General features: G+C 50.6%; 97 protein-coding genes (2 of these 97 only partly in view). 40 read left to right on the plus strand and 57 right to left on the minus strand.

Going from position 1 to position 115343, the window contains the following annotated elements; translation table 11 throughout:
• The 3 genes in view from pcaF to ACQUQM_RS10350 are tightly spaced (at most 46 nt apart) and all read right to left on the minus strand, a layout consistent with a single transcriptional unit that may run on beyond the window.
• Positions 1-535, minus strand: partial view of a 3-oxoadipyl-CoA thiolase gene (pcaF, locus tag ACQUQM_RS10340; protein ID WP_432474410.1) — the 5' portion only. 671 nt of this gene lie to the left of the window's left edge; 535 of the gene's 1206 nt are visible here — the first part of the coding sequence; its start codon is at positions 533-535; the stop codon falls past the left edge of the window.
• A gap of 46 nt (positions 536-581) precedes the next feature.
• Positions 582-1415: an alpha/beta fold hydrolase gene (locus ACQUQM_RS10345; RefSeq protein WP_432474411.1), complete on the minus strand. Its 834-nt coding sequence runs from the start codon at positions 1413-1415 to the stop codon at positions 582-584.
• Positions 1416-1421: 6 nt separating this feature from the next.
• On the minus strand, positions 1422-2621 hold the full coding sequence (locus ACQUQM_RS10350) for an acyl-CoA dehydrogenase (protein WP_432474412.1): 1200 nt from the start codon (positions 2619-2621) through the stop codon (positions 1422-1424).
• A gap of 433 nt (positions 2622-3054) precedes the next feature.
• Here ACQUQM_RS10350 and had point away from each other — a divergent pair, with 433 nt between their 5' ends.
• The 5 genes from had to ACQUQM_RS10375 all read left to right on the plus strand — a co-directional run bounded on the left by had (position 3055) and on the right by ACQUQM_RS10375 (position 7446).
• Positions 3055-4119 (plus strand): 6-hydroxycyclohex-1-ene-1-carbonyl-CoA dehydrogenase, encoded by a 1065-nt coding sequence (gene had / locus ACQUQM_RS10355; RefSeq protein WP_432474413.1) that lies wholly within the window; start codon positions 3055-3057, stop codon positions 4117-4119.
• Positions 4120-4129: 10 nt separating this feature from the next.
• Positions 4130-5260, plus strand: a complete 1131-nt coding sequence (gene oah, locus ACQUQM_RS10360; protein WP_432474414.1) for a 6-oxocyclohex-1-ene-1-carbonyl-CoA hydratase — start codon at positions 4130-4132, stop codon at positions 5258-5260.
• Between the two features lie 153 nt (positions 5261-5413).
• Positions 5414-5845 carry a hemerythrin domain-containing protein gene (locus ACQUQM_RS10365; RefSeq protein ID WP_432474415.1) on the plus strand — a complete coding sequence of 144 codons (432 nt, stop codon included), beginning with the start codon at positions 5414-5416 and terminating at the stop codon, positions 5843-5845.
• Positions 5846-5857: 12 nt separating this feature from the next.
• Positions 5858-6136, plus strand: coding sequence for a DUF2249 domain-containing protein (locus ACQUQM_RS10370; protein ID WP_432474416.1), 279 nt, complete (start codon positions 5858-5860; stop codon positions 6134-6136).
• Positions 6133-7446 (plus strand): hypothetical protein, encoded by a 1314-nt coding sequence (locus tag ACQUQM_RS10375; protein ID WP_432474418.1) that lies wholly within the window; start codon positions 6133-6135, stop codon positions 7444-7446. The genes ACQUQM_RS10370 and ACQUQM_RS10375 overlap by 4 nt, the downstream gene beginning before the upstream one ends.
• 442 nt (positions 7447-7888) lie before the next feature.
• Here ACQUQM_RS10375 and ACQUQM_RS10380 read toward each other — a convergent pair whose 3' ends face one another.
• Positions 7889-8752, minus strand: coding sequence for an MBL fold metallo-hydrolase (locus ACQUQM_RS10380; protein ID WP_432474419.1), 864 nt, complete (start codon positions 8750-8752; stop codon positions 7889-7891).
• Positions 8753-9203: 451 nt separating this feature from the next.
• Here ACQUQM_RS10380 and ACQUQM_RS10385 point away from each other — a divergent pair, with 451 nt between their 5' ends.
• Positions 9204-9620 (plus strand): PilZ domain-containing protein, encoded by a 417-nt coding sequence (locus tag ACQUQM_RS10385; protein ID WP_432474420.1) that lies wholly within the window; start codon positions 9204-9206, stop codon positions 9618-9620.
• 30 nt (positions 9621-9650) lie between these two features.
• Here the strand turns inward: ACQUQM_RS10385 and ACQUQM_RS10390 are convergent, their stop codons facing one another.
• The gene (locus tag ACQUQM_RS10390; protein ID WP_432474422.1) at positions 9651-9887 is read right to left on the minus strand and encodes a hypothetical protein; all 237 of its coding nucleotides are present in this window, start codon (positions 9885-9887) and stop codon (positions 9651-9653) included.
• 88 nt (positions 9888-9975) lie between these two features.
• On the opposite strand from ACQUQM_RS10390, the gene ACQUQM_RS10395 reads away from it, so the two are divergent.
• Positions 9976-11007: a ChaN family lipoprotein gene (locus tag ACQUQM_RS10395; RefSeq protein WP_432474423.1), complete on the plus strand. Its 1032-nt coding sequence runs from the start codon at positions 9976-9978 to the stop codon at positions 11005-11007.
• Positions 11008-11073: 66 nt separating this feature from the next.
• On the opposite strand, the gene ACQUQM_RS10400 is transcribed toward ACQUQM_RS10395, so the two are convergent.
• A complete protein-coding gene (locus ACQUQM_RS10400) occupies positions 11074-11355 on the minus strand; it encodes a peptidylprolyl isomerase (protein WP_432474424.1) in 282 nt (93 codons plus the stop codon).
• 131 nt (positions 11356-11486) lie between these two features.
• Positions 11487-12137 carry a hypothetical protein gene (locus ACQUQM_RS10405; RefSeq protein ID WP_432474425.1) on the minus strand — a complete coding sequence of 217 codons (651 nt, stop codon included), beginning with the start codon at positions 12135-12137 and terminating at the stop codon, positions 11487-11489.
• A gap of 153 nt (positions 12138-12290) precedes the next feature.
• Between ACQUQM_RS10405 and ACQUQM_RS10410 the strand changes: the two genes are divergently transcribed.
• The 3 genes from ACQUQM_RS10410 (at position 12291) to ACQUQM_RS10420 (ending at position 14215) form a co-directional block, all read left to right on the plus strand.
• Positions 12291-13208, plus strand: a complete 918-nt coding sequence (locus ACQUQM_RS10410; RefSeq protein ID WP_432474426.1) for a LysR family transcriptional regulator — start codon at positions 12291-12293, stop codon at positions 13206-13208.
• Positions 13209-13332: 124 nt separating this feature from the next.
• A complete protein-coding gene (locus ACQUQM_RS10415; RefSeq protein ID WP_432474427.1) occupies positions 13333-13932 on the plus strand; it encodes a LysE family translocator in 600 nt (199 codons plus the stop codon).
• Positions 13933-13978: 46 nt separating this feature from the next.
• Entirely contained in the window at positions 13979-14215 is a 237-nt protein-coding gene (locus ACQUQM_RS10420) for a hypothetical protein (RefSeq protein WP_432474428.1), read from the plus strand.
• 98 nt (positions 14216-14313) lie between these two features.
• Here ACQUQM_RS10420 and ACQUQM_RS10425 read toward each other — a convergent pair whose 3' ends face one another.
• A complete protein-coding gene (locus ACQUQM_RS10425) occupies positions 14314-16470 on the minus strand; it encodes a 4Fe-4S binding protein (protein WP_432474429.1) in 2157 nt (718 codons plus the stop codon).
• A 138-nt stretch (positions 16471-16608) separates the two neighbouring features.
• Positions 16609-17505 carry a LysR family transcriptional regulator gene (locus ACQUQM_RS10430; protein ID WP_432474430.1) on the minus strand — a complete coding sequence of 299 codons (897 nt, stop codon included), beginning with the start codon at positions 17503-17505 and terminating at the stop codon, positions 16609-16611.
• A 168-nt stretch (positions 17506-17673) separates the two neighbouring features.
• Here ACQUQM_RS10430 and ACQUQM_RS10435 point away from each other — a divergent pair, with 168 nt between their 5' ends.
• From ACQUQM_RS10435 to ACQUQM_RS10445, 3 genes are all read left to right on the plus strand, one after another.
• Positions 17674-18249 (plus strand): flavodoxin family protein, encoded by a 576-nt coding sequence (locus ACQUQM_RS10435; RefSeq protein ID WP_432474431.1) that lies wholly within the window; start codon positions 17674-17676, stop codon positions 18247-18249.
• A 135-nt stretch (positions 18250-18384) separates the two neighbouring features.
• Positions 18385-18951, plus strand: a complete 567-nt coding sequence (locus ACQUQM_RS10440; protein WP_432474432.1) for a cytochrome b — start codon at positions 18385-18387, stop codon at positions 18949-18951.
• Positions 18948-19526, plus strand: a complete 579-nt coding sequence (locus ACQUQM_RS10445) for a YceI family protein (protein ID WP_432474433.1) — start codon at positions 18948-18950, stop codon at positions 19524-19526. The genes ACQUQM_RS10440 and ACQUQM_RS10445 overlap by 4 nt, the downstream gene beginning before the upstream one ends.
• A gap of 76 nt (positions 19527-19602) precedes the next feature.
• Here the strand turns inward: ACQUQM_RS10445 and ACQUQM_RS10450 are convergent, their stop codons facing one another.
• The 3 genes from ACQUQM_RS10450 to ACQUQM_RS10460 form a co-directional block, all read right to left on the minus strand.
• Complete coding sequence (locus ACQUQM_RS10450) at positions 19603-19986, minus strand: acyl-CoA thioesterase (protein ID WP_432474434.1); 384 nt, start codon at positions 19984-19986, stop codon at positions 19603-19605.
• A gap of 146 nt (positions 19987-20132) precedes the next feature.
• Entirely contained in the window at positions 20133-20675 is a 543-nt protein-coding gene (locus tag ACQUQM_RS10455) for a TIGR00730 family Rossman fold protein (protein WP_432474435.1), read from the minus strand.
• A gap of 277 nt (positions 20676-20952) precedes the next feature.
• The gene (locus ACQUQM_RS10460; protein WP_432474436.1) at positions 20953-21168 is read right to left on the minus strand and encodes a cold-shock protein; all 216 of its coding nucleotides are present in this window, start codon (positions 21166-21168) and stop codon (positions 20953-20955) included.
• Between the two features lie 410 nt (positions 21169-21578).
• Between ACQUQM_RS10460 and ACQUQM_RS10465 the strand changes: the two genes are divergently transcribed.
• Positions 21579-22136: a DUF2058 domain-containing protein gene (locus ACQUQM_RS10465; RefSeq protein ID WP_432474437.1), complete on the plus strand. Its 558-nt coding sequence runs from the start codon at positions 21579-21581 to the stop codon at positions 22134-22136.
• A 65-nt stretch (positions 22137-22201) separates the two neighbouring features.
• Here the strand turns inward: ACQUQM_RS10465 and ACQUQM_RS10470 are convergent, their stop codons facing one another.
• Complete coding sequence (locus ACQUQM_RS10470; protein WP_432474438.1) at positions 22202-22801, minus strand: DUF938 domain-containing protein; 600 nt, start codon at positions 22799-22801, stop codon at positions 22202-22204.
• A 102-nt stretch (positions 22802-22903) separates the two neighbouring features.
• A complete protein-coding gene (locus ACQUQM_RS10475) occupies positions 22904-23488 on the minus strand; it encodes an NADPH-dependent FMN reductase (protein ID WP_432474440.1) in 585 nt (194 codons plus the stop codon).
• Between the two features lie 367 nt (positions 23489-23855).
• On the opposite strand from ACQUQM_RS10475, the gene ACQUQM_RS10480 reads away from it, so the two are divergent.
• The gene (locus ACQUQM_RS10480) at positions 23856-24059 is read left to right on the plus strand and encodes a hypothetical protein (RefSeq protein WP_432474442.1); all 204 of its coding nucleotides are present in this window, start codon (positions 23856-23858) and stop codon (positions 24057-24059) included.
• A gap of 899 nt (positions 24060-24958) precedes the next feature.
• Here ACQUQM_RS10480 and ACQUQM_RS10485 read toward each other — a convergent pair.
• From ACQUQM_RS10485 to ACQUQM_RS10510, 6 genes are all read right to left on the minus strand, one after another.
• Complete coding sequence (locus tag ACQUQM_RS10485; RefSeq protein ID WP_432474443.1) at positions 24959-25399, minus strand: DMT family transporter; 441 nt, start codon at positions 25397-25399, stop codon at positions 24959-24961.
• A gap of 418 nt (positions 25400-25817) precedes the next feature.
• Positions 25818-26231 carry a hypothetical protein gene (locus tag ACQUQM_RS10490; RefSeq protein WP_432474444.1) on the minus strand — a complete coding sequence of 138 codons (414 nt, stop codon included), beginning with the start codon at positions 26229-26231 and terminating at the stop codon, positions 25818-25820.
• Between the two features lie 476 nt (positions 26232-26707).
• The gene (gcvP, locus tag ACQUQM_RS10495; protein ID WP_432474445.1) at positions 26708-29602 is read right to left on the minus strand and encodes an aminomethyl-transferring glycine dehydrogenase; all 2895 of its coding nucleotides are present in this window, start codon (positions 29600-29602) and stop codon (positions 26708-26710) included.
• Between the two features lie 209 nt (positions 29603-29811).
• Entirely contained in the window at positions 29812-30201 is a 390-nt protein-coding gene (gcvH, locus tag ACQUQM_RS10500) for a glycine cleavage system protein GcvH (RefSeq protein WP_432474446.1), read from the minus strand.
• A 92-nt stretch (positions 30202-30293) separates the two neighbouring features.
• Positions 30294-31598, minus strand: coding sequence for a serine hydroxymethyltransferase (gene glyA, locus ACQUQM_RS10505; RefSeq protein WP_432474447.1), 1305 nt, complete (start codon positions 31596-31598; stop codon positions 30294-30296).
• A gap of 61 nt (positions 31599-31659) precedes the next feature.
• Positions 31660-33039, minus strand: a complete 1380-nt coding sequence (locus ACQUQM_RS10510; RefSeq protein WP_432474449.1) for an L-serine ammonia-lyase — start codon at positions 33037-33039, stop codon at positions 31660-31662.
• A 569-nt stretch (positions 33040-33608) separates the two neighbouring features.
• Here ACQUQM_RS10510 and ACQUQM_RS10515 point away from each other — a divergent pair.
• From ACQUQM_RS10515 to ACQUQM_RS10545, 7 genes are all read left to right on the plus strand, one after another.
• Positions 33609-34244 carry a helix-turn-helix domain-containing protein gene (locus tag ACQUQM_RS10515; protein ID WP_432474450.1) on the plus strand — a complete coding sequence of 212 codons (636 nt, stop codon included), beginning with the start codon at positions 33609-33611 and terminating at the stop codon, positions 34242-34244.
• A gap of 720 nt (positions 34245-34964) precedes the next feature.
• On the plus strand, positions 34965-36353 hold the full coding sequence (locus ACQUQM_RS10520) for an alanine/glycine:cation symporter family protein (RefSeq protein WP_432474451.1): 1389 nt from the start codon (positions 34965-34967) through the stop codon (positions 36351-36353).
• A gap of 327 nt (positions 36354-36680) precedes the next feature.
• Positions 36681-37796, plus strand: coding sequence for a glycine cleavage system aminomethyltransferase GcvT (gene gcvT, locus ACQUQM_RS10525; RefSeq protein ID WP_432474452.1), 1116 nt, complete (start codon positions 36681-36683; stop codon positions 37794-37796).
• A 187-nt stretch (positions 37797-37983) separates the two neighbouring features.
• Positions 37984-38925 carry a lipoyl synthase gene (lipA, locus tag ACQUQM_RS10530; RefSeq protein WP_432474453.1) on the plus strand — a complete coding sequence of 314 codons (942 nt, stop codon included), beginning with the start codon at positions 37984-37986 and terminating at the stop codon, positions 38923-38925.
• 107 nt (positions 38926-39032) lie between these two features.
• The gene (locus ACQUQM_RS10535) at positions 39033-39977 is read left to right on the plus strand and encodes a homoserine kinase (RefSeq protein ID WP_432474454.1); all 945 of its coding nucleotides are present in this window, start codon (positions 39033-39035) and stop codon (positions 39975-39977) included.
• Between the two features lie 506 nt (positions 39978-40483).
• Complete coding sequence (locus ACQUQM_RS10540) at positions 40484-41242, plus strand: hypothetical protein (protein WP_432474455.1); 759 nt, start codon at positions 40484-40486, stop codon at positions 41240-41242.
• An 83-nt stretch (positions 41243-41325) separates the two neighbouring features.
• Entirely contained in the window at positions 41326-43413 is a 2088-nt protein-coding gene (locus tag ACQUQM_RS10545; RefSeq protein WP_432474456.1) for an autotransporter domain-containing protein, read from the plus strand.
• On the opposite strand, the gene ACQUQM_RS10550 is transcribed toward ACQUQM_RS10545, so the two are convergent.
• The 5 genes from ACQUQM_RS10550 to ACQUQM_RS10570 all read right to left on the minus strand — a co-directional run bounded on the left by ACQUQM_RS10550 (position 43396) and on the right by ACQUQM_RS10570 (position 50092).
• Complete coding sequence (locus ACQUQM_RS10550) at positions 43396-44301, minus strand: TraB/GumN family protein (RefSeq protein ID WP_432474457.1); 906 nt, start codon at positions 44299-44301, stop codon at positions 43396-43398. The two genes, ACQUQM_RS10545 and ACQUQM_RS10550, sit on opposite strands and share 18 nt — an antisense overlap.
• A gap of 106 nt (positions 44302-44407) precedes the next feature.
• Positions 44408-46765: an ABC transporter substrate-binding protein gene (locus ACQUQM_RS10555; protein ID WP_432474458.1), complete on the minus strand. Its 2358-nt coding sequence runs from the start codon at positions 46763-46765 to the stop codon at positions 44408-44410.
• A gap of 245 nt (positions 46766-47010) precedes the next feature.
• Complete coding sequence (alr, locus tag ACQUQM_RS10560; RefSeq protein ID WP_432474459.1) at positions 47011-48093, minus strand: alanine racemase; 1083 nt, start codon at positions 48091-48093, stop codon at positions 47011-47013.
• A 64-nt stretch (positions 48094-48157) separates the two neighbouring features.
• Complete coding sequence (locus tag ACQUQM_RS10565) at positions 48158-48544, minus strand: RidA family protein (protein ID WP_432474460.1); 387 nt, start codon at positions 48542-48544, stop codon at positions 48158-48160.
• Between the two features lie 288 nt (positions 48545-48832).
• Positions 48833-50092 carry a D-amino acid dehydrogenase gene (locus ACQUQM_RS10570; RefSeq protein ID WP_432474461.1) on the minus strand — a complete coding sequence of 420 codons (1260 nt, stop codon included), beginning with the start codon at positions 50090-50092 and terminating at the stop codon, positions 48833-48835.
• A gap of 185 nt (positions 50093-50277) precedes the next feature.
• Here ACQUQM_RS10570 and ACQUQM_RS10575 point away from each other — a divergent pair, with 185 nt between their 5' ends.
• Complete coding sequence (locus ACQUQM_RS10575; protein ID WP_432474462.1) at positions 50278-50775, plus strand: Lrp/AsnC ligand binding domain-containing protein; 498 nt, start codon at positions 50278-50280, stop codon at positions 50773-50775.
• 33 nt (positions 50776-50808) lie between these two features.
• Here ACQUQM_RS10575 and ACQUQM_RS10580 read toward each other — a convergent pair whose 3' ends face one another.
• A complete protein-coding gene (locus tag ACQUQM_RS10580) occupies positions 50809-51711 on the minus strand; it encodes a LysR substrate-binding domain-containing protein (RefSeq protein WP_432474463.1) in 903 nt (300 codons plus the stop codon).
• Between the two features lie 175 nt (positions 51712-51886).
• On the opposite strand from ACQUQM_RS10580, the gene ACQUQM_RS10585 reads away from it, so the two are divergent.
• From ACQUQM_RS10585 to ACQUQM_RS10600, 4 genes are all read left to right on the plus strand, one after another.
• Complete coding sequence (locus tag ACQUQM_RS10585; protein WP_432474464.1) at positions 51887-53206, plus strand: D-serine ammonia-lyase; 1320 nt, start codon at positions 51887-51889, stop codon at positions 53204-53206.
• A gap of 251 nt (positions 53207-53457) precedes the next feature.
• On the plus strand, positions 53458-54846 hold the full coding sequence (locus tag ACQUQM_RS10590) for an alanine/glycine:cation symporter family protein (protein WP_432474465.1): 1389 nt from the start codon (positions 53458-53460) through the stop codon (positions 54844-54846).
• A gap of 648 nt (positions 54847-55494) precedes the next feature.
• A complete protein-coding gene (locus ACQUQM_RS10595) occupies positions 55495-56847 on the plus strand; it encodes an alanine/glycine:cation symporter family protein (protein WP_432474466.1) in 1353 nt (450 codons plus the stop codon).
• 202 nt (positions 56848-57049) lie between these two features.
• Complete coding sequence (locus ACQUQM_RS10600) at positions 57050-57379, plus strand: hypothetical protein (RefSeq protein WP_432474467.1); 330 nt, start codon at positions 57050-57052, stop codon at positions 57377-57379.
• Positions 57380-57491: 112 nt separating this feature from the next.
• Here the strand turns inward: ACQUQM_RS10600 and ACQUQM_RS10605 are convergent, their stop codons facing one another.
• Both ACQUQM_RS10605 and ACQUQM_RS10610 read right to left on the minus strand, forming a co-directional pair.
• Positions 57492-58268 (minus strand): phytanoyl-CoA dioxygenase family protein, encoded by a 777-nt coding sequence (locus ACQUQM_RS10605; protein WP_432474468.1) that lies wholly within the window; start codon positions 58266-58268, stop codon positions 57492-57494.
• A gap of 216 nt (positions 58269-58484) precedes the next feature.
• Positions 58485-59429: a LysR family transcriptional regulator gene (locus ACQUQM_RS10610; protein ID WP_432474469.1), complete on the minus strand. Its 945-nt coding sequence runs from the start codon at positions 59427-59429 to the stop codon at positions 58485-58487.
• 198 nt (positions 59430-59627) lie between these two features.
• On the opposite strand from ACQUQM_RS10610, the gene ACQUQM_RS10615 reads away from it, so the two are divergent.
• Entirely contained in the window at positions 59628-60947 is a 1320-nt protein-coding gene (locus tag ACQUQM_RS10615; RefSeq protein ID WP_432474470.1) for an aminotransferase class III-fold pyridoxal phosphate-dependent enzyme, read from the plus strand.
• Between the two features lie 307 nt (positions 60948-61254).
• Here the strand turns inward: ACQUQM_RS10615 and ACQUQM_RS10620 are convergent, their stop codons facing one another.
• From ACQUQM_RS10620 to ACQUQM_RS10650, 7 genes are all read right to left on the minus strand, one after another.
• The gene (locus ACQUQM_RS10620) at positions 61255-61641 is read right to left on the minus strand and encodes a hypothetical protein (RefSeq protein ID WP_432474471.1); all 387 of its coding nucleotides are present in this window, start codon (positions 61639-61641) and stop codon (positions 61255-61257) included.
• A 97-nt stretch (positions 61642-61738) separates the two neighbouring features.
• Positions 61739-62281 (minus strand): hypothetical protein, encoded by a 543-nt coding sequence (locus ACQUQM_RS10625; protein ID WP_432474472.1) that lies wholly within the window; start codon positions 62279-62281, stop codon positions 61739-61741.
• A gap of 565 nt (positions 62282-62846) precedes the next feature.
• Positions 62847-63389, minus strand: a complete 543-nt coding sequence (locus ACQUQM_RS10630) for a cupin domain-containing protein (RefSeq protein ID WP_432474473.1) — start codon at positions 63387-63389, stop codon at positions 62847-62849.
• 307 nt (positions 63390-63696) lie between these two features.
• A complete protein-coding gene (locus tag ACQUQM_RS10635) occupies positions 63697-65154 on the minus strand; it encodes an NAD-dependent succinate-semialdehyde dehydrogenase (RefSeq protein ID WP_432474474.1) in 1458 nt (485 codons plus the stop codon).
• 101 nt (positions 65155-65255) lie between these two features.
• Positions 65256-66464: a CaiB/BaiF CoA transferase family protein gene (locus tag ACQUQM_RS10640; RefSeq protein ID WP_432474475.1), complete on the minus strand. Its 1209-nt coding sequence runs from the start codon at positions 66462-66464 to the stop codon at positions 65256-65258.
• Positions 66464-67651: an acyl-CoA dehydrogenase gene (locus ACQUQM_RS10645; protein WP_432474476.1), complete on the minus strand. Its 1188-nt coding sequence runs from the start codon at positions 67649-67651 to the stop codon at positions 66464-66466. Before ACQUQM_RS10645 ends, ACQUQM_RS10640 begins: the two co-directional genes overlap by 1 nt.
• A 724-nt stretch (positions 67652-68375) precedes the next feature.
• Positions 68376-68939 carry a recombinase family protein gene (locus ACQUQM_RS10650; protein WP_432474477.1) on the minus strand — a complete coding sequence of 188 codons (564 nt, stop codon included), beginning with the start codon at positions 68937-68939 and terminating at the stop codon, positions 68376-68378.
• 272 nt (positions 68940-69211) lie between these two features.
• Here ACQUQM_RS10650 and ACQUQM_RS10655 point away from each other — a divergent pair, with 272 nt between their 5' ends.
• On the plus strand, positions 69212-69622 hold the full coding sequence (locus ACQUQM_RS10655) for a YbaN family protein (RefSeq protein WP_432474478.1): 411 nt from the start codon (positions 69212-69214) through the stop codon (positions 69620-69622).
• Positions 69623-70044: 422 nt separating this feature from the next.
• Here ACQUQM_RS10655 and ACQUQM_RS10660 read toward each other — a convergent pair whose 3' ends face one another.
• Positions 70045-71127 (minus strand): substrate-binding domain-containing protein, encoded by a 1083-nt coding sequence (locus ACQUQM_RS10660; protein WP_432474479.1) that lies wholly within the window; start codon positions 71125-71127, stop codon positions 70045-70047.
• A gap of 170 nt (positions 71128-71297) precedes the next feature.
• On the opposite strand from ACQUQM_RS10660, the gene ACQUQM_RS10665 reads away from it, so the two are divergent.
• Genes ACQUQM_RS10665 through ACQUQM_RS10685 form a run of 5 tightly spaced genes read left to right on the plus strand, consistent with a single transcriptional unit; the run spans position 71298 to position 77368 of the window.
• A complete protein-coding gene (locus ACQUQM_RS10665; protein WP_432474480.1) occupies positions 71298-71789 on the plus strand; it encodes a formate dehydrogenase subunit gamma in 492 nt (163 codons plus the stop codon).
• Positions 71789-73372, plus strand: coding sequence for a formate dehydrogenase beta subunit (locus tag ACQUQM_RS10670; RefSeq protein ID WP_432474481.1), 1584 nt, complete (start codon positions 71789-71791; stop codon positions 73370-73372). Before ACQUQM_RS10665 ends, ACQUQM_RS10670 begins: the two co-directional genes overlap by 1 nt.
• Positions 73373-73374: 2 nt before the next feature.
• Positions 73375-76242 carry a formate dehydrogenase subunit alpha gene (gene fdhF / locus ACQUQM_RS10675; RefSeq protein ID WP_432474482.1) on the plus strand — a complete coding sequence of 956 codons (2868 nt, stop codon included), beginning with the start codon at positions 73375-73377 and terminating at the stop codon, positions 76240-76242.
• A 16-nt stretch (positions 76243-76258) separates the two neighbouring features.
• Complete coding sequence (gene fdhD, locus ACQUQM_RS10680; protein WP_432474483.1) at positions 76259-77149, plus strand: formate dehydrogenase accessory sulfurtransferase FdhD; 891 nt, start codon at positions 76259-76261, stop codon at positions 77147-77149.
• A gap of 3 nt (positions 77150-77152) precedes the next feature.
• Positions 77153-77368, plus strand: coding sequence for a formate dehydrogenase subunit delta (locus ACQUQM_RS10685; protein ID WP_432474484.1), 216 nt, complete (start codon positions 77153-77155; stop codon positions 77366-77368).
• 937 nt (positions 77369-78305) lie between these two features.
• Here ACQUQM_RS10685 and ACQUQM_RS10690 read toward each other — a convergent pair.
• Both ACQUQM_RS10690 and ACQUQM_RS10695 read right to left on the minus strand, forming a co-directional pair.
• On the minus strand, positions 78306-79031 hold the full coding sequence (locus ACQUQM_RS10690; RefSeq protein ID WP_432474485.1) for a hypothetical protein: 726 nt from the start codon (positions 79029-79031) through the stop codon (positions 78306-78308).
• A 623-nt stretch (positions 79032-79654) separates the two neighbouring features.
• On the minus strand, positions 79655-80320 hold the full coding sequence (locus ACQUQM_RS10695) for an SDR family oxidoreductase (protein ID WP_432474486.1): 666 nt from the start codon (positions 80318-80320) through the stop codon (positions 79655-79657).
• A gap of 366 nt (positions 80321-80686) precedes the next feature.
• Between ACQUQM_RS10695 and ACQUQM_RS10700 the strand changes: the two genes are divergently transcribed.
• On the plus strand, positions 80687-81367 hold the full coding sequence (locus ACQUQM_RS10700; RefSeq protein ID WP_432474487.1) for an SOS response-associated peptidase family protein: 681 nt from the start codon (positions 80687-80689) through the stop codon (positions 81365-81367).
• A gap of 167 nt (positions 81368-81534) precedes the next feature.
• On the opposite strand, the gene ACQUQM_RS10705 is transcribed toward ACQUQM_RS10700, so the two are convergent.
• Positions 81535-82242 (minus strand): type 1 glutamine amidotransferase domain-containing protein, encoded by a 708-nt coding sequence (locus ACQUQM_RS10705; RefSeq protein ID WP_432474488.1) that lies wholly within the window; start codon positions 82240-82242, stop codon positions 81535-81537.
• Between the two features lie 190 nt (positions 82243-82432).
• Here ACQUQM_RS10705 and ACQUQM_RS10710 point away from each other — a divergent pair, with 190 nt between their 5' ends.
• Positions 82433-83350: a LysR family transcriptional regulator gene (locus tag ACQUQM_RS10710; protein WP_432474489.1), complete on the plus strand. Its 918-nt coding sequence runs from the start codon at positions 82433-82435 to the stop codon at positions 83348-83350.
• Between the two features lie 213 nt (positions 83351-83563).
• Here the strand turns inward: ACQUQM_RS10710 and ACQUQM_RS10715 are convergent, their stop codons facing one another.
• From ACQUQM_RS10715 to peaA (ACQUQM_RS10755), 9 genes are all read right to left on the minus strand, one after another.
• Positions 83564-84271, minus strand: a complete 708-nt coding sequence (locus ACQUQM_RS10715; RefSeq protein ID WP_432474490.1) for a glutathione S-transferase family protein — start codon at positions 84269-84271, stop codon at positions 83564-83566.
• Positions 84272-84347: 76 nt separating this feature from the next.
• Positions 84348-84905 carry an RNA polymerase sigma factor SigZ gene (gene sigZ, locus ACQUQM_RS10720; RefSeq protein WP_432474491.1) on the minus strand — a complete coding sequence of 186 codons (558 nt, stop codon included), beginning with the start codon at positions 84903-84905 and terminating at the stop codon, positions 84348-84350.
• Positions 84906-85008: 103 nt separating this feature from the next.
• Positions 85009-85191, minus strand: a complete 183-nt coding sequence (locus ACQUQM_RS10725; RefSeq protein WP_432474492.1) for a hypothetical protein — start codon at positions 85189-85191, stop codon at positions 85009-85011.
• A 373-nt stretch (positions 85192-85564) separates the two neighbouring features.
• Positions 85565-87532 carry a sigma-54-dependent Fis family transcriptional regulator gene (locus ACQUQM_RS10730; protein ID WP_432474493.1) on the minus strand — a complete coding sequence of 656 codons (1968 nt, stop codon included), beginning with the start codon at positions 87530-87532 and terminating at the stop codon, positions 85565-85567.
• Between the two features lie 469 nt (positions 87533-88001).
• Positions 88002-89324, minus strand: a complete 1323-nt coding sequence (locus tag ACQUQM_RS10735) for an alginate export family protein (RefSeq protein WP_432474494.1) — start codon at positions 89322-89324, stop codon at positions 88002-88004.
• A 187-nt stretch (positions 89325-89511) separates the two neighbouring features.
• Positions 89512-90654, minus strand: coding sequence for a quinohemoprotein amine dehydrogenase subunit beta (peaD, locus tag ACQUQM_RS10740; protein ID WP_432474495.1), 1143 nt, complete (start codon positions 90652-90654; stop codon positions 89512-89514).
• 18 nt (positions 90655-90672) lie between these two features.
• Complete coding sequence (gene qhpC, locus ACQUQM_RS10745) at positions 90673-90999, minus strand: quinohemoprotein amine dehydrogenase subunit gamma (RefSeq protein WP_432474496.1); 327 nt, start codon at positions 90997-90999, stop codon at positions 90673-90675.
• A gap of 1 nt (position 91000) precedes the next feature.
• Positions 91001-92434: a quinohemoprotein amine dehydrogenase maturation protein gene (peaB, locus tag ACQUQM_RS10750; RefSeq protein ID WP_432474497.1), complete on the minus strand. Its 1434-nt coding sequence runs from the start codon at positions 92432-92434 to the stop codon at positions 91001-91003.
• Between the two features lie 86 nt (positions 92435-92520).
• Complete coding sequence (gene peaA / locus ACQUQM_RS10755) at positions 92521-94122, minus strand: quinohemoprotein amine dehydrogenase subunit alpha (RefSeq protein ID WP_432474498.1); 1602 nt, start codon at positions 94120-94122, stop codon at positions 92521-92523.
• 457 nt (positions 94123-94579) lie between these two features.
• On the opposite strand from peaA (ACQUQM_RS10755), the gene ACQUQM_RS10760 reads away from it, so the two are divergent.
• Positions 94580-96085 carry an aldehyde dehydrogenase family protein gene (locus ACQUQM_RS10760; RefSeq protein WP_432474499.1) on the plus strand — a complete coding sequence of 502 codons (1506 nt, stop codon included), beginning with the start codon at positions 94580-94582 and terminating at the stop codon, positions 96083-96085.
• 444 nt (positions 96086-96529) lie between these two features.
• Entirely contained in the window at positions 96530-97366 is an 837-nt protein-coding gene (locus ACQUQM_RS10765) for a universal stress protein (protein ID WP_432474500.1), read from the plus strand.
• 227 nt (positions 97367-97593) lie between these two features.
• Here the strand turns inward: ACQUQM_RS10765 and qhpG are convergent, their stop codons facing one another.
• From qhpG to peaA (ACQUQM_RS10800), 7 genes are all read right to left on the minus strand, one after another.
• Positions 97594-98952 (minus strand): flavin-dependent monooxygenase QhpG, encoded by a 1359-nt coding sequence (gene qhpG, locus ACQUQM_RS10770; protein WP_432474501.1) that lies wholly within the window; start codon positions 98950-98952, stop codon positions 97594-97596.
• Complete coding sequence (gene qhpE, locus ACQUQM_RS10775) at positions 98949-99692, minus strand: subtilisin-like serine protease QhpE (protein WP_432474502.1); 744 nt, start codon at positions 99690-99692, stop codon at positions 98949-98951. The genes qhpG and qhpE overlap by 4 nt, the downstream gene beginning before the upstream one ends.
• Positions 99689-101425 (minus strand): ABC transporter ATP-binding protein, encoded by a 1737-nt coding sequence (locus tag ACQUQM_RS10780; RefSeq protein WP_432474503.1) that lies wholly within the window; start codon positions 101423-101425, stop codon positions 99689-99691. The genes qhpE and ACQUQM_RS10780 overlap by 4 nt, the downstream gene beginning before the upstream one ends.
• Positions 101426-101594: 169 nt before the next feature.
• Complete coding sequence (peaD, locus tag ACQUQM_RS10785; RefSeq protein WP_432474504.1) at positions 101595-102743, minus strand: quinohemoprotein amine dehydrogenase subunit beta; 1149 nt, start codon at positions 102741-102743, stop codon at positions 101595-101597.
• 11 nt (positions 102744-102754) lie between these two features.
• Positions 102755-103081 carry a quinohemoprotein amine dehydrogenase subunit gamma gene (qhpC, locus tag ACQUQM_RS10790; RefSeq protein WP_432474505.1) on the minus strand — a complete coding sequence of 109 codons (327 nt, stop codon included), beginning with the start codon at positions 103079-103081 and terminating at the stop codon, positions 102755-102757.
• A gap of 3 nt (positions 103082-103084) precedes the next feature.
• Complete coding sequence (peaB, locus tag ACQUQM_RS10795) at positions 103085-104530, minus strand: quinohemoprotein amine dehydrogenase maturation protein (protein ID WP_432474506.1); 1446 nt, start codon at positions 104528-104530, stop codon at positions 103085-103087.
• Between the two features lie 77 nt (positions 104531-104607).
• Positions 104608-106203 carry a quinohemoprotein amine dehydrogenase subunit alpha gene (gene peaA, locus ACQUQM_RS10800; RefSeq protein ID WP_432474507.1) on the minus strand — a complete coding sequence of 532 codons (1596 nt, stop codon included), beginning with the start codon at positions 106201-106203 and terminating at the stop codon, positions 104608-104610.
• A 421-nt stretch (positions 106204-106624) separates the two neighbouring features.
• Between peaA (ACQUQM_RS10800) and torR the strand changes: the two genes are divergently transcribed.
• Together torR and ACQUQM_RS10810 are read left to right on the plus strand one after the other, a co-directional pair.
• Positions 106625-107350 (plus strand): two-component system response regulator TorR, encoded by a 726-nt coding sequence (gene torR, locus ACQUQM_RS10805; protein ID WP_432474508.1) that lies wholly within the window; start codon positions 106625-106627, stop codon positions 107348-107350.
• Between the two features lie 3 nt (positions 107351-107353).
• Positions 107354-113791 carry an AAA family ATPase gene (locus ACQUQM_RS10810; RefSeq protein WP_432474509.1) on the plus strand — a complete coding sequence of 2146 codons (6438 nt, stop codon included), beginning with the start codon at positions 107354-107356 and terminating at the stop codon, positions 113789-113791.
• A 72-nt stretch (positions 113792-113863) separates the two neighbouring features.
• Here the strand turns inward: ACQUQM_RS10810 and ACQUQM_RS10815 are convergent, their stop codons facing one another.
• Both ACQUQM_RS10815 and ACQUQM_RS10820 read right to left on the minus strand, forming a co-directional pair.
• Complete coding sequence (locus tag ACQUQM_RS10815) at positions 113864-114916, minus strand: alkene reductase (protein WP_432474510.1); 1053 nt, start codon at positions 114914-114916, stop codon at positions 113864-113866.
• A 73-nt stretch (positions 114917-114989) separates the two neighbouring features.
• On the minus strand, positions 114990-115343 hold the 3' portion of the coding sequence (locus tag ACQUQM_RS10820; RefSeq protein ID WP_432474511.1) for a peroxiredoxin-like family protein. 177 nt of this gene lie beyond the right edge of the window; 354 of the gene's 531 nt are visible here — the last part of the coding sequence; its start codon lies beyond the right edge, outside the window; it ends in the stop codon at positions 114990-114992.

Genomic DNA, 115343 nt, shown 5'->3' on the forward strand with positions numbered 1-115343 from the left:
GCCGGGCGATGGAAAATTCGTTAGCCAGGTTTTCCGCCGTCTCCGGCATCGAGTCGACCCCGTAGAGCGACTTCATCAACGGATTGATAAAACGCCAGCCAATAGTGGTATCGTAGATCTCGGCTTGACGGGAATAAGCCCCCTGAGCTTTGGGCATCACAAACGGCGCACGCGACATCGACTCAACTCCGCCTGCGATCATCAGCTGCGCCTCACCGGCTTTGATCGATCGGGATGCCATCGATACCGCATCCATCCCCGAGCCGCAGAGCCGGTTAAGCGTCACTCCAGCTACAGTTATAGGCAGACCTGCCAGCAACCCCACCATCCGTCCAACATTACGATTATCCTCGCCCGCCTGATTAGCGCAGCCGTAGACCAGATCGTCCACCATCTGCCAGTCGACCTGCGGATTTCGCTGCATCAGCGCTTTAATCGGTATAGCTCCCAAGTCATCGGTACGTACCGATGCCAAACCTCCACCATAACGGCCAATCGGGGTTCGTATCGCATCACAGATATAGGCGTCTTGCATGACGTGCTCCTGATTCCCAGAACATCCTTATCATCGATTCATCGATTCATCGATGACAGGTTTGGATAAAATCAACCAGCGCTTGCTGGCTCAGTTTCGGTTGATCTCGAAACGGCGAATGACCGCATCGCTCAAGTAGAACAGTGGTGACCGGTCCGGATAGTTGAGACGCTATCGCCTGCAGTTGCCGTTCGGTACCGTATTGGTCGCCCCGCCCCTGTATCAACAGTGTGGGGACGGAGATCTGCGGTAGGTATTTTTCGATATTCCAATCGACGAACGCCGGCGCCAGCCAGGCATCATTCCAGCCCCAGAAGGCGCAGTCGACATTGTCGCCGTGGTAGTGTTTCAAGCGCTGGCGCAGATCGGTCCCGGTGTAGAGCACCCTGCTGTTAGCGATACTCTCCAGCGACAACGGTTCGACAAACACATGCGGGGCCATCAACACCAGGCCCCTGATCCGTGGATCAATAACGCCACCCGCATGGATCAGCGCAATCGAACCACCGTCGCTGTGCCCGACCAATACGGCATTACGTACCCCTGCCGCATCCAACAGAGCAGGCAATACCGCTAGTCCCTCATCGTGCATGTAGTTCAGAGATCTGGGTAGATCAGCCGGATCGGACGCACCATAGCCCGCGCGGCTATAGACCAGCACCCCACAACCACTAGCCCGGGCCACCCGTTCAGGAAAGTCCTGCCATAGCGCCACACAGCCCAACCCTTCGTGCAGAAATACCAGCGTCAGGGCATCTTCCGGTTTGGGCCCCAGCCATAAGTATTCCAACCGCTTTCCGTCGACCGGATAAAACCCGGTCGAGCGGTTCAGAGTTATGGATGCGGCGTCGATAGCCTCAACCGGGCGGACGGGACTCACGCGAGACTAGCCAGAAAACGCCTGCAAGCCGGTCTGCGCGCGCCCTAAGATCAGCGCGTGGACATCGTGGGTGCCTTCGTAGGTGTTGACCGCCTCGAGATTCATCACATGACGGATCACATGGAACTCGTCGGCGATACCGTTGCCGCCGTGCATATCACGCGCGACACGGGCGATATCCAACGACTTGCCACACGAATTACGCTTGATCAGCGAGATTAACTCGGGCGCACACAGGCCCTGGTCCATCAACCGGCCAGCCTGCAAACAGCCCTGTAATCCTAAGCTGATCTCGGTTTGCATATCGGCCAGCTTCTTCTGGATCAGCTGGGTGGCCGCCAAAGGCCGGCCAAACTGCTGACGATCCAGGGTATATTGACGTGCCGCCTGCCAGCAGAATTCCGCCGCTCCCAACGCGCCCCAGGCAATACCGTAGCGTGCTTTATTGAGACAACCAAAGGGTCCCGACAGACCCGAAGCATTAGGTAGCAGGTTTTCTTCGGGTACCGCCACGTCGTCCATCACGATCTCGCCGGTAATCGACGCCCGCAACGAAAATTTACCCTCGATCTTAGGTGCGCTCAGCCCCTTCATCCCCTTCTCCAGAATAAAGCCGCGAATCACGCCATCGAGCTTGGCCCAGACCACAAAAATATCGGCAATCGGCGAGTTGGTGATCCACATCTTGGTGCCTTTGAGCAGATAACCATCGTCGGTCTTGGTTGCACGGGTTTTCATACTGGCTGGATCCGACCCCGAATCGGGCTCGGTCAAGCCAAAGCAGCCGACCCATTCGCCGGTTGCAAGTTTCGGCAGATAACGATGTCGCTGCTCCTCAGAACCGTAGGTGTAGATAGGGTGCATCACCAGCGACGACTGCACGCTCATCGCCGAACGATAGCCGCTATCTACCCGCTCAACCTCGCGAGCGACCAAGCCATAACTGACGTAGTTCACATTAGAACAACCGTACTCTTCTGGAAGGGTGGGGCCGAGCAGCCCCAGCTCGCCCATCTCCTCGAGGATCTCTCGATCAAAGCGCTCGTTACGATTGGCCTCAAGAACTCTCGGCATCAGCCTTGACTGACAATACTCATAGGAAGCATCGCGAATCATTCGCTCATCTTCGGTGAGCTGAGCATCAAGCAGGAAGGGATCTTGCCAACTGAAAGCTGCTTTTTTGTTTAGCGTAGGTGTGGTGGTCATTGTTATTTTTCTCCTGCGACTTGATCCAATTGACACTCGCTCGAGGGAGCATCGATAAAAAGTAGAGGGTTAGAATCATAGTGCATGATCAAAATCAGCTCAACACAATAAGAACTATAGTTCACGACAGTATAAAAGCTGCTCTGTTATCAGAGCCCAACGCCGTTTCATCAACACCTCTCAAAACAACCAACTACAACAATACTTTCAATAGCTTAAATACATAAAACATAAAAATACTAAGTCGCACAAACTGTTCCGCCAGATGGAATGAGCAGTTATCAACAACTGCAACTACGTCAAAAACATGTTGACGCTTGCGTCAACATTGGAATAGCATGCACTAAAGTTCATACCGTTTAACACCACTAATAGCCGTATCTGGCTCAGTGACTAATAACCTTAATCCAGTATCAGCAAGAGGCATATTAAGATGAGTACAGCCTACCGATGGGTGATGACCGAGGTCGGAAAGCCTTTTGAAAAAGTTCACTTTGAACTCGAGCCCCCCCCTCCTGGCGAAGTTTGCGTGGAAGTCGCCGGGTGCGGAGTCTGCCACACCGACCTGGGATTTCTTTACGACGGTGTCAAAACCAATAGCGAGCTGCCATTAGCACTCGGCCATGAGATCAGCGGTCGGGTTATCGCCGCTGGCACCGGCTGCGAAGCCTCACTCGGCAAAGCAGTAATCATTCCCGCCGTACTACCCTGCTACGAATGCGATCTATGCAACCGCGGCCTGCACAATATCTGTCGCAGCCAGAAGATGCCCGGTAACGATATTCAAGGCGGCTTCGCCAGCCACATTACCGTACCCGGTCACTGCCTATGCGATGTTGACGAAGCCAAATTAGACGCCGCCGGACTGGAGCTGGCCGATGTATCGGTCGTTGCCGACGCGGTCACGACTCCGTTCCAGGCCGCTGCCCAGATCGACATTCAACAGGGCGATCTGGCGATCGTCATTGGTGTTGGTGGTGTCGGTGGTTACGCGGTGCAGATCGCCAACGCAATGGGCGCTACGGTTATAGCCATCGACGTGGACACCGCCAAGCTGGAGAGCTATCGCGATTACGGCGCCGCGCTGACCCTCAATGCTACCGAATACGATACCCACTCGCTGAAAAAAGCGGTGCAAGCGTTCGTAAAAGAAAACAACCTGCGCGCTACCGAATGGAAGATCTTCGAGTGCTCCGGTTCCGCCCCCGGCCAAGCCACCGCATATAGCCTGCTGACATTCGGCGCCACCATCGCCGTGGTTGGTTTCACGATGGCCAAACAGGAGTTCCGCCTGTCTAACCTGATGGCGTTCCACGCCAAGGCACAAGGCAACTGGGGCTGCGCACCGACCTATTACCCCGCCACGCTGCAGATGGTGCTTGATGGCAAGATCGCCATGAAGCCCTTTACCCAGCAATACCCGATGAACGACATCAACCAAATTTTCGCCGACGCGCACGCTCATAAGCTGACCGCTCGTGCCATTCTTGTACCTTGAGGGAAGAACAATGAAAGCAAGCACCAACACTATCGTCCAGGAAACCGCACCCAAGCAACTCAACGATCACAATCTGGTACCCGAGCAGATCGTGCCCGGCGTGCTGTTTGAAAAACGCCCGGCCAAGCGACGCGATGGCAGCATCGCCGAAGGGCTCTACAACGCCTGGATCACGCTGGACAACCCGAAGCAGTTCAACTCCTACACCACCGATATGACCAAGGGGCTGATCCTGGCCTTCCGCACCGCGTCTAACGCGCGCGACGTCAACGCGGTTGTCTTCACCGCAGTAGGCGACAAAGCCTTCTGTACCGGTGGCAACACCAAAGAGTACGCCGAGTACTACGCCGGCAACCCGCAAGAGTACCGCCAATACCTGCGCCTGTTTAACGACATGGTATCGGCCATTCTTGGTTGTGATAAGCCGGTCATTTGCCGCGTCAACGGCATGCGCATCGGCGGTGGCCAGGAGATCGGCATGGCGGCGGACTTTACCGTGGCGCAGGATCTGGCCAACTTCGGTCAAGCCGGTCCTAAACACGGCTCGGCTGCTATTGGCGGTGCTACCGACTTCCTACCGGTGATGATCGGCTGCGAGCAAGCGCTGGTATCCGGCACCCTGTGCGAACCGTTCTCGGCGCACAAAGCCAACCGCCTGGGCATCTGCTGCGAAATCGTTCCGGCATTGAAAGTCGACGGCAAGTTTATCCCCAACCCCACCGTCGTGACTGATACTTATCTGGATGAGTTCGGACGCATAGTACACGGCGATTTCAAAACCGGCGACGCACTCAAAGCCGGTAAAGATCTGATCAAGAAGGGAGAGGTCGATCTATCGCTGCTCGATGAGCGTGTCGAAGCATTGGCCAGCAAACTGCTGGAGACCTTCCCCGAGTGTATAACTAAGTCGCTGGAAGAGCTGCGTAAGCCCAAGCTCAACGCCTGGAATGCCAACAAAGAAAACAGCCGCGCCTGGTTGGCGCTGAATATGATGAACGAAGCCCGCACTGGTTTCCGCGCCTTCAACGAAGGCAACCGTGAAATCGGCCGCGAGATCGATTTTGTCGCGCTACGCCAAGCGTTAGCCCAAGGCGCGCCCTGGACGCCGGAGCTGATCGAAGACCTGATCCCTAAAGCCTAAAGATCAATACTCCATCCGTCGGCCCTTTCCATTAGGGCCGACATTTTCATGTTGGCGATATGCGGCTATTAGCTGGAGGCATTATGCAAGCGACCTTAATTAAGCTCTAAAACTGTTAGTTGCCACTGTCCGTTAATCTTAGGGAGTTAGCGCATGACATCAATCGTAGAATATATGACAAGCCAGCATCGCTTTTGTGATAACAGTTTTGCCGCGGCTGAAATAGCTGTTTCAGAAAAGAACTGGAGCGAAGCAGAAAAGCAGTGGGGTGTGTTCAGGAGGGATCTTGAGATCCATCTGATTAACGAAGAGGAAACCCTTTTTCCTGCCTTCGAACAGATAAGTGGTAATGCCGCTGGACCACCTGCGGTAATGCGGATGGAACATCTTCAGATGAGGGGCATGGTAGAGTCAATGACCGAAGCGCTTCAGGCAAAAGCTGCTGATGGCTACCTTAATCTGTCTGAAACACTGATGATCCTGATGCAGCAGCATAATATGAAGGAGGAGCAGATGCTCTATCCTATGACGCAACAGATGTTGCCTGATACGGCTGCTGTAATCAGCAGTATGAACGACCTGTAAGGAGTTCAGCCTATGCCGCAGTTGATTCATTTGGATGTTAGTGAACTTGAAGCACCAGAGCCGATGTCAGTCATTCTGAATGAATTGCATCAGCTAAAATCAGATGCTGCATTAAGGATCCGTCACCGCAAACGCCCACTTCCTCTATACAGTCTCTTGCAGGAAATGGGGTTTACATATCATTGCGTAGAACTCGATGTCAGTGAGTTGGCCATCTATATCTGGCCGATAAATGATCAAATACTGGGTGAATTCTGCCATCAGGCTGCTAATCAGGAGCGGGGATCATGAATACTTCGGGACTGTCACTGGAGAGCATACCTGAGCTCAAAATTCCTATGGGCTTCTTTCTCGCCGCCCCCTGGTTCGGTATCTTGGCGGCCCTGCTCTTTCTACTCTACCCTGAGATAATAGACTCTCGCTGGCATCCGGCAATGCTTGCCACGGTACACCTGCTGACCCTTGGTTTCGGCGCCATGATTATGATCGGTGCAATGATACAGGTCCTTCCTGTCATCAGTAGCCAGCCGGTACCCGCAGCAGCGGCTTTATCTCCCTGGATAAGAGCAGGCCTTGTTGCAGGAACCCTGTGTCTCGCCCTTGGTTTCCTGTTTGTGCAGCATTTTCTCTTTTATATAGCGCTGCCCCTGCTGGGCGGAGTTTTCCTGATGTTTCTGGCTGCAGTGGGGCTGGCGCTGGTGCGCGTTCAAAACGGCAGTGACTCGGTGCTCTGTTTACGCCTGGCAGCCCTGTGTCTGTTGATTACAGTGTTATTCGGGGTTCTACAACTCTCTACCTATCTGGATCAGAGATGGATCCGCTACTCTTTTGAACGTACCAACAGCCATGTATTGCTGGGGTTACTCGGTTGGGGCATGCTGCTGATTATGGGCGTCAGCTTTCAGGTCATCCCTATGTTTCATGTCGCTCCGGCATTTCCCCGCTGGTTTAGCCGGGGGAGCTCCATTCTTCTGGCATTGGCATTAATGACCAGCGTGATTGCCAGCGGCTCAATAGCAGATGGTGCGTTACTTTTATTACCACTGATCCTTAGCATCTATGGTGCCTATTCTCTTCACTTAATTTATCGGAGAAAGCGTAAACTGGTGGACTATACGATCCGCTTTTGGCAGCTTTCTTTTACAAATCTCATTTTATTGAGTCTATTGTATTTTTTGCATCAACTGGGTTTTCAAATATTGGCTGAGCCAGGTCAGCTCCACCTGCTGCTAGGCTTCGGTTTTGGTTTGGGGTTTGTCATATCAGTAATGTTAGGGATGCTGCAAAAGATCGTTCCTTTCCTAATGTTTCTGCATCTGCAAAGAGCCTGCATCCACGACCCCGGTGCTTTTATGAAACTACCTAATATGAGGCAGTTACTGCCGGTTTCGGATTCGAAATGGCAGTTCCAATTGCATAGCGCCGCACTGGCAACTCTCTATTTGTCTTTCTTCAGTGGAGAGTTACAACATCCACTGCTGTTTGTAGCGGCTGTATTCTTCTTGCTCAGCTTCGCATGGCTGTTAAAAACGCTTTGGCAGGCTAATCGTCGTTACTCTGAAAGCCTGCCGTTGACACCTGAGCAACAGGTTGCCGGCTAATATCCGTATCCTGATCAAGCCCCACCAATAACTTTTTCTGCTTAACATCAGATAGCCGATCTTCAATCACGAGTGCTTTGCCAGGGATGTTTGACCCTGCTGGCAGGGTATTTGCGCCGTGTTTCAGTCACTTTAGGTTTCACTAACTCTGGTTTCACTTACTCTGGTTTCACAACTTGGGTTTTTAGTAGCTCCTGTTGCTCGTCGTGTTCTGCCTGACCGACGAAGGTGTGCAGGTTAAGGGGGGCGCTTTAATGGATTACACGATTATCGAGGTTCCCAGTTCTACCAAGAACTAAATCGGTGAGCGTAATCCCGAGATGCACCAAACTAAAAAAGGCGATATGCTTTAATTTCAGCATTAAAGCTAACCAAAGCGTCGCCTTCTTAACAGCTTACAGACGCCCTCCTGAATGGCTGGTCATAAGAAACTTAACACTTTTTACTCAAACTCCATTGCCTCAAATATCCTGCCGGCATTTTTACCCGCAAGCTGCTCATAAGTATCAAGATGCGCGTAGGGCGTCTGATCGATCAGGTATGCATCTTCCAGAGCGCCATCATTTTCCAATAGTTCGGCCACCTTACCCCGAACATACTCAAGATATCCCCGGGTAGTTTTATCAACCGTGGCAAAGTCAGTCACTTCACCGTGGCCGGGCACTATGATCATATCTTGCGCAAAAGGGGCAAAATTATCCTGCCAGGTTTCTAGCCATAATGACGTATCGGTATCAGGAAAAACCGGCAGCATACGTTGATTAAAGGCGATATCTCCGGCGATAAGCACATTACGCTGCGGCACTACCACAGATATATCTCCCGGCGAATGCGCTGGTCCAAACTTCACCAGTCGGACAGTCAGACCACCGAGATCCAGTTCAAGCTGATCAGTGAAGCTTTGATCGACCGCAACCACCTCAGTGCCCTCAATCTGCTCTTGGAGAATGCCACTCAGCTCTTCAAGACCAGCCAGGCCTTTATGCCCGATCTCTGTTACAGCATCTTCGTGGGCAATAATCTGCGCGCCCTGCTGCTGCCAATAGCCATTGCCTAATGCTGCATGGGACTGACCGTTCTCATCCACCACATAGAGTACAGGCTTGTCGGTGATGCTTCTGATCTCATCATGTAATGCCTTTGCCAGCAGGTAAGCTGAGCCGCCATTAACCACCAGCACAGCTTCATTACCTACGATGAAACTCAGGTTGTTATTATGTCCACCGTTCTCATAACTGTAATACTGGGTAGCTCCGATGGCCGACCATATATTGTCAGCCACCTTTACCGGTTTGCTATATAACATGGACTCCGGGTACCTATCCGGTACTGAATCGGCCCATGCCAGACCCGCACTCCAGAGCCAGCATGTAACCAGATAAATACCTGTTTTCCTGCCTGATACTTTTGGTAACCGTCTTAGCATTCTCTTCATCCCTGCCCTGCAACCAACTGGTATTCATTATAGAATATAGATATAACTATAAAGAATAAATAGCTTTTCTTAGCTCTCAGACACTTCAAATACCGTATGAGTGACGAGAAGCAGTTCAGTTTAAATACATAGGCGTTCGATTAGAGTTTAAGAGACAAGCGGAAACAGAGCTAAAGCAAATACAATGTAAGCCGATGCCCTGTTAAAGGCTTTAAATAGATACCCGGTCCAGACTGCGTCTGCGGGGCTATTTCAGGATCGATCCCAGGCTAGCGCCAAACTAGTTATGGACCGTTCAGCCGAACATATAAGGAGTCGAGCGATGCCCAGACATTTCATCCGACATCCGGCAGAAATACCGTTGCAACTTCAGCAAACCTGCAGTGGATCAAACCTCAACAATACCAGCCATGACTTGAGCGCCGGAGGGCTTAGCTGCGATTCTGCGTGTTATATGGAACCTGGAAGTGAAATTGAACTTACGATTCAGATCACTAACCCCGGAATCCAGGTAAAAGGAAGGGTTATCTGGTGTCACAAACAGGGGGGGAAATACTCACTGGGTATCGGTTTTGCGTGTGATGACAGCGCGTTTACGGTGCGCATGCTGGAACAGGCATGCCAGATCGAATGTTACCGTCGCAAACAACGTTCATTCGGGCGACTGATCACAAGTGAACAAGCCGCCCGGGAATGGATCAGCAACCATGCGGCGAAGTTTCCGGCACTGGTTGCCTGAATTCAGCACCATTCGGTGCGATAAAGGATATTACAGATGATGATCGTGAATAAAAGCCTCTAGCGAGCTATAGCTCCAATCACTGCCATCGGGATGCTTATGATCATGCTCATTGAGCTTTTCCATCATCACTTTAACGTTGTCGCCTTTCTTGCGTAAACCATGCACAAAATGCACAGCTTCATCCACCTTCAGCTGCTGTTCCGTAGTAATACCAGGAGCCTGGTCACCTTTCTTTCTGACACTGACTTTAATTCCTTGTTTCATGCTACTGTTCTCCACAAACTGATCTATTACAAAGGATTACCAATAAGGTACCTCCATATAGACAAGGTGAAAAGAGGCAAAAGGCGTTATGGGTCATCAAAATAGTAATAATGTTCTGGCATTGTTAATTTTTCTGGTCAGTCTGTCTGGCTGCAGTCAGGATACGCTCAAACCAATAAGCTCAACGCCCGAAGCCTCTACGCCCCAAACCAGCAATGCAGCTGACAACCATGCTGAAATACAATGGCAGTCACCCCTGTTGCAAAATCACCCGATGACCGGAAAAGTTTTCAGCACAGCCTCCAGATCCCTGCTCAGCGAAAAAGAGCTGCTCCAGCAACTGACGCAAAGCCAGTATCTGCTGATCGGTGAGAAACACGATAATCCGGACCACCATCAAATCCAGCAACGACTGCTCAGTCAGCTACTCCAGCGGAAAAACACTCGCATCGTCTTTGAAATGCTCGATAATGAGCAGAATACGGCCCTGGATAAGTTAACAGCCTCCGATAATCTGGCACAGATAAAAAGCAAACTAAACTGGTCCGATTCCGGCTGGAGCTGGTCAGACTATGGCCCTCTGATTCAAAGTGCGGCGCAACAACAGAGCGAAATAAGATCCGGCAATATTGCCCGTCCACAACTGCAGGAGATCTATCGTAATGGTCCTGCCTCAATCGTGACATCAGATCGCTTCCGATCATTCAGTTCTGTGACACAAGAGGTTCGTAACACTATTCAGCAACAGGTCTATGAAAGCCATTGCAAGACTATGCCACTTGAACACATGACACCGATGGTGAACATACAGATTGCGAGAGATGCCAGCATGGCCAGCGCTATGACAAATGAACTTTCCGGCGAGCAATATGCCATTCTGGTTGCCGGCAACTTTCACAGCCGCAAAGACCTGGGTGTGCCGCTCCATCTGAACGCCCTGAGTAGCGCATCCAAGACCCCTGACACAACAACGCTTTTATTACTGGAGGTTGAAGCCGGTATGACAGAACTTGGGGATTACGCCTACGCGGATAACAGAGTGGCGGACTATGTCTGGTTCACACCTAAATTTACCGAAAAAGATTACTGCGCCGGTTTGAGATCGACAGAGAAAAGCTGAGGTCAACAAAGAAGTGCTGAAAACAAAAAAGGCTGCCAGTGGCAGCCTTTTTGAATAAGTTCGTTGTTAGTCTTCGCGACTGGTCACTTCAAGCAGGTGATAACCAAACTGAGTTTTAACCGGTCCCTGAACTTCGCCAACTGGCGCTGAAAATACGACCTTATCAAACTCAGGTACCATCTGACCCGGGCCAAAAGAACCCAGATCACCACCCTGACCGCCGGAAGGACAGCTGGAATGCTGACGCGCCAGATCTGCAAAATCGGCTCCGCCTTCAATCTGAGCTTTCAGATCAGCGCATTGAACTTCATTACTTACCAAAATATGACGGGCTGATGCTCTAGCCATTACTGCGTTCCTTATTTAACTATATTGAATAACGGCGTAAGCATGGCCCAGCACTGGGATTACTGCAACTTTTAATCATCTTAAAAGGATTCTTAATCGCCTGACGTTTCTAACAGGCCCTTAAGACTCATTCAGGTATCTTTTGAAGATTGTTTTTCTTTTAACCCATGATAGGCCTTAACCACCTCACAAAAATCTCCTTTACCGCCGTATAACCGAATATCAAACTCCCCCTTAAGCATGTCACACAGATCGGTATACACCTCAACAAAGGCTGTTTCAGTAATGAACCAGACAGGCACATCGTGCTGGTCCCGAATATTACGTGCCAGCTGGCGTAACCTTGGCCAGCGTCGCTGGTCCGTAATCAATTTAAGATCAATCACCACCGGCCGGATAACCCTGAGCCAATGGAAGGAATCCTCGAACTGCTGCAGCGAAGGTGCGTAACCCGGCAACCGGTCGCTACTAAGATTCATCAACAGCGTTTCCCCAATTCGCAGGTCATGCCATAACATCAGGCTATCTTCAGTCTGTCCGACGTCAAACTCCCAGTATTTAAAGCAGGGTTGATCCTGTAGCGGAGCAACAGCGATCATAGCCTGCAGACTGTTATCAGTATTACCCGGCAGGTCGCCACCCAGGCGGTGGCCAATATTAAACGGCTGACAACCATCCTTGCCGCTGTAATCGATATCGGCGTAAGAAAAAGATGTTGTGGAAGCACAACCGGAGAACAGCATAGTCAATGTCAGAATAAGCAAGCTGCCAGCACAGCGCATATCAGGATCCTTGTTCGATTCAGATGATATCTACTTAAGATAGACGTTTATCCAAGATATTCCCTGACCGCGAAAAGTAAACCATACAACCGGCAGCCTATACTCTGCTTCACACGCCTTTCAGGTTATAAACAATATTGATATGCTGCAGTAATGGAACTGTCCCGGATCAACCTCAACCTGCTTATCTCGCTGTATCACCTGCTACGCAGCCGAAGCGTAACCGCTGCCGCCACTGCGCAGCATATAACTCAACCCGCCATGAGCAGAAACCTTGGCCAGTTACGCGGCATATTCGGTGATCAGCTGATGGTCCGGGTCGGCAACGAAATGCACCTGACACCAAGGGGCGAAGCACTCTGGCAGCAGCTACCGCCGATGCTGAATCAGCTTGAGAGCCTGCTGGTGCCAAGCGAATTTGAACCGGCTGGTTTTATCGGCGAATTCAATATCGCCACCACCGACTTTATAACCCACAACCTGATCCCCCCGTTACTGGCGGATCTGCAGCATGATGCCCCCGGACTTAGTCTGCACTTCCACCTCTGGCACCCCGGTATGATCGACAGTTTGCGTCAGGGCAGGCTTGATCTTGCAGCCTGCATCCTGGATCAGGTGCCCGATGATATCTATGGTAAGCAGCTGGGTGAAGATGGCTATAGCTGCCTGCTAAATAACAATCACCCGCTGGCAAACCAAACCCTATCATTAGATGATTACGTCAATGCAGATCATATCGGCATCAGCGCTGGCGGCGACAAAATCCGGGCAGTCGACGAGGCTTTGGCGAAAATAAACCGGCAGCGCCAGTTAAAAGTCACTGTGCCATTTATCCATTCGGCACTGGCTATTACCGCCCGCTCTGATTACCTGCTGACACTGCCCAGCCACATCGCCCTGCAACTTCAAGTCCAATATGGCCTGAAAACCAAAGCCCTGCCACAACCGCTCGAAGTACCGCCCAGCCAATACTATCTTATCTGGCATCAACGCCTGCAAACCGACCCCGCTCACCGCTATCTGCGCGAACGCATGCTCAAGACACTGCATAACTACCGTAACAACGCTTAGGCCACCGCCAAAAACACCAAGGCCATCAGTTTTATTTATGACCCATATGTAAAAACAGAATTAGCAGCATTGCCCCTCTGACCATACACTAACCCTCTTTGCACTACTTCAACGGGATAGACAGATGGCTGAGTGGCTGATTTTTGCAGGTATAATGCTAGCGGGCGCACTGGTACCGGGCGCTAATACCGCTATTATTCTGCGTAACACGCTGCAAGGCTCAAGGCGCGCGGGTTTTATCACCGCTCTCGGTCTGGCATTCGCACTTAGCATTCATGTGATCTTATCAATTGTTGGCCTGGCAGCACTGATCTCAGAAAACCCAACCCTTTATACTGCGATCCGCTGGCTGGGTAGCGCCTATCTGGTCTATATGGGCCTGACCTACATTCTTACCAAGCCTTTTCAGAGTGGCACTGAAGAGGGCAATAGTGGGCACGGTAGCCCTTTCATTGCAGGCATGATGGTCAGCCTGTTTAACCCCAAGGTACTGATTATGTTCATCGCCATCTTCAGCCATGTGATGCAAGAGATCGATAGCTGGGGGATAAAGACTCTGTATGCCATCACTCCTGTGATAATAGAGTTCAGCTGGCTCAGTATTATTGTCCTGTTGCTGAGCCAATCTGGCGTGCAACGTAAACTAAACCAGATAAAGCAGAGCCTTGAACGAGTGATTGGTGCCGGCATGGTCTTACTTGGCATCAAACTTGGCTTAGGCTGAACTAAACTAAGAAGGTATGAATAGTTCCTACGCAGGAGGAGATGCCATGAAAGTGCAATTACTGGTCACTAAAACCGACTTCAACCTGCCAAACATTGAACATGAATTTCAGGATCTGGGTATTCAGTACGAAGTCGAATACATCGAAGAGCACCCTGAACTGGTTTCAGCTCTTAACATTCGCCACTCACCCAATATCATTGTCGATGGCCAACTGGCGTTTCAAAGACAGCCCTCCGAAAGCGAATTGAAAGCCTATTTTCGGTCGATTGAAAAACACTGATGGAGCTGAGCTGAACTTTTGACTGAGCGATGGGCAGTAAAGAGCCGCCAGGGTGCTTTAAAACCCCACCTTTCAAGCCCCTCTTTTTAAGATCAGGTTCAATCAACCATAGTTACATTCAACCTGTGCCCTGTCTCCCGCTGCTGCTTCTTAAGCTGTTTCTTCCGTTGCGACATCTCGATGGCACAACTATCCGGGTTATTCAGAATCACGATACATTCCATACACTGTATACACTCATCGTAATCGATTGAGCCATCCCGGTTGATTGAATCTATCCCGCAGCGCACTTTGCACAGCTGACAGGGCGAGCCGCACTCCTTTCTGCGATCTAACCAGCGAAACAGACTAAAGCGCCCCAGAATCGCCAGCCCGGCCCCTAACGGGCACAAATAACGGCAAAAGAACTTATGCACGAACAATCCGGCGATTAAAAGACCGATAGCATAAAGCACAAACGGCCAACTCCGAACAAACGCCAGTGTCACAGCGGTCTTAAAGGGTTCCACTTCCGCCAGCTGCTCAGCCAGGCTCAGGGAAAAATACGCTGTCACAAGTAACCCAGCTAAAACAATGTACTTCATCTTTTGCAATATGCGGTGCCGCAGTGGTGACAGCTTCAACTGTTTAATGCCAGTAATTCCTGCCACTTTCGATAGTATTTCCTGCATCACACCAAACGGGCAGAGCCAGCCACAGAACACTCCCCGCCCCCACAGGAACAATGTGACGAAGACATAGCTCCAGAGAATAAAGATAACCGGATCAAGCAGGAAAACTTCAATATCAAACCCGTTTAACAGAGCCAGCATAAGGGTATAGATATTCACCACTGAGAGTTGGCCCTGAGAATAAAATCCAACAAACAGCAACGTTATCAGAATCAGACTCCAGCGCAGACGCGAAAACAGTACAGCCCGGGCACTGAGTCGATGCTGATATACAAACACCAGTGTGACCACAACCAGCAACAGACTCAGCAGAACAATTTCCAGCCATCGCCCCTGCCACAACCGCTGCCAAAGCGGCTGGGGGGCAGCTATTTCTGACTGCTCAGGTTTTTCGAAGTACTGTGCAGGGAGATCGTAACTGTCACTAAAGCTGACCTTGTCCTGTATCAGGTGATTACGTACCAGATCAAGGTTCAGTTGCAGAGACATCGCTTGCGATGGATCGAAGCCGGACAGGGCTTTGACCCGGAAAATATGAAAACGGGGTAAGCTTACTCCTTGCCCAGGCATAAATGATTCTGCATCATCAACAAAATCAAGATCCCGGATATCGATAGGCAAGCCATTTTGTTGTAACCCCAGCCGACTGGGCACTGTGCCCCGGCGAAACTCAGGTCCGACAAATGAGTATCCTTCGTCAGCGGCAACTAACAACGCATGTTCCCCAGGCCTCAGCACTGCCATCAGACGCTCAAACTCAGCATCACCCAGCAGGTTTCTGCCGATGCTCGGAACGTTCAGATAAGCATAATACAGATCACTGAATGACTCAGTTTCTATCGCTTGCTCCAGCTCCGGGTCCGAATAGAGACTGATATCCTGCGGCAAATTGTTATTCAGATCGGAGGACGACAGCAACCAGCGCTTTACCAACCCCTGCTGCAACAGCTGCTCCCAGCTATAGTCATTCATCAGGCCGGTACGGGCAATCGCCGGAGCACTCTGGGCAAAACCTTCCAGCTTCGCCCGGGCGACCGCCATCGCCGAGGCCTGTACCGTATCGTTGATAACCAAAACAGATACCGTCGCTTTAGTGACACCATCGATATATACAGTGCCATTATTCTCTTCGCTACCGACATAGCGGCTATCGATAATAATCCGATCGGTTACCGAACGACCCCGATACTGATCGACAAACTGATGCATCGGCCCTTCGCCCAGACCGTGCATAAAGATCGGCTCATGGTGGTTAAGTACCTGCAGACCGGCAAACGCGCCCTGAACATCAAGCCCGACTAACAAATTAATACGCTCGCCAGAAAAACCAGGCAGATCGGTCAGATCGTTGGTCTCGAAAACATAACCTAGCAACTGATCCAGCTGATAGACCGGAGTCACATCCGGATTGGGCTGCATCTCACCGATACGGGTCAGCTTGGGGAAGATAGCCCGGGCGACCGTCTCCCCCTGCTGTGTCAGTGCGGCATTTGAATTAATACTGAGCAGAAGACAGCAGAAAAAAGTAAATATTAGCAGGCAGGTAAAGCTATTGCGGCATAAAACGGCAAGATTGAACTTCATAGAATACTCCGACGACCCTGACATCAATAATGACGGGGAAGCGGAATGAGCGGCTATGCCACCATCCGGGCTTTCGCTTACTGCTTTGGTAGCACTACTTAGGACGCAACAAGCGACTCAACAAACGGAACGCGGAACCTACTGCAGCTGCAGATGCTGCATTATTTTCTGCCTGATCCAGATACACATCGGATCCCGGTGGTAACGTTCATGCCAGTAAAGGTAGAAATTAATCCCTGAAGAACGGAGCTCCACCGGCACAGGCTTCAAAACAATACCCCGTCCCAGTGAGACCCGCTGAGCAACCACCTCAGGCAAGACAAACAACAGATCAGTATTTTCACAAAAATCAGGAACAGTCATGAAATTCGACAGCCGCAGTGCAAGATGGCGTTTCTTGCCAAGCGCAGCCAACCGATCATCAACGAATCCAGGCCCGTGTCCGGTAATGGAAACCAGGCCATGACTGGCTGTCAGATAATCCTCCAGAGTCAGCTCTGAATCAGCCAGTGGGTGATCCGCAGACATCACACAAACCGAGCTCGTTTGAGAAACCAGCAACCGGCGATATTGATCCTCTGCAGTTTTCGGCGACATCCCGGTTAAACAAAAATGTACATCCCCCCGCTCCAGCAATTCAAAATGATCTCGCGGTTCGGTTCTGACCTCCAGCCGCATTTTCGGAGCTTCCCGGCGCAAAACCTGAATTAGCGGCGAGACAAAACAGGCAACTTCCAGGTCAAGGCCGTATACCCGTACAACATCCTCCGCCTCAGCTGGATTAAACTCCGGCTCGGCAATAAGCTTTGTCAGCCCTGCTAAAAGCTTCTGCAACCGGGGCAACAACTCTTCTGCCCTGGCGCTAAGATCGTAGCCCTGCGTGGTGCGCACCAGTAATGGATCATCGAATGTCGCCCGTAGCCGCTGTAACGCACGACTTACCGCAGGCTGACTCATATGCAGCATTTCAGACGCCCGGGTAACGTGTCGGGTTTCTAACAGCTGTTGCAATACCACCAGCAGATTCAGATCCACCGACCTTAAATTCACCTCACGCATAATCAAAATCACAATCATTCATTAGATGAATCAAGTATGCCCCATTATATTAGCCCTATCCAGCCCCCCCCCTGCAGCGCTACTCAAAGTTGAGTTGTGGCACTTTTAAAACAGGGAAAAAACAGACATCAGAGGAAAGTTCAGATGACAGAACAAGTGAAAGTAGCAGTGGTATATCACAGCGGTTACGGCCATACCGAAGTCCTGGCTCAGGCAGTTGCTGCAGGTGTAGAGAACGCTGGAGGGGTGGCACAAACCATCTCCGTAACAGATCTGGAAAACCTTGACTGGGATGTACTGGCACAGGCCGATGCGATTATCTTTGGCAGCCCTACTTATATGGGCAGTGTCAGTGCTCAGTTTAAAGCATTCATGGATGCCAGCTCCAAAGTCTGGATGGAACAGGGCTGGAAAGACAAGCTGGCAGCGGGCTTTACCAACTCAGCCAGCCATAGCGGAGACAAACTAAACACCCTGATTCAACTTTCAGTTTATGCCGCTCAACAAAGTATGAACTGGGTCAGCCTCGGTCTGATGCCGGGCAATAACAGCAGCCAGGGCAGCCCGGAAGATCTCAATCGAATCGGCAGCTACCTCGGTGCGATGGCCCAGAGCAATGCCGATGAAGGTGCCGAAGTTACGCCACCACAAACGGATCGTGATACAGCCGAAGCCCTGGGCGCACGGGTCGCTGTAGCAGCCAAACGCTGGCAGCAGTGATTGTCGACTTTTTGGAGACAATCTGTTGTGATGCTATTGAGAACTATTAACTCTTGCTAGTGTCACACACATACTCTTAAATCGAACCGTTTCATATTGAGACTGATTGTAAGCTAAAGAATTTTCGGAATATTTATGGCAATACCCGTCAGAAACGAGCCTCACCGCTACGGCCTGGGCTCGATGATCATCCACTGGAGCATGGCGCTGATTATTATCGGTATGTATCCGCTTGGGCTCTACATCGACACGCTTGATTATTACGATGCCGCTTACAAAACAGTCCCGCACTGGCATAAGAGTATCGGACTGATTTTGCTGGCATTACTATTACTACGACTACTGTGGCGGATAGTCAGCGCCCACCCAAAGCCGTTACCCCAACCAGTAACGCTCGTGCTAGCCACTAAAGCGGCACATTTTCTGCTCTATCTACTAATGCTGGTTGCGCTGATCTCAGGCTATATGATTTCAACCGCTGACGGCCGCGCGATCGAGGTATTCAATTGGTTTTCGATACCCGCTCTGCCAGCAGTCATTGAGCAACAAGAAGATATCGCCGGTCTGATTCACTACTGGACCACCACGGCGCTGATAGTACTCTCGGGGCTACACGCCCTGGCAGCATTCAAACACCACTTTATCAATAAAGATCATACTTTAATTCGCATGCTCGGCATGCCAAAGGAGTCTAACCAATGAAACTGAAATCACTGATTGCCGGAGCAGTACTGGCAGGAGCTACCCTTTCCACATCGGCTATGGCTGCAGATTATATTGTTGATACTAAGGGTGCCCACGCCTCTATCAACTTCAAAGTCAGCCATCTTGGCTACAGCTGGCTGGAAGGACGTTTTGATCAGTTTGACGGACAGTTCAGTTACGATGAAAGCAAACCTGAAGCGTCAACAGTAAGCATTAACATTGACCCTGCCAGCGTTAGCACAAATCATGCAGAGCGTGATAAGCATATCCGCAGTGACGATTTCCTGGATGTTGCGAAATACCCGTCAGCATCCTTCAAAAGCACAGGCTTTAAACCAAACGGTAATGGCGGCGCAACGCTCAGTGGTGAGCTGACCCTGCACGGCGTGACTAAACCGGTTGAGCTGGCAGTATCTAAAATTGGTGAAGGCAAAGATCCGTGGGGTGGCTACCGCGCAGGCTTCACCGGTACCACTGAATTCAAGATGAAAGATTTCGGTATCACTAAAAATCTTGGACCGGCATCTGAAACCGTCTACATGACGTTGCATGTAGAAGGTATTAAGCAGTAACAGGTAACCAGCTTCCCCTCTGATTTAACGCGGCCAGCTTTAAAGCTGCGCCGCGTTTTTTTTACCACAAAGTATTTTAAGCAGGCGCCAGTATAGGCCTTGGTTTGCCATCAGCGTCAATCGCAACAAAGGTAAAAGCTCCCTCGGTTACTTTCTCTACCAGCTCACTATGGTGCCGCTGCACCCAGGTTTCCACGTGCACCACCAGCGATGTAGTTCCATAATGCTTAACGTGGCAAAAACAGCTTACGTCATCGCCTACATTTATCGGCCTATGGAAAGTCATCGCATCCACTGCCACGGTCACAACCCGTCCTTTAACCTCCTGAGAGGCGAAGGTAGCACTGGCCATATCCATCAGTGACATCGTCCAGCCGCCAAAGATATCCCCGTCAGAGTTTGTATCTGAAGGCATAGCGACCATTCTTAGTGCTGGAATTCCAGCCGGCATCATTTGCATTAGTACTCCGTATCTCTAATTCTTTAATGACGGATCAATATTGCCTGATCAATCATTTTATAATCATAGCAAGACGATACCGATCAGCCCTTGAGGTCGATAACAATAACAAGATCGACAATATAATCCGCAACTATACAGATCTTTTAAACAGCATTGATCAATTCAGACAACAGCAGTTCTGGCTCCGTCGCCGCCACTAAAAACCGCCGATACTCCGGGCGGACAAAAGATTGCTCCGTGGCATGATCGAGAAACCTTAACAGATGGTCATAGTATCCATCCGTATTCAGCAGACCAAAAGGCTTGCGATGGATACCGATCTGCCGCCATGCCCAGACCTCAAACAGCTCTTCAAGAGTGCCCGTGCCGCCGGGCAGAGCGACGAAAGCGTCAGCCAGATCCATCATCTTAGCTTTACGCTGATGTATATCATCAACCCTGATCAGCTCGGTCAGGCCGGCATGAGCCTGTTCTTTCTCAATCAGCACCGCCGGCATTACACCGGTCACTTTACCACCGGCTGTCAGAACAGCATTGGCGATTATTCCCATCAGGCCGACACCGGCACCACCATACACCAGTTCAATCCCCTGCTCCGCCATCGAAAGACCCAATCGGGAAGCTTGTTGTGCATAGGCGGCATCGGGGCGACCAGAAGACGCGCCACAATAAACAGCAATTTTCATTTCAGTCGTGTTGGCCAGTTAGTTGTATTCGGGGGTATTAGACAACAGCCGTATAGTCAGATACAACTGGAAAAACGATAACTTCTATAACAGATAAGGTGACACACTTGCTTAAATGGATAAGTGAAACAAAATAGCCAATGATAAATATGGTACCTAGGAAATAAGTACTGAGGAAATATTTACTGGGGAATGAGTGCCGATATATAAGCACTGAGAAACAATGTCGCAGAATAAATCGCTGACAGCACCTTATGGTGCTGTCAGCAGTAAAAACTTAAGCGGTCACAGTTACGTTTTCAGCCTGCAGACCTTTCTGGCCCTGGGTAACCTCGAAAGATACCTGCTGCCCTTCTGTCAAAGTACGACGCCCCGTGCCATTGACTGAGCGATAGTGAACAAACACATCGGCTCCACCTTCACGTTCAATAAAGCCATAGCCTTTTTCATCGTTAAACCACTTAACAACACCGCTAACTACTTGATCAGACATAACATCCTCAATTCTTATTTTTGATTTCTTCCACTCGCACAGCTCAGGCTGACGAAGGGCCGTACCGTTTCAGCATAGAGACTACCGAGAACCGCTGGCCATAATCTCAACCAGATCCCGACTCTGAATGGCATTAGCAACCTATGTAATTCGACTGAAATCACACAAAGAAACCAACAATAATCTCTAAACCGATCAAACTTTTTACTGTTTAATCTTAAGATTATCAAGACAATCACTTTCTTTTTATACAGTTTCTACTCACGTTGTGTATCAGATCAATTTTTAACTACCGAATTAGTCGACCTTAGTCGAGTTCTGTCAAAATCAACCTGCGATCACTGTAATAGTGACTAGTCTAAAAAATAAGGTATAGTTCACACGGGTTTAACACTGAATGGTATCCGCGAATGGCAGGCTCTCTACAAGATCAACTTCTCAATGCTGGCTTGGCAAATAAAAAGCAAGCTAACAAAGCTAAAGCAGACAAACGCAAGAAAGCTAAAAAAGCTAAAACCGTCAAAAAAGGCGAAGAGTATAAAGACCAGGATCAGCTGGAACGGGAACAGGCTATTGCCCAGGCAAAAGCAGAAAAGCTGGAGCGGGACAAAGCCCTTAATCGCGAACGCGAAGACGAGCTGACCCGACGCTCAATCGATGCTTCAGTTCGCCAGATGATCAACCAGAACATGATCGATATCCCCCGCGATGGCGATGTGGAATATAACTTTGTCGATGGCACGGCGATCAAAAAACTCTATCTGGACAAAACTCTGCAAGACCAGCTGGCCAGAGGCAATCTCGCCATCGCTGCGCTGGACCAGAGCTATAAGGTAATCCCGACAGGCATCGCTGATAAAATTAATGAACGTCGCCCTGAAGTGATTATCAGTCTGCAGCAGAAAGAGGAGATCGATCCGGAAGATCCTTATGCCGACTTCCAGATCCCTGACGACCTGATGTGGTAACCACTTAACAGCGCTCAGAACAGGCTGAATCTGTAATCAAAAAACCGCGTTCAGCGGTTTTTTTGCTATATATCTCCCACTCGCTCCCAAACCAATAACTGATTATTGGCGGGCATTGCATGGTCCGCCAACAATACTAAGCCCTGACGCTCAGCCAAGCGTTGAACCGCTTCAAAATCCCGTATTCCACTGGCACTATCCTGCAGCCTCAGCCAACGATCAAACTCGGCGTTGCTGGGGGTCGTAAATTGACCGGCGTAGCGAAAAGGCCCGTATATGATCAGCAAACCCTGAGACTTAAGACAGCGCCCAACGCCTTCGAAAAGCGCCTCAACCTGCTGCCAGGACACAATATGTAGCGTATTCGCAGTATAAACAGCCGACAGATCTGTCACAGGCCAGTGGGACCAGCTAACATCCAGCGCCAGTGGCCTATTGATATTAGCGATTCCAGCCTGCTTCAGATTGGCTGCAAGAGCAACCAGGTTATTCTCTAACTCACTGGGATTCCAGGTGATATCCGGCAGGGCCCGACAAAAGTGAATACTGTGCTGACCCGATCCACTGCCGATCTCCAGAACCTGTTCATCAACCCGCAGCAGCTGACGCAAAATAGCCAGAATAACCTCCTGGTTTCGTTCACTGGCTACTGAATAGTTAAGCATCTGAACTACCTGTAAAATCTGAACTACCTGTTAAATCGGCTAACGGCTGACCCGCTATATCGGTTCGATAGGACCTGCTTTGGTATATCGGCTAAAAGTACTTCAATCAAATCGAACGATCATTTTATTCAGCACATCAGCCAACTCACTACCCAGCCCCTCGATGATCTGCTTTAAATCATGGTTATGCAATCTGCCGTCTTCACGGAAAGCATCGCCGGCCTTCGCTAAAGTAACCTGGTCTGGCACCACCATTACGCCCAGGTTCTGCAGTAATATACGCAATGAAACCAGTCCCTGAACGCCTCCGCCCTGATCCTGTGAAGCAGCCATTACAGCGGCTATTTTGCCGCGAAAAGCAAACAGCGGCGGCTCATGGCTCGCTTGTGGACGCGACACCCAATCCAGGGTGTTCTTTAGTAGTGCCGATGGGAAGCCATTATATTCCGGTGAGGCTATCAGCAAGCCCTTATGATCCAGCATCAATTGCTTCAGCTCAGCCGCTGATTCAGGTAATCCTTCGCTGAACTCCAGATCCTGATTATAGATCGGCATCGGAAAATCATTAAGGTTAATCTCAGTAACCTCGACACCAGACTCTCTGGCTCCGGCGACGGCTATATCCAACAACCGCTGGTTAAAAGAACCTGCTCTTGTACTGCCTGAAAAAGCCAGAATTTTAGCCATAAAACGCCCTCGGATGAAACTACACTTATTTAGAAATAAACAGACAACGGTCATTCATTCCGAATTCAAACCTATACGCTTATCAAGCGCTGTACGGGCTCTAATAAGTATAATAGCGGCAGCCTGACGAGCGATGACACCGAGCGACTACCCAAGTTGGGTACTAGAGCATAAAGGTGAATAAAACTAACCTATCAACTGAGAATTGGTCACTTTTCCCAGTTGCGACTAAAGTCTAAAATCCCTTTATCAAATCGCGTGCCCTCAGGCATGCCCAAATTGAAAAACGATGATATTCAACCTGCAGCGGATTGAAGCGCTGACATGATCCAGGCTTGAATCTTGTATAGTACAGACAGGTAAAAAAATGCAACGGGTTCCAGGACACTACGAAGTATTCCACAACGCAACTTCGCTTCGCGCCGAAGTACAGGCCGAACTGATTCTGAATGCTTTTGCTTTTGTCAAAGATTCGATCAAAAGCAAAGTGCCTGCGTTTGGTCCGCTGTACAGTTCGTCTAATTACAGCATGTGCATGCGTGCTCTGGGTAAGCGTACCGCTTCCCTGTAAACAACTTCATCTTAAAAGAGCCCTGGAGTCAGTAAATCCCAACCGCTCTTATCTCTCTTTGACAGGCCTTCGGCCTGTTTTTTTTGGCCTGATTTTATTCAGCCAGGTCATTGACCTGAAGCACTAAGATCTGAGCCGCTTTAATCAGACAGAGATTTTTGTTCATTACAATCGAACAGAATAGCTCCGTCTCAAGACAGCAACATTTTAAGCTATTGATATGTAAGCATATTTTACATATCAACCAAAACCAGTCGCCAACCGCAGACAGTAAATTGCAAATAACCGTTATTACTATTGACTCACATCATTAAACACAACCGCAAACCATTGAAATATAAGATATTTATTTATATGGCACGATGCTTGATATATAACTATACAGCACTGGCTGATTACACGCGGAAGCTAAGTCCCCCCCCCCATTTCTTAGTACGATGCGTGTAGTCAACCGGGGCAATTTCAAGTCCTCCCCTTTGCACTTACTTTAACGATCCACGGCAAAAGTTGTCTGAATAGCAGTATTTCAGGGCTGCACTCTCCGCGAATCCGACGATAAGCCCTTACAACTATTATCACGACGACTATATTCGCAATGGTCAGAGCGCGAACTAACCGCGACAGAAACACAATCACCTGTGCAGTAACACAAGTATTAAATCAGCATTGAGTAACTACAGGACAAAAAAAAAGCGGACCAGTTGCCTGGCCCGCATAAAATTCGCTTTTACAGGTTCGCTCGAAAGCGAGATAGATCTTACCGGCTCAGCCCGCGACGGCACTAAGCCCACACAAAGTAATAATCTATTGGCAGCCATTCTAACGACTGCATCGCAGACCAGATTGTCGCTTAACGTCAGAATAGTTGCTGAATGCGTCACAGCGGACTCAAGCGGTTGTTAGCGCTGAATAAAATACAGACCCAGCAATAACAGCAACACCCCAATTATCCGGGAAGGGGTAACTTCAATAACCAACCCACCAAAAAAACCAAAGTGATCAAATACAAGCGACATAACCAACTGACCAAGAATCGCCGCCGCCAGCATATTAGCGATGCCTACCTTTGGCATCAGATAAAGCATACCACTGACGAAAATAACACCAAGAAAACCACCGCAATACAGATACCAATCGATCCCGGTAACCCGTTTCCAGTCAGGCAGACTTGCCTGAGCTACCAGCAAAGCGACAATACAAGCGATTGTGCCGCCGATGTAAGATACCAGTGTTGCCTGCATCGGGTGCACCATTGCAGCGCCCAGACGGGCATTCAGAGCGCCCTGTATCGGTATAACCGCACCCACAGCCACCGCAGCCAGTAATAGAAACCAGTTCATTGATTGCCTTCACTTATTTGAAATGTAAAAGGGTCAGAATAACAGCTGCAAATCAAAACGCTTTAAAAATTAGTAATAAATGTTTCATCATCTGACACTCTGGCTAACACTCGTCCGAGCTTAAAAAACAGAAAACAGCGGATCAATTAGCTGATCCGCATACAGATTCCCCTTTTACAGGTTCGTTTGTAAGCGAGATACACTCTCAACGATCTGATACGGGTATCAGCCCCAAACAACAGCATGAGCCTATCCGGACTACCATACTCATTCACTCAGGTGTAAAACCAGCCAGCGTTACAAAATAGAGTACCTGCACTGCAGGCACCTCTTATCTACTGATAATAGTTTGAATGCACAGCAAGCGATGAGCTATAAGGACCCTTACGAGCAATAGAGCACTAAAAGAACATTACTATCAACTTGCGCCGCGTAAATATTCACCTGTGGGAGCTTTGTAGTTACACCCCGCTTTCAACCCGAACACATCCATTTCATTACCGCCTTTCAAATAGATTTTGAATTGTTTTTCGGGCGTAAATCGCGCATAAATAGAAGAATTGAATCCCTCTTGATCATAATACTCTTTGGGCGGTTGATCTGGCTGGAATTCATACAGTTCCCCTTCTGACTTAACCCGCAGACACTGAAAATCATACGCCTCTTCCCGGGTTTCACCTGAGCCAATTTTTGACTCATGACCTGATGCATACACGATAGAAATATCTGATAGGGTTGTATTGGTGACCGCCACCTTGACGGTAGATGGACACCCAGCCAATGCAAGACAACACGCGACTGTTGATACGGCTAAAGTAACATGAGTTTTCATTTGAAAACCTCCTATGTTGCAGTGACCGGCCTGCATACTAATTGTAGTTGAACAACTACATGTGGGCGCTAAACAACCAACAAACAAGCCCTTACACTGTTTGATCCTTCCCTGGTTACTGACATACAGACAAAAAAAAGCGGACCAGTTACCTGATCCGCATAAAGGTTTCGCTTTTACAGGTTCGCTTGTAAGCGAGATAAACTCTCAACGATCTGATACAGGTATCAGATCCACACAACAGCAAGAGCCTATCCGGATTACCACCCTCTATAGATAAGGTGTAAAACCATCTGCGTAAAAAAGACGGAGTGCCTGCACTGCAGGCGCCTCCGTAATAGCCGGTTTTCACCGGAGTACAACAGCTTTTTCAAGCAGGCCTTCAGCTATTCAGTATTGGGCTGAACAGCTGAAAACAGGAGCCTTTCGGGGAGAGATATCCAAAAGGCTCCGATCTAAAAATACAAGTCGTTGTATTAGTCCCTGTATGAGTCAATGCTCGGGCAGGAGCAGATAAAGTTACGGTCGCCGTATACGTTGTCGATGCGGTTAGACATCGGCCAGAACTTATTCTCGCGGGTCGCAGTATTCGGGAATACCGCTTCTTCACGGGAGTAAGGACGCTCCCACTCAGCAGTCATGATGTCAGACTGAGTGTGAGGCGCACGACACAGTGGATTGTTATCCGCAGGCCATACTCCACTCTGAACTTTCTCAATCTCTTCACGAATCTGCACCATAGCAGCGATGAAACGATCGATCTCAACCTTAGATTCAGACTCAGTCGGCTCGATCATCAGCGTACCGGCAACCGGGAACGACATAGTCGGTGCGTGAAAGCCGTAATCCATCAGGCGCTTAGCGATATCTTCTTCGGTAACACCTGACGCTTCTTTCAAAGGACGGATATCAACGATACATTCGTGAGCAACCTTGTTGTTACGACCGCGGTACAGTACCGGGTAGTGAGCAGCCAGCTTCTCGGTCATGTAGTTGGCATTGAGGATCGCCAGCTGAGTCGAACGCTTAAGACCTGACTTGCCCAGCATCTTGATGTATGCCCAGGTAATTGGCAGGATCGCACCGCTACCGTAAGGCGCTGCGGATACAGCACCGTTATCAGTGCTGACAACGCCAGACGCATTAACTTTGTGACCCGGCAGGTAAGGCGCCAGATGGCTCTTAACACCGATCGGACCAACACCCGGACCACCGCCGCCGTGCGGGATAGCAAAGGTCTTGTGCAGGTTCAGGTGGGATACGTCAGAACCGATCAGGCCTGGCTTAGAGATACCTACCTGAGCGTTCATGTTGGCGCCATCCATATACACCTGACCACCGTTCTTGTGGATCAGATCGCAGATCTCAACGATCTCTTCTTCGTAGACACCGTGGGTAGACGGGTAAGTGATCATCAGTGCAGACAGGTTATCGGCATGCTGCTGTGCCTTAGCACGCATATCAGCGACATCGACGTTACCGTTTTCATCACACTCAACGATGACAACTTTCATGCCCATCATCGCAGCGGATGCAGGGTTAGTACCGTGCGCAGAAGATGGAATCAGGCAGATATCGCGGTGACCCTGGCCATTTGCTTCCTGGTACTTACGGATCGCCAGCAGACCTGCGTATTCACCCTGTGCACCGGAGTTCGGCTGCATAGATACGTTGTCGTAACCGGTAATCTCAACCAGCATCGCCTCCAGCTCATTGATCATATCCAGGTAACCCTGGGTCTGATCCGCCGGAGCGAATGGGTGAATGTTTGCAAATTCAGGCCAGGTTACCGGAATCATCTCGGCAGTGGCATTCAGCTTCATAGTACAAGAACCCAGTGGGATCATACCGTGAACCAGTGAATAGTCTTTGTTCTCCAGCTTCTTCAGGTAACGAAGCATGTCGGTTTCGCTGTGGTAGCTGTTGAACGTCGGGTGCGTCAGGATAGCATCTTCACGACGCATCTCTGCCGTGATACCGGTGGCAGCGCCAGCAGTGATCTCAGCATCCAACTCGGCAACGCTCAGGCCGTGGCCTTCACCCAGCACTACGTCCAGCAGTTGCGCTACATCAGCAGCAGTAGTGGTTTCATCCAGAGTGAGACCCAGCTTGTTGTCACCGGTCTGACGCAGGTTACAACCGGCATCCAGAGCGCGCTGATAAACCACCGCCTGAGTTTCAGGCAGGGTCAGGGTCAGGGTATCGAAGTAAGTGTCATTCAGTTCAACACCTTTCGCTTTCAGGCCGTTAGCCAGAATAGCAGTCAGACGATGAACCCGCTCAGCGATAGTCTTCAGGCCTTCTGCGCCGTGATAAACAGCGTAGAAAGAAGCCATGTTCGCCAGTAGTGCCTGCGCTGTACAGATGTTAGAAGTCGCCTTCTCACGACGGATGTGCTGCTCACGGGTCTGCATCGCCATACGCAACGCCTGGTTACCGTTGGCATCGACAGAAACACCGATGATACGACCAGGAACAGAACGCTTGAGTTTTTCGCTGGCAGCAAAGAACGCTGCGTGCGGACCACCAAAGCCCATCGGTACGCCGAAGCGCTGAGAAGTACCCAGAACCACATCAGCACCCAGCTCACCAGGTGATTTAAGCAGTACCAGTGCCAGTGGATCAGTCGCAACTGAGACCATCACTTTCAGGTCTTTGGCTGTTTTAATCAGGCTCTTGATATCTTTGATATCGCCGTAAGTGCTTGGGTATTGCAGCTGCATACCGAAAGCATCGCTCGTTTCCAGATCAGTCAGCGGGTTACCCACTACAACGTCATATCCGAAGTATTCAGCACGGGTCTTGATGACGTCGATAGTTTGCGGCTGAACATCGTCAGCGACAAAGTAAGTCATGCTCTTCTTACGGTTAGAGCGCTTGCACAAGGTCATCGCTTCTGCAGCAGCAGTCGCTTCGTCCAGCAGGGAGGCGTTCGCCAGATCCATGCCGGTCAGGTCCATTACCATCTGCTGGTAGTTCAGCAGTGCTTCCAGACGGCCCTGCGCGATCTCAGGCTGATAAGGCGTGTACGCGGTATACCATGCTGGATTTTCCAGCACGTTACGCAGGATTACATTAGGCACCAGGGTATTGCTATAGCCCATACCGATGTATGATTTATTCACTACATTCTGGTCAGCAAGACCTTTCAGGTAGCTCAGCGCATCGGCTTCGGTAACGGAATCATCCATTGCCAGCGCATCATCCAGACGGATGGAATCGGGAACTGTCTGTGTGATCAGCTCATTGAGGGAGTTAACACCCAGCTCAGACAACATAGCTTGTGTCTGTTCTGCATCCGGGCCCACGTGACGACGGGTGAAATCCGTAGCCTGCTCAAGATCACTCAGTGTGCGAGTAACTTCTGCCATAACAATAACCTGTTTCTTCTTATATCCGACATAAACTAACTGTCGGATTTAAAGCCGCTACAAAACTTGCAAAGCTGCAGCATCTTTATTAATTTTTAGGTGCGGGGCGATCCTGCACGACCACCCCGCGTTTGCGAACAAAGGTCTGATCGGGGGACAGTGATAACAGCAAGGGCTGCGCAAACAGCCTCTGCTGTTATCAGCTTAGATCAAGCCTCTTCTGCAATCGTTGCTGCGTATGCATCGGCATCCAGCAGCTTATCCAGCTCAGCAGCATCAGTCAGCTTGATCTTAACGATCCAGCCACCGTCGAACGGCTCGCTGTTAACTGTTTCCGGCTCATCTTCCAGCGCTTCGTTGATCGCAACAATCTCACCAGAAACCGGTGAGTAGATGTCAGAAGCAGCTTTAACAGATTCAACCAGTGAGAACTCTTCACCCGCTTCCACTTCACGACCAACTTCTGGCAGCTCAACGAACACTACGTCGCCCAGCAACTCCTGTGCGTGGTCGGAAACACCCATAGTGACAGTACCGTCACCGTTATCCAGAACCCACTCATGGCTTGGTGCAAAACGGTAGTTAGATGGAATGCTCATAATTATTTTCCTTTGATCAATTCGTAATGGCTGTGTCGGGTGATACCGGGTCACAGCCTTTAGCTAGTTCAGATATTATTTATACAGCGGTCTTACTTATACAGAGGGAAGCGCTTGCACAGGGCTTCAACCTGGCTACGAACCTCAGCTTCAACTGCAGAATTGTCTTCCGGGTTAGCCACCAGGCCATCCAGAACATCGCTGATCAGGTTACCGATCAAACGGAATTCTTCAGTACCGAAACCACGGCTGGTGCCGGCCGGTGTACCCAGACGGATACCGGAAGTAACCATCGGCTTCTCAGGATCAAACGGGATACCGTTCTTGTTACAGGTGATACCCGCACGCTCCAGCGCTTCATCAACTACATTGCCTTTCAGGCCTTTAGGGCGCAGGTCAACCAGCATCAGATGGGTATCAGTACCACCGGTCACTATGTCGCAACCACGCTCAACCATTACGCTGGCCAGTACTTTAGCATTCTCAACAACCTGCTCGATGTAGGTTTTGAATTCAGGACGTAGCGCCTCACCGAATGCAACCGCCTTAGCAGCGATAATGTGCATCAGTGGACCACCCTGCAGACCCGGGAAAACAGCAGAGTTGATCTTCTTGCCGATATCCAGGTTGTTAGACAGGATCATGCCGCCACGAGGACCACGCAGAGTCTTGTGCGTAGTAGTCGTAACCACATCAGCATATGGCAGCGGGCTCGGATGAACACCGGTCGCAACCAGACCAGCAATATGGGCCATATCGACGAACAGGTAAGCACCGACTTTATCGGCAATCTCACGGAAACGGGCAAAATCGATCTCACGTGGAATTGCAGAACCACCAGCGATGATCATTTTAGGCTGACACTCAACCGCCAGCGCTTCAACCGCATCGTAGTCGATACGGCTATCTTCTTTAGATACACCGTACTGAACAGCGTTGAACCACTTACCAGACAAAGCCGGACGTGCACCGTGAGTCAGGTGGCCGCCAGCATCCAGAGACATACCCAGCACAGTATCACCCGGCTGCAGCAGCGCCAGCATAACTGCGCCGTTCGCCTGTGCACCGGAGTGCGGCTGTACGTTTACAAATTCACAGTTAAACAACTGCTTGGCACGCTCGATAGCCAGACCTTCAGCCTTATCGGCATACTCGCAACCACCGTAGTAACGACGGCCCGGGTAACCTTCGGCATACTTGTTGGTCAGCACAGTGCCCTGAGCCTGCATTACCGCTTTAGAAACAATGTTCTCAGAAGCGATCAGTTCGATGCCCATTTCCTGGCGCTCAAATTCTTCGTTTACAGCGGACATCAGGTCAGCATCACGCTCAGCCAGGTCTTGGGTAAAGAATGCTTCGCATGCCGCGTCGCCGCGGTACAGTTCAGATTGACTCATGATTTTTTATTCTCTTGTTAAGTTCGTAATCAACAGCTCGTAAGCAGTAGTTCAGGAATAATCAGCAAGCGACGACGTTAACCGCCAGTCCGCCCTGAGAGGTTTCTTTATACTTGTCCTGCATATCAACGCCGGTCTGACGCATCGTTTCGATCACTGAATCCAGTGATACGTGATGCTTACCATCACCACGCAGGGCCAGGCGGGCCGCATTAATCGCTTTCACCGCACCCATAGTGTTTCGCTCAATACATGGCACCTGAACCAGACCACCGATCGGATCGCAGGTCAGTCCCAGGTTATGTTCCATGCCAATTTCTGCGGCATTTTCTACCTGCTGCACAGTTCCACCCATTACGGCGCACAGTGCTCCAGCAGCCATAGAACAGGCAACACCGATCTCTCCCTGACAGCCAACTTCAGCCGCAGAGATAGACGCGTTCTTTTTGTACAGCATGCCGATAGCGGCAGAAGTTGCCAGAAAATCAAAGATGCCCTGTTCATTTGAACCCGGCACAAAGCGATCGTAGTAGGCCAGTACTGCAGGGATAACACCCGCCGCACCATTAGTCGGTGCCGTTACAACACGGCCACCGGCCGCATTCTCTTCATTCACCGCCATAGCATATAGGTTGATCCAGTCCATCACTGTCAGCTGGTCTTTTAATGCCGCTTCCGGATGGTTCTTCAATTCTTCGTACAGCTCATGGGCGCGACGTTTAATATGCAGGCCACCGGGCAGTTCGCCCTCTTCACCACAGCCACGCTTAATGCAACGATCCATCACCTGCCAGATGCTACGCAGACGCTCATTCAGCTCTTCCTCGGTATGCCAGGTATGCTCATTTTTATGCACCAGCTCGGCAATGGTCATGTCGTGTTTTTCACACAATTCCAGCAGTTCGGCACCGTTGTCGAAGTGATATGGCAGTTTAAATGCTGGTGCAGTACCGGACTTTTTGTCCGCTTCGGCATCACTCAGGACAAAACCACCACCAACGGAATAGAAAATGTTGTCATGCAGCACGATACCGGCATCATCAAATGCCTGAAAACGCATACCATTAGGATGCTTTGGCAGTGACTCGCCAAAGTTAAAAGGAAGATGTTCTTCAGGGCGAAACTCAATTAGTTTCTCACCGGCAAGATTTAGCTGGCCGCTAGTTTCAATCTGCTCGATATAACGGGGAACCATATCAGGATCGACCAGATCAGGTTTTTCGCCCATCAGGCCGATCATTACAGCAACATCAGTCGCGTGACCTTTACCCGTCATGGCAAGGGAGCCATACAGACCGACCTTAACGTTCACTACTTTTGCCAGGTCGCCACGCTCACGCAGCTCATCGAGAAAACGATTGGCCGCTACAACAGGCCCTACAGTATGGGAACTGGAAGGTCCGATACCGACCTTATATAGATCAAAAATACTTAGTGGCACTTCAGCTTCTCCACTGCGGTTATCCGCTGTTCTTATTATCAGTCTGCAGAGTTACCCGGGGCTCTTATTCGGTATAGAGCACGAACCGGATTTCTACCACTCTTTCTATAGACAACTTTGCCAACGCAAAAGTTGATCAATTAACCAGCAATCGAATTTCAGATTAGCAGCGCTTATTTCCAAAATCAACAAAAAGTTTCTTATAGGAAACATATTTTCTCTTTATAGCAATTATCCCCTTTCCGCGATTTCTTCCAAACCGACCGGGGGTTGTGTACTATCATTGGAAACATGTACCGGAAAGACAGATGGCTAATTCGTTGATAGAAAAGCCTTTTGAATACTCTATCTGGCGTTAATACTGGTGTAATACTGCGTTGCATTCATGTTCGACCACACCGATAACGGAAGATATGAGTCGCTACTGAACATTTCAGTATGTGCAACTTGTTGTATAACTAGATATATAACTAATCGGTAAATTCCCGGTTACTATTTAACTGATAGAATATGCGCAACAGAACATCTGCCGGGACCTGAGCAGAGTTAAGATTTCATGGAGCAACCCAATGCCAGACAAACCATCATTCCTACAAACTGATCAGCAGTTCTTCAAAGTATCGCAGGACAATGCTGAAGCGATGGTAGAGCCTCTCGAGCTGGGTAAACGGGTCCGCGAGATTCGCCTGAGCCAGAATCTGACATTGGAAGAAGCCAGTAAACTGACCGGTCTGGCACGCTCTACCCTGTCAAAAATTGAGAACGAACAGATATCCCCTACTTTCACCGCCGTTAACAAACTGGTTAAAGGCCTGGGTATCGATATTCCTCAGCTGTTTACCCAGCCAACCAAGAAAGCACCGGGCAGCGGCGGACGTCGTGATATCACCCGCAGTGGCGAAGGCAAGCCCCATCCGACGCCGACCTATGAACACGAACTGCTGGCCACCCAGCTGACCAGCAAAAAGATGATCCCGTTCAAAACCACCGTGCGCACCCATTCCTGGGACGAGTATGAAGACTGGGTACGTCACGACGGCGAAGAGTTCCTCTACGTACTGAGTGGCAGCATCATGTTCTACAGCGAATTCTATGAGCCGATCGAACTCAACGTGGGCGACAGCGCATACTACGATTGCGAAATGGGCCACGCTCTGATCTCCACCAGCGAACAGGATGCGGAAATAATCTGGGTTACGGCTTAGGGGCAGACCGCCGCAAGCGGCTCGCTAGACCGCTGAACAAGTTCAGCTAGCTAGAACGCAAGGCAAGCCTTGCTGCTAGTGGCTAGAAAAATCAAAAGCTGAACACCAAAAGTCAAAAATATTAAACCGCCTGCAGGCGGTTTTTTTATGTCCGGCAGTAAGAAAATCATCCCCTGCTTACGGAGCGCTACCTTCTTTCACGCCCCCCCTCCTACCTCCTAAAAAGGCTCTTACGTTTTTTCTAGCCACTAGCTGTAGATGCTAAATACCTTGTTCACACAATGAAGGGATTCGGGATACTGGTGGTTTCTTTCCAATACTGCCATGTTCCGCCTCGCGAGTCGCATAGCGACGCTTTGGTGCCGTTCCGACACCGTGTTTCCAATACGAATCGAATATAAAAAAAATCACATTCTTAATAAAAACCTTAACTAACAACCACTTTAGCATTCAACGCCTGTTTCAGAGCGACATTTTCTGGCCGTTAAACGCATTTTTTTATTGCAATAAGTTTCCTTATCGACTAGCTTTGTTTCCTATTGGAAATATATTCCCTTTGTTGAGCAACTATTTCTTTGAATACCCATTTGATGGAGTTCGAAGAAACTGGTTTCTCAAGGTGGACCATCAATCCACTGGAAATTTCCAAAAATAAGTCGATTGCTCAACCCTATGAAGTGATCGGCAATAACAATAAAAATCCTCTGGGAGTCTACGTTTATGGAAACGTTAACCACTATTATTGGCGCAATTAACGGCATCGTCTGGGGTCCGTTAATGCTCGTCCTCATCCTTGGTGTTGGTCTGTTCCTGATGCTTGGCCTACGCTTGATGCCTATTCTTAAACTGGGCACAGGTTTTAAGCTACTGTTTGAAGGCCGCAGCACTAAGAAGGGCGAAGAGAAGGAAGGTGAAATTTCACCATTCCAGGCTCTGATGACAGCACTGTCTGCAACGGTTGGTACTGGTAACATCGCGGGTGTGGCAACGGCCGTATTCCTGGGTGGCCCTGGTGCTCTGTTCTGGATGTGGTGTACTGCCCTGGTGGGTATGGCTACCAAATTCTCCGAAGCCGTTCTGGCTGTTAAGTACCGTGAAGTAGATGAGGAAGGCAACCATGTTGGTGGCCCGATGTACTACATCAAAAACGGTCTTGGCGCTAAATGGGCATGGTTAGGTACAATGTTTGCCATTTTCGGTGCTGCTGCAGCATTCGGTATTGGTAACACCGTTCAGTCCAACTCTGTTGCTGACGTACTGCATGCTAACTTCGGTGTAAACGTCTGGGTAACCGGCGTTGTTCTGATGGTTCTGGTTGGCGCTGTGCTGATCGGTGGTATCAAGCGTATCGGTAGCGTTGCCGGTGCACTGGTTCCTCTGATGGCTATTGCTTATCTGACCGCAGGTCTTGTTGTATTGGCAATTAATGCTGATGCTATCCCTGCTGCTATCGATCTGGTATTCACTCACGCTTTCACAGGTACTGCTGCTGAAGGTGGTTTTGCTGGTGCAGCTGTGTGGATGGCTATCCGCTTCGGTGTAGCACGCGGTATATTCTCCAACGAAGCAGGTCTGGGTTCTGCGCCTATCGCTCACGCGGCGGCACAAACTAAAGATCCTGTCCGTCAGGGCCTGGTAGCAATGCTGGGTACATTCATCGACACTATCATCATCTGCTCTATTACTGGTCTGGTAATCATTACCTCCGGTGAGTGGACTTCTGGTGTGTCTGGTGCAGCTCTGACTTCGGCGGCGTTCGCTCAGGCTCTGCCTGGCTTAGGTAACTACCTGGTAGCTATCTCTCTGGCGATCTTCGCTTTCACTACCATTATCGGTTGGTCTTTCTACGGCGAACGTTGTGTTGAATTCCTGCTCGGTGTTAAGGCGATTGCGCCATACCGTGTACTGTGGATCATCGCTGTTCCTGTAGGTGCAGGTGTAAGCCTGGACTTCATCTGGCTGGTAGCGGATACCCTGAATGCAATGATGGCGATTCCTAACCTGATTGCACTGGCTCTGCTGAGCCCTGTGGTATTCAAACTGACTAAAGAGTTCTTTGCCCGTAACGGTGCCCCTGTTGATGCAGAAGGCAACGCACAGACTAAGTAACACTTTGTTTGTTGATGGCTTATCTTTAAACCTTGGGTTTAACAGCTGAGCTTAAAGGTATCCGGGCACTTCGCGGTTCACCCCGGATACCTTTTCCTTAACAACACTGTGCCTCTTAACTACATTTTGCCTCTTAACTACACTTAAGACAGTTTGACAGATGACTGCTTGTCGAAAAGGTTGCTGCTGCACACAGAGCTTTTTCCACAACCTGTCCGGGTTTTTGGGCACATAAAAATACGCCCATAACAATAAACCCGTAAATACAGATCCGTTAGATAAGAATGCCGCGGCACCGGTTGCCGTACAGAAACGATGGAGAAGACAATGTCCCAACTGAACAAAACTCCCCTATACGACCTGCACGTTGAACTCGGCGGTAAAATGGTTCCTTTTGCAGGCTACGATATGCCGGTTCAGTACCCTCTGGGCGTTAAAAAAGAACATATCCATACCCGTGATCACGCGGGCCTGTTCGACGTATCCCACATGGGTCAGGTAATTCTGAAAGGTAAAAATGCAGCAGCAGCACTGGAAAAACTGGTACCGGTCGACATCATCGGTCTGCCAGCTGGCAAGCAACGCTACGCCCTGTTCACCAATGAGAATGGCGGCATCATGGATGACCTGATGGTTACCAACTACGGTGATCACCTTTATGTTGTTGTAAACGCTGCCTGTAAAGAGCAGGACATCGCCCACATGCGTGCCAACCTGGGTGAAGACGTGGAGCTGGAAGTACTTGATGATCGCGCTCTGGTTGCCCTGCAAGGCCCTGAAGCAGCACTGGCACTGTCCCGCATCTGCCCTGCTGTAAACGACATGGTATTCATGGATTCCCGTCACATCGCTATCGATGGCGTAGACTGCTTCGTCAGCCGCTCCGGCTATACCGGTGAAGATGGTTACGAGATCTCTATCCCATCTGCAGAAACAGAACGCCTGTGCCGCCTGTTCCTGGAACAGCCTGAGATTGAGTTAATCGGTCTGGGTGCCCGTGACTCTCTGCGTCTGGAATCCGGCCTGTGCCTGTACGGTCACGACCTTGACCAGACTACTACACCTATCGAAGGCAGCCTGATCTGGGCTATCAGCAAGAACCGTCGTGCTGATGGCGAGCGTGCCGGTGGTTTCCCTGGTGCTGACAAGATCTTTGATCAGATCGCTAACAAGAACTACACCCGTAAGCGCGTTGGCCTGCTGGCTAAAGGCAAAGCACCGATTCGTGAAGGCGCGGAGCTGGTTAATACCGATGGCGTTAAGATCGGTGAAGTAACCAGCGGCAGCTTTGGCCCGACTGTAGGCGTACCTGTTGCGATGGGATATGTCGCAACTGAGTATGCGGCACTGGATACCGAGGTATATGCTGTGGTTCGCGGCAAAGAGCTGCCAATGGTCGTTTCTAAAGCTCCGTTCATCGAGCAGCGCTACTACCGCGGCTAACAGTACCAGGGGTAACCCGGGCGCTGAAGCTCCAAATTACCCCTCTGTACTTTGAAACTGATTTGGGATCATTTTTAAAATTATTCCGTAGCGTCTCTCAGTTTCAGAACATTTAGGGAGCCTGCCTGGCGACAGGCCGGCTCCCTCATTTTTACATTACAGATAATAATCAGAAGAGGTGGCCTTGATGGAAATGATTCCGCTAAAAGAGCTCAAGGGTGAATCCAAAATGTCCCGTTTACGCGAAAAGCCTGACCCTACCCGGGAACGTCTGCGCAAACCGGAATGGATCCGAATCGATGCCCACTCCAATGCCAACGTAAAGAAAGTTAAGAAGCAGCTACGCGATCTTAAACTGCATACGGTGTGCGAAGAGGCTTCCTGCCCTAACCTGGCAGAGTGTTTCAGCCATAAGACCGCAACTCTGATGATTATGGGTGCCATCTGCACCCGTCGCTGCCCGTTCTGCGATGTTGCACATGGCCGGCCGATGGGCCTTGATCCTGACGAGCCTAAGAACGTAGCCAGCAATATTAAGCAGCTTGGCCTGCGCTATGTGGTGATCACTTCGGTTGACCGGGATGATCTTAAAGATGGTGGTGCTGCGCATTTCGCTGAATGCGTCAAGGAAGCCCGTGCCATCAACGAAGAGTTGAAAGTTGAAATTCTGGTACCTGATTTCCGCGGCCGCATGGATGTCGCACTGGAAAAACTATCTGCGAATGTGCCCGACGTACTTAACCACAATATGGAGACAGTACCGGCCCTGTACAGCAAAGTAAGACCGGGAGCTGATTATCACTGGTCGCTCAACCTGCTGTACCAGTTTAAGCGACTGCATCCTCAGGTAGACACAAAGTCAGGCCTGATGGTCGGCCTTGGCGAAACCAAAGAGCAGATCATACAGGTAATGCAGGACCTGCGGGCCAACGAGGTGGATATGATCACCATCGGCCAGTACCTGCAACCAAGCAAATATCATCTGGCGGTAGAGCGTTACGTCACCCCGGAAGAATTTAAGGAGTACGAGGATATAGGTTACGAGCTGGGCTTCAAGAATGTTGCCAGCGGTCCTATGGTTCGCTCCTCCTACCATGCCGACCTGCAGGCTAAAAACGTAGGCAAATAGAAACTGCTAAATACACACAGCTGGCTATTCCGGCTTAAATTAATACTGCGTAGTTAAATTAATAGTTTTAACTGCGCAAAAACTGCTCAAGAAAAGGATGGTGAGGGATGTCTGTCTATACACCTGTAACCCGGGAACAGCTCGAGTCATATCTGCAGCTGTGTAGTGTTGGTACGCTAACCGAATATCGTGGTATCGAAGCGGGAGTTGAAAACACTAACTTCTTCGTCACCACCAGCGAAGGGGAGTATGTACTGACTCTGGTTGAGTCTGTTGGCACAGAACAGCTACCCTTTATTCTTGGTCTGATTGAGCACCTTGCACAAAACAACATCGCCTGCGCTATACCAATTCACCTTAACAACGGCGACTTGTTCGGCACTCTGAACGACCGCCCGGCTATTCTGATGACCCGGCTTGAAGGCACTCCACTGGATCAGCCTTCAGATCAGCAGGCCAGTGTAATCGGTCACACCCTGGCCCGGATGCACAAACTGAGTCAGCAACTGCCGGTAGAACAGTTTACCCACATCCACCAGTGGTGTTCTGAACTCGGCGGCAAAGTGATGCCTAAGCTGACTAGTGATGAGCAATCCCTGCTGCAGCAAAACCTGCTGGAAGGGGGCCAGATCCAATGGGCAGCCCTGCCGACCGGCCCGGTACACGCCGACCTGTTCCCGGATAATGCGATGTTCTCCGGTGATCAGCTATGCGGCCTGATCGATTTCTATCACGCCTGCTCTGCTCCGTTCCTGTATGACCTCTGCGTAACCCTGAATGCCTGGTGTTACGACGAGCAGGAAGCCCAGTACGACTTTAACAAGGCACTGCTTATTCTGGATAGCTATCAGAGTATCCGGCCACTGGAGGCTGAAGAACAGAAAAGCTTCAGCATGATGTTGCAGGTTGCAGCAATGCGTTTCTGGCTGTCCCGACTGCGCGATATACACTTCCCGAAAGAGGGCGAAGTGGTGACCCGTAAAGACCCACAGGGCAAACGTCAGTTGCTTGAATTACTAGGTGAAAGTCAGAGCCTTCAGCTGGCCAGCTAAGGGCTCTTTGCCAGACACTATACCTTGTAACACCGTATGGCAGGCGGGCTCTAGGTCTGCCATACAAGCCCTCTCCCATACCATGCAGCACAGCTTCCATGTGTCCCCAAAGTAGCGACAGTTTTCATCGAAATCATGTCGCTAATTGTTAAAGTTGTCGTAATTTCAACGATCTTATGGCTGTACGATGAAACGATGTTTTCTCCCCCCTGATTCTTAGCCTGACCACTGGCTTATATTCCCTGAATGCTAGCGCAGACATCACTGTAGAAAATGTTTCTGCAGGCGAGAACCTAACCGTTAGCAGCGGCGACACTGTTAATGATGTAGATGTAACAGGAACCACTGCAGACACTATCCTCATAGAAAATGGCGCCACTATAGATAATGACGGCCCCGGCCCTGATTACGCCATAGAGCTGGAAGGCGATCTGCGCCAACTGATCAACAACGGCTCTATAACAGCAATTGCCGACTCAGAAAATGATCTTCGCGGCGCGATTCTTATGGAAGGGGATTACCTGCTGGAGAGTTTTATTAACTCCGGTACCGTGACCGGTGACTCCGGAACCCGATACCTTGACGCGATCTCAATTGAAGGAACGGTAAACCAATTTGAAAACACCTCTGACGGACAACTGATTGGCGGTGATGATGCGGTTCGAATCGATGGCAGCGTCTACGTTGGCGCTGTAGATACCCTTATCAATGATGGGCTTATCAGAGGCCTTAATGACGATGGTATTCAGATCGATGACGCTTCTGTAACCAGTATTATCAACCGAGGCACCGTCGAAGGCCTGGGTGAAGATTCTGATGAGGACTCCCACGGCCTGGAAATAGACAACAGTACTGTTCAGCGAATCAACAACCAGGGAATAATACTGGGTAATGAAGACGGTATTCAGGCTGAAGACAGCACAATTAATATCATTAGTAACAGTGGCAGAATCCTGTCTAATATCGATAACGCTATTGAGCTTGAAGATACTTCTGTCACCTCTGTGAATAATTCCGGCACAATCTCCGGTGAAGATGATGGTCTTAACCTATTCAATGCCTCATTAGAGACAATCAACAACTCCGGCAGCATTCTTGGCAACGATGGTGACGGTATCGATATCGACAGCGATACCGACATATTGATCAGCCTTATCAGCAATACCGGACTTATTCAGGGTGGTGATTTTGGTATTGAGATCGGTGATGCAACAACCAGCGTTACCGAGTTTTCGAATACCGGCTCAGTTATAGGGGAGATGTAGGCTTCTATATAAGTAGTGATGCGACGATCGACTTACTCGATAACGAAAACCTCATTCAGGGACAGGGCTCTGATGGCATCTATATGGATAGCGCCACTATCACCGAGCTTGATAACAGTGGAACGATTGAAGGCCTCGGCCCTTCGGGAGCTGACTCCTCAGGAATATATGCCGATTCATCAGAAATCACCACCCTGCTAAATACAAGCTTGAACAGCATTCGTGGTACTGATCACGGTATCTACCTCGACAGTAGCAGTATCAACAGTCTGACCAATACCGGCTTAATCTATGGTGGAGACGAGCCTTCTACTACATCCGGTGATACCGACACCGGTATCACCGTAACAAACGGAGGCCTGATCACCAGCCTTGATAACAGCGGTATTATCTCGGGCTATGATGGCGATGCCGATGATGACACTAACAATGATGGCAGCGGTCTCATTATCGATGCAGGCGGCGAGATCACCACTCTGAATAACAGCGGTACGATTATCGGCGACGACTATGCAATCCTGATAACAGGCGGCAACGCCATTACTATTAACAACAGTGGCGTACTATCCGGCGACGTCGATCTTGATAGCACAGCCTCCGTCATCAACCTGACCGGCAGCAGCGCCCGCATCATTGGCGACACTTCGGGTAGCGCGACAACAGTTAATGTTCTGAGTAATTTCACCACCGAAGGCAGCTTTAATATCAGTGAGATGACTATCGATAACAACGCTGAACTAGCCTTGTATCACGATATCACTGCGGCCGGTGCCGGAGGCCTTAGCAACAACGGTGTTCTGGCCATATCCCCTGGACAGTCCGATAACCTGACGCTTACCGGAAATTATAATCAGGCGCCATCAGGCACACTCATTGTCGACTACAACAGCGCGATGGGACCTGGTAACGAAGGCAACGGCAGCGACCTGCTCAGCATCAGCGGTGATGCAGTGATCGCGGGGAAGATCCTTTTCAGCTCAAGCGATACAGTTGATGTGGCATCGACGACACCGATTAAAATCATCGAAGCTGGCAGCGTATCTTTTACCGGAGAGATCGAAGGTATACAGGGCAGCTTTGGCGACCTGTCGTCCTTTGGCGGCTCGTTTACCAACAGCCTTGGTTTTGCAGCCCTGGCATCAGATCCTGACCCGGTGGCTGTCAACGCCGCCGATAATGTCGTACTTGATACTACCGCACTGTTTCTGTCTGGCAGTTGCGGATTCAACAGCACTGCAGCAGATCGTCAGCGCTCAGGAGGTATTTATCGACATAGCCATGGTGACTGCCTTACTCCGGGACGTAGCACATTAAAATACGATAATCAGGAACAGGATGCCTGGTGGGTTCGCACAATTTTAACTAAAGGCGCACAGGCTTCTACTATTGATAGCAACGGCTACAAATATAAAACCTATGGCTTAATTGCCGGCAAATCAGTATCGCAGGATGAGAACTGGAGCAGTGGTATTTCCATCGGCATGCTGCGTGGTAAGGCGGATAAGAATAACGGCGGCAGTGACAATACCGACAGTGCCTATGTCGGCCTTCAGCGAGACTATATTGACGGTGAGCACTTTTACAATATGGCTTTGACTCTGGGCCTTAACAAGTTCGACTTTGAACGCAACATGACCATCGACGGCAATAACGTTCAGGGCACCGGTGATACCATGGGCTGGACACTGGGTGCGCGGATAGCAGCGGGACTGGAGCAGAAAACCGGTGATAATAGCTATGCCCGCCCGATGGTCTCACTCAGCTACAGCCAGCTGCATAAGCAAGGCTATAACGAATCAGGCTTAGCCGATTTTGGTTTACAAATTGAAGACCAGACCCTGCGTGACCTACGGGCTAACCTTGGCGTTGAAGTTTCCTACGACTTCCCGGCAGAGAAGAGCAGTGCGGTCATTGAATCAACCCTGGCAGTTAAACTTGGAATGTCACATCAGCAAGCCCTGGACAACCGCCAATATAATGTCCGCTTTACCAATTTTGCCGATCCTTTCATCATTGAGGGGGATAACAGCTCACTGACCATGATGCGACTTGGGCTCGGCTGGACCCGGCATATCGACCGGAGCAGCAACATGTTTATCGGTTACGACGCCGGCTTTTCCAGCGAACGGGAAGAGCATACTCTGAACTTTGGCTTACGAAAGGTTTGGTAGACTGACCTGACGTACGATATAACCCTGACTTTTAAGTTGTTGCAGCAGGCCATCCGGACCGACCAGATGGCCTGCCCCGACCAGTACTAACTCAACCGGACCATCATTCAGCATGGTCTGAATCTGAGGTAGCCAGTTAAGATTTCTCTGCACCAGCAGTGAATGATAGAGGCCAGGAAAGTCGCGCCGCATATCTTCTATTATTAACCGCTCCAATTGAACCAGATCACCATCGCGCCAGGCCAGGATCAGCTGATCCATAAACTGGTCTGATTGTTCCAGTTCAGTCAAAGTCTGCTGCAGGAAACTATCTTCATTACCCTCGCCCATATCCGCCAGATAGCCAATCTGCAGATCGATCGACTCCAGGCCTGCAACCGGCTTGCTATCGTTGTTGGCGCGCAGATGAAAATACTGATCAATACCTTCGGCATCGACACCGCTCTCGCGCAGTTGCGCCATGGTCAGCGTCATCACCACACCACCAGGACGAATAAACTTTAACAATAAAGGCGGCAACCCGGCCTGCTGCCATTTTGCAGCGACCTTGGCATAAATCGGCGCCGAAACCTTCTGCTGCAGCGTTGTACCATCCTGATAGGTTACAGCCTGTTGCATCCTGCGCTGGGTTACCGGATCAGCAAGTAGCGCCATATCCGTCTCGAAAACCAATTTATCCGCGCGCTTATAAACAGAATCAAACTCTTCAGGAAGCGGGTAATCCGCCGATCGAAGCAGATGAATAGTCCCCGCCAGATAGAGAATCTGATTACCGCTACTCACCTGCCAAACGGTACTGGCGGCATTGGCTGTACTGACAAACACCGCGCTGATCAGCAAGCAACATAAAAAACCCCCTTTCCCTATGGCTTTAATTACTCCGCTCATTCTGTTCCCAATCCTTATATTCTGGTCGGCTAACACTACATGCTGTAGGCTGCCTAAATTACCACATCCGTTTCGGTATTATTTGACCTTGCTCTCAAAATGGTTATTAAATCATCGATGTATTGCTGCAACGAACACAATTACCCCCGGCCCGCTTAGCCTCATATAAGGCCTTATCAGCTTTATGCATCAGCTCCCTTGTGGTTTCACCTGTTTCCAGTTCGGCAACGCCGTAACTACAGGTGAGTGTGCCTATTGCAGGAAAAAGGTGTTTATTAACCATCTCTTGCAGCTGACCGGCGCAGGTCATTGCACTGGCCATATCGGTATTGGGTAATATAACTATAAATTCCTCGCCACCCCAGCGACCAAACAGGTCTGCCTCCCGGGTGCTATGGGTAATCAAGCGACTTAGCTCTTGTAGTATCTGATCCCCTACATCATGTCCATAACCATCGTTAATACGCTTAAATTTATCTACATCAAGAAAAATCACCGCCAGTTTATCAGCCAAACCGGATCGCCTTTTTGCAACTAAATCGGTTAGCTCCTGATCAATTTTACGGCGATTAAACGCACCGGTAAGCGAATCCACTTCAGCCACCTGACGTAAACTCCGACTTAGATGAGCAACACGGTAATAACGATAAAGTATCAAAGCGACAATCGAAGTCAGTAGCAGAATGCTCCACCATAACCATTGAATATAACCAGAATTGCCCGGTTCAATACCAACCCACTTTGCCGATATTCGAAAGGAATCTTCATTCGTCAGCATCCGTAAAGTTCTGTCCAACACCTCCAACAATATCGGCTCCCCTTTAGCCACGCCAATAGCCAGGGCCCAGTCTTCTTTCAGAGGCCCTTCAATCTTCATTCCATACAGATTATTAAGCCTGAATACCCGCGACAGAGTCGTATGAGGGGCAAGCATGGCAAACAGCTCACCACTGGCTACCTTTAACACCCCCTGCTCAGAATTTTTTACTGTAACAACCTCTATTTCAGGGTAATTTCGTGTCAGGTATTCATGATAAGCGCCACCTTCGACAACACCCACTTTATGCCGCCACAGCTGATCGAGACTGGCAATGTCCGCAGCACTTTTACGTACAGCCAATGAAACGGAGATTCGACGGTAAGGCGCCGTAAAATTAAGAAAACGCTTACGGTCAGGTGTCGCGACCGCACCCAGCAGCAGCGTACAGCCCCCATGCTCAGCCATTACAAGACTTTCCTGCCAGCTGGTCGTCGGCACCAGAGCCAGATCAATATGTAACTTTTCCTCGAGGTAGCGAATGTACTCAGCATCCATTCCGGTAGCCTGACCTTGCACAATACCTGAATATGGCATCCAGTTCGGATCGACACAGACCGTCACACTTTTATGCTTAGCCAGATATTCGCTCTCACGATTACGTAATAACAGATGGGATTCAGACCGGTCTGCCTGGTAAACAAACCCGGTCAGATCATATTCCCGCCGTATCAGGTTAAGAATCAGATAGATGTTTGCCATCGAGTTAAAACGGCCGATATTAATGTCACCTAACGGCCGCTCCCCGACATAGGCCAGGGAACGTAACGCACGCCCTTCAAATACCAGCGCTTCCAGTGATTTATGCTGGCTGTTATAGCGATTATGGATCAACCTGGCAGACTCATCTATATGCGAAAAAGCGTATTGCCAGCCCTTCAAAGATGCCCGCCTGAAGCGAGCTACAAGGTCAGGCTTTTGCCGTATCAGATCGGCTGAGGTAAAAAGAATATCGCTATACATCTCAAAGCCAAAATTGGCCGGATGTAAAACGGTGTACGGCAAATTTCTGCTAATCATCTGATGCGGTTCATTCGATATATATGAGCCCATCGCATCGGTGTTACCATCAACCAGATCACTGATATCGAAGCTATGATCCTGACGCTGAAAATCGCTCCCCCGCAATCCGGCCTGTAACAGCATAGCCAGTATCTCTACGTTCATTTGCGCATCTTTGGTCAGCATAACTCTGCGCCCTTTCAGATCCGCAGGGGTCGCTATACCCGCGTCAGCTCGACTCAACAACATTAGCGGGGACTTCTGAAACGCAGCAAACAAAGCGACGATTGGCTGCCCTTTCGCCCGTTCGATGACAATAGAAGAACGGCCGATAGCAAACTCTGCCTTTCCCTCGGCCACCATCTTTACCGGTTCACGGTCTGCAGCAAACTCGATCAACTCAACATCAAGCCCCTCATCCCGGTAAAAACCTTTCTCTTTGGCAATATAGTAGCCGGCAAACTGGAACTGATGTTTCCAGAGCAACTGCAATGAAACAGATTCAGAGGCATGAACAGAAGCGGATGCGACAAGGAAGCAGCATAAGAAAACCCTGACAACAGGGGATAGTAAAAAACGGCCTTCGAACAGAATAGCGATAAACCGGCATCGACTTAACCGGTCGATTTGAAACAGACTCTGCATGGCATCCTTTCCCTTGCAACAACAGTCTTAGCAGATAACGCGCTTAAGATACTTCCTTAGCACGCCCAATAACCTGATCAGATATAATCTTCCATTAACAAGTAGAATAACGCATCTGACATCCTGATATAAAGGGCCAGAATTTAAAGACAGCCCGAATAGTCCTAAAGTTCAGGCAAAAAAAGAGCAAAAAAAAGGAGCGCCATGCACTCCTTTATATCGCAATAAACCAGACCTGAGCCCGGTTAGCGATTGATATAACGCTTATGTACCCGTCGGGTAATACCGGTAAACAAGGTATAAGGGATAGTCCCACAATGCGGCGCTATCTCTGCAGCAGTCAGATTCTTGCCCCAGAATTCAATCTCAGTCCCGACACCTGCATCAGGAAAATCGGTCAAATCTACCGCCAGCATATCCATCGATACCCGACCAACAATCCGCGAACGCTGGCCATTGATCAGTACCGGCGTTCCGGTACCCGCATGACGGGGATAGCCATCAGCATAACCCAGCGCCACAGTACCAATACGAGATGGTTTGTCAGCACAGAAGTTACCAGCATAACCAACACAATCACCCGCCTGAACCTCGCGTACAGCAATGACTTCAGACGTCAGCGTCATCGCCGGAATCAGCTTATCTGCGTTTTCCTGAGCCTCGGAAAATGGCGTCGCGCCGTACAGCATCAAACCCGGACGCAACCAGTCACGACGGGCATCATTCCAGGCCAGCAAACCCGCAGAGTTAGCCAGACTGACCGGCGCATCAATACCTTCGGCATATTGATCAAAGCTAGCCAACTGTTCTTCAGTGGTCGTTTTATCCAGTTCATCGGCGCTGGCAAAATGACTCATCAGAATCACGTCAGCAACATTATCCAGCGCCATCAGGCGATTATAAGCCTGCTGGTAATCCGTCGGGTGAATCCCAAGACGGTGCATGCCGGAATCCATCTTTAGCCAGATTCTGATCGGCTGACTGAGTTTGGCCTGAGCGATCTGTTCGATCTGGTCAAGACTGTGGATAGCGCACCACATACCATGCTTACTGATATATTCCAGTTCACTGACTTCAAAGAAACCTTCAAGCAGCAGAACCGGTTTATTGATACCTGCTTCAACCAGCTCGACACCCTCTTCGATACAGGCAACACCAAAGGCATCGGCTTCAGCTTCAAGTGCTTTAGCAACCTCAACCGCACCGTGACCATAACCATTAGCTTTGATAATCGCCACGGCATTACCAGCAGGATTCAACGATCTCGCCAGACGATAATTATGCCGGATTGCATCCAGATCAACTGTAATTTTTGCTGCTCGACTCATCTAATCTTATTTCCTCAGAGGTATGGAGCCCGATCTCAGAAAAGACGGGCCCGGATCGGCTCGATTAACCGACTACCATTACCGCTTCAACTTCAATATCAGCATCTTTCGGCAGGGCTTTGACCGCATAAGCTGCACGAGCCGGGTATGGCTGATCAAAATAACGCGCCATTACTTCGTTAACCTGACCGAAATTAGCAAGGTCAGTCAGCAAAATGGTTACTTTAACCAGATCGTTCATAGAACCACCGGCTTCTTCAGCGATCGCTTTCAGGTTCTCAAATACACGTACTGCCTGGGATTCAAAAGAATCGGTTACCATCTCCATAGAAACCGGATCCAGTGGGATCTGGCCAGAAATATAGACAGTGTGATCGACCTTCACTGCCTGAGAGTAAGTACCGATGGCAGATGGCGCATTTTCTGTTGCAATAATAGTCTTAGTTGGCATAACTGATTTTCCCATTCAAATCGTTAAGCAGGCTTGCAAGCTAGATGTCAGCTTAATCAACCTGCCCATTAAGTATTTATTGTAAACCTTAATCATTACAGATCAGGGTTCTGGCCACCTGTCCCCCAGCGACAGACCGCCCCGGATTATATCCTGTATAAAAAAATGAGCACAGGGGCCAGACCGTCGGATTCGTATGACCCAGCAACCGCCCCTGTACTCTGCACATAAAAATGAAGATGCTGAATTAAATCTTCTCAGAGTGCAAAGAACTCGTTACGGCAGAAACTATTTCTGGCCGTAACGGGCTACAGAAAAACCTTCAGGATCGATATCGGTCTGGTTACCGGTGATTACATCAGCAACAAATTTGCCGGAGCCCAGTGACATAGTCCAGCCCAGAGTACCGTGACCAGTATTCAGATAAAGGTTCGGATAGCGGGTGCCACCCAGAATCGGCGTACCGTCCGGCGTCATAGGCCGTAAACCGGTCCAGAACTCTGCTTGTTCGATATCACCACCACCCGGGAACAGATCACTGACAGTATGCGCAACATTCTTACGGCGCTTTTCCTGTAACGACATATCGTATGACGTTATTTCAGCAGTACCACCAACTCGGATACGATCCTCAAAACGGGTGACAGCGACCTTGTAGGTTTCATCCATAATGGTAGAAACCGGCGCCTTGGTTTCGTCAATGATCGGCAGTGTCAGGGAGTAACCTTTAATAGGGTAAACCGGCACTACCACACCGACATTAGCCAGCAGCAGCGTTGAGTAGCTCCCCAGCGCCATCAGGTAGCGGTCTGCCGTGAATGTACCCTGCTTGGTTTTCACGCCAACAATGTTTGTGTCATCGCTGATCAGGCCTTCTATTTCGGTATCGAATTTAAATTCAACACCCAGCTTCTTACACTCTTCTGCCAGGGCCGTGGTAAATTTAAAGCAGTCACCGGTTTCATCACCCGGCAAGCGCAGACCACCCACTAATTTATCCTTTACATGAGCCAGTGCCGGTTCACGGGAAATACACCCCGTCTGGTCCAGCACTTCGTATTCAACGCCACACTCTTCCAGTACCGCAATGTCTTTTGCCGCAGCATCAACTTGCTTCTGGGTACGGAACAGCTGCAATGTACCATTTGTACGCTGGTCGTAATCGATTTCGACTTCAGAGCGAAGATCTTTGAAGCAATCACGGCTATACTCAGCCAGACGCATCATGCGCGCTTTATTGGTGTGGTAAGAGCTCTGCGTACAGTTGGATAACATTTTAGTCATCCACTTTAATGTATTAGCATTAACCTTAGGGTTGATCATCAACGGTGCCAGATCCTGCATCATCCACTTGATAGCTTTCAGTGGTACGCCGGGAGCAGCCCAGGGTGCAGAGTAGCCAGGTGAGATCTGTCCGGCATTGCCATAGCTGGTTTCCAGCGCCGGACCGCTCTGGCGATCGATAACGGTTACCTGATGACCAGCTTTCGCCAGATACCAGGCACTGGTAACGCCGATTACGCCGCTACCCAAGATCAGAACATGCATAAAACTACCTATCTTTTTATATTTATGATCAACAAATTATTCGGCTAGTATATGGTAGCTTTGACAGTTTATTTTTTTGTATTTAAACTAGATTCAAGATCATTACCTTGCATAAATATAATTAACAGAAAATTCAACGGTATCTACGAAAGAGGTCTAAGCCGCTTCTTTCAGGACAGGTTTTTATGAAAAACGCGCACAAACGCAAACTCGACAAGATCGATCTGAATATCCTCAAGACGCTGCAGGAAAACGGCCGAATCAGTTATGTCGATCTGGCTGATATTGTCGGTCTGAGTACGACACCATGTATGGAGCGGGTCAAGCGGCTTGAAAAAGACGGCCTGATTCAGGGCTACTATGCCCGGATCGATCCCCAGGCGATGGGCTATGGCATGCTGGTATTTGTTGAGATATCGCTCTCTTACCAGTCGCCTGATGCGTTCCAGAAGTTTAATCTGGCAGTGGCCTCACTACCCTATGTGCAGGAATGCCACCTGGTATCCGGCGATGCCGATTTCCTTATCAAAGCCCGTATCGCGGATATGTCGGAGTACCGTGCCTTACTAGGCGAGATGTTGTTGACTCTGCCCGGCGTGAAAAACTCCAAGAGTTATATCGTTATGGAAGAGGTAAAAGAATCCCTGGGCTTACCGATCAATCCGAATCAGCCGCGTAATTAGACCACGCTCACCGACAGGGCTAAACGCCCCGGGTCATGGCTGGCGCGCGATCTCCAGCAGCCAGTCATGCACCGCCTGAACCCTTGGACTCTTCAAAGCCCCCTTGGGATAGATAATATAGTAGCTACAGCGCGACTGTTTCTTCTTATATGGCGCCATCAGTCGCCCCCGCTGCAACTCTTCAGTAATCAGGCTTTCACGGGCTAAAGCCACTCCAAGCCCTGAAGCTGCCGCCTTAATCGCCATATCGCCCCGGTTGAAATAGTGCCCCCGGTCGGTATTGATAGCATTCATCTCACTGGCCTGCAGCCAGTAACGCCATTCTGCGTCCGGCTCAGCATCAGCCCATGGCGTCGTATCATGCAGCAGAGGCACCCGATTAAGCGCCCCTTCAGCCTGCCAGTCCACATCACCAAAATGTGCAGGACTTACCACGGGGAACAGGTTCTCTTCCATCATCAGGGAGCAGCTCAAGCCCGGATAGTTTCCAGCGCCATAATCGATCGCTATATCAAAATCCTTTGCCTTCAGGTCTAACAAGCTACCTTCAGCAAAAGTTTCAATACGAATATCAGGGTATTGATTCTGAAAACCCGCCAGGCGTGGAATCAGCCACTTAAATACAAATGAGGGGATCGAGCGTAATCTGACGCTACCTTCCAGGTCACTGCGTTTGATACGCCCCAGGGTGCTTTCCAGATTCAACAGAACGGGGCGAACCGTCTCATAGAACTGCAGGCCCTGACTACTGAGCTCTACCTGCCTCGGCCTACGGATAAAAAGATCGACGCCCACCTGCGCCTCCAGGTTCTTCATCTGCTGGCTCACAGCACCGGGGGTTATTGACAGCTCATCCGCAGCCTGACTAAAACTTAACAGTCTCGCGGCAGCTTCAAAGGTTCTCAACGCAGCGAGGATCTGGGTATTGAGATGCATATTTGATTACCACCAGACTTAGAATTCACAATGAAAAAGTAAAATAACCAGACGTTATAGTTTAGTCAAACTATAACAAAAGATAGAAATGATCGATTGTTTAGTTGAGCTAAACTTCGCACAATCCACGACTCGCTGCTTAAACAAAATATAAAAATGACAGGCAGATATCTCCATGACATCAATAGACCCCCGACTTGCGCAACAGCTTCGTAGCGCAAAGCCATTTCTCTGGCTGAATCCGGCTTACAACAACACAGCTCCAATGGATCAGTTACCTCTGTCTCTGCAGGACATTGAGGATGCTGATGCCCGTCTGCGCCGCTTCGCGCCACTATTGTCATCCCTGTTTCCTGAACTGAAAGAAGACAATGGGCTGATCGAATCAGAGCTGATCGCTATTTCACAAATGCAGCAAATGATCTTTCCAGATCTGACAGGCAAACTGATGATTAAGGCAGACCACGCTCTGCCGGTCGCCGGCTCCATTAAAGCCCGTGGTGGTATCCATGAGGTACTCTGCCACTGCGAAGCCCTGGCCCTTGAGCATGGTCTGTTGAATAACATCGATGATGACTACCTGAAACTGGCGAGTGAACAGGCTCGCAAGCTCTTCAACAACTACGAAATTGCTGTCAGCAGCACTGGAAACCTTGGCTTGAGCATCGGTATTATCAGCGCGGCACTTGGCTTTAAAGTTGTTGTGCATATGTCAGTTGAAGCGAAAGAGTGGAAAAAACAACGGCTGCGCAATCGCGGGGTCCGGGTTGTGGAACATGCCGACGATTACAGCGCAGCGGTGACTGCCGGCCGTGCACAGTCCGATGCAGACCCTGCCAGTTATTTCGTCGACGATGAGAATTCGCCGCGTCTGTTTACCGGTTATGCCGTAGCGGCCTTACGGCTAAAACAGCAACTGGCGCAACAACAGGTCCCGGTTGACGCAGAGCATCCCCTGTTTGTTTATATCCCTTGTGGCGTCGGAGGTGCCCCTGGCGGTATTAATTTTGGCCTGAAACAGGTATTTGGCAGCCACGTACATTGTTTCTTTGCCGAACCTACTCAGGCCCCCTGCGTACTGTTAGGGATGCAGGCAGACTCTGAAGACCAGCTGGAAAGTGTCTATCAGGTCGGCCTCAAGGTTGATACCGAAGCCGATGGCCTGGCAGTCAGCATGGCTTCCGCCTGGGTCTGTTCCGTCATCAAAAACATTCTTTCCGGCGTGTTCACTGTCGCTGACGATGACCTGTTTCGATACCTTTACCGACTGCACCAGACCGAAAACATCGCGATAGAGCCCTCTGCTGCTGCGGGTTTTACCGGCCCTCTGCAGATAACCTCCTCTGCAGCAGGCCTGAAGTACCTGCAACAGCATCAGCTGCAACCATCACTGGCTAACGCAACCCATCTGGTGTGGACCACAGGTGGACTGTTTGTTCCCGATGAAGAGATGAAAAAATTCCAGTGCCGCGGTAAACAGCTTTGTAACAGCTGATTGCGATACTGAAACCCGATCATCGTCAATCGGAACACACTGCTTCGGAGCTGACCTTGAATATGAGCCTGACTCTGTAGTTAGTTCTGTAGTTAATTCAGTCGTTAGCTCATACCCGTTCCAATGCTGGAGATACCAGTTGCGGATACACATAAAAAAAAGCCTGACACAACCAGGCACTTTTCCCGTTCAGATTCGCCTGGTCACAAGCCAGCTGTGCGGGGTAATAACAACAACGAGGAGTTTATTTTATGGAAGCTATCACGTCATTCATCGGCGCGATTAACAGTATCGTCTGGGGGCCGATGATGCTGGTACTGATTCTGGGGGTCGGCCTGTTTCTGATGTTGGGTCTGAAGCTGATGCCTATTCTTAAACTGGGTACAGGTTTCAAGCTACTGTTTGAAGGTCGCAGCTCCAAGAAGGGCGAAGAGAAGGAAGGTGAGATTTCACCATTCCAGGCTCTGATGACCGCACTATCAGCAACAGTTGGTACCGGTAACATCGCGGGTGTGGCAACGGCCGTATTCCTGGGTGGCCCCGGTGCTCTGTTCTGGATGTGGTGTACTGCCCTGGTGGGTATGGCTACCAAATTCTCTGAAGCCGTTCTGGCTGTTAAGTACCGTGAAGTAGATGAGGAAGGCAACCATGTTGGTGGCCCGATGTACTACATCAAAAACGGTCTTGGCGCTAAATGGGCATGGTTAGGTACGATGTTTGCCATTTTCGGTGCTGTTGCAGCATTCGGTATTGGTAACACAGTTCAGTCCAACTCTGTTGCTGACGTACTGCAAGCTAACTTCGGCGTAAACGTCTGGGTAACCGGCGTTATTCTGATGATTCTGGTCGGCGCTGTGCTGATCGGTGGTATCAAGCGTATCGGTAGTGTTGCCGGTGCACTGGTTCCTCTGATGGCTATTGCTTATCTGACCGCAGGCCTTGTTGTATTGGCAATTAATGCTGAGGCAATCCCGGCTGCACTTGATCTGGTATTCACTCACGCTTTCACAGGTACTGCTGCTGAAGGTGGTTTTGCTGGTGCTGCTGTGTGGATGGCTATCCGTTTCGGTGTTGCTCGTGGTGTATTCTCTAACGAAGCAGGTCTGGGTTCTGCGCCTATCGCTCACGCAGCGGCACAAACTAAAGATCCTGTCCGTCAGGGCCTGGTAGCAATGCTGGGTACGTTCATCGACACTCTCATCATCTGTTCTATTACTGGCCTGGTAATCATTACCTCCGGTGAGTGGACTTCTGGTGTGTCCGGTGCAGCTCTGACTTCGGCGGCGTTCGCCCAGGCTCTGCCTGGCTTAGGTAACTACCTGGTAGCTATCTCTCTGGCGATCTTCGCTTTCACTACCATTATCGGCTGGTCTTTCTACGGCGAACGTTGTGTTGAATTCCTGCTCGGTGTTAAGGCGATTGCGCCATACCGTGTACTGTGGATCATCGCTGTTCCTGTAGGTGCAGGTGTAAGCCTGGACTTCATCTGGCTGGTAGCGGATACCCTGAATGCAATGATGGCTATTCCTAACCTGATTGCACTGGCGCTGCTGAGCCCTGTGGTATTCAAACTGACTAAAGAGTTCTTCGCCCGTAACGGTGCTCCAGCTGATGTAGCAGGCAACGTACAGTCTAAGTAACACCAACCTAAGTAACACGAACTTTAGCTAACGCTTCAGTTTAAAGGTATCCGGACGCTTCGCGGTTCCGTCCGGGTACCTTTCCCTTGCTTCATTTAAGCTACTCAAAGGTAGAATCTCTTATCGCAAGGGTTACTGCCAGACTCAAAGCCTTCACTACAACGGGCCCAACAAACTCTCCCGTTCCCGTATCGCATACATGCCCAGTACGATCGATCGCCCTCTGGTTCACAGAGCCACCCTGAAACAGACATTCGGACCTCCCCATTCGCCTCAGAACCAGCCCCCCTATTTTTGCAGAACCAATTCCCTGCGAGGCAGTTCGGTATGCAAGCAGAGCCTGCTCAGTAATAAAACTGATTGCTTTCCGGCACCCTGGCCTCAGGCGACCTTAACTTGTACAAAACCACAACAAAAAAAACCAACTATTATAAGTGGAGAAGTTATAACCCACTGCAATAAAACCATCGAGTTCTTATCAACCTTAAACATAAGAACCGGGGTAAGTAAGCAGCCTTACCGTGGACCAAACTATCAGGCTACGGTAACAACACAGCCCCGAGGCACGCACCGGGGCGCCCTTACTGATTAGGCTCGGCCAAAACAGGCTTGCCTAGCAGAAAACATATAAATACTGGAGAAGATTCCATGGAAGCTCTCACATCAATTATCGGCGCGATCAACAGCGTCGTCTGGGGGCCGATGATGCTGGTCCTGATTCTCGGTGTCGGCCTGTTCCTGATGGTCGGACTAAAATTGATGCCAATCCTGAAGTTAGGTACCGGTTTCAGCCTGCTATGGAGTGGCCGTTCAGCGGATACTGACGCTCAGACAAAAGGCGAGATCCCCCCTTACCAGGCACTGATGACCGCACTGTCTGCAACAGTCGGTACAGGTAACATCGCCGGCGTTGCAACTGCAGTTTTTCTGGGTGGCCCGGGAGCCCTGTTCTGGATGTGGTGTACAGCCCTTGTGGGCATGGCAACGAAATACGCCGAGGCCGTACTGGCCGTTAAATACCGCGAAGTCGATGAAGACGGCAACCATGTTGGTGGCCCGATGTACTACATCAAGAACGGCCTGGGTTCCAAATGGGCCTGGCTGGGCACCCTGTTTGCAATTTTCGGAGCCCTCGCTGCTTTCGGCATCGGTAACACAGTACAATCCAACTCAGTGGCACAGGTTCTGGAAACCAACTTTAACCTTCCGGTCGCCGTTACCGGCGGCATCATCATGGTTCTGGTGGGTCTGGTACTGATCGGCGGTATCAAACGTATCGGTATGGTTGCCGGCGCTCTGGTCCCTCTTATGGCTATCGCATATCTGGTTGCAGGCCTGGTCGTACTGGGCATCAACTCAGCGGCGATTCCTCAGGCTCTGACAATGGTATTCAGCAATGCCTTTACCGGTACGGCAGCCGAAGGCGGCTTCGCCGGTGCAGCAATCTGGATGGCAATCCGTTTTGGTGTCGCCCGGGGTATCTTCTCTAACGAAGCAGGCCTGGGTTCAGCGCCTATTGCACACGCCGCGGCGCAGACAAATAATCCTGTACGTCAGGGTATGGTTGCTATGCTAGGTACATTTATCGACACCCTCATCATCTGCTCCATCACCGGCCTGGTGATTATCACTTCCGGTGAGTGGACTTCCGGTGTGTCCGGGGCTGCACTGACCTCTGCAGCATTTGCTAACGCGCTGCCTGGCCTGGGTAACTACCTGGTAGCAATCGCGCTGGCGATCTTTGCATTCACTACCATAATCGGCTGGTCTTTCTACGGCGAGCGTTGCGTTGAGTTCCTGTTCGGGGTGAAGTCGATTGTTCCTTACCGGGTCCTCTGGATCATCGCAATTCCCCTGGGTGCGGTAACCAGCCTGGATTTCATCTGGCTGCTGGCCGATACCCTGAATGCTATGATGGCTATTCCCAACCTGATAGCTCTGGGCTTACTTAGCCCGGTTGTTTTCACCCTGACCAAAGAGTACTTTGCGAACAAAGCATAAATATTAACGACACCGGACAAACCTGCATCTGAAATAAAAAGGAGGCTATTACAGCCTCCTTTTTTTGTACACCGCCTTTTCGCAAGCGACTCTTTTGTACTATCGCTTTACCGAATCGCCCCTACTGTCTATAACTAAGTAACCTGCGTACAAATTTATAACGACTCTTTAACAACCCCATTACAACGATCAGGAGGCAACTATGAGTACCGAGATCGGAAAATTAATGGATCAGTTGTGCGATCAGAACACTCCGCACAACCCCAGCTGCGACCTCAGCAGTTCATCCGTACAACAGGTGGAAGCCCCTATCGCGACAGATATGTATAACGATCTGCAAACCCTCGCAACCATCTACAACAAAGACGCCAACTGCATCGGCGGTGAGTTACTCACAATCGCCCTGCGTGAAGCTTTCTCCTGTCTGTCAAAGGAGCAACTGGATCACCTGCGGGATGTCCGACAGCAAAACGAGCGCCAGAATGCTGATAAACATATGGAAGAGCAGCGCTACGATGCCGGTTGCACATAACCAGGGCCACTCAATAGGAAACAACCTGCGCATTTATCAGACATAGTAAAACGCACCTTAAGGTGCGTTTTCTATGTCCAGTCGCTACGCAGTTGCTATCTGAAAAGGCTATTTATTCTGTACTAGTAGTACTGCTATTTTTTAAGTGAATCGTATTATTAAAAGCACAGGGGTTTTCGATAGCGGCAAGACTACCTTTATCAGGCAAACAATCATCATCGACAAACCTGGTTAACTCAGGGTCAGGATCGCAAAACAGAATATCAAATGCAAAACGATGCTTACCGTACAGGCCACGATGGATCATATTGGCAGAAAACACTAATAGATCACCTGCTGCCAACGGCACTGTAATCCCCGATGAAAGATTCTCACTATTCATCCTGCCGTTCTGCTCCAACCGGACTTCAAGCTCCTCCTCTGAATCCCAGCTTTTATGGCTGCCAGGAATTAATTCAATACCGGGCTCGTCCGCTAATGGAATACGACAATGCAGTACCTCCGGCCCGTTAAGCGCTGCTTGCTGCTCCTCGACTGACAAATGGTATTGCGGGTCTCTGTGCCAATAGTTTTTCTGATCTGAATTAACCGGATTAAAGAACAGCTGGGTATTCATGAATGCGGAACCCTCAGGCATCAACGCAGAGACTACATTCATTATTTTATGGCTGCCAATAATGCTGAAAAGTTGCTGCCTTTTAGTTTCATCCAGGTGCTTAGTACCTGTTATATAGGCACTGTTAACCGCTTTTGACGCATAAAACTCAGCGTTACTCTGCTTCCACTTGTCGTGAAAATCCCGCAGCGCACTGGTCAGACCTTCAAGCTCAGCGGGCTCGAAAAAACCTTTCAGAACAAAATAGCCATCTTTATCAAAGTTAATATTCATAGGCCTTCCGGTATCACTCATTGCCGTCAGTATTGCACTTCACACGCTTTTTCTAGCTACTAGCAGTCGAACTTGTTCGACGTTCTAGCAAGCTGCGCAGCAGCGTTCTAGCCACTGCTTTTATGCTTTTTCTAGCCACTAGACAGCCGCGAAGCGCGTTCTAGCAAGTCTCGTAGCGACGTTCTAGCTACTAATTTTAAGTTCTAGCAACTGCATTTATATCAACTCACTACCCAGCCCTTCGATATGCCGGGCCAACAGATCCATAAACAGATCCCGTGGCTTATTCAGTTGCCCGGAGCGGCGACTGATTGCCGCGATCTGCAGCTGATAGAAACGTTGCTCTGGCAGCAGCGCCCGCATCCGGCCACGGTCGACCCATTGCTGAGCAAATTTCTCCGCCATAAAGCCAACATAGACACCAGACAGAATCATCGTCGCCCGGGTCTCATAGTAATAGGCCTCGGCCGCCTTATTCATCTCCGCCAGTTGCGTACTGGCTTCCGGGTTGGTCTGCACGCCTGCATGTACCAGCTTGCAGTCTTTCAGGGTATCGGCGATGACCTGCTCATCCTGCTCTTCAAACAACGGATGCCGGTCACCACAATAGAGCAGTGATTTATCCCGGTACATCAACAGGAAATCCAACCCTTCCAATTCTCTGTGGTGAGGAATAAAACCAACATCGGCATCACCATTGATCACCCGGCGTTCGATCTCACCCAACGGGGCTGTATCGAAACTGATATAGACCTCCGGCGCTCTGGCTGCGAACTCAGCCAATACATGATCCAGGCCGCAACGTTCATCCAGACTGATGGTATCAGAGGTCAGTATCCGCACCTCTCCGGTCATCTGCTGATGCAAGGCATTAACCGTTGAACGGAACTCCGCCAGTCGTGAAAACAGCTGTTTAGTCGCGTTGTAGATGGTCAGCCCCTCTTCCGTAAGAGAGAATCCTGAACGGCCACGGTTACAAAGCTTAAGCTTGAGCCGGGATTCCAGGTTAGACATATGCACGCTGATCGTAGAGCGGCTGATATTCAATTCCACTTCCGCAGCCGAGAAACCACCACACTCAACCACAGTTTTAAATACCTTGAGAAGACGGATCTCATAGTCCCCGACCTTACCCATACTTTGTAACGCAGTACTGACCATTTTCTACCACACCTAATGTTTGATAAACATCAAAGTAAGTTTTTAAAGTTTGTAATTTATATGACTTTAACACTGACGCTACTATGTCTCCAACATAAGGTCAGAATCTTTATCAGTTCGATGCTGCTGTGAAGCTAATATGCAACAAGTCACAGCCCTGGCCAGAAGAATAACCGCTAATTTATACAAGGTTCTCGTATGAGCACAAATAACAATATGGATGCCTTCTGGATGCCGTTTACGGCTAACCGGGATTTCAAAGCTGAGCCACGCATTATCGACCGCGCTGAAGGTATGTATTACTACGCCGACGACGGCCAGCAGATCCTTGATGCTACCGCAGGCCTGTGGTGCGTTAACGCCGGTCACGGTCGTACCCAGATTGCCGATGCCGTACATAAGCAACTGCTGAACCTGGACTACGCTTCACCGTTCAACTTCGGTCACGAAATCGGTTTCGAGTTTGCTAACCGCCTGATTGCACACACTCCTGACCCGTTGAACAAAGTGTTCTTCACCAACTCCGGTTCTGAAGCCGTAGAGACCGCACTGAAGATCGCCCTGTCGTACCAGAAGTCACGCGGCAAAGCCGGCAAGACTAAACTCCTGGGCCGCGAAATGGCTTACCACGGTGTTAACTTCGGCGGCATCTCCGTCGGTGGCCTGACGCCTAACCGTACCGGTTTTGGTCCGCTGCTGCCAGTTGATCACCTGCCGCACACGCTGGATATCGCCAACAACGCATTCAGTCGTGGCCTGCCTGAACAGGGTGCTGACAAAGCAGAAGCACTGGAACAGCTGATCCACTTCCACGGTGCCGATACTATTGCTGCAGTAATCGTTGAGCCAATGAGCGGTGCGGGCGGCGTAATCATGCCACCTGCAGGCTACCTGAAGCGCCTGCGTGAGATCTGTACTCAATACGATATCGTGCTGATCTTTGATGAAGTAATCACCGGCTGGGGCCGTCTGGGCTCACCATTCGCAGCGACTGAGTTCGATGTCGTTCCGGACATGATCACTTCCGCTAAAGGTATCACCAACGGTGTTATCCCTCTGGGCGCAGTATTCGTTAAAGATGAGATTCATGACCAGATCGTGAATAACGTTGCGGTAGGCGGTATCGAGTTCTACCACGGTTACACTTACTCTGCCCACCCGGTAGCTTGTGCTGCAGGTCTGGCAACACTGGATATCTATGAGCAGGAAAACCTGCTGACCCGTGCCGGCGGCGACATCGGTACCCACTTCGAAAACGCCCTGCACGGTCTGAAAGACGCGCCTAAAGTGATCGACGTACGTACCTACGGCCTGGTTGGCGCAGTTCAGTTCGACGCGTCAGTTGCGGCTAACGGCCCGATCGGACTGGACTTCCAGAAAGGTTGTTACAAGCGCGGCGTAATGGTGCGAACTATGGGCAATATCGTAGCCTTCTCACCACCACTGACCATCGAAACACAGCACGTCGATCAGCTGGTTGCAGCGATCCGCGAAACTGCAGAAGAGATGTTCGGTTAAGTTATAGCTTTACCTGCCTGTACAAAGCGCTCCCAGCTGTTTTGTACATCTTTGGACGGACCTTCGGGTCCGTTTTTTTATGGCTAACGGCCATAAAAAAACGAGACCGCCGAACAAGTTCGGCTAGCTAGAACGTCGCTGCGCGACTTGCTAGAACGGAAGGCAAGCCTTCCTCTAGTGGCTAGAAAAAGCAAAAAAAACACCCGATGGGTGTTAGTGTATTAACGTCCAAATGTGAGGCAGCAATGTTACCGCGAAGCGCTGAAATGGAGGCCCTATCCTCGTAGCATCAGCCATAATTTGATTGTTATGTGTTTGCCAGTGGTACAGGTATTTGTCCTTCATTTTCATACATATACATTAATTCTTCGTATGCCTCGTCCGGTAATCCACTTGCTAAAAAAGAATACTTCTCTCTCGCCGTTGTAGGTGTAATATCAATGAGATTTCCATTCGAATCTTTAACAACGGAATGAAATATAAACGAAACAAAACCAAGTTCGGATGTATTGGAAAATAGAAAACCATAGACATGTTTGTATGCACTATCGAGTTCACATAAACGCGCTACATTGTCATGACATCTATGCTCTATAGGTTGCCAGCCATCAACGCTGATAGACTTACGCTCTACATCGCTTGCTGTTTTGACGCGTGAAATGAGTTCGTTAATATAGCTTTCTATGCTGTACATACTTTCCCTTGAGCTAAACGCTCATTGACACATAACGCCCAAAGCAGCGGCGCTCTTTAGCGCGTCCAGCCCAAAGGGCTGATGCTGCCTTTGCTTGTTATAAGGATTTTTTACGCTCATGCTCTTTTTTAGCTTTTCTAAAGTAGCTAATGTAATCAGATTCAGGCTTAGACTTTGTAATTTCTGTTATTAAATTATCTATAGTCGATATACCAGATGCTGACTTTATTAACCGTTTTGTTTCGCCATAGCCTGACTTAAACCTCTCGTAAGCTGATGCCCTAGATTCTTCTGTGTTTTCGGAGAGGAATATGTCACCTGTGTTTACGAATAACATACCTATGTGGACAGTTACTTCTTCACTTAGATAGAAGTCATTATCTTCTGTGAACTGAATTAGTTTTAGTCCGCAGTCAAAGGCTAAATTGTGCTTTTCATCTAAAGGAATTTCCTCATCTTCATATAGAGCGTCAATAACTCCACAAGAAAGAATGAACTCTTCCATTAGCTTTTCATAGATGGAGAGCCTTTTTTCGAAAATAGGGCCGGAAAACTGTTCGATTCGTGACCTTTTCCTGAAATGCTCTGTAATAAGCATTCCGATTAACAATCCAGCCAAGCCGACTAATGCAGTTTCCATGAGAGATTTTCCATATAACATTTTAGTTGTGCGCATGCGCATATGTACGGAGTGGACAACTCTGAAATAGAACAATAGCTATTTGATCAGGAAGGCTTAGCGAGCAAAATCCATCTCCGGTGATTCCATGAATACGCGCATGCGCGTTATTCTTTTTGCGTTGCGCATAAGCTCCGGTGCGCAATATTGTAACTCCCTGATACTAATTGCTTTTCTGCAGAACTGCCAGATGTAAACGCGCATGCTTTCCGTGCAAACGCGCAATAACTGTCGTGATTCAAAACTTAACTGTATATCCGTTCAGGGAACATGATGGCCGCAAGGGAGCGACTTAAGATGAGTTTACGAGCCATGAACTCCAGCTTGTTGGGCTTCGTTTCACTCAGACCAACCTACAATTTTTACGGAGTGAGGTGTTTAAATTGGCAGACAGTTTCTTAAGAAGGCTTTTACGCTTTTTCTAGCCACTAGCAAGCAGCGAAGCTGCGTTCTAGCTAGCCGCGCAGCGGCGGTCTAGCCAGCCAAACTTGTTTGGCGGTCTGCCATCAATCTAAAAGCTGCGCTTTTAGATTGATGGATTAGCGCTAAAAATCCGACAGGCTTCATCACTGACATTGCGGAAACGATGTGGCCGGTTGCTATTGAAGTAATAGCCGTCGCCGGGCTTGAGGTGGAAGATCTGAAAACCGACAGTCAGTTCGATCTCACCGGAGATAACAATGCCGCCCTCTTCTCCGGGATGCTGCAACATCTCCGGTCCGGTATCGGCACCGGGATCATAGCTTTCATGCAGCAGGTCCATCGAGCGGCCTTTGACATTAGCGCCGACCAGTTTGAGGCTGACATTGTTCGCGCCGATATCGGGCATCTCATCAGCCCGGAACACAACGCTCTCCGGCTCCATACTTTCAAAGTCCAGAGTGAAAAAATCACCGATTGAGATAGGTATACCGCTGAGCACTTTTTTAAGCGAGCTCACCGATGGGCTGACACTGTTCTTTTCGATCATAGAGATGGTGCTATTTGTCACACCGACACGCTTGGCCAGCTCCCGTTGTGAGAGCCCTTTCATCTGACGAATCGCCTTTAACCGTTCCCCAATGTCCACTGCAGCTACCTTTTGTTATTTTATTGGTATGAAAAACACTCGAAGAAAAAACCGATCTTAACACCGACCGGACACCATTCTGTCATATTTGGCATATTGTGCAACAGATGTGCTTCAAAACCAGTCTGTAGCCTTTGCCAAGCTATCTAAGCTCCTGTGCTATATCCTTTTTATCGAGTATCTATATCTACCGCCTTCAGGCTCAAAACTTCCAGTAATGCGCATGAAATATAGTATAGAACCAAAAAAGGCCTGTAAAACAGGCCTTTTTTATCTGCCGGCGGAACCGGCTAAGCAGCGTAAAAAATCAGAGACCACCCATCAGGGTGTACTTGATCTCAAGGTAATCATCCATGCCGTACTTAGAACCTTCGCGGCCGGTACCGGATTCCTTAACCCCGCCAAAAGGAGCCAGTTCAGTAGACAAGATACCTTCGTTTACCGCGACCATGCCGTACTCCAGAGCTTCTGATACGCGGAATACACGGGCGTAGTCCTGGGTAAAGAAGTAAGCTGCCAGACCGTATTCAGTATCGTTAGCGATCGCTACAGCTTCCTCTTCTGTTTCGAAACGGAACAGCGGCGCTATCGGGCCAAAGATCTCTTCATTTGCCAGACGCATATCCGGCGTGACATCGGCAACGATAGTCGGCTCAAAGAAGTTACCTCCCAGTTCGTGCGGCTTACCACCACAAACAACACGAGCACCCTTTTCTACCGCGTCATTAACCATAGCGGTTACTTTTTCAACGGCGGCACGGTTGATCATTGGTCCTTGCTCGAAGTCACCTTCCAGGCAGTTACCAACCTTCATCTTGTTCACTTCAGCAGCGTAACGCTCAGCAAATGCATCGTAGATTCCGCTCTGCACCAGTACCCGGTTAGCACAGACACAGGTCTGGCCAGAATTACGGTACTTAGACGCCATCGCAGCTGGAATAGCCTTATCCAGGTCCGCATCATCAAAGATGATCAGCGGCGCATTACCACCCAGTTCCATAGAGGTCTTCTTTACGGTATCAGCACACTGACGCATCAGCTGCTTTCCTACCGGAGTGGAGCCGGTGAAAGAGAGCTTACGTACTATTGAGCTATCGGTAAGCGCCTTGCCAACTTCGATCGGACGCTTAGTGGTTACCACACTGATAACGCCAGCAGGAATACCTGCGCGCTCAGCCAGCACCATCAGCGCCAGCGCAGACAACGGAGTATCTTCCGCCGGTTTGATAATCATCGTGCAGCCAACAGCCAGAGCAGGCGCGCACTTGCGGGTGATCATCGCATTAGGGAAGTTCCACGGCGTAATCGCCGCCGTCACGCCGATCGGCTCTTTGGTTACGATAATTCGCTTGTCTGCAGCGTGAGTCGGGATCACATCACCGTAAGCACGCTTACCCTCTTCGGCATACCATTCAATAAAAGACGCACCATACATCACTTCGCCAGCAGACTCGGCAACCGGCTTACCCTGCTCGGCGGTCATCAATACCGCAAGGTCATCTTTGTTTTCTACAATCAGATTAAACCAGTTACGCAGATAGACAGAGCGCTCTTTAGCCGTTTTCTTCTTCCAGCCCTGGAAGGCAACGTTAGCCGCAGCAATTGCCGCTTCAGTCTCTTCAGCACCGAGGTCTGGTACAGTCGCAATCTGCTCACCGTTAGCCGGGTTCAATACCGGATTGGTTTCGCCGTTCAGCGCATCTATCCACTGACCGTTTACGTAGGCTTGCTGCTTTAGCAGAGAAGGATCTTTCAGGGTAATCATTGGCCACTCCAAAAAAAATTGCTGTCATATGGTATGACAGCAATGTTGAACTGTATTGTTATTAACTGTCACACTGGCCTGCAGAGCGAAGTAAAGCTGGATCAGGAGATCACTTTGTTCTGTTTAAGCTGTGCGATCTGTGCTTCGTCCAGACCCAACCCTGACAATACCTGGTCGGTGTGCTGCCCCAGAGTCGGTGGTGCTGAACTGTATGTAATCGGTGTTTCAGAAAATTTAACCGGACATGCCACCCCGGGCACTTTGCCGGCAACAGGATGATCAAGCTCGACCTGCATCTTCCGATGCACAACCTGCTCATTCTCAAACACCTTATCAATGGTATTGATCGGCCCGCTCGGCACGCCATGCTGTGACAGGGTATCTAACCACCAGTCACTGCTATGCTGCAGCATCAGTTCAGCAACCAACGGTGTCAGGTCAGTGCGGTTTTCAACCCGCAGGGCATTGGTTTCAAAAGCTGGATTTTTTGCCAGCTCAGGAGCACCTGCCAGGTCACAGAATTTAGCGAACTGACCATCATTTCCAACCGCCAGAATGACATGACCGTCTGCCGTCGCAAACGCTTCGTAAGGCACTATATTCGGGTGGGCATTGCCTAAGCGGCCTGGTACTTTACCGCCAATCAGGAAATTCATCGCCTGATTCGCCAGGGTTGCAACCTGCACGTCCAGCAAAGCCATATCGATATGCTGACCGACACCGGTCTCATTACGGTGCAGCAACGCTGCCTGTACGGCATTGCAGGCATACAGGCCAGTCATTACGTCGGCCAGCGCCACACCTACTTTCATCGGCTGGCCATCGGGCTCGCCAGTGACGCTCATCAGGCCACCCATGGCCTGAATCATAAAATCATAGCCAGCACGTTGGCTATAAGGTCCGTCCTGACCAAAACCGGTCACAGAACAGTAAATCAGTTTCGGGTTAACCGCCTTCAGGCTCTCGTAATCGAGGCCATACTTCTTCAGGCCGCCAACCTTATAATTTTCCAGTACTACATCAACCTCTTGCGCAAGGCGTCGGATAAGCGCCTGCCCCTCCGGTTGAGTCATATCGATAGCGATCGATTTTTTACCCCGGTTTGCAGAGTGAAAATACGCAGCATCCGCGGCATTACCATCGCTATCCTTAATAAACGGAGGCCCCCAGCCGCGGGTGTCATCACCCGCGCCTGGACGCTCCACCTTGACCACATCAGCACCAAAATCCGCCAGCATCTGGCCGGCCCAGGGGCCCGCCAGAATACGACTCAGATCCAGTACCCGGATATGAGACAGGGCGCCACTCATCAGAAGAACGCCTGAATGCCAGTCATTGCACGACCCAGAATCAGAGCGTGAATATCGTGAGTACCTTCGTAGGTGTTCACAGCTTCCAGGTTCATCACGTGACGGATAACACCGAACTCGTCGGAGATACCGTTGCCGCCGTGCATATCACGGGCAACACGGGCAATATCCAGAGACTTGCCACAGTTGTTACGCTTCATCAGCGAGATCAGCTCAACCGGACACTTCTTCTCGTCCATCAGACGACCCATCTGCAGACAACCCTGCAGGCCCAGGCCGATCTCGGTTTGCATGTCAGCCAGTTTCTTCTGGACCAGCTGATTAGCGGCCAGTGGGCGCTGGAACTGGATACGATCAAGCGTGTACTGACGGGCAGACGTCCAGCAGTATTCGGCAGCACCCAAGGCACCCCATGCAATACCGTAACGCGCCTTATTCAGACAACCGAAAGGACCAGCCAGCCCCTGAACACCCGGTAACAGGTTCTCTTCAGGTACGAATACGTCTTCCATTACGATCTCACCGGTAATGGATGCACGCAGGGAGAACTTACCTTCAATCTTAGGTGCGCTCAGGCCCTTCATACCCTTTTCCAGGATGAAGCCACGAACCACGCCGTCCAGCTTAGCCCAGACGATGAATACGTCGGATACCGGAGAGTTGGTGATCCACATCTTCGCGCCTTTAACGATGTAACCACCGTCAACCTTAGTCGCGCGGGTCTTCATGTTATTTGGATCAGAGCCAACATCAGGCTCGGTCAGGCCGAAACAACCAATCCACTCACCGGAAGCCAGCTTAGGCAGGAACTTCATACGCTGTTCTTCAGAACCGTAAGCGTAGATAGGATGCATAACCAGAGAAGACTGCACACTCATTGCTGAGCGGTAACCACTGTCAACACGCTCAACTTCGCGGGCAACCAGGCCGTAGCAAACATGGTTTACTTCAGAACCGCCATACTGCTCTGGCAGAGTTGAACCAAGGAAGCCAAGCTCTCCCAGCTCCTGCATGATCTCAGTGTGGAAAACTTCATTGCGGTTAGCTTCCAGTACACGTGGCAGCAGCTGACCCTGGCAATATTCGTACGCCGCATCGCGGACCATACGCTCTTCTTCGGTCAGTTGGGACTCAAGTGAAAACGGATCTTCCCAGTTAAATGAAGGCTTCGTTGAAGATTGACTCATTTGGCACACGCCTCTTGTTTTCGTTATGCACTGCGACCGCGGATACATGGCGGCCACCGGAAATATCAGAATCGAACATTCCCAGCATAATGTTCATTATTTTTTACAAAATCAAGCGTCCAACAAACTAGATGAAAACCTGATTTTCTTCGCATCTCAATACTAACCGAACTGATCGTTGCGGGTATATGCCCCGCTAGGGGGGTGCCATATTGCGCTATACCATGATTGCAAACATGGCATACTAAAACGCTTTAACCGAAGAAAAACAAAAACCATAACCGCTTGATTTACAAACAATAAAATACAAGCCGACAGAAATAAAAATAGAAAAACAAGCACCAAACCATTACAGATCAATGTCACAACAGAGACGTTTCAAGTCGTTAATCAGACAAAGACATAAAAAAACTGTTCAAAAACTGATCACCAGCCTGACGCTAAGACTGAACATTATGCTTCGTACTCAATAACAAACACCTAGACTAAAGCGTGAGAAAATAGCGATGGAACCGTAGTTCGTTGTGTACGGGTCCGAAAAAATAACAGATTAAGATTTTTAACAGACAACAAAAAACGCGCCTACAGCGCGTTTTCTTTATAACCAAACTTTCTTACAAGGTTATCCCGTTCAAATAAACCACAGTCTGTGCGAAAGAAGGCTTTTCCTAGCCACTAGCTAGTCGCGAAGCGACGGTCTAGCTACTAACTACTGCTTATATCTCTATTCAATCCCCTCTTTCTGGCAGGTTCGCAGTACAGTACGATACGACACTCCCAGATCCCGGGCAGCGGCTGTCTTATTTCCGTCATGCCGTTGCAGTGCAGCCTTTATCTGGGCTACCGAATGGGTCGGTTTACGGCCTTTATACGCTTTGCGCTGTTTAGCTTTTTCGATACCTTCACTCTGTTTTTCTTTCACCAGAGCCCGTTCAAAGCCGGATAAAGCTTCGACCATGCGTAGCATACTGCCGGTGGTACCCTCACTGTCATTGGCTTTAAAGGTCAGCTGTTCCTGATGAAAATGCACCGAAACGCCCTTAGAATTAAACTCCCGAACCAGATCCCGCAGATCAAACAGGTTTCTGGCCAGACGATCAATCGCACTCACATGCACTACATCGCCTTTGCGTATATAGCTACGAAGCTTACGCAGAGCAGGCCGCTCTGAACGACCCGAACGACATTTATCAATAAAGGTGCGTTTCATTTGCTGGCCGATAGTTGCTAACTGCGGAGCAACATCCTCCTCGGCCGAAGGAACCCGAAGATAGGCTATATCTGTCATATCCAACCTCTTTACCAGTCATATACAGCGATATGACATGCAACTTAATCCAATGTTATAGGATCATCCTATGAGAGGAGATCAGACTGTGCAATATTTTGACTACCTACTTTGTGTATATTTATTGGGCAATAAATAAAATAGCTTGCCATCGTCAGGTAAATAGCCAATATTCAAGTTAGTCTGAGTGTAATAATGAATCTACCAGGGAGATCTGGCATCCAACCAACAGCACTCTAAATCAGAACGCAAGTGTAATAAGGAATCTGAGATTGAGACAGACAATAGTCAGAACCCTCTATCTGATAGCCGGAATAATCTGCCTGATTCTGGGGCTTATCGGCGTCATTCTGCCGCTACTGCCAACCACCCCCTTTATTCTCGTCGCCGCATTCTGTTTTTCGCGCAGCTCAGAACGCCTGCACCAATACCTGCTCAATCACCCTCTGTTTGGCCATTACATTCGCGACTGGGAAGATTATGGAGTTATACCTTTCAAAGCCAAAGTGATAGGCACCACAATGATGCTGTTAATGGTCAGCTATCCGTTAATCTTTAAGCAGTTCCACCTTGGTCTCAAGGCGGCGATGACACTCACGATTCTGATCGCCATGGCGTATGTCTGGAGCAGACCTTCGGAGCCGGGAAAGAAAGATCAGAGTCCAGGTTCGGCCAGCAGTTAAAAAAAACAGGCCTCCCACCACTTACACTGTAAAATAAAACAGCACAGTGCTAATAAAGCCGAACAGAAACATGCATACCGCCAGAATGACGTAGGCGATGCCCAGATAATAGGCAATCTTCTTAGTATTAATAGTCTTCATATTTCACCCCCAGCGGTTACCCTGGCCTTGGCAAAGGCATTCTGAAGTCAGGTAGGTGAATACTGTCAAAACTCGCGTGGTTATAGGTTTAACAACAATCAGCAGTAAACACCGCCGGGCTTACCAAATAGATAATCGCTACAACACAGATACATACAATATCTGCGCCAATACATAAAAAAGTTGATAATCAAACACTTAAATAAAGCAGTCGGAGGTTAGCCCGACTCAAATGTGTAAAGTTGTAAAGTCCCCTGAACAGCTACGCACTGCGCAATTAGTTAGTGACACTCGGCGAAGATCTGATCCACCGTGACAATATCGCCACAGTCATCCGGCGAATAACCGGGCAGATTCCTGACGGCGTCCTGGAATTCACTCGCCCGTATAATATCAAGCAGCCGCACCATCGCTTCCTGCTTGAGTGTTTTGTTATGGCACACCAACAGATAATACTCAGAAGATAACGGTATAAAGTCGAGACCAAACTGTCGCGCTGCAGCCTCCACTCCCATACCGACATCCGCCATTCCCGCCGCCACAAAAGCTGCGACTGCAGAGTGGGTATATTCCTCATCGTCGTAGCCACTGATCTTACCGCTGTTAATCCCTTCCCGGCGCAACAGCTCATCCAGCAAAGCCCGGGTGCCAGAGTCTTTCTGACGATTGATAAACCTGACCTTCTCACCATCAGCATCTTTACGCACCAGATCTTTCAGCCCGGTTACCTGTTTCGGGTTATCCGGCTTAATCATCAACCCCTGACGGCGGGTAATGAATTTAATCACCTTATGTACCCTGGGTTTAAGGTAGCGGCTATAACTCTCTTGCAACGCCGGACTCATTCCCTCTTTTGGCACGTGGAAACCTGCTACATCGCAAACACCGCGATTGAGAGATGCCAGCGCCTCTTCAGCACTCTTATATTGCAGGTCGAGCTGAATATGCTCAGCAAACTCCGGCAGCAGTGCCACAGCATAACCGTAGCTGGCATGTAGTCGCAGCAGAGGGCTGACCCCTTCCAGCGCGCGGTGAATCTCAAGGTTAAGCTCCGAGGCCAGGCTATCCAGTTGCGGCTCAAGTCGCGCCAGCACCCGTTGTTCAGCCCACAATAGCTTTTCACCTAACGCCGTAAGTTTAGCCCCCTTGCCCCTCTGCATCTCCACCAGCGGCAGACCGAAAAATGCCGCCCAGGTATTGAGCAGATTCCAGCCGTGGCGGTAAGAGATGCCTATTTGCGACGTAGCCGTCGTCAGCTTACCGGTATCGTGGATCGCCCCCAGCAATGAAAACAATTGCGGATTCAACTGGTTACCTTCTGAATCCCGGAATGACCAGGTGGGAACAACCTGAACTCTCTTCATATGCACGACATTTCATATTTTGTTAATAGGGAACTAATGCTACTTTAAACTCACTATAAATGTATAGCTGACACGCATATACAGCACCTTACCCATTAAATATGAACTAGAGTGCATATTTAAAAACAAGGCATCGCAGCCAAGATGCTTGTTATAGGAATATAAAAACAATGACCACACAGTTTGAGCAAAGCTTGCAACAGGTGACAGAGGTGATCACCGGCTTGCAGGATAAACCCGGCGCATTGCTGCCGATCCTGCATGGCATTCAGGACCGGTTGGGTTATATCCCAGCGGAAGCCGTCACCATGATCGCCGAAGCACTGAACCAGTCCAACGCTGAGATCCACGGTGTTATCAGCTTCTATCATCAGTTCCGCACCACGGCACCGGGTAAGCACACTGTGCAGATCTGCCGCGCCGAAGCGTGCCAGTCGATGGGCTCGCGACAGCTTGAAGCCCACGCCAAAGAGACGCTGGGGGTAGATTTCCACCAGACGACCGAGGATCGCACAGTTAGCCTGGAGGCTGTTTACTGCCTCGGCAACTGCGCCTGCGCACCCTCTGTTCGCGTTAATGACGATATTGTCGGCCGGGTAACCCCGGAGAAATTTGATCAGCTGGTTGAGCAGCTTAAATCCCAGAAACTGGAGGTGCTGTGATGACCGCTGTTAAAACCGCAGTTAAAACCAAGGTCTATATCCCGCGGGATACAACTTCACTGGCGATGGGTGCCGAACAGCTGGCAGCAGAGATTGCAGCAGAAGCGGCAAACCGTGGCGAGACGATTGAAATTATCCGTAACGGTTCCCGCGGCATGTTCTGGCTGGAGCCTATGGTCGAAGTGGAAACCGATCAGGGCCGTATCGCTTATGGTCCCGTTGAGTGTAACGATATCGACAGTCTGTTTGACCAGGGCTTTCTCGGTGGTGAAACGTCCCACCCATTGTGCCAGGGTCTGACCGAAGAGATCCCTTACTTTAAAAAGCAGCAGCGTCTGACCTTCGCCCGCGCCGGTATCACCGACCCTGTATCGCTTACTGATTATCAGGAACTGGATGGTTTCAACGGCCTGAAGCAAGCGCTGCAACTCAGCGGTCAGGCGATTGTTGATCAGGTTAAAGCCTCCGGCCTGCGTGGTCGTGGTGGTGCAGCCTTCCCAACCGGTATTAAATGGCAGACCGTGCTGGATGCTGTACCGACTAAACACAATCAAAAATATATCGTCTGCAACGCCGATGAAGGTGACTCCGGTACTTTTGCCGACCGAATGGTGATGGAAGCCGATCCTTACATGCTGATCGAAGGCATGACGATCGCAGGTCTCGCGGTAGGCGCCGACCAGGGCTACATCTACCTGCGTTCTGAATACCCGGTGGCACATCAGATTCTTAACGAAGCGATTGCCAGGGCTGAAGCGGCTGGCTTTCTGGGTGACAACATTCTAGATAGCGGCAAGGCCTTCCATCTGGAAGTTCGCCTCGGCGCGCAGGCTTACATCTGCGGTGAAGAAACCTCCCTGCTGGAAAGTCTGGAAGGCAAGCGCGGACTGGTTCGCGCAAAGCCTCCTCTGCCAGCGATTGTAGGTCTGTTCGGTCAGCCAACCATCGTCAACAACGTACTGTCTCTGGCTGCTATTCCCTATATTTTGTCTAAAGGCCCGCAAGCCTATGCTGACTTCGGTATCGGCCGCTCCCTAGGCACCCTGCCGTTCCAGCTGGCGGGTAACATCAAGCGCGGCGGCCTGATCGAACTGGCGTTCGGCCTGACCCTGCGTGAACTGTTAGAAGATTTTGGTCAGGGTACGTTTACGGGTAAAGCGATGCGTGCGGTACAGGTTGGCGGCCCATTGGGTGCTTACCTGCCGGAAAGCCAGTGGGATACCCCGCTGGACTATGAAGCCTTCTCAGCGATCGGTGCAGTACTGGGCCATGGCGGCGTAGTGGCATTTGATGACAGCGTTGATATGTCTGAACAGGCGCGCTTCGCGATGGAATTCTGCGTTGAAGAATCCTGCGGTAAGTGCACGCCATGCCGAATTGGTTCAACCCGCGGCGTTGAGGTGATCGACCGTATCCGCAACAACGAAAACACGGATGCTAACCTGGAGTTACTGAACGACCTGTGTGACACCATGATCGATGGCTCTCTGTGCGCCATGGGCGGCATGACGCCATTCCCGGTGAACAGTGCGGTACAGCACTTCCCGGAAGATTTTAACCAGAACAGCAAAGCAGGAGCCTGATCATGCTTGAATATTTTGATCCAGAAAAAGATTACGGCACCCCGGCTCAGATTTCAGAAAATCTGGTTACCCTGCAGATCGATGGCGTTTCCGTCACCGTGCCTGAAGGCACTTCCGTACTGCGCGCGGCAGCCGAAGCGGATATCAATATCCCTAAGCTGTGCGCCACTGACAACCTTGAAGCCTTTGGCTCATGCCGTATCTGTGCGGTAGAGATCGAAGGTCGTCGCGGCACTCCGGCATCCTGTACTACGCCGGCAGAAGAAGGCATGCAGGTCACGACCCAGAACGATAAGCTGGGTCGCCTGCGCCGCAACATCATGGAACTGTACATCTCCGACCACCCGCTGGACTGCCTCACCTGCCCGGCTAACGGCAACTGCGAGCTGCAGGATGTTACCGGTGAAGTAGGTCTGCGTGAAGTGCGCTACGGCTTCGACGGAGAGAATCATTTAGATGCTGAAAAGGATGAATCCAACCCCTATTTCAGCTTCGATCCGAGTAAATGTATCGTCTGCTCCCGCTGCGTACGTGCCTGTGAAGAAGTTCAGGGTACCTTTGCGCTGACTATCGACGGCCGCGGTTTCGATTCCAAGGTCGCCGCCGGTCAGGACCAGCCGTTCATTGATTCTGACTGCGTCTCCTGCGGTGCCTGTGTACAGGCCTGCCCGACCTCAACCCTGATGGAAAAGAGCGTCATCGACAAAGGTCAGCCGGAACACAGCGTTGTTACTACCTGTGCCTACTGCGGTGTCGGCTGCCAGTTCAAGGCCGAGATGAAAGGCAGCGAAGTAATCCGCATGGTGCCGTACAAAGATGGTCAGGCAAACCACGGCCACTCCTGCGTTAAAGGCCGTTTTGCCTTTGGTTATGCTACCCATAGCGATCGTATCACCAAGCCGATGATCCGTGATTCAATCGACCAGCCATGGCAGGAAGTATCCTGGGAAGAAGCCCTCAGCTTCACCGCGACTAAACTGCGCGGTATCCAGGACAAGTACGGCCGTGAGAGCATCGGCGGTATCACCTCTTCCCGTTGTACCAACGAAGAGACTTACCTGGTGCAGAAGCTGATCCGTGCGGCCTTCGGTAACAATAATACCGATACCTGCGCCCGTGTCTGCCACTCGCCGACCGGTTACGGCCTGAAGACCACCCTGGGTGAGTCTGCCGGTACCCAGACCTTTGATTCCGTAATGCACGCCGATGCAGTAATGGTAATCGGTGCTAACCCGACCGATGCGCACCCGGTATTTGGTTCACTGCTGAAGAAACGCCTGCGTCAGGGTGCCAAGCTGATCGTCGCCGACCCACGTCGAATCGATCTGGTTAAGAGCCCGCATGTCGAGACCCAGCACCACCTGAAACTGCGTCCGGGCAGCAACGTCGCCTTCATCAATGCAATGGCCCACGTCATCATTACCGAAGGCCTGGAAGACACAGCCTTTATTACAGAGCGCTGTGAAGACAACGCCTATCAGGCATGGCGCAGCTTCATCAGCGAAGAACGTCATTCGCCTGAAAACACCGAATCGGTTACCGGCATTCCGGCAGACGAGCTACGTGGCGCAGCCCGAATCTATGCGACAGCTAAAAACGCCGCTATTTACTACGGTCTGGGTGTTACAGAACACAGCCAGGGTTCCAGCATGGTGATGGGTATCGCTAACCTGGCACTGGCCACCGGTAACATCGGCCGCGAAGGTGTTGGTGTTAACCCGCTTCGTGGTCAGAACAACGTACAGGGTTCCTGCGATATGGGTTCCTTCCCGCACGAACTGCCAGGCTACCAGCACGTTGCCGATGACGAAGTCCGGGCACGCTTTGAAGCGGTCTGGGGTGTAACTCTGGATAATGAGCCGGGGCTACGGATTCCAAACATGTTCGATGCCGCACTGGATGGCACCTACAAGGGCCTGTACTGTCAGGGTGAAGATATCGCCCAGTCCGATCCGAACACTAATCACGTGCAAGCCGCCCTGCGCTCCCTGGAATGCCTGGTGGTACAAGACATCTTCCTTAACGAGACAGCTAAGTTCGCTCACGTATTCCTGCCGGGTTCCTCTTTCCTTGAGAAAGACGGTACCTTCACCAATGCTGAGCGTCGTATCAACCGCGTCCGCAAAGTAATGCCACCACTGGCAGGCAAGCAGGACTGGGAAGTAACCATCGAGCTGTCAAAGGCACTGGGTTATGAGATGAACTACAGCCATCCTTCCGAGATTATGGATGAGATCGCCAGTCTGACACCGACCTTTACTAGCGTTAACTACGATCGTCTGGAAGAGATGGGCAGTATCCAGTGGCCATGTAACGACGATGCGCCGGATGGCACCCCGATCATGCACCTGGAGAGCTTCCCAATCGGTAAGGGCCACTTCGCGATTACCGAATATGTCGCGACTGAAGAACGTTCAACCCGTAAGTACCCGCTACTGCTGACCACTGGTCGCATCCTGTCGCAATACAATGTAGGTGCACAGACCCGCCGTACCGAAAACCAGGCATGGCATGATGAAGACGTGCTGGAACTGCACCCGCAGGATGCCGAAGATCGTGGCATCAATGATGGTGACTGGGTTGGTATTGCCAGCCGCGCCGGCGAAACCGTAATGCGCGCTAAGGTTTCCGACCGGATGCAACCGGGTGTGGTTTATACCACCTTTCACCACCCTGGCAGTGGCGCTAACGTGGTCACCACCGATAACTCCGACTGGGCGACCAACTGCCCTGAGTACAAAGTGACCGCAGTGCAGGCTATCAAGGTGAACGAACCTTCCGGCTGGCAGCAGCGTTATCACGAGTTTAACGATCAGCAGCTAAGCTTTCTTAAAGAAGGCCGCAAAAAGAAGACTGGAATGCGGGGATGAACGCGGGAATAATCCAATGGCTATGAAGAAACCAGAACAGCCTATCAACGATGAGAGCATCAGCCTGAGCGTGGATAACTGCCACAATCAGGCAGCAGTATCCCGCTGGCAGAATAACTGCCAGCTGGATGCGCTGGACAGCATCGCCGAAGAGATTCCGGTAGCCATGATCTACAACGGTATCTCCCACGTGGTAATGATGGCCAGCCCCTGCGATCTGGAAGATTTTGCGCTGGGTTTCAGTATCAGCGAAGGCATCGTAAAAACACCACAGGAGATCTACGAGATCGATGTGGTTGCCGACGCCGACAACCTGAGTGCCGGGGTGGAGATTCGTATGTCGATCACCACTCAGCGTTCGGTACAGCTCAAGCAACGCCGCCGTAACCTCACAGGCCGCACCGGTTGTGGCCTGTGTGGCGCTGAATCCCTGGAACAGGCGATCCGACCGGTAAAGTCGGTAAGCCCTGTTCCGATGATTCAACCCAAGGCAGTAGAACAAGCGGTCGGCCAGCTTACCCAACAGCAACCGCTGCAATCACTGACCGGCGCCTTCCACGGTGCCGCCTGGTGTAACCAAAGCGGTGAGATACAGCTACTGCGGGAAGATATCGGCCGACATAATGCACTGGATAAACTGCTCGGCGCGCTGAAGCAAACCGATACCGATCTCAGCGATGGTTTTGTGCTGGTCTCCAGCCGCGCCAGCTATGAGATGGTGCACAAGTCCACCAGCTGTGGCGTGTCCACTTTGGTTGCGGTATCCGCACCGACACGACTGGCACTGGACCTGGCCAAACAGGCAGGACTAAATCTAATCGGCTTTGCCCGTCCAGGCCGTCACGTAATTTATAATCAGGCTGAACTCGCTTCTTCAGAAAAGCCTTCAACTGATTCAGAGGAATAAAGAATGGGAAATCACCAACTGACCAGCCTGATTAAAATGGCCAATCAGATCGCCGCCAACAACACCCACATCGGCGACGATGCCGCTGAAGCAAAGATGGTCGCGGATCACCTGACCAAATTCTGGGCGCGCTCGATGAAAGCTCAGATTACGGATTACCTTAAGGAAGATGGTAGTGAGCTGACACCGATTGCCAAACAGGCGGTCGCTTCGCTTTAGTCGCTAGCTAGAACATGGCGCAAGCGCCATTGCTAGTAGCTAGAAAAAGCAAAAAAGGAGCCGTTGGCTCCTTTTTACATTCCGTAACTCGTGGCTCGAACGCAGCAAAAAACGCTGCTTGCTCGTTGCTCGGAAACCCTTCTTAATCTGCTTAGCTTCAGCTCTGTCCACCATACTTTGTAAGATCGGTAGGTTGGGTTAGCGCAGCGTAACCCAACATTATCAAAGGGCCAAAGCATAAACTTTACTCTGACCCTCTTTACTTCTAGTGGCTAGACCGTCGAACAAGTTCGACTCGCTAGAACGCGGCTTCGCCGCTGGCTAGTAGCTAGAAAAAGCAAAAAACGCTGCTTGCTCGTTGCTCGGAAACCCTTCTTAATCTGCTTAGCTTCAGCTCTATCCACCATACTATGTAAGATCGGTAGGTTGGGTTAGCGCAGCGAAACCCAACATTAGCAAAAGGCCAAAGCATAAACTTTACTCTGACCCTATTCATATAGTGGCTAGACCGTCGAACAAGTTCGACTCGCTAGAACGCGGCTTCGCCGCTGGCTAGTAGCTAGAAAAAGCAAAAACGCTGCTTGCTCGTTGCTCGGAAACCCTTCTTAATCTGCTTAGCTTCAGCTCTGTCCACCATACGTTGTAAGATCGGTAGGTTGGGTTAGCGCAGCGAAACCCAACATTAGCAAAGGGCCAAAGCATTAACTTTACTCTGGCCCTATTTATACTCCTGACCCTATTTATACTCCTATTTATATTTATACATGGCGCAAGCGCCATTGCTAGTGGCTAGAAAAAGTAAAAAAGGAGCCCGTGGCTCCTTTTTATTAAGGTTGGTGCCGAGTGCAGCGACGCCCATCATCAGCAGGGGGGGCCGTGCATTAATTTACGCTGCCCTTGTTTAGCTTTAAAACCAACAGCCTTAAAAACAAATTATCTAATAAAAGCCCCCTAATTTAAGGTTTTCATGACGCTCAGATCCAATTAACTTCAGCTTCTCTATATATTCTTCTTTTTTTGAATCTCTGTAATATAGGTCAGTATGCCATTCAGAGGCATCCCAACTTGTCATTGGAACAGGAGCAATATCAGTATAATATTCGGGATTTGAATAATACTGGACCATTAAAAAACTATTATTCTCAGTTAATCTATGCTGAGTATACACCGCAAAGTTTGGTCGTTTTATCTTATTAGCCTTAATATACTCAAGAGCATCTAAAGAAGCTTGGTCTGTGTTCTTTCCTCTGGTCGTTCTAAAATAATTTATTCCCCAGCAATCTTGATCGGCACCTCTTTCATTTACAAAAACCTTTGCAAATAAAATATTACTCCTTTCACAGAACCTACTTTGAACAAACCCGTTACTTCCAGAATTATTCAATGAGCTTCTAATAAAAACTCCATCAGTAAAAGTAACATCATCTGTTTTAAGTAAATGTAAATTAGCAAAAGACTGGCCTACATCGTTAGATGTGAACCGTACAGATATAAATTTCCATTTACCTTCGGGCAATGGCACTTCATGATTTGCAATAGGAAATAAAGTCTCAAATACCTGGCCCTGAACATACTTCTGAAGCTGCTCTTTAGGTGGATTTGAAATACATCCCGCCATAAAAATTGACGATAAAATTAAAATACAACTCAACATTCCTTTCATCTTAACATTCCTTTTTGGTTACTATATTTTAATGCTAATGAGGGAAAACAGGATCAAAATATAGTTAATTTCGCCCCCCTAATCGCCATCACTTCAGTTGTAATATTAAAAACATAGAAAAGCTTTGAAAAAGCTACTATATTCTCTTCCGCTGAAAATAAGCTGGCTCATTTGATCCCTTGCGCAGTGTTGGCCACGCGATTCCATTGGGTTAAATATGCCTGATAGACCAGTGAGATACAATTGATCCGGGTCGGTAGTCCTTATTCTTGCCACTGAACTACAAGCTGGTACGGACTAATGATCCCCTTCTGCGCAGCCGAGCATTTTGTGCCCCTTTGGGTATTGTAGTTTTTCAATGGACCAAAGCTGGGAACTGTCTGAGAGTGCGAAGCAGCACGGTAACTGGCCCGTGCCGCTTACAAAGTGCGCTTTCACACACCGGGTTAAGAAGGCTTTTACGTTTTTTCTAGCCACTAGCAGGTCGAACTTGTTCGACGATCTAGCGAGGAAGGTTTACCTTCCGGTCTAGCTACTGCCCTTCTGTTTTTTCTAGCTACTAGCAGTGGCGCTTGCGCCACGTTCTAGCTAGCGGCGAAGCCGCGGTCTAGCTACTCTTTTCCTTACCAGGGCAAAACCTCCCCGTTGGAATGCCAGAAAGTACCCGAGTTTGAAAGCTTAAGTTCATCGATCCTCTGGGAAAGCCGATCTGCTGCTTCATCAGGCGTAATATCACCATGCCCACCGATCATCTCTGTACCCACCAGCCCCGGATGCAACAGGGCCACTGCAACACCTTTAGGCTTGAGATCATGGGACAGCGACATACCGGCAATATTCAGTGCAGCCTTGGACATACGATAACCGTAACGACCACCACTGGTGTTGTCAGTCACTGAACCCATCCGGCTGGTAATCAGTGCCACTTTCGCGTTAGCAGCCAGATTATCCATCAGCGCCTCGGTTACCCGTAGTGGTGCCAGGGCATTAGTCTCAAACTGCTGACGAATCGAGCCCGGGGAAATACTGCCAAGCACCTCATTACGCAGGATACCGGCATTATTGATCAGCAGATCAATGCTCACACCCTGCAACTCCGAATCCAGACGATCGATTCCCTCTTGTAGGGTCACATCAACATCGTCAATGATATTCACCCCAAGGAAGGCAAGCTCCTCTGACGCCTGTCGGCAAACCCCGTAAACATCGTAGCCCCGCGCCTGATACAAGCGGCAAAAAGAAAGACCAATACCCCGACTGGCTCCAGTAATTACAACAGTTTTAGACATAGCATAGGCTCTCATAAAATTAAGATTCAGATACCAATATAGATTGGGATGAACAGATCGTTTTCAACAACGCTTACGGGAAGCTTTTTACAACGTCCAAATTAGACATCGCGGCACTTCCCCCAACCCACTAATTTTTTTTAGTGGGAACGACGCTAGCATGCGCCCATCGGGTACCTCGTCGCGAAGATCTGCATAAAGAAAACAAATCGCCACGAGGGCGTGGCTCCCACAAGTCTGAGTTTTATTGCTTTTTCTAGCCACTAACAAGTCGCGCAGCGACGTTCTGGCAAGGAAGGTTTACCTTCCGGTCTAGCCACTGCTTTTAAAAAAGCGTGCCGCTTTTGTTCATGCTAGGCTGTCCCCATGTGCGGTTTTTTTGAATTTAACAACAGCTCTTCCCAGGCTGATGAGCTGATCGAAGCTTTGGGCATAGAGGATCAAGCACCGATGTTCCGCAAGAACCTTGGTAGCGGACCGGCATCGTCGGTGGACATAGTAGTGCAGAGTGGCAACGAGCGAATTGTGGTGCCAGCAGTCTGGTGGTTGCTGCTGGATCAGCAGACCCTTAAACCATCTCGCTATACTTCGTTCAATACCCGCTCAGATAAACTGAATGTGAAGAATTCAGCAGGTTATCACCCCTACCGACAGCACCGATGCATCATTCCTGCTACGGCAGTTGTTGAAGGAGAAGGCCCTAAAGGATCACGCAAATATCACAGGATTGAACCGCAACACTGCGCCTTTGCGCTGGGTGGTTTATACCGACAATGGATAAATAAAGATTCCGGTGAGCATGCGACATCCTGCTCGGTGATCACCCTTTCGCCTCACCCTGCATGGGAGAAAATCCACTCAAAATCCACACCGTTATTCCTGCCCCATGATGACAAAGCCCTGATCGATGCCTGGCTCGATCCGGCTTTCACTCAGGTAGATAAGTTTGATCAACTGCTCACCCCGACCTTCCGGGACAGCATGCTGATCACCCCGATAGATCGCCCATCAACCAGGCAGCCTGTCGGGGATAGTTTTATTCTGTAGGATCGATTTACTGAGTTGTTGGGCTTCGCTACGCTCAAACCAACCTACGGTTCTTATGTAGCACAATAGTTACGCCCCCCCAATCAGCCTTAAGAAGGCTTTTACGCTTTTTCTAGCCACTAGCTAGCCGCGAAGCGGCGATCTAGCGAGGAAGGTTCCCTTCCGTTCTAGCCACTGATTTTAGCCAAAAGCTTCTCCGCCGCAGCCTCGGAACTAGCCGGATTCTGCCCGGTGATGATGAGTCCATCCTGTACCGCGAAAACATTCCAGTCGGCGCCTTTCTGGTAGTCGGCTCCCTGCTTTGTCAGTTCGTCTTCAAGGAGGAAAGGCACAACATCGGTCAGCTGAACGGCGTCTTCTTCGCTGTTGCTGAAACCGGTAATCGCTTTGCCTTTTACTAATGGCTCGCCGTTATCTGTTTTAGCTTTTAACAGCGCCGCTGTTGCATGGCAGACAGCCCCTACCGGCTTATTATTGTTGACGAAGTCTTCGATCAGAGTGATCGATGCGACATCGTTAGTGAGATCCCACAGCGGGCCATGGCCACCGGGATAAAATACAGCGTCGTAGTCGGCGACATTCACTGAGCTCAGCTTAACGCTGTTAGCCAGCGTTTGTTGCAGTGCTTTATCGTCATCGAACCGTTGAGTGGACGGGGTTTGAAAATCCGCCAGCTCGCTCTTCGGATCGATCGGTGGCTGACCACCAGCTGGAGATGCGATAGTTATCGTTACGCCCGCTTCTTTGAATACGTAATAAGGGGCGGCGAATTCTTCCACCCAGAAGCCGGTCTTTTCGCCGGTATCACCGAGTTCACTGTGGGAAGTCAGTACCATCAGGATGGATTTTGTCTGAGACTGGTTTTGAACTGTCATATGAACCTCACATAAGTGGAAAGACAGAAGTTAAGTGTCAGAGAGGCTCTCTGATCATGTAGATAATTTTATAAGCAGCCACCTGACCTGACAATCACAAGAAATCTAACTTCATTGTTTCAACAATTGATACAATCTAACCATTATAAAGCCTCCTGATCATCACCATGTCATTTAAGGAAACTGATTTATGAGCCTGTCATTTGAGCAACTGAAAAGTATGCTGGTGTTTGCCCTGGTAGTGCAGCAAGGTAGCCTGACCGCCGCCGCTAAACATATCGGTTTATCACGGGCTGTGGTCAGTTATCACATCAAAAAGCTGGAAGCCCATCTCGACGTAAAGCTGCTGAACCGCTCTACCCGCAGTATCTCCCTGACTGAAGCGGGTCAGGGTTACTATGAACACTGCCGGATCATTGCCGAACATGCTGAGACCGCCAAACTGCAAATTGAAAACCTGAAGAAAGAACCGGTCGGCTTATTAAAGATAACCTGCCCGGTCAATGTAGGCCTGCAGACAATAGTTCCTGCGCTAAATGCCTTTAAAAAACTCTACCCGGGAATAGAATTGGATCTGTTGCTGACCGATGAAGTAGTCAACATCATGCAGGAAGGGATCGATCTTGCTATACGCGGCGCACCTCTGGTCGATTCTGGTCTGCAGGCCAGCAAGTTGTCGACCCTCAGTACACTGCTATGCGGTGCACCGGAATACTTTAAAAAGCACGGCCGCCCAACCAAACCGGCAGATCTTGATAAGCATCAGTGGGTGATTTATAAACCCGGATCGCAGATATTGAAGCTCAGTAAAGGCACACGTTCATACAGCATCGCCGTTGCCGGTAGCGTCAGCACTAACAATGCAGCTGCCCGCACCGCATTTATTGAAGGCGGTCACGGCCTCGGTCGTATCCCAACTTACGATGCCCTGCCGAAAATACAAAACGGCACGCTTGAAACGGTAATGGATGACTATCAGTTGACTGACATCGATATCTACGCAGTATTCCCTCCCGGCACCGCCGGATCAAAAAAACTGCGTCTGCTACTCGACTATCTGAAAGAGTACTTCAATAAAAAACACAGACCGCTGAGCAAGCTCAGCTAGCCAGAAAAATATAAAGGCCCGTTGGACATCGCTGCACTCAGCCCAACCTTCCGTTCTTTTGTGGGAGCGACGCTAGCATGCCCCATCGGGTACCTCGTCGCGAAGATATGCATAGTACAACATCAATCGCCACGAGGGCGTGGCTCCCACATATCTGAGTCTTTTCGCTTTTTCTAGCGAGCGGCGCAGCCGCATGCCACTGTCCTCACATATCTAACAACAACTGGCCGTACAACAGATATCATCTCTGACTGAACCACAACATTCCCTGCTCGCCCCCAGATAAGTCTCATCTGAAAGATAGAAATCGGTAAACTTCTGCTCAAAGTCAGCAGCCACCGACTTTTCTGCCAATCCAGTGGCCATCAACACCTGTTGCCAGGCCTGCACTTTCGGATAGCCTTGCAGCAGGTCATAGCAAGTATGTCGCCGGATGATGTCAGCCCGATGCAACAACGGCAACCAGGCCAGATCAACATTACTGAGCTGCTCCCCTTTAAAATACGGACCGCTCTCTGTCATTTGCTTCTCCGCTTTGGCAAAGGCATTAGCCAGCTTTGCAGTTCTTTCTTGCAGAGTAGTCTTATCGGCGCTGCGCATGGTACTGCACTGGACCAGATACTGTTTAGTTGCCTGGTAGCTCCAGGCCCGGTCGAGGGCTCGCTGCTCAGGACTTGAACCTGCCTCCAGAGGCGGCGCGATCTCATCCAGGTACTCGGCAATGGCATCAGACTCAAACAAGGCAACCCCTGATTCACTGATCAGCACCGGCACCTGACCATTGGGGGAGATACCCTTAAACCAGTCCGGCTTATCACTGAGGCTAATGTATTCAATTTCGTAGGGTAGCCTTTTCGCTTCCAGTATTACTGTCACTCGCTGAACAAAAGGACAGATCTTAAAACTTACAACTTTGATCATCTCTGAATCTCATTTTGTTAATAGATACCTGTAAGACGCTGCTCATTAACAAAAGACGAAAATTAAAGATAAAAAATTAACAGGAACCACAACGTCCCGTTTTTGTATCACAACCGATCAGATTTCCCTGTACATCAAGTTCAAAGCTGCAGCATTGTTCAAACAATCTCCGTAGCTCCTGTCGCCCCTTCTGCACCCTGGACTTCAGGGTCGAGTAACTGATCCCCTGCTCCGCGGCCAGTTCCATCTGGGAGCGGCCCTGCAGATCAATAGCAGTGAGCAGTTCTGAAGAATGCTGTGGCAACGCCTGAACAAAAGGCTTAACACAGGCAGATAAGCCCTGCCTGAAATCCGACTCATTCTGCTCACCATACCAGAGATCATCCGCTCCTAATGCCTGCTCCCGACCGCGCGTTTTAGCTCGCGCACGGTAAAAGTCGATAATCACATTATTGGCGAGCGTAAACAGCCACGCCTTCACACTGGTTGCGTTCTTCAAGGTATGAATATTGTTATGGGTGCGAATCAGAATCTCTTGCAACAGATCATCCACATCATCAGGTTCAGCCACCTTCGAGTGCAGGAAGGACTTTATAGCCGTCCGGTATTCCTGCCATACAGTTTCAAGATTCATAGTCGCTCCGTCATAAACAGTCAGTTTCAGTATGACTATAAGACGGAGAAATTAGAATAAAGACGAAAACAGATCGTTGTTTTTCTAACAGCGCAGCTTCGCATCAAAACCTTCGTTTATGGAGTGGTTTGTATCCTCTGACAGGATCAATACCTGTACGACCGGCTGGCACAACGGTAACGGTCCCGCCCTGCTTCAAAAACAGGTCGGTTTGTTTACAGATGGAATCGTGGGTCTCACGGGCGGGTGGTGGCTTCGGCAAGCTACGACGGCGCAGGGCTTTCATTTGGAACACTCAGACGTTTTATTTGTTATGGGTGAAAGAAAGTATAGGCAAGATCTCTAAAAAAGCCTGCGGCTTTTAGAGATCAGACCGCCGAACAAGTTCGGCTAGCTAGACCGGAAGGAAAACCTTCCTCGCTAGAACGTCGCTGCGCGACTTGCTAGTGGCTAGAAAAAACGTTTTAAGCCTTCTTAATTCTTATTGTGAAAATATTCTCGCTAAGAACTTCGTAAGTAGGTTGGTCTGAGCGTAGCGAAGCCCAACAGCTTTTTTATATGCCTTTTCTAGCCACTAGCAGCAAGGCTTGCCTTCCGTTCTGGCACTTCTCCCTTCAAGATCGGTCGAAGCGACGTTCTAGCTACTGGCCAGTTAAGAACTATTCCGCTTCCAGCAGCTTCAATTTCCGATAGAGAGTAGCCCTACTAATCCCCAATTCCGTCGCGGTGGCCGAAATATTACCCTCGTTCTGTTCCAGTACCTGCTGGATAGTCAGCAACTCGGTATCTTTCAGGGTACCGTTGGAAGAGTTCAGGGGGATAGTGCCAGGGATGGGCAATACCGAGCTGTTCAGCTCCTCGAGAAAGTCATCACTGATATGACTGCCATCGATAATCAATTCATCCGGTTCCATAAAGGCGATAGCCACCCGCAGGGTGGTTTCCAGCTGGCGAATATTGCCGGGCCAGTGATAATCAACCAGTTGCTGCATCAGTTCAGCTGCGATTTCAATCTGCCGGCCATCCGGAGTCAGCTGGTGCAGGAACTGACGCATAAAGTCCTGCTTATCAGTGCGATCGCGAAAGGCCGGTATACGCAGGCAGACGCCGTTGAGTCGATAATAGAGATCTTCCCGGAAGTGACCTTCGGCAACAAGGGTTTTGAGATCTCTGTGGGAGGCACAGATCACTGCGATATCCAGTGCAATCTCATCAGCACCACCGAGTGGCGCAATCGTTCGTTCCTGCAGTACCCGTAATAACCTTGCCTGCAGTGCCAGCGGCATATCACCAATTTCATCGAGGAACAGAGTACCAGACTGAGCCTGCTCCAGACGGCCAGTCATGCCGCCTTTGCGGGAGCCGGTAAACGCACCTTCGCGGTAGCCGAACAGCTCTGACTCAATCAACCCTTCAGGTATAGAGGCACAGTTAACCGCAACAAAAGGACCACTGCTGCGACGGCTGTCCAGATGCAGTGATTTAGCCATCACCTCTTTACCCGTACCCGTTTCACCCTGAATCAGTACCGGCAGTTCATGGGCCAGCGCCCGGCTACCCATTCGTACACCTTTCTGCAGACGTGGATCCTGCCCGGCAAGTTCCGTCAGGCCTGGCGCTTTCAGCTTCTGGGCAGCGGGTTGGTTACGGACTGACTTGGCAGGAGCCTTAGTGATTGATGTCGGAAAGCTATTAGGAAAATGCAGCAGTTCGCAAACAAAATCTCCGCTACGGGTGCGCAGCTGGCCTCTGCCCTTGCGATGCAGATCGGTCAGCAAAGCTTCAGGGCGCACGCCAAACAGCTCTTCCAGATTGCGGCCGACCAGTTGCTCCCGCTTGCGGTTCAGCAGCTGACAAACCTGCTCATTGGCAGCCTGAATATGGCCATCCAGTTCCAGCGCCAGCAAACCTTGCCAGGAGGAACGCAGGTATTCAGGCCGGCTGTGCACGCTTAATACTATCTGTTGCTGAAACTGGCCGCTGAACATACGGTTTTCGATGGAGCGTACCGCCTGTTGCACCAGGCTCAGGTTTGGCGGCAGTTCGCGGTTATCGGTAGGCGAAGTAAGATCAAGTACGCCAAGTACTTCACCTTTGGCATCGGTGATCGGCGCAGAGCAACAGGAAAGATAACCGACACTGTCTAGAAAATGCTCATTACCGGTGATCATGACCGGACTGCGATCAACTACAGCGGTACCTACAGCGTTGGTTCCGCGTAGTGCTTCATCCCAGTTAGCTCCCGGCTGCAAGGCATACTGCATCTTGGAGTCCAGATAGCGTTTTTCACCTTTAACACCGAGAATAGTGGCATCGGCATCGGCCAGCATCACCATGCCACCCACCGAAGAGAAATACTCCACTAACTGTTTCACTTCAGGATGTGATGCTTCAATCAAAGGACGATTTTTATCCTTCAGGTCAGCAACCCGGTCGCGGGACATATTCTCCAGATCTAATGGTTTTTCACAATTAAGGCCGGCTTCGACACTGCGCAGCCAGGAGTCTTCGATCTCACTGCGCAGGACACCGCTGGGCACTTCGCCTTCCTGTACCAGATGCTGGCGGGCGATCTCGACGCTGTGCAACGGATCAGAGAGTAATAGAGAATCGGTCTGTTTATTCATTACGTCCGGCCTTTTGTTATTGTTCTAGGCTCAAATAAAAAAATAGGTAGATATACTTATTTACTGCATCACTGCTTATTTATCAATCAAACTTTTCTCAAGCAGTGCTAAGAAACTATTTTTCAGCTCTTTAAGCGCTGATCCAGGTCCATTTCAAAACAAAAAAACCACGGCATCCGTTAAAAAACACCGTGGCAAACAATAATCTGGCAGCCGTGAACTGCCTGCCGGACTATCGGAAGGGAAATCAGTAAACAGGAGCAGGACCTGTTTACCGGTTTCCCCGGCTGAAGGGGTGGCAGGCTTTCTGATACAGAAATAGCCTGCCAGGTAGTACGTTGAGAGCGCTAAAATCTCAATTTTTCAGAGGCCGTGCGGCGCAGCGAAACAGTTACAGGCATATCGGGATGCATCATAATCTGTTAACGCAGCGCAGCGCCTCTCTGGAGCTACCTCCAGTTAATCAGGCTTAGAAGAAGTACATCATCACGCCTTGCAGATACAAATTCGCATCGTCGTTACCCTGGTTAGCAACCACGTCCGCACCATCCGGCTTGTAGTAACCAAGCATCGGGCTGAAGATCCAGTTATCGTTAATTGACCACAGGGCATACAGATCGATCTCGCTACCTGAAAGGTCAGCGGCATCGGCATTTTTACCGAAGTCCCAGTATTGCAGGCCGACTGTCAGATCTTCACGAGGTTGAAGCATCAGTTCGATACGATCGACATCGTTACCGCTGTTAGCCGGTCCGGCATAGTTAGACGCCACTTCGCCCTGGAACCAGGTACCGAAGCCGCGGGTAAAACCGAAGAACAGCGGATCGAATGCTTCGTTATCGGCGGTGCTGCTGTCATCACCGGAGAACTCTGCGTGACGATAGTTCAGGTTCGGCGACCACGGCAGGTCGGCGAAGGTCCAGCCCGCCTCAACGTACCAGGCGTCGGCATCGTTTTTCACAGCGGTATCGCCGCCGCTTTCATCAACATATTCAAACGACAGGAACAGGTTTTCAACGCCCATACTGCCCTGCCCGCGCAGGCTGACAACGCCCATACCATCTCGCTGATCCCAGGCACCGAAGCCGGTACCTTTATCGACATCCAGAATCTTCATATAGCTAAGACCCAGCGTGCCTTTGGCATCATCCACCAGCTCGATATTTACACCACCCAGTTCGGTATCCTGATGGTAAGGATTATCTGACTGCAACCAGAACAGGTCGCCACGCAGAGCTCCCTGTGGATCAATTTTCAGCACTGCAGTTTTATCAAAGCTCTTCTGTCCGGCCAGGTAGTAAGCACCACCCCGATCAACATCAACGCCGGAAATCTCGCCCAGGCTGATGGCATCGCCGGCGATAATAAAGCCATCACCCAGCATAAACTGCTGCCGGCCAAGCGACAGATCAAATAAGCCATCGCTGCTCTGCCAGCCAACAAACGCATTCTCAATTTTAAATTCGCTTTCGTTACCGGAGGTAAGGCCGGCAGCATCGCCGTCGCCGCGGGTACCCAGGCCAATCACACCCAAGCCACCGTAGACAGTACCATTGCTCATTGCGTTGCGGCCGATCAGGTCGCCTTTGATATAGGCTTCCTGCCAGTCGTTACCGCCATCGACTCCGGTGTAGTTTTCATCGGTAGAAAACACTCCGGCCATCGCTTCAATATTGAATTCAACGGTTTTACCGTCCTGTTCGTAGATCGGCGCAGCCTGGAGCGAGCCGGCCATAAGCATAGCTCCGGCAAGCGCGTTAAGTTTCAGGAATGTGCTGTTATTTTTGTTCATTCTCAGATTCCACTGCTGTTCTGTTAATGTGTTTAAGTTCAGTTTTCCCGGCAAAAAGTCCCCCCGTGCGGCTTCACAATAAGCCGCCTTAAGGGGTAAAAGTGCAGAGTGATGCTCAGGACCTGCTGTGAGGTCCGTTACCCCTCAGATAGCCCGAGTGGTAACGAACTCAATGCAGGTTTGTTAACTAGTGGACAAAGACCTGCGCTGTAGTCGTGGACATATCGCCACCGGGCAGTTCAATGGTATTCAGTCGCTCCAGACTGTCGGCATCGAATACCGCAACATGGTTGTAGGTGCCGGCCAGATAGATCTTACTGCCATCTTGGTTCACCGTAATACAGTAGTATGAGTGATCCAGTTCGGCAGCCTTCAACAAAGTCTGCTTTTCGATATCGTATTTAGCCAGTCGGTTCAGGACACCGTACATAATGTTGGAGTCCTTCGGCGAGCGGGTGCCAGTAAAATAGATTTCAGTGATCGGACCGAAGTCTTTGGTTTCCGTGGCGCCGGTCTCCAGATTGATATTGAAGTAGCCATACAGCCAGTCAGCGGTATTCAGGTCTTCAGAGCCCTCCTGAAAACGCGCCGTAGTGTAGAGGATGGTGAAGTCTTTGGTTGGCGTCTGCACCGCCCAGACGTTCAGCACATCCGGCTGCACGTAGCGCTCGCGCTGCCAGCTACGGCTAGGCACCGCCACTTCGTACTCACCGGTTGTTACATCCATCTTGTAGATATCGGCACCGGCCATATACAGGCCACCGTCTTTACCCATTTGCATAGCGGTAACAAGACGCGGCGTGGGCAGCACCCGGATCGGTTTGGCATCCAGACCATCGTCGGTGCTGTACACCGCCAGGCGGGTTGGCTGAACCCGGTAGTGATCCCGCTCCATCAGGGTAGGGTTCTGTACCGCATACAGTTCCTTGCCGTCATTGCTGAGGGCAAAGGCATACATCGTTTTGGTACGCTCTTTCGGTTTCAGCGCCATTTTAGCGTGGAACGTCACCTTACAAGTGTCCATATCGACGCCGTAGATATCTTCATAGCCGTTATTGAGGATATAGGCAGTCTTCTTATCCGGTGCCACCTGCAGAGCTCCGGGACCAAAACGGTCCGGCATATCGCAGGTCTTGTAGATAGTATCCGTAGCCAGATCCAGTACGTGCATCTGGTTCGGATAGTTCGCCACCACCATATACTCACTGCCGGCTTTAAGTGCCGGCCCTTGCGCCGCCAGTACGGTATTGCTTGTCAGAGCGGTCAACCCCAGTGCTGCTGTCGCCAGCACTGCTGCCATGGAGCGACGAAGATTCTTGTTGTTGTTCATCGTTAGCTTCCTGTTTGGTTAGTCTTTATCAGCCGGGAATACGGAACCAAGGTTCCTCCAGTCTTCGCCGGACTGGGCAGCCTTTGCATTCCAATCGGGATATGTATTCATCATGTCCGGCACCTGAGCTGGCCACCAGCATGGATCGGCGCAACCATAGAGATCTGACTCCATCGGCTGACAGAGTGAGGTCACGCCGCCAAAGGCATCGATCTCCCAACCGGGATCGGTAGTTGCGGTACAGCCGGCGAGGGATTGCATCGCGACGACCTCTTCCACGTTGTCTTCGGCAACGGCTTTGTTCAGGGTGTGTGCTTTGTTATTAACAGGCTTGAGATGTTTCATATCAGTGAGCCCTCCGAGGAGATATATAACTGTCGATAAAGGCCGGATTTTCGGCCATGATGCGGCTGTAAACTTCGATACCGAAGTCCACCCAGTCACGCAGCAGATCGCAGTAGTGATAAGTAGGTTGAGTTGGGTCTTCATAGCGGGCATAGCTTTCGTGATAGCAACCACCAGAACACAGGTTGCGTATCCGGCAGCTATCACAACCGGTGTTTGTACGATCCAGACGCTGATCGAGAAACGCACCCAGGCGTTCTTTATCCATGCCGGTTTGCACATCACCGAAGGTATTCAGATCAGAGCCGGTAAAACGGTGACAGAGGTTCAGACCACCTTCGTGATCCACCGCCAGCATCGCTACACCAGCCCCACAGGGCAGCGCCTTCTTATTACCTTCGTGCAGATCCGTGATCAGCTGATGCATATTGGAGAAGCCGATATTACGGTGCTCCAGTGCGGCCTGAAGGTACTCTTCACCCAGCAGCTTCATATTGCTGAACACCTCAGCGACTTCCTCATCACTGAGGTTGTAATAGCTGATATCACCGGATGTCACCGGAGCAAAACCAACTTCAGCAAAACCCAGTTCATTGAACAGGTGATCCCAGATCCCGCGGATGTCGGTTATGCCTTTGGTCAGGGTTACCCGGGCACCAACCGGCCTGGAGTTATAGCGTGACAACAGCATCTTCGCCTTACTGCTGACCACGTCATAAGTACCTTGTCCACCCACCGTTATCCGGTTCTTGTCATGGATCGCTTTCGGGCCATCCATACTGATGGAGATACCGAAACGATGCTGATTAAGCCAATCTATTTTCTCCTCGGTCAGAAGCGTGGCATTGGTGGTCATGGTGAAATCCACCGGCTTATTCAGCTCAGCAAAGCGCTGCTCCGAATACTCAACCACCTGCTCGATCAGGCCAAAGTTAGATAATGGTTCGCCACCGAAAAACACAATGTTATAGCGTGCTTCATTCGGCGACTCTTTAATCAGCATTTCGATCGACTGCCGGGCCGTATCGAAAACCATCTTTTTGCCTTCCGAGGGCTTATCCAGATCTTCCTTATAGCAATAGCTACAGCTCAGATTACAGCCAGTGTTAACGTTCAGCACCAGGGTATTGAGCGGAAACTCGGTAACCTTCTTCAAAGCAATTTCCGGAGTCAGCGGAGAACCATCAGTGACCAGTTCCAGCGCAACCATCTCGCGCAGGCTGTCACTGATCTGCTCGACCGGAAACTGTTCCTGCAGTTCAACGATCAACTGCTCTGCGGTTTGCTGTGGTCTGCTTCGCAACAGTTCTATCAGCTGAGCGGTAAGACCATCCAACTCAAACAGGCTACTGGACGGTATATGGAACAGCATACGGCGGGAGCTGACTTCCACCAGATGCAGGTTCTGTTCAACCAGATTTAATTGGGCGCCCATAGAACGACCCTCCTCACTATTTTTATTGTTAGCTACGCTGTATTTTTATCGCATACAGCGTCAGTCACGTATAAGTCAGGAGTTGCCTACGGCAGCGGTGGATTATTCCAGCGCTGAACGGTAACGATCATCTGGCCATCGCCCGACAAGGTATTACCTTGTTCCACTACTTCGGCGACCACTTTCAGGTTGCCGGCATTGTTGGTCGACATGCGTCGTTCCGGGTTTGGACCTGCTGCCCCAGTAGTAAAGACGCCTGATTTAGCATCCATCCGACCGGCAAAATGGGTATCACGATCCGCTTCAGCCACGGCATCGAACGGCTCGACATGCCATTTGGCAGGAACGAAACCGATCCGCATATCATCGTCGGTACCAGCCTTTCCGTCAGCACCATTAGCCCATGCTTCAGCCTGGAAGTGGCCATTATATTTAGGCGTTGAACCACCGTTTCCACCAACCCGGGCTACGGAGAAATCCGGTACCACTTTAATGCTTCCGATCTGATCGAATACATTAATGCTGGCGCCATTAGCCTTACCGGCTTTTACTGTACGTTCGCCCGATGTGGCACTGCTCATCGCAGTTGCCTGAACCACAACTTTGTTGTCATCCCGGTACAATTCACTGACCACCTTGATACCATCACCCAGATTGAGCTGCTTACCCAGACCGGTACCGACCAGCGTCAGCACTTCAGTGCTACCGGCGCGGATATATTCAGGTTGTACGGACAGCAGTTTCGGTGCACTGCCAGCCCGTACGGCACTGAAGTCCATACCTGCTTCATCGTGCACCGTTTCGAACATTCGGCCATTCAGCTCAGCACCATCAGCAGACGCGGCAAATACCTGGCGCATCTTTACGCCATCGATATTCAGGTTGGCTCGCCATTCGTAGCCGGTATAGACAATCGCGGTACCACTGCCTTTAAGTGCGGATCCGTCGGCGTATTCACCATCAATCTTCACCTTATACTGGTCACCCTTACCACCGGTTACCGTCATCAGGCCTCGAATATCGCCTTTGCCCGGCATCTGGGCACTGAAGCTCCAGCTACCCGCCATCGGCACTTTCGTCTTAGCCTGCCATTTATCCCAGTTGGCAGACTGAAGTGGGAAGTCTTTGGCCAGTTCCGGCACCATCTCGTTAAATGCCAGTTCCATCCAATCACGGTCACGGGCCAACGCCTGATATTCCAGACTTGGCCACTGCCCCATATGGAAATGCACCAGATGCTCCCACTCAGACGCAGGACGGCGCTGTAACTCCACACGTGCACCGGAATGACAGCGGGCACACATCTCAGTAAATTTAGTGGATTCAAAACTTTCCATGGTATTCAGGCGGCGTTCCATCGCATAGCGGGAACCAGCAGTCTCATCCGGTGCCAACCCCTGCTTATCAGCCAGGTATTTCACCAGCGTACGTCGATCTTCATCACTTATTTGAAGGCCGTGCATCACCTGCATACGAGCGATAGACATCAGCCAGCCTTCCGGCGTTTTACGCTGATGGCTTATACGACTAAACTGAGCCGCATCGGCATTTTCTTCGGTATGACAGGCAAGGCATTTACTGCGAATGATTGACTCAGCATCCGCCGCCGCGAGCGTCGATCCCGCCGGTAGCATTAAGCCTGCGAGCAATAATCCACCAGCCAGTTGGGGTAGTTTAAGGTTCTTCATCAAGGCCAGACTCCTTTTATGTTTATTGTGAGGCAGCGAAGAGCCACCCATAGTTCTAACCTGCCTGAATACACAGCACAGCCTATGCCAAAAACATAAAATCTATATTTTTCAAACAGATAACAAAAATAAGGGGAAATACTTATTGTGAACTGCCCCCTGATGACTGTTCCATTCCGCAACACCCTGTTCAGAAATGTGACACTCCACCCCTAACGGCCGCCTCCTGATCTTGAGACCGGCACTGCCTTATTTTTTTACACTTGTCTCAAACTAAAACAGTCCAGAATGCCGGCCAAATCTACCGAAAACAATTAAAACCCATATCATTCAAACAGTTAAGCCATAAACCATAGAGTGGCACGGCCTTTGCGATATTTAACCTACGAAGTGTCGAACGGTCAGTATCAAGCTACTGGTGCCGTTGAATATGCAACAACAATAAAAAGGTTTAACTATGAGCGTACTCGAAACACCGCTATCTCCCTCAACAGAAGCAATGGCCTTTATTCAGCGTCAACATAAGTTCCTGATCGGCGAGCAATGGCTGGATGCACAGGACGGCCGCACCCTGCCAGTTATCAACCCGGCAAACGGCGAACAGATCGCAACCGTACCCAGCGGCGATAAATCCGACATCGATAAAGCGGTAGCGATGGCCCGGCAGACCTTCGAGGATTCAGACTGGAGCCGGATCAAGCCGGTGGATCGTCAGAAACTGTTGTGGAACTTCGCCGACCTGATCGAAAAAAATGCCGGCCTGCTGGCTGAGATAGAATCACTGGATAACGGCAAGAGCGTCGTTATTGCCGAGCATGTCGATATTCGTCTGGCGGTAGATTTCCTGCGTTATATGGCGGGTTTTGCCACTAAGATTGAGGGCCGCAGCGTTGACGTATCGGTACCCTTTATGCCCGACGCTCAGTTTCACGGCTATACCCGCCGTGAAGCTGTTGGCGTAGTCGGCGCCATTGTTGCCTGGAATTTTCCACTGTTATTGGCTTGCTGGAAACTCGGCCCGGCGCTGGCGACAGGCTGTACCGTAGTATTGAAGCCCGCAGATGAAACCCCACTGACCGCACTGATGCTGGGTGAACTGGCGCTGGAAGCGGGCTATCCACCGGGCGTTCTGAACGTTGTTACTGGTACCGGCATAGAAGCCGGTGCAGCCCTGTCACACCATCCGGATGTCGATAAACTGACCTTCACCGGTTCCACCGAAGTGGGCAAGATGATCGGTAAGGCAGCGATGGATACTATGACCCGGGTTACCCTCGAACTGGGCGGTAAGTCACCGACTATCGTACTGGAAGACGCCGACCTGCAAAATGCCGCAGCAGGTGCTGCCAACGCTATATTCTTCAACCAGGGCCAGGTCTGCTGTGCCGGTTCCCGCCTCTATGTACATAAGAAACACTTCGATAATGTAGTGGCAGATATTTCTGATATTGCCTCCGGCATGACGCTGGGTGCGGGTCTCGATCCTAACGCCCAGATGGGGCCGTTAGTGTCAGCGAAACAGCAACAGAGAGTTTGCAACTACATCGAACAAGGTCGCAGTAGCGGCGCTACTATCACCGCAGGCGGTGGCGCAGTCGACGGTCCGGGTTTCTTCGTCAAGCCAACCGTAATGGTGGATGTTAACCAGAATTCCAGCGTCGTACAGGAAGAGATATTTGGCCCGGTGCTGGTCGCTATGCCGTTTGACGACATCGAAGAAGCTGTACGTATCGCTAACGATAGTCAGTATGGTTTGGGGGCAAGTATCTGGTCCAACAACCTGTCCCAGGTACACCGTATGATTCCACGCATCAAGTCAGGTTCGGTCTGGGTAAACTGCCACACTGCACTGGATCCTGCCCTGCCATTTGGCGGCTACAAACAGTCAGGTCTTGGTCGGGAGATGGGCAGCGACGTGATAGAGCACTATACGGAGGTTAAATCCGTGTTGATGAGTATTTAATATAGTCTGCAGTGTAAGGAGGCTTCGGCCTCCTTTTTTAGTTCAGTAGCTAGAACGTCTTAAATACAGTTGCTAGAACGTCGCTTCGACTGATCTTGAAGGGGTAAGTGCTAGAACGGAAGGCAAGCCTTCCTGCTAGTGGCTAGAAAAGGCAAAATCAAAAGCAAAATACTCAATCTAAACTATCCTTAGTGAGTCCAGATTCAACCAGATCGCCGGGCATCAGGGGATCAAACATGAAAAGGATATTCACGCACTGGTAGCTCTTACCGGCGTCACTCCCGGCTTACCTGATTATTGCTTCCATTAAGCTTCTGACAAGCGTGGCAGCTCTGGTCTGTTTCGTATTTCCGAACCGCAGTAGCACTCACCATGCTGCCGCATATGCAATTCTTATAAAGGGCCTGTAAATAGCCGGGCACCGACCTCCCAAGGAGGTATCCCATGTTATTCAACAAACGTATTCTTGTGGTACTTGATGGCGGGAAGCACTGTATTAATGCCATCAACCGCGCACGAACAATGGCTTCAAAAACAGGCTGTGAGCTGGAGTTTTTATGGTTTGGAGACCCCTCTGACTGGCACACTGTCGAGGAAAAAATCTGTGCCCTTGATAACTCCTGCCAGATCTACCGACAAGCCAGTACTACACAGGTGCTTGATACCGTTCAACAACTCTGGCAAGAAGATCATTTCGCCTTATTGGTTAAGGGTTCTGATCCGCGGCACAATAGCCAGTCACTTTTAACACCGACCGATTGGCAGCTACTCAGGAAAACGCCCTGTCCAATATTACTGGTGAAGCGGCAACAATCCTGGAGCAGTGGTAATATTCTGGCCGCAATTAACCCCCTCAGTAGCAAGGAGCACCAGTTAAAACATGACCGGAGCGTGCTGATGCTGGCAGCATTTATCGCTCGGCAAGAGGATGCAAGTTTGCAAGCGGTTGTCGCTACAGAATCACCAATGCAGTTAGCGGATCCCGAATTTATGGTGCCAGAATTAATTAAGAAACGGGCGCGTACTGCAGCAGATACGATGCTTACTGATATGAACCTGACGACGCTGCCGTTGCATATAGGTGAAGGGCCGGCGGAATACTGGATCGCACAGGTAGCAGGCGAACAAGAAGCAGCCCTGATTGTTATCAGTTCACGCGCCCGCAGCGGAATCAAAGGTGCTTTGTTGGGTAATACCGCCGAACAGATACTGGATCGTCTCGACACCGATGTACTGGTACTACGGCCTGGTTTAGCTGAACAGATGCCTATGTATCATTAAGAGCAGTTGCTAGAACGGAAGGCAAGCCTTCCTGCTAGTGGCTAGAAAAAGCAAAACCATTCTTAATGCCTCAGGTGGGTGAGTCATAAGCTTTGACGTTCTTTCAAGTTCGTCTTACAAAGAACTATCCTTAAAAGCCATACGGCAGTATTTTAGAAGGCTGTTAAGATTTTTCTAGCTACTAGCAAGTTGCGCAGCAACGTTCTGGCTAGCGGCGCAGCCGCGGTCTAGCAACTCTCTTTTCGCAACCAGTTATTCTGATTTAACCACCGCGTCATTCCCGAAGCCATTTCAGCGTTCATACCCAACTGTTTCTGCAGACAAGTTTCAGTGCTCTCATCTGCCAGCCTGCTGTTCAGCGCTAAAACGACTTTCGCCATCGGAATGCCGTTGAGATGCCAAATGCCTAGCGGCTGATCGTTGGTAGTCACCACTTCCTGTTCTTCGATCAGCCCGTTGCTCACTACCGGCAATGTGACGACTTCAAGGGAGTCAGGATCGGTGTCCTGATGCAGAGGTTTGCTATCGGGCCAGCCGCGTCTGGCTGCCCAGAAGCTGTTATCCCACCAGCGCTCTTCGGACGCGTAGAAGTCGCGGCCAATGCGAGCAAAGCGATAGAACAGGTGATCGACCCGTTGCTGGTAGAACTGCTTAGCCAGCTGCGCTTTTTGCGGTTGCTTAATCAGCGTATTGATCACGGCTGGCGCCTGCAGGGCACTGGACAGAGCCTGAAAGATGCCGTTGCCGGACAGCGGATCGACCGCCATTGCTGCATCCCCTACCCTGATCCAGTTATCACCCACCGCCTCACGACAGAGTATCGGGGTGCTGGTACGGGCATGGATAATGCCGGTCGCATGAGCATTTTCGAGAAAGGGTTGGGCGCTGGATAAGGTACTTAAAATAGAATTACAGTGATCGACCAGTTGCGCCTTATCCGGCAGGTCTGCACTGGCAACATCGAAAGTCAGCTGCAGGTAGCGGGTGCCATCTGACCAGGCAGCCATCCAGGCCCAACCATCCTCAAAGCTTTCAGCTGCCGATTGCGGTGTGCAGGGCTCGCCCTGCCAATACTGCAGCAGGGATACGGTTTCAGTACCGCGCAGTCGGTCCAGCCCTGCTCCGGGGGCACTACGGCCTCGGGCTTCCACCAGAAAGTCAGCTGCAACAGCGGCATCCTTATCGGCACCTTCAGAAGAATCCTTTAGCGCCACCTCATAACCATTACCACGGGAAATGATTTTACCAGCCCGAGCACTGATTACTTCGACTTCAGCAGCCAGCAGATCCTGCACTATGCCCTGATCCAGTTCACTGCGGTTTATCAGTCGCTCGGTATTGGCACTATTGGTCGCGCCGTTCCAGCTGGCGTTACGCGGGGACGGCGCAGGCAGGTTTGCCAATGCCAGCTCGAAGCCCGCATTACGCAGTCCTTCGACCACCCGATCAGAGATCCCCTCTACGGCTTTAAAAGGACGTGGCTCGGCGATAACGGTTACCTTATAGCCAAGGCGTTTCAGCCCGAGGGCCGTGGCACCACCTGCTGGCCCGCCTCCAAGAACAACAATATGATCTGAGTTACTCATCCGTTTTGATCTCCACTGTTCTGCTTTCCATCTGTCTGAACTCCATCTGGCTCGGAGATAGGAAAACGCACTTCTGCACCAAAAAACTCCGCCTGCTGTTGTAACCAATCATTCACAGCAGCAGGATCAGAATCGCCACCCTCCGTCAGGTAACGTGCAATATGGCCACTCATCTGAGCACAGCCAGCGCTGGCACCAACCACTCCATTACGCCCCTGAACATAGCCGCCGAAATCCGCATATTGCGTTTTCAGACAGGAGATCTGGGGTTTACTGCAGCGGGCATCTCCGGTCATACGGAACACTCCGGGGTATGACGCAGGGTAAACAGGATCACCCCGTGCGGGTGTTGAAGCGCAAACAATTATGCCCGCAGCTACAGCCTTTTCGCAGGCGTAGCGCAGGGCGTCACGGTCACTGCGCAGACCCAGGCTCATATTGATCACATCAACCTTCTGTTCCACCAGCCAGTCGATAGCGGCGGCGACCTGTACCGCAGTAGTGGTCAGACGCTCAGTAAATATCTGGGCAATCACGAATTCTGCCTGCGGTGCTTGCCCCGCAACTATTTCGAGAATAGCCGAGCCGTGACCGAGACTATCCTCAGTCACCAGCCCCTGCTCTACGCCGTTATCGCCATAACGAAATGCTTTAGAGGACACTACCCGCTCGGTGCCCATCGGCGGCGATTGCCTGAAGCCATAGCCGCTATCGACGATTCCAACAGTTACTTTTTTCATCGTCCGGCTTCCTCCGCTATAGAGCCGCCCTGTGTCAGTTGCCCCTGATTAAGCTGAATAATCATGTCTGCCGCACTCAAAGTGGAGGCGCGGTGACTGATCAGAATGCGGGTACGCCCGGCAAATAAACGATCGACATTGCGGATCACTTCCGCTTCTGTGGCTTCATCCACCGCTGAGGTCGCTTCATCGAGAATAAGGATAACCGGTTGCTGCAGAATCGCCCGGGCGATAGCGACCCGTTGCTTTTGCCCCCCTGACAGCTGACTGCCCCGCTCGCCCAATGGCGTATCCAGTCCCATCGGCAAAGTGCTAACCAGTTCATTCAGCTGCGCTTGCCCGACTGCTTCAGCAACCTGAGCATCACTCGCTTCAGGCGCGGCATAACGAATATTTTCAGCCAGAGTACCGCGGAACATAGTGATATCCTGACTCACCAGGGCAACCCGTTTACGCAGCTCCAGCGGTGCCAGATGTTTAAGGTCGATACCGTCGATCAGGATGCGGCCATGATCGGGATCGTAGTACCGCATCAGCAGATCGATAACGGTGGACTTACCCGCCCCGGACGGACCACTCAGGGCGATACTTTTACCGGCAGGGAAATGCACACTGGCAAGCTTCAGGATCGGATCTTCACGATCGCGGTAACGAAAAGAAACCTGTTCATAACGAATATCACCACTGATATCAGCCGGCAACGTTACTGGGGCTTCCGGCGCTGTAATATCCGGTTCAGCCCGACGAAGTTCCATCACCCGATCCAGACTGACAGACATCCGCTGGATTGCGACATACAGTCCCAGCAGGCTCTGTACCGGCCCCGTAGCCATCCCCAGATAGGTAGAGAAAGCGATCAGCGAACCCAGCTGCCACTGCCCCTCGATCACCCAGTAGCCTCCGATAAGGAAGGCCGAAGCTCGGGTCAGAGAAGTTAATGTACCCGGCACCGCCTGGGTAAAGAATTCGGTAACCTGCAGTTTCAGCAGATCACGCAGATAATGGTCGCCCAGCCCGTTCAGTTTGCGCGATTCACGCTCTTCCTGAGACACCGACTGGATAAATTTCATCGCTGGCAGGGTTTCCACCAGGAAAGAACTCAGGTCTGCTGAACGTTCACGAATAACCCGGGCCTGACGCTCGACTTTACGCCGCATCCAGCGCAACCATAGTATTTCCAACGGAATCAGGATAACCACCAGCAGAGACAGCTTCCAGGACAGAGTCACCAGTAACACCAGCGCGCCGACTAAACCCAGTATGCTGCTGACAGCTGAGAACATACTGTCCACCGCAAAGCGCTGAATCTGTGATACATCACCATCCAAACGGGACAGAATATCGCCTATCCGACGACCGCCGTAAAACTGTGGGGAAAGGGTTTGCAGATGTTGATACAGATGTTCCCGCAGGGAGAACAGAATCTTGCCGGACAAGCGGGTATGCAGGTAGCGGTTAACACCAGACAGCGCGGTACTGATAATGCCGACAAAAATCATCGCCACGGCCATTGTGACTAACATGCCATAGTCTTTGGCCAGCAGTCCGTCGTCGATCAGCAGCTTGGTCAGCCAGGGCTGCAACAGCACCAGGCCTGAGGCAAACACCGACAACGCCAACAGACCAGCTATCGCTTTTGTCTGCGGCTTTACAAAAGTGTAGAGCCAACGAAATGCATCTTCTAAACGATTTCTGTCTTGGCCATCAATTGCGGCGCTTAACCATTTGAACATCTTGTACTCTTATTTTTATTATCAGTTATTTTTATTATCAGTTACAAAGCACAAAAGGGCTGTCTTGCGACAGCCCTTTCCTGGCTCTGACCCTTTAACATTACCGGTTAAAACTGACCGGCCCGAGCCATTAGGGATTACCCTTACTTATATCTCTAAGTTACACCCCTTACAGCAAGCGTGCAATACGCAGATCGGAAGTCGACATATCACCGCTCAGCTGGATCGAACCGATCTTTTCCAGGGTGTCCGGATCATGGATCGAAATGTCGCTGGAAGTACCGCCAATATAGATAGTCCGGTTACGGTCCATATTGAGGTTGTAGTATGTATGCTCCAGATCCTGCACCCCAACAGTCTTGTTCTGACTGATATCGTGCTTGGACAGCTGGTTGAAAGCTCCATACAGGATATTGCTGTCCAGCGGATCAGTAATCCAGTTGAACACAATAAACTCAAACGGTACGGTTTCCCGCTCATCCACTTCACCGGTGGCCACATCGATACGGCTCATGCCCCACCAGAACTCGGCCTGCTCCATATCGCCGGGCGCTCCGTTCCACTTAATAGTGAAGTACGGCATGATGTATTCGCCAACATGCTCACCCTGGGTAAACATTGCAAAAGCATCGGGTGGTATCCAGTCGGCACCACGAGCCCAGTTCTGCAGGGCACTCAGCACCCGGGTATCACCGTTTGCAGGATTGATCGCTTTGAGGTCCGCACCACCCAGAATCACTTCTCCATTTTCCATGGTCATGATCTTGGTAATACGGCGGTCAACCGGGAAAGTACGCACCGCTTTAGCATCTAAACCGTCTGCTGTGTTGAAGACTGCCAGTCGTGGCTCCAGCACTTCATAACGGTCATTCAGCTTACGGGTCGGATTCTGTACCGTGTACAGCTCCTTACCATCACCACTAATCGCCAGTGAAACAAAGGTTTTCACCTTCTCACCGTTCTGTGACTGCTTAGCTGAGAAGAGAATGTCGCAGTTGGTGATATCGAAACCGTAGACATCTTCAGCACCATTTGTCAGGACATAGGCGATACGGCCATCCGGAGAAGGTTGTACCGAACCACTACCGAAGGTTCCGGGCACATCACAGCTACGCAGAACCTGCTTGGTTTCAGTATCGATCACATGCAGCTGATTCGGGCGGGTGACTGTCAGCAGGTATTCGTGACCACCGGCCTTCATACCATTCAACGCTGAGCCCTGGTTACCGTTCGGATTCATCGCACAACCGGACATCAGCGCCACAGTGCCTGCAGCACCCAGCAACGCTGCCGCTTTAAACATTTTTGTAAATTTCATCTGCGGCTCCGTTACTTCTGTTCTTCTGGGAAGATGCCATCCAGCTTGCGCCAGTCTTCATTGGCTTTAGCTACATCCTTGGACCATTCAGGGTACTGGCTCATAGTGTCCGGTACCTGAGCCGGCCACCAGCAGGCATCGGCACAACCGTACAGATCTGATTCCATCGGCTGGCACAAAGAACCCAGCCCGCCGAACGGGTCAACTTCCCAGCCCGGATCGTTGGTGGAGGTACAGCCTACGACAGACTGCATCGCTACGACCTCTTCCACTTCATTCGGTGAAGTAGCCTGGTCGAGCATTTTCGCTTTCTTGTTAAACGACTTGAGATGTTTCATTACTTAAGCTCCTCGTCTGGGAGTCACATGGGCTTCAAAAAAGCCCGGATTCTCTAGCATGATGCGGGTGTACGCTTCCACTCCGAAGTCGACCCAGTCTCGCAACAGGTCGCAGTAATGGTAGGAAGGTACGGTGGCATCACCGTATTTGGCATAACTTTCGTGATAACAACCGCCGGAACAGATATTGCGGATACGACAGGTTTCGCAGCCGGTTTCGGTACGATCCAGCCGGGTTTCAACAAACTCCGCCAGCGCAGGCTTATCCAGCCCTTCGCTGACATCGCCGAACAATTCCTGGTCAGAACCGGTGAAACGGTGACAGAGATTGATGCCGCCTTTGGTATCTACCGCCAGCAAACCAACACCGGCACCACAAGGCAGCTGTTTCTTATTGCCTTCGTGGATATCGGTCATCAGCATATGCATGTTGCCGTAACCCATATTGCGGTTTTCCAGCGCCGCTTCTAGATACTTCTGACCCAGCCGTTTCATACCGGCAAAGACTTCTGTCATCTCTTCAGCCGTAAGGTTGAATGAGGTGATATCACCGGAGGTTACCGGGCCAAAACCTACTTCAGCAAAGCCGAGATCGTGATACAGGTGCTCAAATATCGCTTCAACGTCGGTAATCCCCCGGGTCAGCGTGACCCGACAACCCACCGGACGTGATGTATAGCGGGACAGCAGCATCTGAGTCTTTTGTTTCACTACCTCATAGGTACCCTGACCGCCAACCGTAATCCGGTTCTTATCGTGCATCGCCTTAGGCCCGTCCATCGAGATGGTCAGACCGAAACGGTGCTCGTTGAACCAGTCCACCAACTGCTCATTGAGCATGGTGGCGTTAGTGGTCATAGTGAAGCTGACATCGGCTTCCAGATCCGCAAACCGTTCCTCGCAATAAGCCACCACATTACGGATCAGTGGCATATTGGTAAGCGGCTCGCCGCCGAAGAACACGACATTGTACTGACGCTGGTCGGGAGACTCTTTAAGCATCATCTCCACCGACTGCACTGCTGTTTCGTAGCTCATCTTGTCACCCTCAGACGGGGTGGTCAGATCTTCTTTGTAACAGTAGGTACAGCTCAGGTTACAACCGGTATTGGTATTCAGTACGATAGTGGTCAGCGGAAACTGGGTAACCGGTTTCGGCTCGATATTAATCTGCGCTTTATTAGCCGCGACACTCCCGGCATCCGCGACGATCTTGAGGGTCTTGAACTCCTCCAGGGTATCCACCACATCACCGGCATTGAAACGGCCATCAAACCGTTCGCGGATCTGTGGTGCAGACACTTCCTGTTGATCCGAAAACAGCTCGATCAGCTCCCGGCTCAGCTCATCCAGTTCAAACAAACTACTTGTAGGAACATGGAACAGCATCCGCCGCGCCTCTACATCCACCAGATGCAGATTAGGTTTTACCAGAGTTAAAGATCCCATATCAGCCTCATCTTCTTGTTATTGGCCCAGGCTTTTCGCAAAGGTCTGTTATTGGCAGTTGTTATCAGCTGAACTGATTACTGAATCGCCCGTTTGATAAAGACAGGTACAGTCACCAGCAGATGGGCATCACCCTCGACCGCATTGTCGCCATCGATAACCTGCGCAACCACTTTCAGATTACCCACGTTATTGGTCGACATCTTACGCTCGGGGTTAAGGCCGGCATCACCCGGTGTGAAGACACCGTTACCATCGATAGCCCCTGCATATTGCAGATCATTATCATGCTCCGCGACTTCATCAAATGGCTGCAATGACCACTGGGCTGGCATATAACCCAGACGCATATCGTCTTCGGTACCCGGCTTACCATCTGCGCCGGCACTGAATGCCAGGGCACGGTAGGTCGATTTCATTTTAGGGATCTTGCCGCCGTTGCCGCCAACACGGGCGATCGACTCATTTGGCATAACTTGTACCGCAGCAACAGAGTCATACACCGCCAGCTGAGCAGACGCTTTAGTGTTACCCACTGCTACACTGCGCAGACCAACCGAAGCATTGGCCGATGCTTTAGCCAGTACCACCACACGATCAGCATCACGGGACAGCACTTTAATTACCTGTACGCCATTACCCAGGGAAACATTGCCCTTCAGGCCGCTGCCGATAATAGTGATTTGTTGCTGCCCGCCCTGCTTAATCGCAGATGGCGACAGCGCCACGATAGCCTTACCGCTGACCGCTTTCAGCTCGCCGCCGATCTCATCATGAGCGGTCTGGAACATACGTCCGGTCAGGCTTGAACCATCTTCCGATGCCGCCAGTACCTGGCGCATTTTGACGCCATCGACTGTCAGACTGGCACGCCACTCATAACCGGCAAATACTTTCGCATTACCACTGCCCTGCAGCGGAGTACCATCGGCATAGTGCCCTTGCATGGTCAGGGAGAAATTATCTTTAGACGTTTTTGTGACATTCAGAGTAGCGCTGTAATCCCCCTTACCCGGCATAAAGCCAGCAACACTCCAGCTACCAGCCAGTTCCGGCTTAGCCATCTGCTGCCACTTTTTCCAGGCCGGATCATTGAAGGCATAGTCGGCTGCCAGCTTCGGCGCTACGTCGTTATAGGCGATGTCATACCAGGAACGATCCCGCGCCAGTGCGTGCAACTCGGTGGTCGGGTTAATCGCCATATGCGTGTTTACATGTAACTTCCACTCACCTTCGGTACGGCGTTGCAGGCCGAAACGGGCATTGGAGTGACAACGGGCACACATCTCGACGTAAGCCGGATCAACGTCTTCTACAACGTTTGGCTTCTGCTCCAGTACATAGCGGTGCGGTGCAGTTTCGGAAGGCGCCAGGCCCTGGGTATCTGAAAGATATTTAACCACCGCCTGAACTTCGTCACCTGAGATCACCAGCCCGTTAAGACGCTGCATACGATTGATCGTCATATGCCAGCCTTCTGGTGTCTTGCGCTGCTGGCTGATACGGGAGAAAGGCGCTTCCGGGTCCCCTGTCTGGGTATGACAAAGCAGACACTTATCACGTAGAACACTCTCACCATCCGCAGCCGATGACGCCGCCGGGGTCAGCATAGCCCCCATCAGAGCCAGTGCGCCGCCGGTGAGCAGCGCCCGCTTGGATTTATTATTATTCAAGGCCAATCACTCCTGTAAGAATTATTTTCGCAGCACCCGAGTCCATCTCAGTAATGGAGTCGATGCAGGCCCTTGTCTTATTTTTATGCTCAACCTTATGGTTGATGCAATCTAAATTACCTTTGCGGTGTAAATGAATTTCCGTTGTTTTGTGCTAAGTTGTATGCAGATGTAACGAGATGTAACGAACAAAGCATCAATATATATGTAAGCTTTTGATTTAAGAAGTTAAATACCTACACTAACCACAAACAAGCATGTCAGGGAGTGTTACTTTTATCCCATAGGCGCTGTTGCTAGACTCAGTCACAGCATGACCTATACAGTGCAAAAAGATAAGTACGACGAAATAAGAAAACCCTGAGAAGTAATGAACGGTGTTCATTCGATAATGACAATAAAAACCACAAAAGCAGACGCCATGAACAGTATTCCTGACAGCCCTCATATCCTTATCGTCGAAGATGATTTCGCATCCCGCTCACTGCTGGTCAGCTACTTTGAGAATGAAGGCTATCGGGTCAGCGAAACCGATAATGGAAACGACCTCTGTCAAAGGGTAATGAATGATGCTGTTGAGCTTGTTCTGCTGGACATCAACCTTCCCGGCAAAGATGGCCTGACCCTGACAAGGGAGCTGCGGGCACAATCCCGCGTTGGCATTATTCTGGTAACCAGTAAGGGCGACGAGATAGACCGTATTGTTGGCCTTGAACTAGGTGCTGATGATTACGTGACTAAACCCTTTAACCCCCGTGAATTGCTGGTCAGAACCAAGAACCTGCTATGGCGGGTAAATGAGCATCCGCAGCAGCAGAGTGCTGAGAACAATGGCTCACTGGTGCAGTTTGAAGGCTGGTCGCTGGACAGTAAAAAACGCCTGTTAACCGATCCGCAACAAGATTCTGAACGCCTGCCCGAAGGTGAATTTAAGCTGCTCCACTCCCTGATTACCAGTCCGGGACAGGTGCTCAGCAGGGATCAGCTGATGGACGCGATTCATGACCGGGAGTGGACCCCCAATGACCGCTCGGTCGATGTCATGGTGGGACGGCTGCGCCGCAAGCTGGGCGATAATCCGACCGATCCGCATTTTATTCTGACCGCCCATGGCGCAGGCTATATGTTTGCCGGTGAGATCAGCTGATCTATGCAAAATATGCAGCAACTGCCCGGTTATCACAGCCTTCACCTATTGCATCGTGGCCACAACTGCAGCGTAAGCAAAGCGATTCGCGACAGCGACCAGCAGCCGGTGATCATCAAGCAGCTCAATAGTGAGGCGATTACTCCGGAAGAGATCAGCCGCTTTGAGCATGAATTTGAGCTGCTCAACAGCACCGATGTCAGCGGCGTTATAAAGCCCCTGCTGCTGACCAGTATCGATAACCGCCCAACCCTGCTGTTTCCGGATCAGGGTGGTATCAGCCTGCGTCAGCTATTGCAGCAACAAACCTATAGCTGGGATCAGCTACTACCCATTGCGATTAACATCAGCAATCTTCTGGGGCGGCTCCATGGCGCCCGGATAATCCATAAAAAACTATCCCCGGATAATATCCTCTACCTGCCCGATAGCGGAGAAGTTCAGCTAATAGACTTCTCCCTGGCAACCCGTCTGACCCGGGAGCAAGCGAGCTGGAACGCCCAGCTGCTGATGCAGGAATCCCTGCTCTATATAGCGCCGGAACAGACCGGCAGGATCAACCGTCATATAGATTATCGCAGCGACTTCTACAGCCTTGGCGCCACCTTTTACGAACTGTTCACCGGCTGCCCGCCATTTAGCAGTAACGACCGCCTGCAACTGCTGCACAGCCATATAGCCAAACACCCGCAACCACCGCAGAAGGTCAATCATAAACTGCCTGAGATGCTGGGTCGGGTGATACTCAAGCTGCTGGCGAAGGACGCCTCGGAGCGTTATCAGTCCAGCTATGGGTTATCGCAAGACCTGCAGCGCTGCCTCGATTACTGGCAGCAACAACAGGATATTCCACTGTTTAATATCGCCCAGAAGGATATTTCAGAACACTTTGCCATACCCCAGCGCCTTTATGGCCGGGCCGCAACGATTCAGAAGTTACGCTACAGTTTCGATCGCGCAGCGCTGCAGCAACAGGAACTAATCTTTATTACCGGCTACGCAGGTGTCGGCAAATCAAGCCTGGTGCATGAGCTGCGGCACTATATCCATGAACAAAACGGCCGCTTTATCAGCGGTAAGTTCGACCAGTTCAAACGTAACCGCCCTTACTCGGCGATTTTCCATGCGCTGCAGGGGCTGGTGCGCCAGTTACTGACTGAAAATGAGCAGGAGATATCCCGCTATCGCACAGCGATTCTGAGTGCTCTGGGACAAAATGCCCAGGCCCTGATCCGGCTGGTACCGGAACTGGAGCTGGTGATTGGTAAACAGAGCGGAGCCCCCCGACTGTCGGCAACCGAAGAGCAAAACCGTTTTTCCAGGATGGTGCAATCGCTGCTGCAAGTGTTCGCGACACCTGAACGCCCGCTACTGCTGTTACTGGATGACCTGCACTGGGCCGATCTTGCCTCGTTCAGCCTGATTGAGGCCCTTGCCGGCAGTAATAACCTGCCTAACCTGTTGGTCATCGGCAGCTACCGGGATACTGAGGTGTCCGCCACCCATCCCCTGCGACGCAGTATTGAACGACTAAAAAACACCCCCTGCCAGCTCAGTGAGATAACACTGGAGCCACTCAACCAGAGCCAGGTGATCCGCCTCATTGCCGATACTTTGCGCTGTGAGCCGCAAAAGTGCGTAGCACTGGCCCAGATCTGTATGGAAAAAACCCAGGGCAACCCGTTCTTTCTGATTCAGTTCCTCTACTCACTGCACGATGAAGGGCTGATCTACTTCCGGCAACACAGCTGGCAATGGGACGAACATAGAATTCAGTCGCGGGAGATGACCGATAACGTTATCGATCTGATGGTCAGCAAGATCCAGAAGCTACCGCAGATCACCCAGCAGGCACTGCAGCTGGCCGCTTGTATTGGCAGTCCATTCAGGTTGCAAACCCTGGCTACTGTATTGCAGCACAGCGCTAAGAAAACCGCCGATAACCTGTGGGATGCGGTATCTGAAGGATTACTGATTCCACTGGACAGTCATTATACAGTCAGCGCAGGGCTCAAACCTAATGACCGACGCTATCGCTTTGTCCATGACCGGATCCAACAGGCAGCCTACTCACTGATTCCCCAATCCCAGCGACAAAACCTGCACCTGCAGATCGGCCAACTGTTACAACAACGCTTTCAGACCGAAGACAGCAGCAGTCCGGTATTTGAAATAGCCAATCATCTGAATACCGCCAGAGGCCTGATCAGGCAGCAGGAAGAGCTAACCGCACTGGCCCGACTCAACTGCCAGGCCGGCATCCGGGCGCTGGACTCAGCAGCCTTCGATGCAGCATTGGAATACCTGCAAACCGGAATAGAATTACTGCCGGAAGATTGCTGGCAAAGCCACTATCAGCTAAGCCTGTCACTCTATACCAGCTGCACTGAAGCGGCCTATATCAAAGCCAGTTTTGAGCAGATGAACAGCATGGCCGATCAGGTGATCAGGCATGCCGACAGTCTGCTCGATAAGGTCAGGGTCTACGAGATCCGAATTCAATCATTTATAGCCCGCAATCAGTTTGAGCAAGCGATGCAGGTCGCGTTACAGGTTCTGCAGATGCTGGGAGTCAACCTGCCACAAAGCCCGGGGAGGGTAGACACCTGGCAAGGTATTCTTCGTACCCAGTGGCTATTGCACCGACGCAACCGGGAACAGATTCTCAATGCCCCGACGATGGAAGATCCACACCATCTGGCGGCACTTTCGATTCTTGCCAGTATGTTTGGTGCGACAAAGTTTTCCAGTTCCAGCTTACGTCCCCTGGTGATGGCAAAAGAGGTCGAGTTGACCCTGAATCACGGCCTCACTGCGCACTCATCTATGGCCTTTGCCGGTTACGGCGGCATTTTATGCGGCCAATACCACGCGATCAATAAAGGGTATGAACTGGGTAAAATGGCGATGGAGCTGGATAAACGCCAGCCAGCCCGACTGGTGCAGCATAAAACTCTGTCGCTGTTTAATACCTATGTGCGGCATTGGAAGGAGCCGCTTGCCAATACCCTGGACTCCCTGCTCGAAGGGCACCAGATTGCACTGGACTGCGGCGATGTGGAATGGGGTAGCTACTGCCTCGCGGCGTATATCCAGTACGCATTCAGCCTCGGCAAAGACTTCACAGAACTGCAGCCGGAGCTGGAAAAGTATACCGACTCCCTGCGCCTGTGCGGCCAGAAACAGTCTGAACAATACTCGCTCCTGGCGTTGCAGGCGATCGATAACCTACGTGGTAATACAGAACAAGCAACCCAGCTGTTCGGCACTTTTTTCAGCCCGCAACTACTGGAAGAGAATCGTCAGGAAGATCACCGAACCGCAATCTCAATCTACCATTATTACAGCGCTGTACTGTGCTACCTGTTCAATGACTTTGAACAGGCCGCCTGGCACAGCGATGCCGGCACCCCTTACCTGCCTTATATCGGTGGTACTTATACCTCGCCCTGCTTTCAATTCTTCTCGGCGCTGTCCCAGCTGGCGCTGCTGCCGGGTACCAGTATTTTGCAACAGCCCCAAAAGCTGAAAAAGATCCGCAGCATACTGAAACGGTTTAAACGCTGGGCCAGACATTGCCCCGAAAACCACCTGCACTATGTCCAGCTGTTGCAAGCGGAGCTGCACCGTACTGGCAAACAGTACAGTAAAGCGATGAACTATTACGATGAGGCGATCGCCCTGGCCAGCGCTAACGGTTTTCACCTTATTGCAGCGATGGCCAATGAGATGGCCGGACGCTGTTATCTGGAATGGGGGAAGCAGAATATCGCCCGCACTTATCTCAATGAAGCCTGGGCCGGTTTCGAACGCCTGCAAGCCAGCGCAAAACTTCAGCACCTGAGCGAGCTATACCCGCAACAGTTCGGTAGCCGCAGCGATAAGCAGAGAGAAAACCTGTCGGAGACGGCAGCACAACAAGCGTCTCAGGAGGTCTCAAACCAGCATCTGGATATTATCTCAGTGATCCGTTCCTCCCAGGCGATATCCGATGAGATAGTACTGGAAAAACTGCTCGGACGACTGATGACCCTGGCTCTGGAAAGTGCCGGTGCACAACGGGCAATACTTATTCTGAAACAGAAGAACAATCTCTTTATCGAAGCAGAAACCGAGCTCGATAGCAGCCCACGCTTCTTTGACAACCAGGTTCTCGATGACAGCACTATTTTACCGGTCAGTGTTGTCCATTATGTCGCCCGGACCAAGGAAAACGTAGTACTGAGTAACGCCCACAGCCACGAAATGTTTATGCAGGATAGCTATATCCGTCAGCATAAACCCCGCTCCCTGCTCTGCATGCCAATCCTTTACCACAGCGAACTGACCGCGATTCTTTACCTGGAAAACAACGAGAGCCGCAATGTTTTTGACCGGACCCGGATGGAGACCCTGCAAATTCTCTCTGCCCAGGCCGCGATTTCTATCGAAAATGCCAAGCTGTACTCCAGCCTGGAGCATTCTGAACAGGAATACCGTTCGCTGTTCGAGAATACCGTCGAGGCGATCTTTCGGGCCAGCGCGCAGGGTCACTTTATCTCAGCGAATCCGGCATTGGCGGACCTGCTTGGCTACCCCTCTCCGGAACAGTTTTTAAGCGCTATCACCGATATCGGCAGTCAGTGCTTTGCCAAACCAGAGGACCTCAATCGCTTCCTCGCAGAACTGGCAGCAGATAACAGGGTGATCGGTTTTGAGACCCAATGGCTGCGCCAGGATGGCTCAACAGTGTATGTATCGATCTCTGCCCATCGCCAGCTTGATGATCAGGGAACAGCACTCTATTACGAAGGTTCGCTGAGCAACATCACCGAACGCAAAGCCAAAGAGAAAGCCGAACAGCAGCAGCGGGAAGCCCAGATCGGCCGACAACAAGCGGAAGCGGCGAGTCAGGCAAAATCTGAGTTTCTGGCCACCATGAGCCATGAGATCCGCACCCCGATGAACGGTATCCTGGGCATGGCCCAGCTACTCGACAGAGGTAACCTCAGCCAGGAACAGCAACAACAGGTACAGGCGATCTATCAGTCGGGTCAGTCACTGCTGTCGATTCTAAATGATGTGCTTGACTTCACTAAGGCAGAAGCCGGCCAGTCACAACTCGACCAGGCCCCCTTCTCGGTCCGTAAAGTGATTAATGAGCTGAACCTGATGCTGAAGCCGATGACGCAGGAGAAACAACTGCAGTTACAGCTGACCATCTCAGATCAGCTTCCGCAACGGGTACTGGGTGATCGGCGCAGCCTGGGTCAGGTACTGATGAACCTGTGCAGCAATGCGATAAAATTTACCGAACAGGGTTATATCCGTATCACGGTTTCCTGCCAGCAACATGATAACGTCGCTACAATCCGCTGTGAGGTGGAAGACAGCGGCATAGGTATTCCAGAGGAATCCCACAGCAGGATCTTCCAGCAGTTCTCCCAGGCCGATTCATCAATCACCCGACGCTACGGCGGTACCGGATTAGGGCTGGCAATCAGTAAACAGATTGTCGAAATTCAGCACGGAGAAATCGGCTTTAACAGTGAAGCCGATAAAGGCAGTCAGTTCTGGTTTGAAATCCCCTACTCCCTGCCTGATCCTGATCAGCAGGAACAGGAAAGCAGCCAGCAACCAGCCGGGCAGCAAGACGCTCTACGTATCCTGCTGGTCGAAGATACCGAGATAAACCAACAAGTAGCCAAAGGACTGCTGGAGAGCGACGGCCACAGTGTCGATATTGCTGCAGACGGTTTCAGCGCGCTCTCGCTACATAACCAGAACAGCTATGACCTGGTGCTGATGGACATCCACCTGCCGGATATGGACGGCATGGAAACCACCCGCAGAATGCGTACCCACAGCGACCCCGCTAAAGCGGATATCCGCATTATCGCGCTCACTGCAAGCATCACAGAAGCAGAGATCAATAACTACCACGCAGCGGGCATCGATGCCGTAATTGGCAAACCATTGCAGTTTGATGAGCTGCAGCAATTGATCGGTAAACCAACCACTGAAACTAATACCGTTCAGCCAGAGCCGGTAGCTGACCCGAGCATCACTGAAGCCAAACAGATTACAGAAGATAATCCAGATATGAGTACTGCAGAGAACAGCCAAACAGAGTCAGGAACGCTACTGGACCTGAACCTGATCGAACAACACTGCAGCATGCTGGGGCAGGAAAAATTCTCTACGCTGATCGGCCAACTACAGCGTCAAAGTGAAAGCCTGATCAATGACCTTGATACTGCCTGCCAGCAACAAAACCTGAAAGATATTGAACGCATCGCCCACCAACTGGCTGGTGCCGCCGCTAACTTCGGACTGGCAGCCCTCTCCCGCAGTTGTAAAGCACTCGAACAGGATCCGAACTCTATCACCCCGACAACAGCCGGGGAGTTGGAAAATCTGTTATTAATTAGTCTGGAAGAGATTAAGGAAGTCAGTGGCTAAGACTGAATTACTTCAACCGAGTAACTTCAACTAAGCTACTACAACTGATAGACCGATCCAGCCACTGTTTTATTAAACCAGGCTTTCAAGATGCGCTACGGTATATTCTGTCAGTGCCTGCTTCTTTCGGACCTTTTCCACATAATCAGGATTAGCAATCAAGGGCCGGCCAATGGCAATCATATCCGCATCACCATCCCTTAAAACCTGTCGTCCGCTATCTGCATCATAGCCTCCGTTTGCTATCACACGACCACGGTAAAGGCTGCGAATATACTGGGTGACAGTGCCATCCAGATGGGATTGATAGTTATCCTCGCTCATCCCGGTATGAATATAGGTAAGGTCGAAGCCGTTAAGCTGCTCCAGCAGGTAATCGAACACTTCCTTATCCCGCACATCGTGTTCAAGATGAAGGTATGCAACCGGAGACAAGCGAAGGCCAACATGGTCAATCTCCTGCTTTACAGCATCAATCACTTCAAACAACAGCCGTGACATATTTTCCCTACTACCGCCCCAGCCATCAGTCCGTCGGTTGGTATCCCAGTGCAAAAACTGATCCAGTAGATAGCCATTAGCTCCGTGTAATTCAACCCCGTCAAAACCTGCCTGCCGGGCATTTGCAGCGGCAGCAGCAAAGTCCTTAACCAGCTGTTTGATCTCAGTTTCGCTCATCTCCCTCGGCATGCCGTATTCCAGCCCCTCCGCCCTGGGCACTCGGCCAAGCAATTCAACTGCTGAAGGGGCTATCGGCATTTCACCTTTCAGATAAGCCGGATGGGATACCCGGCCGGTATGCCAGATCTGGGCAAAGATTCTGCCGCCATTTTCGTGTACTTTTTGGGTCACCTGCTGCCAACCAGTAACCTGTTCAGTAGTGAATAATCCGGGAGTATTTGGGTAGCCCTGCCCCAGCGGAGCGATCACAATCGCTTCACTTATAATCAGCCCAACATCTGCACGGCGTGCATAGTAGTCCGCCATTACCGAAGTGGGCACAAGCTCATCACTGGCCATGGAGCGGCTCATCGGAGCCATCACAATCCGGTTTTTCAATGCCAGAGAATTGCTCAGTCTGAATTCGCTGAGCAACAGATCTTTCGTTTCAAGTTCTTTATTCATATTATTTCCTGTATTGCTAAGATTGATGGGATATCGGCATCCACCAACCCTGTAGTGTTATTCTCAAGTACTTCTAGTAAGTTCCCCTGATCGGATAGTTATTGTCAGGGTTGCGGATAAAACCTATCCCTGACAACAGGACTTCCAGTTCCGGGCGGACAAAGGGACCGTTGGAGATATCGACTATCTGGACCTGTCCCTTTTCATTGATCACAAACAACCCCGGCTCGGCAAAGATATGGTCGGTTTCCTGCTCTGACCGTGGCTCTGAAATGTACAGGCCCAAAGCCTGCATCTGCTCAATGTTAAGGCTATAAGCTATTGGATAACTAACCTCCAGCTCCTCAAGGTGATTTTCCAGCTGGGTCTGGCTATCCGCTGATACGGCGATGATGTCTACCCCCAGCTTATTAAACTCAGGCTTCAG

Origin of the sequence: Amphritea sp. HPY (genome assembly GCF_050870985.1) — a bacterium.
GTDB lineage: Bacteria > Pseudomonadota > Gammaproteobacteria > Pseudomonadales > Balneatricaceae > Amphritea.

Coding starts and splice junctions, on each gene's coding strand:
- peaB (WP_432474497.1), bottom strand. CDS start 92,434: ATGGGCGCCCAATTAAATCTGGTTGAACAGAACCTGCATCTGGTGGAA.
- ACQUQM_RS10535 (WP_432474454.1), top strand. CDS start 39,033: ATGTCTGTCTATACACCTGTAACCCGGGAACAGCTCGAGTCATATCTG.
- glyA (WP_432474447.1), bottom strand. CDS start 31,598: ATGAGTCAATCTGAACTGTACCGCGGCGACGCGGCATGCGAAGCATTC.
- oah (WP_432474414.1), top strand. CDS start 4,130: ATGAAAGCAAGCACCAACACTATCGTCCAGGAAACCGCACCCAAGCAA.
- ACQUQM_RS10690 (WP_432474485.1), bottom strand. CDS start 79,031: ATGAAAGGAATGTTGAGTTGTATTTTAATTTTATCGTCAATTTTTATG.
- ACQUQM_RS10460 (WP_432474436.1), bottom strand. CDS start 21,168: ATGTCTGATCAAGTAGTTAGCGGTGTTGTTAAGTGGTTTAACGATGAA.
- peaD (WP_432474504.1), bottom strand. CDS start 102,743: ATGAAATTTACAAAAATGTTTAAAGCGGCAGCGTTGCTGGGTGCTGCA.
- peaA (WP_432474498.1), bottom strand. CDS start 94,122: ATGAAGAACCTTAAACTACCCCAACTGGCTGGTGGATTATTGCTCGCA.
- ACQUQM_RS10410 (WP_432474426.1), top strand. CDS start 12,291: ATGGAACTGTCCCGGATCAACCTCAACCTGCTTATCTCGCTGTATCAC.
- ACQUQM_RS10670 (WP_432474481.1), top strand. CDS start 71,789: ATGACCGCTGTTAAAACCGCAGTTAAAACCAAGGTCTATATCCCGCGG.
- ACQUQM_RS10605 (WP_432474468.1), bottom strand. CDS start 58,268: ATGAATATTAACTTTGATAAAGATGGCTATTTTGTTCTGAAAGGTTTT.
- torR (WP_432474508.1), top strand. CDS start 106,625: ATGAACAGTATTCCTGACAGCCCTCATATCCTTATCGTCGAAGATGAT.
- ACQUQM_RS10710 (WP_432474489.1), top strand. CDS start 82,433: ATGAGCCTGTCATTTGAGCAACTGAAAAGTATGCTGGTGTTTGCCCTG.
- ACQUQM_RS10520 (WP_432474451.1), top strand. CDS start 34,965: ATGGAAACGTTAACCACTATTATTGGCGCAATTAACGGCATCGTCTGG.
- sigZ (WP_432474491.1), bottom strand. CDS start 84,905: ATGAATCTTGAAACTGTATGGCAGGAATACCGGACGGCTATAAAGTCC.
- ACQUQM_RS10415 (WP_432474427.1), top strand. CDS start 13,333: ATGGCTGAGTGGCTGATTTTTGCAGGTATAATGCTAGCGGGCGCACTG.
- ACQUQM_RS10600 (WP_432474467.1), top strand. CDS start 57,050: ATGAGTACCGAGATCGGAAAATTAATGGATCAGTTGTGCGATCAGAAC.
- ACQUQM_RS10365 (WP_432474415.1), top strand. CDS start 5,414: ATGACATCAATCGTAGAATATATGACAAGCCAGCATCGCTTTTGTGAT.
- ACQUQM_RS10660 (WP_432474479.1), bottom strand. CDS start 71,127: ATGAAGAGAGTTCAGGTTGTTCCCACCTGGTCATTCCGGGATTCAGAA.
- ACQUQM_RS10815 (WP_432474510.1), bottom strand. CDS start 114,916: ATGAATAAAGAACTTGAAACGAAAGATCTGTTGCTCAGCGAATTCAGA.
- had (WP_432474413.1), top strand. CDS start 3,055: ATGAGTACAGCCTACCGATGGGTGATGACCGAGGTCGGAAAGCCTTTT.
- ACQUQM_RS10685 (WP_432474484.1), top strand. CDS start 77,153: ATGGGAAATCACCAACTGACCAGCCTGATTAAAATGGCCAATCAGATC.
- gcvP (WP_432474445.1), bottom strand. CDS start 29,602: ATGGCAGAAGTTACTCGCACACTGAGTGATCTTGAGCAGGCTACGGAT.
- fdhD (WP_432474483.1), top strand. CDS start 76,259: ATGGCTATGAAGAAACCAGAACAGCCTATCAACGATGAGAGCATCAGC.
- ACQUQM_RS10645 (WP_432474476.1), bottom strand. CDS start 67,651: ATGAGTCAATCTTCAACGAAGCCTTCATTTAACTGGGAAGATCCGTTT.
- fdhF (WP_432474482.1), top strand. CDS start 73,375: ATGCTTGAATATTTTGATCCAGAAAAAGATTACGGCACCCCGGCTCAG.
- ACQUQM_RS10480 (WP_432474442.1), top strand. CDS start 23,856: ATGCAACGGGTTCCAGGACACTACGAAGTATTCCACAACGCAACTTCG.
- ACQUQM_RS10575 (WP_432474462.1), top strand. CDS start 50,278: ATGAAAAACGCGCACAAACGCAAACTCGACAAGATCGATCTGAATATC.
- peaB (WP_432474506.1), bottom strand. CDS start 104,530: ATGGGATCTTTAACTCTGGTAAAACCTAATCTGCATCTGGTGGATGTA.
- ACQUQM_RS10375 (WP_432474418.1), top strand. CDS start 6,133: ATGAATACTTCGGGACTGTCACTGGAGAGCATACCTGAGCTCAAAATT.
- lipA (WP_432474453.1), top strand. CDS start 37,984: ATGGAAATGATTCCGCTAAAAGAGCTCAAGGGTGAATCCAAAATGTCC.
- ACQUQM_RS10590 (WP_432474465.1), top strand. CDS start 53,458: ATGGAAGCTATCACGTCATTCATCGGCGCGATTAACAGTATCGTCTGG.
- gcvH (WP_432474446.1), bottom strand. CDS start 30,201: ATGAGCATTCCATCTAACTACCGTTTTGCACCAAGCCATGAGTGGGTT.
- ACQUQM_RS10780 (WP_432474503.1), bottom strand. CDS start 101,425: ATGTTCAAATGGTTAAGCGCCGCAATTGATGGCCAAGACAGAAATCGT.
- ACQUQM_RS10565 (WP_432474460.1), bottom strand. CDS start 48,544: ATGCCAACTAAGACTATTATTGCAACAGAAAATGCGCCATCTGCCATC.
- ACQUQM_RS10695 (WP_432474486.1), bottom strand. CDS start 80,320: ATGTCTAAAACTGTTGTAATTACTGGAGCCAGTCGGGGTATTGGTCTT.
- qhpE (WP_432474502.1), bottom strand. CDS start 99,692: ATGAAAAAAGTAACTGTTGGAATCGTCGATAGCGGCTATGGCTTCAGG.
- ACQUQM_RS10735 (WP_432474494.1), bottom strand. CDS start 89,324: ATGAACAAAAATAACAGCACATTCCTGAAACTTAACGCGCTTGCCGGA.
- ACQUQM_RS10455 (WP_432474435.1), bottom strand. CDS start 20,675: ATGAAAATTGCTGTTTATTGTGGCGCGTCTTCTGGTCGCCCCGATGCC.
- ACQUQM_RS10585 (WP_432474464.1), top strand. CDS start 51,887: ATGACATCAATAGACCCCCGACTTGCGCAACAGCTTCGTAGCGCAAAG.
- ACQUQM_RS10420 (WP_432474428.1), top strand. CDS start 13,979: ATGAAAGTGCAATTACTGGTCACTAAAACCGACTTCAACCTGCCAAAC.
- ACQUQM_RS10350 (WP_432474412.1), bottom strand. CDS start 2,621: ATGACCACCACACCTACGCTAAACAAAAAAGCAGCTTTCAGTTGGCAA.
- ACQUQM_RS10465 (WP_432474437.1), top strand. CDS start 21,579: ATGGCAGGCTCTCTACAAGATCAACTTCTCAATGCTGGCTTGGCAAAT.
- ACQUQM_RS10610 (WP_432474469.1), bottom strand. CDS start 59,429: ATGGTCAGTACTGCGTTACAAAGTATGGGTAAGGTCGGGGACTATGAG.
- ACQUQM_RS10700 (WP_432474487.1), top strand. CDS start 80,687: ATGTGCGGTTTTTTTGAATTTAACAACAGCTCTTCCCAGGCTGATGAG.
- ACQUQM_RS10395 (WP_432474423.1), top strand. CDS start 9,976: ATGGGTCATCAAAATAGTAATAATGTTCTGGCATTGTTAATTTTTCTG.
- ACQUQM_RS10405 (WP_432474425.1), bottom strand. CDS start 12,137: ATGCGCTGTGCTGGCAGCTTGCTTATTCTGACATTGACTATGCTGTTC.
- ACQUQM_RS10400 (WP_432474424.1), bottom strand. CDS start 11,355: ATGGCTAGAGCATCAGCCCGTCATATTTTGGTAAGTAATGAAGTTCAA.
- ACQUQM_RS10545 (WP_432474456.1), top strand. CDS start 41,326: ATGGATAGCGCCACTATCACCGAGCTTGATAACAGTGGAACGATTGAA.
- ACQUQM_RS10570 (WP_432474461.1), bottom strand. CDS start 50,092: ATGCATGTTCTGATCTTGGGTAGCGGCGTAATCGGCGTTACCAGTGCC.
- ACQUQM_RS10555 (WP_432474458.1), bottom strand. CDS start 46,765: ATGCAGAGTCTGTTTCAAATCGACCGGTTAAGTCGATGCCGGTTTATC.
- ACQUQM_RS10435 (WP_432474431.1), top strand. CDS start 17,674: ATGACAGAACAAGTGAAAGTAGCAGTGGTATATCACAGCGGTTACGGC.
- ACQUQM_RS10705 (WP_432474488.1), bottom strand. CDS start 82,242: ATGACAGTTCAAAACCAGTCTCAGACAAAATCCATCCTGATGGTACTG.
- ACQUQM_RS10490 (WP_432474444.1), bottom strand. CDS start 26,231: ATGAAAACTCATGTTACTTTAGCCGTATCAACAGTCGCGTGTTGTCTT.
- ACQUQM_RS10475 (WP_432474440.1), bottom strand. CDS start 23,488: ATGGCTAAAATTCTGGCTTTTTCAGGCAGTACAAGAGCAGGTTCTTTT.
- alr (WP_432474459.1), bottom strand. CDS start 48,093: ATGAGTCGAGCAGCAAAAATTACAGTTGATCTGGATGCAATCCGGCAT.
- ACQUQM_RS10635 (WP_432474474.1), bottom strand. CDS start 65,154: ATGATTACCCTGAAAGATCCTTCTCTGCTAAAGCAGCAAGCCTACGTA.
- ACQUQM_RS10385 (WP_432474420.1), top strand. CDS start 9,204: ATGCCCAGACATTTCATCCGACATCCGGCAGAAATACCGTTGCAACTT.
- ACQUQM_RS10515 (WP_432474450.1), top strand. CDS start 33,609: ATGCCAGACAAACCATCATTCCTACAAACTGATCAGCAGTTCTTCAAA.
- peaD (WP_432474495.1), bottom strand. CDS start 90,654: ATGAACAACAACAAGAATCTTCGTCGCTCCATGGCAGCAGTGCTGGCG.
- ACQUQM_RS10440 (WP_432474432.1), top strand. CDS start 18,385: ATGGCAATACCCGTCAGAAACGAGCCTCACCGCTACGGCCTGGGCTCG.
- ACQUQM_RS10550 (WP_432474457.1), bottom strand. CDS start 44,301: ATGAGCGGAGTAATTAAAGCCATAGGGAAAGGGGGTTTTTTATGTTGC.
- ACQUQM_RS10615 (WP_432474470.1), top strand. CDS start 59,628: ATGAGCACAAATAACAATATGGATGCCTTCTGGATGCCGTTTACGGCT.
- ACQUQM_RS10640 (WP_432474475.1), bottom strand. CDS start 66,464: ATGAGTGGCGCCCTGTCTCATATCCGGGTACTGGATCTGAGTCGTATT.
- qhpC (WP_432474505.1), bottom strand. CDS start 103,081: ATGAAACATCTCAAGTCGTTTAACAAGAAAGCGAAAATGCTCGACCAG.
- ACQUQM_RS10760 (WP_432474499.1), top strand. CDS start 94,580: ATGAGCGTACTCGAAACACCGCTATCTCCCTCAACAGAAGCAATGGCC.
- gcvT (WP_432474452.1), top strand. CDS start 36,681: ATGTCCCAACTGAACAAAACTCCCCTATACGACCTGCACGTTGAACTC.
- ACQUQM_RS10620 (WP_432474471.1), bottom strand. CDS start 61,641: ATGTACAGCATAGAAAGCTATATTAACGAACTCATTTCACGCGTCAAA.
- ACQUQM_RS10425 (WP_432474429.1), bottom strand. CDS start 16,470: ATGAAGTTCAATCTTGCCGTTTTATGCCGCAATAGCTTTACCTGCCTG.
- ACQUQM_RS10450 (WP_432474434.1), bottom strand. CDS start 19,986: ATGCAAATGATGCCGGCTGGAATTCCAGCACTAAGAATGGTCGCTATG.
- ACQUQM_RS10580 (WP_432474463.1), bottom strand. CDS start 51,711: ATGCATCTCAATACCCAGATCCTCGCTGCGTTGAGAACCTTTGAAGCT.
- ACQUQM_RS10470 (WP_432474438.1), bottom strand. CDS start 22,801: ATGCTTAACTATTCAGTAGCCAGTGAACGAAACCAGGAGGTTATTCTG.
- ACQUQM_RS10650 (WP_432474477.1), bottom strand. CDS start 68,939: ATGACAGATATAGCCTATCTTCGGGTTCCTTCGGCCGAGGAGGATGTT.
- ACQUQM_RS10810 (WP_432474509.1), top strand. CDS start 107,354: ATGCAAAATATGCAGCAACTGCCCGGTTATCACAGCCTTCACCTATTG.
- ACQUQM_RS10485 (WP_432474443.1), bottom strand. CDS start 25,399: ATGAACTGGTTTCTATTACTGGCTGCGGTGGCTGTGGGTGCGGTTATA.
- ACQUQM_RS10595 (WP_432474466.1), top strand. CDS start 55,495: ATGGAAGCTCTCACATCAATTATCGGCGCGATCAACAGCGTCGTCTGG.
- qhpC (WP_432474496.1), bottom strand. CDS start 90,999: ATGAAACATCTCAAGCCTGTTAATAACAAAGCACACACCCTGAACAAA.
- ACQUQM_RS10370 (WP_432474416.1), top strand. CDS start 5,858: ATGCCGCAGTTGATTCATTTGGATGTTAGTGAACTTGAAGCACCAGAG.
- ACQUQM_RS10625 (WP_432474472.1), bottom strand. CDS start 62,281: ATGGAAACTGCATTAGTCGGCTTGGCTGGATTGTTAATCGGAATGCTT.
- ACQUQM_RS10715 (WP_432474490.1), bottom strand. CDS start 84,271: ATGATCAAAGTTGTAAGTTTTAAGATCTGTCCTTTTGTTCAGCGAGTG.
- ACQUQM_RS10725 (WP_432474492.1), bottom strand. CDS start 85,191: ATGAAAGCCCTGCGCCGTCGTAGCTTGCCGAAGCCACCACCCGCCCGT.
- ACQUQM_RS10445 (WP_432474433.1), top strand. CDS start 18,948: ATGAAACTGAAATCACTGATTGCCGGAGCAGTACTGGCAGGAGCTACC.
- ACQUQM_RS10665 (WP_432474480.1), top strand. CDS start 71,298: ATGACCACACAGTTTGAGCAAAGCTTGCAACAGGTGACAGAGGTGATC.
- ACQUQM_RS10765 (WP_432474500.1), top strand. CDS start 96,530: ATGTTATTCAACAAACGTATTCTTGTGGTACTTGATGGCGGGAAGCAC.
- ACQUQM_RS10540 (WP_432474455.1), top strand. CDS start 40,484: ATGGAAGGGGATTACCTGCTGGAGAGTTTTATTAACTCCGGTACCGTG.
- qhpG (WP_432474501.1), bottom strand. CDS start 98,952: ATGAGTAACTCAGATCATATTGTTGTTCTTGGAGGCGGGCCAGCAGGT.
- ACQUQM_RS10390 (WP_432474422.1), bottom strand. CDS start 9,887: ATGAAACAAGGAATTAAAGTCAGTGTCAGAAAGAAAGGTGACCAGGCT.
- ACQUQM_RS10380 (WP_432474419.1), bottom strand. CDS start 8,752: ATGTTATATAGCAAACCGGTAAAGGTGGCTGACAATATATGGTCGGCC.
- ACQUQM_RS10730 (WP_432474493.1), bottom strand. CDS start 87,532: ATGAATAAACAGACCGATTCTCTATTACTCTCTGATCCGTTGCACAGC.